This window comes from Nonomuraea coxensis DSM 45129, from assembly GCF_019397265.1.
Taxonomy (GTDB): Bacteria; Actinomycetota; Actinomycetes; order Streptosporangiales; family Streptosporangiaceae; genus Nonomuraea; species Nonomuraea coxensis.
In genome coordinates this window covers 1,282,500-1,396,293 of record NZ_CP068985.1, presented here as the reverse complement: position 1 = coordinate 1,396,293, position 113,794 = coordinate 1,282,500, and the positions used below count along the sequence as shown (strand labels likewise).

The 113,794-nt window shown below is 72.9% G+C and carries 100 protein-coding genes and 1 other RNA gene (2 of these 101 only partly in view); 43 read left to right on the top strand and 58 right to left on the bottom strand.

Features of this window, described 5'->3' with window-relative positions:
• The 8 genes from Nocox_RS06925 to Nocox_RS06890 all read right to left on the bottom strand — a co-directional run.
• Positions 1-271, bottom strand: partial view of a GNAT family N-acetyltransferase gene (locus Nocox_RS06925; RefSeq protein WP_033408304.1) — the beginning only. The gene continues 356 nt to the left of window position 1, outside the view; only the first 271 of its 627 coding nucleotides appear in the window; the start codon lies at positions 269-271; its stop codon lies beyond the left edge, outside the window.
• 80 nt (positions 272-351) lie between these two features.
• A complete protein-coding gene (locus Nocox_RS06920) occupies positions 352-1,713 on the bottom strand; it encodes a type III PLP-dependent enzyme domain-containing protein (protein ID WP_020541513.1) in 1,362 nt (453 codons plus the stop codon).
• Between the two features lie 136 nt (positions 1,714-1,849).
• Complete coding sequence (locus tag Nocox_RS06915) at positions 1,850-3,706, bottom strand: PucR family transcriptional regulator (protein ID WP_026213984.1); 1,857 nt, start codon at positions 3,704-3,706, stop codon at positions 1,850-1,852.
• Between the two features lie 73 nt (positions 3,707-3,779).
• Positions 3,780-4,253 (bottom strand): hypothetical protein, encoded by a 474-nt coding sequence (locus Nocox_RS06910; RefSeq protein ID WP_020541511.1) that lies wholly within the window; start codon positions 4,251-4,253, stop codon positions 3,780-3,782.
• 215 nt (positions 4,254-4,468) lie between these two features.
• On the bottom strand, positions 4,469-6,946 hold the full coding sequence (gene mgtA / locus Nocox_RS06905) for a magnesium-translocating P-type ATPase (protein WP_020541510.1): 2,478 nt from the start codon (positions 6,944-6,946) through the stop codon (positions 4,469-4,471).
• Positions 6,930-7,274: an ArsR/SmtB family transcription factor gene (locus Nocox_RS06900; protein WP_026213983.1), complete on the bottom strand. Its 345-nt coding sequence runs from the start codon at positions 7,272-7,274 to the stop codon at positions 6,930-6,932. The genes mgtA and Nocox_RS06900 overlap by 17 nt, the downstream gene beginning before the upstream one ends.
• 46 nt (positions 7,275-7,320) lie before the next feature.
• On the bottom strand, positions 7,321-7,629 hold the full coding sequence (locus tag Nocox_RS06895) for an STAS domain-containing protein (protein ID WP_020541508.1): 309 nt from the start codon (positions 7,627-7,629) through the stop codon (positions 7,321-7,323).
• Positions 7,626-11,792, bottom strand: coding sequence for a SpoIIE family protein phosphatase (locus tag Nocox_RS06890; RefSeq protein ID WP_020541507.1), 4,167 nt, complete (start codon positions 11,790-11,792; stop codon positions 7,626-7,628). The genes Nocox_RS06895 and Nocox_RS06890 overlap by 4 nt, the downstream gene beginning before the upstream one ends.
• Positions 11,793-11,923: 131 nt before the next feature.
• On the opposite strand from Nocox_RS06890, the gene Nocox_RS06885 reads away from it, so the two are divergent.
• Positions 11,924-12,280, top strand: coding sequence for an STAS domain-containing protein (locus Nocox_RS06885; protein WP_033408254.1), 357 nt, complete (start codon positions 11,924-11,926; stop codon positions 12,278-12,280).
• Positions 12,281-12,286: 6 nt separating this feature from the next.
• Here Nocox_RS06885 and Nocox_RS06880 read toward each other — a convergent pair whose 3' ends face one another.
• On the bottom strand, positions 12,287-13,258 hold the full coding sequence (locus tag Nocox_RS06880; RefSeq protein ID WP_020541504.1) for a helix-turn-helix transcriptional regulator: 972 nt from the start codon (positions 13,256-13,258) through the stop codon (positions 12,287-12,289).
• Between the two features lie 152 nt (positions 13,259-13,410).
• Between Nocox_RS06880 and Nocox_RS06875 the strand changes: the two genes are divergently transcribed.
• Positions 13,411-14,319, top strand: a complete 909-nt coding sequence (locus Nocox_RS06875; protein WP_020541503.1) for a hypothetical protein — start codon at positions 13,411-13,413, stop codon at positions 14,317-14,319.
• A 43-nt stretch (positions 14,320-14,362) separates the two neighbouring features.
• Entirely contained in the window at positions 14,363-15,337 is a 975-nt protein-coding gene (locus tag Nocox_RS06870) for a threo-3-hydroxy-L-aspartate ammonia-lyase (RefSeq protein ID WP_020541502.1), read from the top strand.
• A gap of 138 nt (positions 15,338-15,475) precedes the next feature.
• Here Nocox_RS06870 and Nocox_RS43910 read toward each other — a convergent pair whose 3' ends face one another.
• From Nocox_RS43910 to Nocox_RS06845, 5 genes are all read right to left on the bottom strand, one after another.
• A complete protein-coding gene (locus tag Nocox_RS43910) occupies positions 15,476-16,828 on the bottom strand; it encodes an FAD-binding oxidoreductase (RefSeq protein ID WP_020541501.1) in 1,353 nt (450 codons plus the stop codon).
• 3 nt (positions 16,829-16,831) lie between these two features.
• Positions 16,832-17,731 carry an LLM class flavin-dependent oxidoreductase gene (locus Nocox_RS43905; RefSeq protein WP_020541500.1) on the bottom strand — a complete coding sequence of 300 codons (900 nt, stop codon included), beginning with the start codon at positions 17,729-17,731 and terminating at the stop codon, positions 16,832-16,834.
• A gap of 109 nt (positions 17,732-17,840) precedes the next feature.
• On the bottom strand, positions 17,841-18,344 hold the full coding sequence (locus Nocox_RS06855) for a MarR family winged helix-turn-helix transcriptional regulator (RefSeq protein ID WP_020541499.1): 504 nt from the start codon (positions 18,342-18,344) through the stop codon (positions 17,841-17,843).
• A gap of 39 nt (positions 18,345-18,383) precedes the next feature.
• Positions 18,384-19,205 (bottom strand): MerR family transcriptional regulator, encoded by an 822-nt coding sequence (locus tag Nocox_RS06850; protein ID WP_020541498.1) that lies wholly within the window; start codon positions 19,203-19,205, stop codon positions 18,384-18,386.
• Positions 19,206-19,248: 43 nt separating this feature from the next.
• On the bottom strand, positions 19,249-19,806 hold the full coding sequence (locus tag Nocox_RS06845; protein ID WP_020541497.1) for an NADPH-dependent FMN reductase: 558 nt from the start codon (positions 19,804-19,806) through the stop codon (positions 19,249-19,251).
• A gap of 126 nt (positions 19,807-19,932) precedes the next feature.
• Here Nocox_RS06845 and Nocox_RS06840 point away from each other — a divergent pair, with 126 nt between their 5' ends.
• Positions 19,933-20,880: an AraC family transcriptional regulator gene (locus tag Nocox_RS06840; protein WP_033408252.1), complete on the top strand. Its 948-nt coding sequence runs from the start codon at positions 19,933-19,935 to the stop codon at positions 20,878-20,880.
• Positions 20,881-21,094: 214 nt separating this feature from the next.
• Positions 21,095-22,123: a hypothetical protein gene (locus Nocox_RS06835; RefSeq protein ID WP_020541495.1), complete on the top strand. Its 1,029-nt coding sequence runs from the start codon at positions 21,095-21,097 to the stop codon at positions 22,121-22,123.
• Between the two features lie 22 nt (positions 22,124-22,145).
• Here the strand turns inward: Nocox_RS06835 and Nocox_RS43650 are convergent, their stop codons facing one another.
• The gene (locus Nocox_RS43650; RefSeq protein ID WP_026213979.1) at positions 22,146-24,923 is read right to left on the bottom strand and encodes a helix-turn-helix transcriptional regulator; all 2,778 of its coding nucleotides are present in this window, start codon (positions 24,921-24,923) and stop codon (positions 22,146-22,148) included.
• Between the two features lie 100 nt (positions 24,924-25,023).
• On the opposite strand from Nocox_RS43650, the gene Nocox_RS06825 reads away from it, so the two are divergent.
• Both Nocox_RS06825 and Nocox_RS06820 read left to right on the top strand, forming a co-directional pair.
• On the top strand, positions 25,024-25,641 hold the full coding sequence (locus Nocox_RS06825; RefSeq protein WP_020541493.1) for a LysE family translocator: 618 nt from the start codon (positions 25,024-25,026) through the stop codon (positions 25,639-25,641).
• A 5-nt stretch (positions 25,642-25,646) separates the two neighbouring features.
• Positions 25,647-26,186 carry a TetR/AcrR family transcriptional regulator gene (locus Nocox_RS06820; protein WP_020541492.1) on the top strand — a complete coding sequence of 180 codons (540 nt, stop codon included), beginning with the start codon at positions 25,647-25,649 and terminating at the stop codon, positions 26,184-26,186.
• A 79-nt stretch (positions 26,187-26,265) separates the two neighbouring features.
• Here Nocox_RS06820 and Nocox_RS06815 read toward each other — a convergent pair whose 3' ends face one another.
• The 6 genes from Nocox_RS06815 to Nocox_RS06790 all read right to left on the bottom strand — a co-directional run bounded on the left by Nocox_RS06815 (position 26,266) and on the right by Nocox_RS06790 (position 34,795).
• Complete coding sequence (locus Nocox_RS06815; RefSeq protein ID WP_020541491.1) at positions 26,266-27,477, bottom strand: hypothetical protein; 1,212 nt, start codon at positions 27,475-27,477, stop codon at positions 26,266-26,268.
• Between the two features lie 9 nt (positions 27,478-27,486).
• Complete coding sequence (locus tag Nocox_RS06810) at positions 27,487-27,867, bottom strand: RidA family protein (RefSeq protein ID WP_020541490.1); 381 nt, start codon at positions 27,865-27,867, stop codon at positions 27,487-27,489.
• A 16-nt stretch (positions 27,868-27,883) separates the two neighbouring features.
• Positions 27,884-28,951 carry an alanine racemase gene (locus tag Nocox_RS06805; protein ID WP_026213978.1) on the bottom strand — a complete coding sequence of 356 codons (1,068 nt, stop codon included), beginning with the start codon at positions 28,949-28,951 and terminating at the stop codon, positions 27,884-27,886.
• 95 nt (positions 28,952-29,046) lie between these two features.
• The gene (locus tag Nocox_RS06800) at positions 29,047-30,648 is read right to left on the bottom strand and encodes an N-acyl-D-amino-acid deacylase family protein (protein WP_020541488.1); all 1,602 of its coding nucleotides are present in this window, start codon (positions 30,646-30,648) and stop codon (positions 29,047-29,049) included.
• Positions 30,649-30,656: 8 nt separating this feature from the next.
• Entirely contained in the window at positions 30,657-34,115 is a 3,459-nt protein-coding gene (locus tag Nocox_RS06795; protein ID WP_020541487.1) for a DUF4153 domain-containing protein, read from the bottom strand.
• The gene (locus Nocox_RS06790) at positions 34,112-34,795 is read right to left on the bottom strand and encodes a response regulator transcription factor (protein ID WP_246649745.1); all 684 of its coding nucleotides are present in this window, start codon (positions 34,793-34,795) and stop codon (positions 34,112-34,114) included. Before Nocox_RS06790 ends, Nocox_RS06795 begins: the two co-directional genes overlap by 4 nt.
• Positions 34,796-34,867: 72 nt before the next feature.
• Here Nocox_RS06790 and Nocox_RS06785 point away from each other — a divergent pair, with 72 nt between their 5' ends.
• The 5 genes from Nocox_RS06785 (at position 34,868) to Nocox_RS06765 (ending at position 38,533) form a co-directional block, all read left to right on the top strand.
• Positions 34,868-35,722, top strand: coding sequence for an arylamine N-acetyltransferase family protein (locus tag Nocox_RS06785; RefSeq protein ID WP_020541485.1), 855 nt, complete (start codon positions 34,868-34,870; stop codon positions 35,720-35,722).
• A 57-nt stretch (positions 35,723-35,779) separates the two neighbouring features.
• Complete coding sequence (locus Nocox_RS06780; protein WP_051112472.1) at positions 35,780-36,889, top strand: protein kinase domain-containing protein; 1,110 nt, start codon at positions 35,780-35,782, stop codon at positions 36,887-36,889.
• 99 nt (positions 36,890-36,988) lie between these two features.
• On the top strand, positions 36,989-37,525 hold the full coding sequence (locus tag Nocox_RS06775; protein ID WP_020541484.1) for an RNA polymerase sigma factor: 537 nt from the start codon (positions 36,989-36,991) through the stop codon (positions 37,523-37,525).
• A complete protein-coding gene (locus Nocox_RS06770) occupies positions 37,518-38,234 on the top strand; it encodes a hypothetical protein (RefSeq protein WP_020541483.1) in 717 nt (238 codons plus the stop codon). The genes Nocox_RS06775 and Nocox_RS06770 overlap by 8 nt, the downstream gene beginning before the upstream one ends.
• 107 nt (positions 38,235-38,341) lie before the next feature.
• Positions 38,342-38,533, top strand: coding sequence for a hypothetical protein (locus Nocox_RS06765; protein ID WP_020541482.1), 192 nt, complete (start codon positions 38,342-38,344; stop codon positions 38,531-38,533).
• A gap of 34 nt (positions 38,534-38,567) precedes the next feature.
• Here the strand turns inward: Nocox_RS06765 and Nocox_RS06760 are convergent, their stop codons facing one another.
• The gene (locus Nocox_RS06760; RefSeq protein WP_020541481.1) at positions 38,568-38,882 is read right to left on the bottom strand and encodes a DUF3817 domain-containing protein; all 315 of its coding nucleotides are present in this window, start codon (positions 38,880-38,882) and stop codon (positions 38,568-38,570) included.
• Between the two features lie 3 nt (positions 38,883-38,885).
• Positions 38,886-39,668: an SURF1 family protein gene (locus Nocox_RS06755; protein WP_026213976.1), complete on the bottom strand. Its 783-nt coding sequence runs from the start codon at positions 39,666-39,668 to the stop codon at positions 38,886-38,888.
• 106 nt (positions 39,669-39,774) lie between these two features.
• Between Nocox_RS06755 and Nocox_RS06750 the strand changes: the two genes are divergently transcribed.
• Entirely contained in the window at positions 39,775-39,948 is a 174-nt protein-coding gene (locus Nocox_RS06750; protein WP_020541479.1) for a hypothetical protein, read from the top strand.
• Between the two features lie 125 nt (positions 39,949-40,073).
• A complete protein-coding gene (locus Nocox_RS06745) occupies positions 40,074-41,531 on the top strand; it encodes a flavin-containing monooxygenase (protein ID WP_020541478.1) in 1,458 nt (485 codons plus the stop codon).
• 45 nt (positions 41,532-41,576) lie between these two features.
• Here the strand turns inward: Nocox_RS06745 and Nocox_RS06740 are convergent, their stop codons facing one another.
• Positions 41,577-43,082: an aldehyde dehydrogenase gene (locus tag Nocox_RS06740; RefSeq protein ID WP_020541477.1), complete on the bottom strand. Its 1,506-nt coding sequence runs from the start codon at positions 43,080-43,082 to the stop codon at positions 41,577-41,579.
• Positions 43,079-44,401 (bottom strand): O-acetylhomoserine aminocarboxypropyltransferase/cysteine synthase family protein, encoded by a 1,323-nt coding sequence (locus Nocox_RS06735; protein ID WP_211212550.1) that lies wholly within the window; start codon positions 44,399-44,401, stop codon positions 43,079-43,081. The genes Nocox_RS06740 and Nocox_RS06735 overlap by 4 nt, the downstream gene beginning before the upstream one ends.
• A 108-nt stretch (positions 44,402-44,509) precedes the next feature.
• Here Nocox_RS06735 and Nocox_RS06730 point away from each other — a divergent pair, with 108 nt between their 5' ends.
• Together Nocox_RS06730 and Nocox_RS06725 are read left to right on the top strand one after the other, a co-directional pair.
• Positions 44,510-45,016 carry an Lrp/AsnC family transcriptional regulator gene (locus Nocox_RS06730; protein WP_051112471.1) on the top strand — a complete coding sequence of 169 codons (507 nt, stop codon included), beginning with the start codon at positions 44,510-44,512 and terminating at the stop codon, positions 45,014-45,016.
• A gap of 47 nt (positions 45,017-45,063) precedes the next feature.
• The gene (locus tag Nocox_RS06725) at positions 45,064-45,618 is read left to right on the top strand and encodes a GNAT family N-acetyltransferase (protein ID WP_020541475.1); all 555 of its coding nucleotides are present in this window, start codon (positions 45,064-45,066) and stop codon (positions 45,616-45,618) included.
• A gap of 27 nt (positions 45,619-45,645) precedes the next feature.
• Here Nocox_RS06725 and Nocox_RS06720 read toward each other — a convergent pair whose 3' ends face one another.
• A complete protein-coding gene (locus tag Nocox_RS06720; protein ID WP_026213975.1) occupies positions 45,646-47,382 on the bottom strand; it encodes a gamma-glutamyltransferase family protein in 1,737 nt (578 codons plus the stop codon).
• Between the two features lie 94 nt (positions 47,383-47,476).
• Between Nocox_RS06720 and Nocox_RS06715 the strand changes: the two genes are divergently transcribed.
• The 5 genes from Nocox_RS06715 (at position 47,477) to Nocox_RS06695 (ending at position 52,538) form a co-directional block, all read left to right on the top strand.
• Complete coding sequence (locus tag Nocox_RS06715; RefSeq protein ID WP_020541473.1) at positions 47,477-48,592, top strand: sensor histidine kinase; 1,116 nt, start codon at positions 47,477-47,479, stop codon at positions 48,590-48,592.
• Positions 48,589-49,236, top strand: a complete 648-nt coding sequence (locus Nocox_RS06710; RefSeq protein WP_020541472.1) for a response regulator — start codon at positions 48,589-48,591, stop codon at positions 49,234-49,236. Before Nocox_RS06715 ends, Nocox_RS06710 begins: the two co-directional genes overlap by 4 nt.
• Before the next feature lie 42 nt (positions 49,237-49,278).
• Positions 49,279-50,031 (top strand): class I SAM-dependent methyltransferase, encoded by a 753-nt coding sequence (locus Nocox_RS06705; RefSeq protein WP_020541471.1) that lies wholly within the window; start codon positions 49,279-49,281, stop codon positions 50,029-50,031.
• Positions 50,032-50,157: 126 nt separating this feature from the next.
• On the top strand, positions 50,158-51,087 hold the full coding sequence (locus Nocox_RS06700) for a sulfite exporter TauE/SafE family protein (RefSeq protein ID WP_020541470.1): 930 nt from the start codon (positions 50,158-50,160) through the stop codon (positions 51,085-51,087).
• Between the two features lie 65 nt (positions 51,088-51,152).
• On the top strand, positions 51,153-52,538 hold the full coding sequence (locus Nocox_RS06695) for an SEL1-like repeat protein (protein WP_026213974.1): 1,386 nt from the start codon (positions 51,153-51,155) through the stop codon (positions 52,536-52,538).
• 10 nt (positions 52,539-52,548) lie between these two features.
• Here Nocox_RS06695 and ald read toward each other — a convergent pair whose 3' ends face one another.
• Together ald and Nocox_RS06685 are read right to left on the bottom strand one after the other, a co-directional pair.
• Positions 52,549-53,658, bottom strand: coding sequence for an alanine dehydrogenase (gene ald / locus Nocox_RS06690; protein WP_020541469.1), 1,110 nt, complete (start codon positions 53,656-53,658; stop codon positions 52,549-52,551).
• A 52-nt stretch (positions 53,659-53,710) separates the two neighbouring features.
• Positions 53,711-55,093 carry an aspartate aminotransferase family protein gene (locus Nocox_RS06685; protein ID WP_026213973.1) on the bottom strand — a complete coding sequence of 461 codons (1,383 nt, stop codon included), beginning with the start codon at positions 55,091-55,093 and terminating at the stop codon, positions 53,711-53,713.
• A gap of 268 nt (positions 55,094-55,361) precedes the next feature.
• On the opposite strand from Nocox_RS06685, the gene Nocox_RS06680 reads away from it, so the two are divergent.
• A complete protein-coding gene (locus Nocox_RS06680) occupies positions 55,362-56,702 on the top strand; it encodes a M20/M25/M40 family metallo-hydrolase (RefSeq protein ID WP_020541467.1) in 1,341 nt (446 codons plus the stop codon).
• A 5-nt stretch (positions 56,703-56,707) separates the two neighbouring features.
• On the opposite strand, the gene Nocox_RS06675 is transcribed toward Nocox_RS06680, so the two are convergent.
• Entirely contained in the window at positions 56,708-57,175 is a 468-nt protein-coding gene (locus tag Nocox_RS06675; RefSeq protein ID WP_026213972.1) for an NUDIX domain-containing protein, read from the bottom strand.
• A gap of 51 nt (positions 57,176-57,226) precedes the next feature.
• Between Nocox_RS06675 and Nocox_RS06670 the strand changes: the two genes are divergently transcribed.
• The gene (locus tag Nocox_RS06670; protein ID WP_020541465.1) at positions 57,227-57,868 is read left to right on the top strand and encodes a class I SAM-dependent methyltransferase family protein; all 642 of its coding nucleotides are present in this window, start codon (positions 57,227-57,229) and stop codon (positions 57,866-57,868) included.
• A 9-nt stretch (positions 57,869-57,877) separates the two neighbouring features.
• Here the strand turns inward: Nocox_RS06670 and Nocox_RS06665 are convergent, their stop codons facing one another.
• A complete protein-coding gene (locus Nocox_RS06665; protein ID WP_020541464.1) occupies positions 57,878-58,408 on the bottom strand; it encodes a cysteine dioxygenase family protein in 531 nt (176 codons plus the stop codon).
• 110 nt (positions 58,409-58,518) lie between these two features.
• On the opposite strand from Nocox_RS06665, the gene Nocox_RS06660 reads away from it, so the two are divergent.
• Both Nocox_RS06660 and Nocox_RS06655 read left to right on the top strand, forming a co-directional pair.
• Positions 58,519-59,382 (top strand): LysR family transcriptional regulator, encoded by an 864-nt coding sequence (locus Nocox_RS06660; RefSeq protein WP_020541463.1) that lies wholly within the window; start codon positions 58,519-58,521, stop codon positions 59,380-59,382.
• Between the two features lie 21 nt (positions 59,383-59,403).
• A complete protein-coding gene (locus Nocox_RS06655; RefSeq protein WP_020541462.1) occupies positions 59,404-60,030 on the top strand; it encodes a LysE family translocator in 627 nt (208 codons plus the stop codon).
• A gap of 10 nt (positions 60,031-60,040) precedes the next feature.
• Here the strand turns inward: Nocox_RS06655 and Nocox_RS06650 are convergent, their stop codons facing one another.
• From Nocox_RS06650 to Nocox_RS06630, 5 genes are read right to left on the bottom strand one after another with little or no spacing between them, the layout of a single operon-like run.
• Positions 60,041-61,627, bottom strand: coding sequence for an acyl-CoA synthetase (locus Nocox_RS06650; protein WP_020541461.1), 1,587 nt, complete (start codon positions 61,625-61,627; stop codon positions 60,041-60,043).
• A complete protein-coding gene (locus tag Nocox_RS06645; protein ID WP_020541460.1) occupies positions 61,627-62,775 on the bottom strand; it encodes a thiolase domain-containing protein in 1,149 nt (382 codons plus the stop codon). Before Nocox_RS06645 ends, Nocox_RS06650 begins: the two co-directional genes overlap by 1 nt.
• Before the next feature lies 1 nt (position 62,776).
• Positions 62,777-63,772, bottom strand: a complete 996-nt coding sequence (locus Nocox_RS06640; protein ID WP_020541459.1) for a lipid-transfer protein — start codon at positions 63,770-63,772, stop codon at positions 62,777-62,779.
• Positions 63,769-64,668 carry a Zn-ribbon domain-containing OB-fold protein gene (locus tag Nocox_RS06635; protein ID WP_026213971.1) on the bottom strand — a complete coding sequence of 300 codons (900 nt, stop codon included), beginning with the start codon at positions 64,666-64,668 and terminating at the stop codon, positions 63,769-63,771. Before Nocox_RS06635 ends, Nocox_RS06640 begins: the two co-directional genes overlap by 4 nt.
• Positions 64,658-66,208 (bottom strand): acyl-CoA synthetase, encoded by a 1,551-nt coding sequence (locus Nocox_RS06630; RefSeq protein WP_020541457.1) that lies wholly within the window; start codon positions 66,206-66,208, stop codon positions 64,658-64,660. The genes Nocox_RS06635 and Nocox_RS06630 overlap by 11 nt, the downstream gene beginning before the upstream one ends.
• A 112-nt stretch (positions 66,209-66,320) precedes the next feature.
• Here Nocox_RS06630 and Nocox_RS06625 point away from each other — a divergent pair, with 112 nt between their 5' ends.
• From Nocox_RS06625 to Nocox_RS06615, 3 genes are read left to right on the top strand one after another with little or no spacing between them, the layout of a single operon-like run.
• Positions 66,321-67,130 (top strand): crotonase/enoyl-CoA hydratase family protein, encoded by an 810-nt coding sequence (locus tag Nocox_RS06625; RefSeq protein ID WP_020541456.1) that lies wholly within the window; start codon positions 66,321-66,323, stop codon positions 67,128-67,130.
• 58 nt (positions 67,131-67,188) lie between these two features.
• Positions 67,189-67,425: a hypothetical protein gene (locus Nocox_RS06620; protein ID WP_020541455.1), complete on the top strand. Its 237-nt coding sequence runs from the start codon at positions 67,189-67,191 to the stop codon at positions 67,423-67,425.
• On the top strand, positions 67,422-67,844 hold the full coding sequence (locus tag Nocox_RS06615) for a type II toxin-antitoxin system VapC family toxin (RefSeq protein WP_020541454.1): 423 nt from the start codon (positions 67,422-67,424) through the stop codon (positions 67,842-67,844). The genes Nocox_RS06620 and Nocox_RS06615 overlap by 4 nt, the downstream gene beginning before the upstream one ends.
• Positions 67,845-67,913: 69 nt before the next feature.
• On the opposite strand, the gene Nocox_RS06610 is transcribed toward Nocox_RS06615, so the two are convergent.
• Together Nocox_RS06610 and pgfA are read right to left on the bottom strand one after the other, a co-directional pair.
• The gene (locus tag Nocox_RS06610) at positions 67,914-69,020 is read right to left on the bottom strand and encodes an NAD(P)H-dependent flavin oxidoreductase (protein ID WP_026213969.1); all 1,107 of its coding nucleotides are present in this window, start codon (positions 69,018-69,020) and stop codon (positions 67,914-67,916) included.
• 160 nt (positions 69,021-69,180) lie between these two features.
• On the bottom strand, positions 69,181-70,101 hold the full coding sequence (gene pgfA, locus Nocox_RS06605; protein ID WP_020541452.1) for a cell envelope lipid trafficking protein PgfA: 921 nt from the start codon (positions 70,099-70,101) through the stop codon (positions 69,181-69,183).
• Positions 70,102-70,268: 167 nt separating this feature from the next.
• On the opposite strand from pgfA, the gene Nocox_RS06600 reads away from it, so the two are divergent.
• Positions 70,269-71,414: an acyltransferase family protein gene (locus Nocox_RS06600; RefSeq protein ID WP_020541451.1), complete on the top strand. Its 1,146-nt coding sequence runs from the start codon at positions 70,269-70,271 to the stop codon at positions 71,412-71,414.
• Here Nocox_RS06600 and Nocox_RS06595 read toward each other — a convergent pair.
• The 5 genes from Nocox_RS06595 to Nocox_RS06580 all read right to left on the bottom strand — a co-directional run bounded on the left by Nocox_RS06595 (position 71,335) and on the right by Nocox_RS06580 (position 79,262).
• Positions 71,335-75,531, bottom strand: a complete 4,197-nt coding sequence (locus tag Nocox_RS06595; protein WP_020541450.1) for an alpha-(1->3)-arabinofuranosyltransferase domain-containing protein — start codon at positions 75,529-75,531, stop codon at positions 71,335-71,337. The two genes, Nocox_RS06600 and Nocox_RS06595, sit on opposite strands and share 80 nt — an antisense overlap.
• A complete protein-coding gene (locus Nocox_RS06590) occupies positions 75,528-76,655 on the bottom strand; it encodes a glycosyltransferase family 4 protein (protein WP_020541449.1) in 1,128 nt (375 codons plus the stop codon). Before Nocox_RS06590 ends, Nocox_RS06595 begins: the two co-directional genes overlap by 4 nt.
• Complete coding sequence (locus Nocox_RS06585; protein WP_084685370.1) at positions 76,652-77,473, bottom strand: glycosyltransferase; 822 nt, start codon at positions 77,471-77,473, stop codon at positions 76,652-76,654. Before Nocox_RS06585 ends, Nocox_RS06590 begins: the two co-directional genes overlap by 4 nt.
• Positions 77,474-77,485: 12 nt before the next feature.
• Positions 77,486-77,620 carry a hypothetical protein gene (locus tag Nocox_RS43645; RefSeq protein ID WP_020541447.1) on the bottom strand — a complete coding sequence of 45 codons (135 nt, stop codon included), beginning with the start codon at positions 77,618-77,620 and terminating at the stop codon, positions 77,486-77,488.
• A 103-nt stretch (positions 77,621-77,723) separates the two neighbouring features.
• The gene (locus tag Nocox_RS06580; RefSeq protein ID WP_020541446.1) at positions 77,724-79,262 is read right to left on the bottom strand and encodes an MmpA family trehalose lipid delivery protein; all 1,539 of its coding nucleotides are present in this window, start codon (positions 79,260-79,262) and stop codon (positions 77,724-77,726) included.
• Positions 79,263-79,303: 41 nt separating this feature from the next.
• Between Nocox_RS06580 and Nocox_RS06575 the strand changes: the two genes are divergently transcribed.
• On the top strand, positions 79,304-81,172 hold the full coding sequence (locus tag Nocox_RS06575; protein WP_157382854.1) for a hypothetical protein: 1,869 nt from the start codon (positions 79,304-79,306) through the stop codon (positions 81,170-81,172).
• A 10-nt stretch (positions 81,173-81,182) separates the two neighbouring features.
• Here the strand turns inward: Nocox_RS06575 and Nocox_RS06570 are convergent, their stop codons facing one another.
• Both Nocox_RS06570 and Nocox_RS06565 read right to left on the bottom strand, forming a co-directional pair.
• Entirely contained in the window at positions 81,183-83,360 is a 2,178-nt protein-coding gene (locus Nocox_RS06570; RefSeq protein ID WP_020541444.1) for an acyl-CoA dehydrogenase family protein, read from the bottom strand.
• A gap of 76 nt (positions 83,361-83,436) precedes the next feature.
• Positions 83,437-84,261, bottom strand: coding sequence for a hypothetical protein (locus Nocox_RS06565; protein WP_157382853.1), 825 nt, complete (start codon positions 84,259-84,261; stop codon positions 83,437-83,439).
• Between the two features lie 392 nt (positions 84,262-84,653).
• Between Nocox_RS06565 and Nocox_RS06560 the strand changes: the two genes are divergently transcribed.
• Positions 84,654-86,084 carry an AMP-binding protein gene (locus Nocox_RS06560; protein ID WP_020541442.1) on the top strand — a complete coding sequence of 477 codons (1,431 nt, stop codon included), beginning with the start codon at positions 84,654-84,656 and terminating at the stop codon, positions 86,082-86,084.
• 18 nt (positions 86,085-86,102) lie between these two features.
• Positions 86,103-87,233: a S1C family serine protease gene (locus Nocox_RS06555; RefSeq protein ID WP_020541441.1), complete on the top strand. Its 1,131-nt coding sequence runs from the start codon at positions 86,103-86,105 to the stop codon at positions 87,231-87,233.
• Between the two features lie 12 nt (positions 87,234-87,245).
• Here Nocox_RS06555 and Nocox_RS06550 read toward each other — a convergent pair whose 3' ends face one another.
• From Nocox_RS06550 to Nocox_RS06530, 5 genes are all read right to left on the bottom strand, one after another.
• Positions 87,246-87,797: an OmpA family protein gene (locus Nocox_RS06550; RefSeq protein ID WP_026213966.1), complete on the bottom strand. Its 552-nt coding sequence runs from the start codon at positions 87,795-87,797 to the stop codon at positions 87,246-87,248.
• Positions 87,781-88,380 (bottom strand): lipoprotein, encoded by a 600-nt coding sequence (locus Nocox_RS06545; RefSeq protein WP_026213965.1) that lies wholly within the window; start codon positions 88,378-88,380, stop codon positions 87,781-87,783. Before Nocox_RS06545 ends, Nocox_RS06550 begins: the two co-directional genes overlap by 17 nt.
• A gap of 90 nt (positions 88,381-88,470) precedes the next feature.
• Positions 88,471-91,368 (bottom strand): AfsR/SARP family transcriptional regulator, encoded by a 2,898-nt coding sequence (locus Nocox_RS06540; RefSeq protein WP_157382852.1) that lies wholly within the window; start codon positions 91,366-91,368, stop codon positions 88,471-88,473.
• Positions 91,369-91,396: 28 nt separating this feature from the next.
• Positions 91,397-92,986, bottom strand: coding sequence for a serine/threonine-protein kinase (locus tag Nocox_RS06535; protein ID WP_051112470.1), 1,590 nt, complete (start codon positions 92,984-92,986; stop codon positions 91,397-91,399).
• 19 nt (positions 92,987-93,005) lie between these two features.
• Complete coding sequence (locus tag Nocox_RS06530; RefSeq protein ID WP_026213963.1) at positions 93,006-93,974, bottom strand: GlxA family transcriptional regulator; 969 nt, start codon at positions 93,972-93,974, stop codon at positions 93,006-93,008.
• Between the two features lie 99 nt (positions 93,975-94,073).
• On the opposite strand from Nocox_RS06530, the gene Nocox_RS06525 reads away from it, so the two are divergent.
• The 6 genes from Nocox_RS06525 to Nocox_RS44100 all read left to right on the top strand — a co-directional run bounded on the left by Nocox_RS06525 (position 94,074) and on the right by Nocox_RS44100 (position 97,917).
• Positions 94,074-94,505, top strand: coding sequence for a hypothetical protein (locus Nocox_RS06525; RefSeq protein WP_020541436.1), 432 nt, complete (start codon positions 94,074-94,076; stop codon positions 94,503-94,505).
• A gap of 105 nt (positions 94,506-94,610) precedes the next feature.
• Positions 94,611-95,348, top strand: coding sequence for a trypsin-like serine protease (locus Nocox_RS06520; protein ID WP_020541435.1), 738 nt, complete (start codon positions 94,611-94,613; stop codon positions 95,346-95,348).
• Between the two features lie 39 nt (positions 95,349-95,387).
• On the top strand, positions 95,388-96,044 hold the full coding sequence (locus Nocox_RS06515) for a hypothetical protein (protein ID WP_020541434.1): 657 nt from the start codon (positions 95,388-95,390) through the stop codon (positions 96,042-96,044).
• A 1-nt stretch (position 96,045) separates the two neighbouring features.
• A complete protein-coding gene (locus Nocox_RS06510; protein WP_020541433.1) occupies positions 96,046-96,300 on the top strand; it encodes a hypothetical protein in 255 nt (84 codons plus the stop codon).
• Positions 96,301-96,342: 42 nt separating this feature from the next.
• Positions 96,343-97,524 (top strand): serine hydrolase domain-containing protein, encoded by a 1,182-nt coding sequence (locus Nocox_RS06505; protein ID WP_020541432.1) that lies wholly within the window; start codon positions 96,343-96,345, stop codon positions 97,522-97,524.
• A 201-nt stretch (positions 97,525-97,725) separates the two neighbouring features.
• A complete protein-coding gene (locus tag Nocox_RS44100) occupies positions 97,726-97,917 on the top strand; it encodes a hypothetical protein (RefSeq protein ID WP_425517757.1) in 192 nt (63 codons plus the stop codon).
• Positions 97,918-98,059: 142 nt separating this feature from the next.
• On the opposite strand, the gene ssrA is transcribed toward Nocox_RS44100, so the two are convergent.
• The 5 genes from ssrA to ftsE form a co-directional block, all read right to left on the bottom strand.
• Positions 98,060-98,443, bottom strand: a transfer-messenger RNA (tmRNA) gene (ssrA, locus tag Nocox_RS06495).
• Between the two features lie 315 nt (positions 98,444-98,758).
• A complete protein-coding gene (locus Nocox_RS06490) occupies positions 98,759-100,612 on the bottom strand; it encodes a penicillin-binding transpeptidase domain-containing protein (protein ID WP_020541430.1) in 1,854 nt (617 codons plus the stop codon).
• 20 nt (positions 100,613-100,632) lie between these two features.
• Positions 100,633-101,100, bottom strand: coding sequence for an SsrA-binding protein SmpB (gene smpB / locus Nocox_RS06485; protein ID WP_020541429.1), 468 nt, complete (start codon positions 101,098-101,100; stop codon positions 100,633-100,635).
• Between the two features lie 23 nt (positions 101,101-101,123).
• Complete coding sequence (gene ftsX, locus Nocox_RS06480; protein WP_020541428.1) at positions 101,124-102,032, bottom strand: permease-like cell division protein FtsX; 909 nt, start codon at positions 102,030-102,032, stop codon at positions 101,124-101,126.
• A 20-nt stretch (positions 102,033-102,052) separates the two neighbouring features.
• Positions 102,053-102,742, bottom strand: coding sequence for a cell division ATP-binding protein FtsE (gene ftsE / locus Nocox_RS06475; protein ID WP_020541427.1), 690 nt, complete (start codon positions 102,740-102,742; stop codon positions 102,053-102,055).
• A gap of 202 nt (positions 102,743-102,944) precedes the next feature.
• Here ftsE and Nocox_RS06470 point away from each other — a divergent pair, with 202 nt between their 5' ends.
• The gene (locus Nocox_RS06470; RefSeq protein ID WP_020541426.1) at positions 102,945-103,136 is read left to right on the top strand and encodes a hypothetical protein; all 192 of its coding nucleotides are present in this window, start codon (positions 102,945-102,947) and stop codon (positions 103,134-103,136) included.
• Positions 103,137-103,190: 54 nt separating this feature from the next.
• On the opposite strand, the gene prfB is transcribed toward Nocox_RS06470, so the two are convergent.
• The gene (gene prfB / locus Nocox_RS06465) at positions 103,191-104,309 is read right to left on the bottom strand and encodes a peptide chain release factor 2 (RefSeq protein ID WP_020541425.1); all 1,119 of its coding nucleotides are present in this window, start codon (positions 104,307-104,309) and stop codon (positions 103,191-103,193) included.
• Positions 104,310-104,356: 47 nt separating this feature from the next.
• On the opposite strand from prfB, the gene Nocox_RS06460 reads away from it, so the two are divergent.
• A complete protein-coding gene (locus tag Nocox_RS06460; protein WP_020541424.1) occupies positions 104,357-105,376 on the top strand; it encodes a DUF8094 domain-containing protein in 1,020 nt (339 codons plus the stop codon).
• 62 nt (positions 105,377-105,438) lie between these two features.
• Here Nocox_RS06460 and Nocox_RS06455 read toward each other — a convergent pair whose 3' ends face one another.
• The 3 genes from Nocox_RS06455 to Nocox_RS06445 all read right to left on the bottom strand — a co-directional run bounded on the left by Nocox_RS06455 (position 105,439) and on the right by Nocox_RS06445 (position 111,300).
• Positions 105,439-110,313, bottom strand: a complete 4,875-nt coding sequence (locus Nocox_RS06455; protein WP_020541423.1) for an NAD-glutamate dehydrogenase — start codon at positions 110,311-110,313, stop codon at positions 105,439-105,441.
• A gap of 235 nt (positions 110,314-110,548) precedes the next feature.
• A complete protein-coding gene (locus tag Nocox_RS06450) occupies positions 110,549-110,746 on the bottom strand; it encodes a zf-HC2 domain-containing protein (RefSeq protein ID WP_020541422.1) in 198 nt (65 codons plus the stop codon).
• On the bottom strand, positions 110,746-111,300 hold the full coding sequence (locus tag Nocox_RS06445; protein WP_143082191.1) for a sigma-70 family RNA polymerase sigma factor: 555 nt from the start codon (positions 111,298-111,300) through the stop codon (positions 110,746-110,748). The genes Nocox_RS06450 and Nocox_RS06445 overlap by 1 nt, the downstream gene beginning before the upstream one ends.
• 108 nt (positions 111,301-111,408) lie before the next feature.
• On the opposite strand from Nocox_RS06445, the gene Nocox_RS06440 reads away from it, so the two are divergent.
• The 3 genes from Nocox_RS06440 to Nocox_RS06430 all read left to right on the top strand — a co-directional run.
• Complete coding sequence (locus Nocox_RS06440) at positions 111,409-112,050, top strand: DUF4142 domain-containing protein (protein ID WP_020541420.1); 642 nt, start codon at positions 111,409-111,411, stop codon at positions 112,048-112,050.
• Positions 112,051-113,517: a DUF1996 domain-containing protein gene (locus Nocox_RS06435; RefSeq protein WP_026213960.1), complete on the top strand. Its 1,467-nt coding sequence runs from the start codon at positions 112,051-112,053 to the stop codon at positions 113,515-113,517.
• Between the two features lie 72 nt (positions 113,518-113,589).
• Positions 113,590-113,794, top strand: the 5' portion of a protein-coding gene (locus Nocox_RS06430; RefSeq protein WP_157382851.1) for a ferric reductase-like transmembrane domain-containing protein. The gene runs 641 nt beyond the window's last position; only the first 205 of its 846 coding nucleotides appear in the window; the start codon lies at positions 113,590-113,592; the stop codon falls past the right edge of the window.

Below are 113,794 nucleotides of genomic sequence, written 5' to 3'. Positions count from 1 at the left end.
GGGTCGGCAGCCACTTCTCCCGGTACGCCCTGACGAAGGCGGGCGTGTCCGCGCAGCCGACGATGTAGCCGACCGCCCGCTCCCCGTCGTCGGCGACGAAGGCCAGATCGGGTTCGAGGTGGACGTACGGCGCGGCGAAGATGCTCGGCAGCAGGTCGGGGTCGGGGTAGAGGTGCCGGGAGTCCTCCCCGGCGTCGCCGGTCCTGACGCAGATGTCGTAGAGGGCGTCCTTGTCCGTCGCGTGCCGGTACGGCCTGATGGTCACGGTCATGCGGACGAGGCTGTCACGGTGGGAGCGCTCCCACAACCTCAAGAGAGGAACGGCGCCCGCGAGGACGCCGTTCCTCCAGGTCAGAGCGCCGGCTCCAGGAGGCCGCCCAGCGCCCCCGCGTACGCCAGGCCGCTGGTCGCCGCGATCTCGTCGAGGGTCTGCGCGGGCCGTACGGTGGCCAGGCGCACCTCACCGCCGTCCTCGACCGTGAAACCGTGCACCCCCGGGTACGGCAGGCTGTTGTACGCCCACGGCGTCGAGAAGTAGTAGGCCCCGGTGTCGCGCAGCACGACCACGTCGCCCTCCGCCAGCTCCGGCAGTTCCCTGGCCCACGCGACCACGTCGCCGGCGAAGCAGCACGGCCCGGCCACGTCCTGCGCGAGGAGCGGTCCGTCCTTGGGCCGCCCGTCGGCGTCGAACGCGGCCACCCGCAGCGGCCACGCCTCCGGCATGAAGACCGTACGGGTCGCCACCTGCGCGCCCGCGTGCGTGATCGCGATCCGCCGCCCGCCCGCGTCCTTCGTGTACTCGACCAGGGCGGCGATGAAGCCGTTCTTGGCCAGCAGGGAGCGGCCGAACTCGGTGACCAGCGCGTACCGGCCGTCGAGGATCCCGGGGACGGCGGCCTGGAGCGCGGCCACGTACTCGGCGTAGGTGGGGGTGGTCTCGTCGTCGGCGAAGTTCACCGGCAGGCCGCCGCCGATGTCGAGGCTCGTGATCCGGCGCTCGCCCAGCGCGGCGTTGATCTCCTCGGCCAGCGCGTACGTCTCCGCGATGCCCGCCGCGATGAGCTCCAGCGGGCAGCCCTGGGAGCCGACGTGCGCGTGCAGGCGGGTCAGCCACGGACGCTCGGCGAAGGCGCGCACCACCCGCTCGCGGTTGCCGGGATCGCGCAGCGTCACCCCGAACTTGGACGTGGCCGTCGCCGTGCTCATCGCGCCGATGGAGCCGCTGCCCACCTGCGGGTTCACCCGCAGCCCGACGACCGACGCGGACCCCGGCCCGCGCAGCTCGTCGATGCGGCACAGCTCGTCGAGGTTGTCGGCGTTGACCGCGACCCCGAGCGCCAGGGCCTCCGCCAGCTCCGCGCGCGTCTTGGCGGGCGAGTCGAGGACGATGTCGCCGGGCGCGAACCCGGCGTCGAGCGCGAGGCGCAGCTCACCCGGGCTGGCGACCTCGCAGCCCATGCCCTGCTCGGCGAGCAGCCGCAGGACCGGGATCAGGGACGCCGCCTTGGCGGCGAAGGTGTGCAGCACCCGGGGCGCGGGGGCGAACGCCTCGCGCAGGGCGGCGACCGAGTCGCGCACGCCCTCGACGTCGACGAAGCCGGCGACCGGGTGGGCCGGGCCGACCGCGCCGGTCCTGACCGCGTGCCGGACGACGTCGGCGACCCGGTCGGCGGTGGTACGGGTGGGGGAGAGCGTGGGGCTGCCGTGGATCACGAACGGGGCTCCTGGGCGAACACGGGGGGTGCGTGGCTTTCGGATGGGACGAAAACAGATTCGGGCATGCCGGGGCTTGGAGTCTTCGTCCGGCAGGCCAAAGGTCACGGCCCCTTCTGTCCGTCCGGCCAAAGGGTCAGCGCGGGCGGGTGGCCAGGCGGACCGCGAGGGTCAGCATGAGCCGGGTGTCGGGGTCGTCCAGGTCCACGCCGTACCGGTCGCGGACGCGGCGCAGCCGGTAACGCAGGGTGTTGGGGTGCAGGACCAGCCGCTCGGCGGCACGGCCGACGTCGCAGGAGGCGTCCAGGTACGCGGCGAGCGAGCGGACCAGCTCGCCGCCCGCCGCGAGGTCGGCCCGCACCAGGTCGTACACCGGCCCGCTGCCCCGCTCCCAGACCGGCCGGACGGCGTCCAGCACCCGCTGCACGTCCAGGGCCACCCCCAGCTCGGCCGCCGAAGCATGCCGGCGCGCCCCCCGCCGTTCGCGCAGCACCCGTACGACCAGCTCGGCGTCGGCGCGGGAGTCGGCGGCGCGCAGCGGGGACGGCACGACCGGGCCCGCTCCCACCCACACCGGCCCCGCGCCCTGGGCCGCGCTCCCCAGCGAGGCGGCCAGCGTGTCCAGCTCGCGGGCCAGGGCGAGCACGTCCCGCTCGGCGCCCCGCCGTACCGGCACCAGCGCCGTCACCCGCCCGCCGTCGCGCAGGACCCGGATCCCGGGACGGTAGGAGGTGGCCTGCACGGCCAGCAGCCCCATCGTCCGCTCGACGACCGCCTCCCGCTGCTGCCCGGCCACGGCCGCGGACGAGCCGGCCGCCGAGTCCCCAGGCAGGGCGGCGGGCAGGGCCGCGAGCCCGGGATCCACGGGCTCGCCGGGGTCGCCGGGGCCACGCCCACCGCTCCCCGGGCTCCCCGGGCTCTTGAAGCTTCCAGGGTCGTGAGGGGCGGCCGGGCCGGCGAGTTCGGCGATCACGACCGCGCACGGCAGGTCCGGGGCGAGGCCGAGCGTCCAGGCGTGGGTGGTCATGTCCCCGCGCCCGGCCAGCAGGGCGCGCAGCGCGTGCTCCTCGCGCCGCCGCGCGCCGCTCTCCCGCAGCCGGTGCTGCACCAGGTACGGCACCGCCACCTCGGCCGCCCTGCGCAGCGCCCGCGCCGCGCCCTCGGTGAACGGGCCCCCGGCGTCCGCGGCGGCCCAGATGGAGCCGAGCATCTCCCGGCCACTGCGGATGGCGATGATCAGCCGTTCGGGGCTGGAGCCGTCGGCGGGCCGGTGGATCACCTCGTCCGAGGACCACAACGTCCGCAGCAGCCCGCTGCGCCGCAGCTCCTCCACCCGCCAGTCCGGCACCCGGCCGCCGAGGATGGTGGAGCGGCGCAGCTCGTCGGCCTCGGGCCCGATGGCGGAGTACGCCAGCACCCGGAACGCGGTGTCCTCGATGGTGATCGACCCGCCGGTGAACTCGGCCACCGCCGACGCCAGCGCCGCCAGCCCGCCGCCGGCCGTGACGTCGGCCATCCGGTCCCCGCGTCCGGCTCCGGCGTACGCGGCGGCCGAGCGCACCAGGGTGGCCACGTCGTCCCAGTCGGCCCACGCGGCACGGGCGAGCAGCGCGATCCCGGCCCGCTCCGCGACCGCGGGCGCCCCCGCCGCCGCGGACACTTCCTCGGGGAGCGGGTCGAGGCTCGGGCCGGGGCGGGCGGCGCGGCCGGGATCGAAGCCGGCGTCGAGACTCGGGTCGTCGCGCAGCACGACCGCGACGGCTCCGCGTTCCGCCGCCTCGCGGATGAAGTCGTTCACCGACGGCAGCACCCCGACCGCGAGCACGATCCGCCCCGCGTACGAGCGGGCCGCGCCCTCCTCGCCGATGATCATCCCGGTGATGGCCACGTCCTGCCCGGAGGGCGCGAGCAGCAGCCGCAGGATGCCGCCCTCGTCGAAGGCGAGCAGTTCCCGCAGGGTGAGCGCGGTGTCACGGGTGGCGCGACCGGTCATGCCGGGGAGCATACGTAAGCCGCTGACCTCCTCGGACGCCGGGTCGGGCGCCGGAGGAGGTCCGGTCCGGGGCTCACGCCGCGGTGTGCCCGCGACCGGGGACCAGGTGGGCGCCGAGGGCGCGGGCGCCGATCACCAGGGCCGCGGCGGCGAGGACGATGTCCTTGAAGATGTACTGCGCCTCCAGCGTGGGCGCACCGGGGAACAGATCGGTGAAGAACAGCGCGTACGGGGCGAAGAACCCGGCCAGCGCGCCGGCCATCACCACCAGCCCCGTCTTCAGCAGCCTGCCCGTCACGAGCGTGAGGCCGATGAAGACCTCCATCCCGGCGATCACGGCCTGCGCGGCGTACCCCGACAGCAGGCCCATGGACAGTCTCTCCAGCGTGGCCACCGACAGCGTCTCCGCCGGGCTCACCCCCGGGAAGAACTTGAGCGTCCCGAAGGCCACGAAGACCAGCCCGAGACTGATCCGCAGGACGTCGATGCTGTGCCGGTTCAGCCAGGCGGCCAGCTTGGAGACCATGGTCTCGATGGTGGCGGTCATGTCGTGCTCCCTGTCGAAGTCGTTTGCGTCGTACTCAAGACTCGTGAATCGGGAGCAGCCAGACATCCGGCCTCGGGCGGCACTCGTGCTACCCCGCCGCACGTACGGCGGGGTCGGGGCATACCGCCCTGGTCCTCAGGGGTTCGCCCCTAGGGGTCGGCGATCACCACGTCGGACGCCCCGGGCGCGTACTCCGCCGGGCGTACGCGCTGCCGTCACGCCCGGCGTCGCGTACGGGCGGTCAGGGCCACCAGCACCCCCGCGTACAGGACCAGCACCAGCAGCAGCCACAGCACACTGGTGACGGGCAGCCTGACCAGCCCCAGCGCCGGCGCGAGCGGCGAGAGCGGCAGCAGCAGGCCGGCGACCGCGAGCGCGCCCGTCGCCAGGCCGAGCGGGCGCGACACCCGCCTGACGGGCCGCAGGAGCAGCATGATGGCGGCCTGGGTGAGCATGTTCTCGACCAGCCAGCCGGTGTGGAAGGCCGGCTCGCCCTCCATGCCGGGCACGCGGGTCAGCACCGCGAACGTGGCCAGGTCGACGCCCGCGTTGACCAGCCCGAAGCCCAGGATGAAACGGAGCACGGCCCGCCGCCGCAGCCGGAACGGGCGGCGCAGCGCGGCCGGGCCCGGCCGTTCGAAGGCGAGGGCGAGCTGGGCGGCGTCGAAGCAGAGGTTCTGGGCGAGCACCTGGACCGGCAGCATCGGCAGGAACGGCAGCGCCAGCCCGGCCACCAGCATCGCGATCACGTTGCCGAGGTTCGAGGACAGCGCGATGCGCAGGTACGTGACGATGTTGCCGCTGCTGCGCCGGCCCACGGCGACCGCCTGGCCGATGGCCGACAGGTCCTTGCCCGCCAGCACGATGTCGGCGGCCTCGCGGGTGACGTCCACGGCGGCGCGCGGACAGATGCCGACGTCGGCGGCGCGCATGGCGGGCAGGTCGTTGACGCCGTCGCCGAGGAAGCCGACGGTGTGCCCGGCGGCGCGCAGCGCGCGGACGACGCGGGCCTTCTGCTCGGGCGTGCAGCGGGCGATCACCGTGGCCCGTTCGGCCGCCGCGGCGGTGAGGCCGGCCGCGTCGGCCACCTCGCCCGCCTCCAGGCCCAGCTCGCGGCAGATCCTGGCGGCCGTCCCCGGGTGGTCGCCGGTCAGGATCTTGACCTTGACGCCGCGGCGGGCGAGGAGCGCGAGGGCGGCCGCGGCGTCCGGCGAGGGCTCGTCGGCCAGGGTGACGAAGCCGACGAGGGTGAGGTCGCGCTCCCCCGCGGCGTCCAGGCCGGTCCGCGCGGACGCGGGCCCGCGGGCGACGGCCAGCACGCGGGCGCCCGCCCGCGCGAGGGAGGCGGCGGTGGCGTTCGCGCGCCGCCGCTCGCGCTCGCCCAGCGCGCACCGCTCCAGCACCGCCTCGACGGCGCCCTTGACCACCACGACGACGTCCTCGCCGTCGCGGACGAGCGCGCGGGAGACCCGGGTCAGCGGATCGAACGGCACCGCGTCCAGCCCTTCGACCTCGCCCAGGTCGGGGGCGCCCGCGAGGATGGCCTCGTCGAGCGGGTCGGGGGCGGGCGGGTCGGCGAGGTGCAGCGTCCACAGGCCGTTGACGGCCGCCCAGCGCAGCGGCTCGGGGTCGGGCCGCCCGCCGGGGCCGACGGACCCGCTCAGCACCGGGCGGTCGCGGGTGAGCGTCCCGGTCTTGTCCATGCACAGGATGTCGATCGCGCCCACGTCGGGCAGCGCGGACAGCCGTTTGACGATCACGCCGCGCCGCGCCAGCAGCGCCGACCCTCTGGCCAGCACGGTGGTCACCACGACGGGCAGCATCTCGGGCGTCAGCCCGACCGCCACGGCCACCGCGAACGGCAGCGCCTCCAGCCCTTTGCCGCGCAGCACCGCGTTGGCGACGAGGGCGACCGGCGGGATGACCAGCATGCCCCTGACCAGCACCCAGGAGAGCCCGTTCACGGACCGGTCGAAGGCCGACGTCCGCCGCCCGGCCCCGCGCCGCGAGGGCAGGGGGCCGGCGTAGGCGCCGGCGAAGCGGGTGGCGGCTCCCGTGGCGGTCACCACGGCGAGCGCGCTGCCCGAGGTCACGCTGCTGCCCTGCCACAGCAGGTGCTCGTCGCCCTCCGGCAGGTCGAGCGCCCGTTTGGGCACCGGCGCGGACTCGCCGGTGAGCTGCGCCTGGTGCACGGTCAGGCCGTTGGCCCGCAGCAGCCGCGCGTCGGCGGGCACCAGGTCGCCGGGGCCCAGCTTGATCACGTCGCCGGGCACGAGCTGGTCGGCCGGGATCTCCCGTTCCTCCGGCTCGGCGTCCTTCGTCGCGCGCCGCCGTACGGTCGTCGTGGTGGCGACCAGCCTGCGCAGCGCGGCGGTCGAGCGGTCGGCGCGGTACTCGCCGTTGGAGCGCAGCAGGCAGCTCACGGCGACCAGCAGGACGATGACGCCCGCCGTGGCCCAGGACGCGATCAGCGCGCTGACCAGGCCCAGCCCCAGCAGCACCAGCGTGAACGGGTCGCGCAGGCTGCGGACGAACCGGCGCGGCAGGGTGGGCGGCCGGCGGGACGGGACGACGTTCTCGCCGTGGTCGAGCAGCCGGGCCTCGGCGTCGGCGGCCACGAGTCCGCGCGGGCCGGTCTCCAGCCGCCGCAGGACCCGGAGCGGGGTGTCGGCAGCCTCAGGCGCCCAGACCACGGGCGCGCTCCCCGGGGCCCCGCCGTTCGGCGAGCCGGCCGACCAGGCCCTGCACCGTGGTCACGATGTCCTGGTCGTCGATGAGGTAGACCACCCTGCGGCCCTCGCGCCGCGACCGGACCAGACCGGCCAGCTTCAGCTTGGCCAGGTGCTGGCTGACCGCGGGCAGCGCGCCGCCCACCCGCTCGGCCAGCCCGGACACGTCGCACTCGCCCTGCGCCAGCGCCCACACGATGTGCAGCCGGGACGGCGAGGACAGCAGCCCGAACACGGCGGCCGCCTGGTCGAGCACGTCGGCCGATGGGTCAACCCTCTCATTGGCCGCCATCTTCTCCCTTTCCTCCCGACAGCGGTCAAGTCTAGAAGCACCGGGCTCACTGATCGTCGCCGTCGAGGCCCTCGACGGTGGTGAGCTCGGCGAGCCCGGAGATCGTGAGGACGGGTTCGAGCAGCGGGTTGGCGACCAGCCGGATGCGCTCGGCATGGGAGAACAGCACGGTCAGGCCCGCGCTGTCCAGATACTCGACCGCGCTGAGGTCGACCAGCACGGTGCCGTCGCCGTCCGCGCCGGCCAGCGCCTCGTCAAGGGCGCGTGCGTTGCTCATGTCGATCTCGCCCGCGCAGGCGAGGACCAGGGTGCCGTCCGGCCGCTGCGAGGCGACCACGGTGAGGGGTGCGGTCAAGGGAAGATCCTCGCATGCAGGTCGACGGTGGTGCCGGCGGCGCCGGGCTGGATGGTCACCTCGTTCATCAGGGCGTGCATGAGCGCGACGCCCCGTCCGCGGTGCGGGTTGGCCTCGGGCTCGGGGATCTTCCACCGTCCGCTGTCGGTCACGGTGAGGTGCAGTCCGCGGCCGGTGGCGACCGCCCGCAGGCGGATCGTCCGGCCGGGGGCGTCGCGGTGCCCGTGCTCGATGGCGTTGGCGCACGCCTCCCCCGCCGCCACGAGCACGCTCTGCACCTGCGCGGGGGCGAGCTCGCAGCGGCCCAGCCACTCGCGCAGCGCCGCGCGCACGGGGGCGAGCTGGCCGGACTCGGCGGGGAAGGCGACCTCCAGCGGGGCGGGCTGGCGGTAGAGGAGCAGCGCGACGTCGTCGCTGAAGCCGCCGTCCGGGGTGAGGCTGGTCATGACCTCGCTCGCGAGGGCATCGATGGGGGTGGCGCACCCGGCCTGTACGGCGGCGCTGGCCGCGTCGATGCCGGCCGTCAGCGGACGCCGCCGCCGTTCGACCAGCCCGTCGGTGTAGACGAGCAGCGTGGACCGGGGCGGCATGGTGCACCGCGCCTCCGGCCGCGCCCTGCCGCCCCGCACGGCGAGCGGGACCGACCGGCCGCCCTCCAGGAGCTCGGTGCTGCCGTCGGCGTGGGCGAGGATGCCGGGCGGGTGGCCGGCGCTGGAGTAGACGAGTTCGCCGGTGGAGGTGTCGAGGACGCCGCAGAACGCGGTGGTGCACTTGGCCCCCGGGATGAGGGCCGCGAACCGGTCGAGCGCCGTGAACACCTGCGCCGGCCCGGCGTCCTGGAGCAGCAGGGCCCGGCAGGCGCTGCGCAGTTGCCCCATGACGGCGGCGGCCTCCAGCCCGCGCCCCACGCAGTCGCCGACCACGATGCCGATGCGCGGGCCGGACAGCGGCACGATGTCGTACCAGTCGCCGCCGACCTCCAGGGGCCGGCCGGCCGGCTCGTAGCGGACGGCGAAGCCGTCGGGCAGCTCGGACGGGCCCAGGATGGCCCTCTGGAGCGCCACGGCCGCCTCGCGCTGCTGGTCGAGCTGGTGCACCCGGTGCAGGCCCTGGCCGAGGTGTCCGGCGAGCAGCGCCAGCAGGGTCTGGTCCTCGCCGGTGAAGGGCCGGTTCTGGCCCAGGTCGACCCAGACGGTGAGCAGCCCTTCGGGGTGTTCGAGGGTGATGCCGGCGCCGTCCGTGCCGGGCGCGACCGGCCGGAGGGGCGGCTGCTCGCGCAGCGCGGCCAGCTTCTCCCGCAGATCCTCGGGCAGGCCGGGCCAGTCTCCGCCCGCGGGCGCGCGGGCCAGGCCGCGCGGCTGGTCGTCGGCCCAGACGACGGCGAGGACCTGCCGGGCCCGCCAGACCTCCTGCAACGCCTCCAGCCCGCCGGCCAGGGCGTCGGTCAGGTTGCCCGCCTGGGAGACCCGCATGCTGAGCGCGGCGAGCGCGCTCTCGCGCTGCACGAGGTAGTGCTCGGCGGTGACGTCGCGCATGGTGCCGACGACGCGGCGGCGGCCGGTGTCGGGGTCGGTGACCGCGTTGAACGTGACCGTGATCCACACCAGGTGCCCGTCCCGGTGGGTGACGGGGACGTGGCTGCTGCCTCTGCCCTCGTTCATCATGCGTTCGAACGCCTCGGCGACCAGGGCGCGCGCCTGCGGATCGGCGTCCGTGTCCGGCCACCAGGGGTGTTCGGGGGCGTACGGCAGCTCCTCGGGCCCGTAGCCGAGCATGTCGGTGAAGGCCGAGTTGACCTCGATCACCGCGCCGGTCTCGTCGGTGACGAAGAACCCCTCCTGCAACGAGTCGATCATGGCGGTGCGCCACCGGGTGTGGTGGTTGCGCATCCGCGCCAGCTCCACGTTGGCCCGCGCCCTGGCCAGCAGCTCGGCCGCCGAGAACGGTTTGACCAGGTAGTCGTCGGCGCCCGCCTCCAGGCCCTCGATGGAGTCCTCCTGCCCGGCGCGGGCCGACAGCAGCAGCACCGGCACGCCGGCCGTGCGCGGGTCGGAGCGCAGCGCCGAGACCAGGGCCAGGCCGTCCAGTCGCGGCATCATCACGTCGCTGACCACGAGGTCGGGCGCGTCCGCGCGGACGGCGTCCAGGGCCTCCAGCCCGTCGCCGACGGCGGTGACCTGGTAGCCGGCGCCCCTCAGCAGCCGGACGAGGTATTCGCGCATGTCGCTGTTGTCGTCGGCGATCAGCACGCGGGCCGCCGGGCCGCCGTCCGGCACCGGCGTGCCGGCTCCGGCGGTGACCTCGGCCGTCGCCTGCGCGAGGCCGTCGTCCTCGGGGAGCCAGCGCAGGGCCTCCTGGACGTACGGGTCGGCGCCGGCCGAGACCGTCTCCGCCGCCCCCGGCGCGATGATGCTGCCGGGAGGCAGGTGCGCGGAGCCGAAGGGCAGCCGGACGGTGAACGTCGTGCCCTCGTCCTCGGTGCTGTCGGCGGTGATGGTGCCGCCGTGCAGTCCGACCAGTTCCTGGACCAGGGCCAGCCCGATGCCGCTGCCCTCGTGGGAGCGCGAGCGGGCGCTCTCGATGCGGTGGAACCGCTCGAACAGCCGCGGCAGCTCCTCGGCCGGGATGCCGATGCCCGTGTCGGTGACGGTGACGACCGCGTGCCCGTCGCGTTCGCGCACGCTGACGCCGACCGAGCCGTCGAAGGTGAACTTCAGCGCGTTGCTCAGCAGGTTGAGCACGACCTTCTCCCACATGCTCCGGTCGATGTGGACCGGCTCGGGGAGCGGGGGGCAGTCGACCCGGAACTCCAGCCCGGCCTTGTCGATCGCGGAGCGGAAGACGCTGGCCAGCTCGGCGGTGACGGCCGCGAGGTCCACCGGCTCGTAGCGGGCCTGCATGCGGCCGGCTTCGAGGCGGGAGAAGTCGAGCAGGGTGTTGACGAGCTTGCCGAGGCGCAGCCCGTTGCGGTGGATGACCTCCAGGTCCTGGCGCACCCGCGGGCCGGCGTCGGCGAGCGCGCCGCGCAGCTCCTGCACCGGCCCCATGATCAGGGTGAGCGGGGTGCGGAACTCGTGGCTGATGTTGGAGAAGAAGACGGTCTTCGCCCGGTCCAGCTCGGCCAGTTCCTCGGCCCGCCGCTGCTGGGCCTGGTAGCTGCGGGCGGAGGAGATGCCGGCCGCGACGTGGCCGGCGGCCAGCTCGACGAAGCCGCGGTAGCCGTCGTCGAGCGGCCGGTACCGGTTGAGCGCGGCCACCAGGAACCCGTACGGCCCGCCGCCCTGCTGGAGCAGCGGCACCACGAGCGCCCGCGTGGGCGGCTCGTTCCAGTGCCCGGTGGGCAGCCCGGCGAACGGCGCGGCGTCGAGCGCCGTCAGCTCGGACTCGCCCCTCGCGAGCGCGGCGAGCGGCCACACCGGGTCCGGGTCGTCGGCGGACAGGACGGCGGGGGCGGCCGGATGCCCGGCCGGGATGCCGGTCGCCTCGGCCAGGCGCGCGCCGCCGTCGTCGTCGAACAGGTAGGTGATGGTGAAGGGGAGGTCCTGGGGGTTCTGCCCGAGCTGGCGGCAGGCGAAGGCGAGCATCTCCTGCTCGGTGCGCACCACGCTGGGGTCGGAGCCGAGGTCGCGCAGGGTCGCCATGCGCCGCTCGCCGACGACCCGGTCGGTCTCCTCGCTGACCACGCAGAGCATGCCGACCACCGAGCCGTCGTCGTCGCGCAGCGGGCTGTAGGAGAAGGTGTGGTAGGTCTCCTCCGGATAGCCGGCCCGCTCCAGGAACAGCAGCAGCGCCTCGTCCCAGGTGGCCCGGCCCGTGGCCAGCACGGTGTCGATGCGGGGGCCGATGTCGTCCCAGATCTCGGCCCACACCTCGCCGGCCGGGCGGCCGAGCGCCCACGGGTACTTGCGGCCGAGGGTGTCGCGGCGGTAGGCGGCGTTGCAGAAGAACGTGAGCTCAGGCCCCCACGCCATCCACATGGAGAAGCGGGACGACAGCAGGATGCTCACGGCCGTCTGGAGGCTCTGCGGCCACTCCTCCGGGGGGCCGAGCGGGGTGGCTCGCCAGTCCACCACGGCGAGGTCGCGGCCGATCTCGTCGTCAACGGTGAAGAGCTCGGCGCCGGTCGCCGTCACCGGGCCCCGTTCAGCGTCGTCGCGTGCCACACGAGACCCTTTCGTTCGTGGCCGGGCAGGTCAGACACCAGCTCGACAGTACGTAGAATAGGGCAGATCACCCCATGGCTCGTGCCCCTCTTCCACAGGCGCGAGGTCCTACCCCTCTCCCAGGAGCCTCGGTGCAGCAGGATTCCGGTCTGACCGTCACCTACCAACCGCATTCGGCTCACATCCATGTGCTGGTCGTCGCCGGCGACCTCGACCACCACACCTCTCCACGGCTTCAGGAGGCGCTCGAACAGGTGGCGCTGGCGCCCGGCGACGGGCTGGTGATCGACCTGTCGGCGCTGCCGTTCTGCGACTCCACGGGCATCTCCGTGCTCGTGATGGCGCACCAGCGGGCCCATGACGCCGGCGCGCGGCTCGCGCTGGCCGGGCTGGGGCCGGACATCGCCCACGTCTTCAAGATCATGGGCCTGGACCGGCTGCTCTCCTTCTACGACAGCCGCGACCTGGCCATCGCCGCCCTGCGGTAGCCGCGGTCAGCTCGGGTCCGCCGCTCCGGCGCTCGCGGCGAGCAGCCGCTCCCCCAGGGTCCGCGCCGCCCGCACCAGATCCGGACATCTCACGATCCGGTACGGCACCGGCAGCCTGGCCAGCTCCTCGGCGTACCAGGCCGGGTTGTTCGTGCTGCCCACCAAGCGGGTGGTGGCGGCGTCAAGCGGTTCCGGGCGGCCCATGACGCGGGAGAGCCAGCCTGCCACCCGCTCGGCGGGGGCCTCGACGACGACCTCGACCTCGTGGTCCCAGCCGACGGCCAGGTGCTCCTCCAGGACGGCGGCCGGGTCGAGCCCGGCGGGCGGCTCGAAGGGGACGTCGAGGACCCGCACGTCGCGGACCCGGTCGACCCGGTAGGCGCGGCGGCCTGCGGAGGTGTGGGACCAGCACAGCAGATACCAGCGGCCGTGGCGGACGACGACCGCCCACGGGTCCACCTCGATGGTCCGCTCGTTGCCCGCCTCGGAACGGTAGCCGAGCCGCGCCCGCCGGTGGGCCGAGCACGCCTGGACGAGGGCGGCCGTGATGCCCGGGTCCGGCCGGGCCGCTCCGCGGTCGGGCACGGGCGCCGTGGTCCGCCGGACCGCCTCGGCCTGGGCGGCCACCGGCTCGGGCAGCGCCCGCATGATCTTGCCGAGCGCGCTGCCGACCGGGTCCGACGGGTCGCCCGCGTCGTGGTGGCCGTCGAGCACCGCCATGACCAGGCCCAGGGCCTCGGCCGCGGTGAACGTCAGGGGCGGCAGCCGCAGCCCGCGCCCGAGCCGGTAGCCGCCGTACGGGCCGCGGACGGCCTCGACAGGGATGCCGGCCTCGCGCAGGATGCCGATGTAGCGGCGGGCGGCGCGCTCGGAGACCCCGAGCCGGTCGGCCAGCCGGTCGGCCGTGATGCCGGGGTGGCCCTGGAGCAGGTCGAGCGTCATCAGGGCCCGCGCCGTGGGGCTCGCGCCGGGCTCCATGGGGCCTCCGCTGCTGATCCGGAAGGAGAACGTCCGGAAAGGAAAATAACATGCGGTCTCCCCGATGGCTGAAAGTTCAATATTTCGAGACTTGTCCCCTGTAGCATCGCCGCGGCATCACGGACGTCCGCACGATTCGAAAGGGACCCCCCATGCACTCCCCCTCCGCGAGCCTCGTCGGCGCGCCCCCGGAGCCGCCCCCGCTCCCCACCGCTCCGGAGCAGGAGGACGGCGGCGGTGTCCTCACCGTCCTGGAGCGCATCGGCGCCGTGGTGGTGCCGGTCGGCGTCGCGCTGTACGCCGTGCTCTACCTCGGCATCGAGCAGGTCTACTGGGTCTTCGGCATCAACCCGCAGCAGGCCGGCATCGACCAGTCCGTCCTGCTGGGCCGGCTCATGGGCACGCTCATCCTGCTCCTGCTGGCGCTCATCCCGGCCATCGGCGTCCTGGTCGGCCTCGGCTGGCTCATCGACAGGATCACGCGGGGCGCGGCCGGCCGGCTGCTCGGCCGGCTGCGCGAGCGCCCGTGGATCGTCGCCGCGCTGGCCGCGCTGTGGTCGGGGGCGACGTACTGGGGACTGTTCAACCTGGTCGCCGACCTGACGCTGGGCCTCATGGTCGCCGTAGCGGTGGGGATCGGCGTGCTCGCCTTCCTGGTGCCGTTCCGGCTGCTGCGCCGCAGGCGGGTGGGCCGCGCGGGGATGACGGTGCTGGTGGCCGCGCTGACCGGGCTCGGGCTGGGCTTCGTACTGATCCTCAGCCTGGTCAAGGGCGCCGTCGAGGTGCAGGAGACCGGTCAGGCCAACGACCTGCTCGGCTACGTCGGCTTCCAGGACCAGTGGGCGGTGCTGCGTGACGCCGCCACCGACAAGCCGCTCTACGACGGCCGCTGGATGATGCTGCTCGGCGAAAAAGAGAACACCTACGTGTTCTACGACTGCGACAAGCAGGAGACCTTCCGCCGCTCGATGTCGACCACGAACCTCGGCAGCCTCCAGCTCGACCCGGAGCGCGAGCCCGGCTTCCGCTGCGGCTCCCTCTCCGAGGACACGGAGGGCTGACCCCACCGCTATCGTGGGACTCGCCGTCTGAGGAGCAGCAGCGATGCCCGACGCACTCCCGGTCACCCTCGACGACGTCCGCGACGCCGCGGCCCGGCTCAAGGGCGTCGCGCACCGCACGCCCGTGCTGCGCTCCCGTACGCTCGACGCGCTGGCAGGGGCCGAGGTCTTCGTCAAGTGCGAGAACCTCCAGCGGGTCGGGGCGTTCAAGTTCCGCGGCGCGTACAACGCGATCTCGCGGCTGACGCCGGAGCAGCTCGCGCGGGGCATCGCCACCTACTCCTCGGGCAACCACGCCCAGGCCGTCGCCCTGGCCGCCCGCGAGCTGGGCAGCAGCGCCGTGATCGTCATGCCGGAGGACACCCCGCGGCTCAAGCGCGAGGCCACCGCCGGCTACGGCGCGGAGATCGTCACCTACGACCGCTACACCGGCGACCGGGTGGCGATCGGGGAGGCGCTGGCCGCCGAGCGCGGGCTCACGCTGATCCCGCCGTACGAGCACCCGCACGTCATCGCCGGCCAGGGCACCGCGACGCTGGAGCTGATCGAGGAGGTCGGCGAGCTGGACGCGCTGATCGTCCCCATCGGCGGCGGCGGCCTGATCGCGGGCAGCGCGACGGCGGCCAAGGGGCTGCTGCCGGGCGTCAGGGTGATCGGCGTGGAGCCCGAGGCGGGCGACGACACCAAGCGCTCGCTGGCCGCCGGCGAGCGCGTGCCGATCCCGATCCCGCGCACGATCGCCGACGGGATGGCGGCCGAGATCCCGGGCGAGCTGACGTTCTCCGTCAACAGGCATCTGGTGGACGAGGTCGTCCTGGTCTCCGACGACGAGATCCGTGAGGCGATGCGGATGGCGTTCGGGCGGTTGAAGACGGTCGTCGAGCCGAGCGGCGCGACGCCGCTCGCCGCGCTGCTGGCCGGGCGGCTGGGTCAGCCGCCGCGGCGCATCGGCGTGATCGCCTCCGGCGGCAACGTGGACGTCGGGCGCTTCACGGAGCTTCTAGCGGCTCACCCCTGAGGCGACGAAGAGCGGCAGGGCCAGGAACAGCCGGCCCGTCTCCGCGCGCCGGCGCTGCTCGGCCGCCCGGCGAGCGCCTCCATCTGTTCCTTCGTCTCGGACATGCCGTCCAGCCTGCGACTTCAGGCCGACCTGAGGTCAAGGCGTGATCGGGAAGTTGTCGCGGAAGACGTTGCCGGGGTCGTAGCGGCGCTTGAGCGCCCGCAGGCGGGTCAGGGTGGGCTCGGGGAAGGCGTCGTGGAGGCGTTCCTCCCGGGTGTCGGTCTCGAAGTTGAGGTAGAGGCCGGAGAAGTGGGGGCGCATCGCGTCCCAGAGGGGGTGCAGCCCGGCCCGGCTGGAGCCGAAGGCGACGAGGGAGAAGTTCGCCGAGCGGCCCGCGTACGCGGTGGCGTCCGCGGGCACGTCGGCGACCGCGCCGCCGGCCGCCCTGATGTGGAAGAAGTGCGTCTCGCCGCTCGCGACCAGGCGGGCGGCGGCCTCGGCCAGCTCGGGGGTGAGGTGGTCGGCGAGCGCCGAGCGGCTGACCGGCTCGCCCTGGCCGTGGTGCGGCCCCGGCGGCACGGCCATGAGGGCCGCGTACGGGAGGATCTGGATCTGGTGGTCGAACAGCGGCGCGACGGCGGCGAGCGGGCGCAGCCGGGCCAGCACGGTCTCCGGGTCGTCGGCGTCCACCACGGCCATGACCTGGGCGATCGCCGGCTGTCCGGGCTGCGGTCGGCCGAGGATGAGCGAGCTGGTGAGGTCTCTGGGCGCGGCCTCGACCGCCGCGCCCCACTCGCGCATCAGCGCCGCCGGGTCCGAAGCGTCCAGGATTAACTGCGCGAAACCGACGTCACCCACCTCGTCCACCTCGAACTCGAAGCTCGTCACGACGCCGAAGTTCGCCCCGGCGCCGCGCACGCCCCAGAACAGCTCGGCGTTCTCGGTGTCGTCGGCCCTGACCAGGCTGCCGTCGGCGAGCACCAGCTCGACGGCCCGCAGGTGGTCGATGGTCAGGCCGTGCTCGCGGACCAGCCAGCCGATGCCGCCCGCCGTGGCGAGGCCGCCGACGCCCACCCCGCCGTAGTCGCCGGAGGTGAGCGCCCAGCCGTACGGGGCCAGCGCCGCCGCCACGTCGCTCCACCGGGCGCCGGGACCCAGGCGGACCCGGCGGGTGGCCTTGTCCAGCACCTCGATGGTGTTGAGGCGGGAGACGTCGAGCACGACGCCGCCGTGGTTGGTGGAGCGGCCGCTGATGCCGTGGCCGCCGCTGCGGATCCCGAGCTTCACCGGCTGCGCACGGGCGAAGGCCAGCGCGTCGGCGACCTCGGCGGGCGTGCCGGGGCGCAGGACCAGCCCCGGCGAGCCGCCGCGCAGGTACGTGGAGCGGACGCGGGCGTACTCCGGGTCGCCGGGCTCGACCCGTTCGAGGTGGGCGGGGACGTCGTCGTAGGCGATGCCGGGGTGACGCCGGGACCGGGCGGCGGCGCGCGGCGCGTGCTCGTGGACCATCGCTCACCTGCCCGCGCGCTCGGCGGCCACGAGCCTGCGCGTCTCGGGCGCGACCTCCTGGCCGAACGTCCGCAACGTCGCGAGGTCGTCGCCCATCACGATGTACGTGCCGATCCCGTACCGCAGGGAAATGGCGGCGAGCTGCTCGGCCCACTGCCGCGGCGGCCCCGACAGCAGCCGGTCGCCGGGCGGGCCGAACCGGCCGCCGATGTTGAGCAGGCGGCGCACCGCTCGGGGCTCCCGCCCCGCCGCCAGCGCCGCCTCGTCGATGATCGCGTTGCCCTCGTCGAGGTGGTCGAGGCTCCCCAGGTACGCCAGCGAAGGCAGCCATCCGTCCGCCTTCGTCCCGATGAGGCGGAGCATGCGCGGCTTGTACGCCCCCAGCCAGATCCCGATGTCGTGCGCCGGCGCGGGCCCGCGCTTGGCCCCGTCGACCTGGTAGTACGTGCCGTCCACGCGGAACCGCCCGGTGTTGCCCGCGTCCCAGAAGCCGCGGATGACGTCGATCGCCTCGTCGAGCGCGTCCACGGCCTGGGCCGGGGTGAGCCGCCGCCCGCCCATGGCCTCGACGGCGTCCCAGAACGCCCCCGCGCCCAGCCCCAGCTCGAACCGTCCCCCGCTGAGCAGGTCGAGGCTCGCCGCGGCGCGGGCGAGGACGGCCGGCGGGCGCAGCGGCAGGTTCGTGACGTTGGCCGAGACGTGGACCCGTTCGGTGCGCGCGGCGACGTAGGTGAGCAGCGTCCAGGTGTCGAGGAACCCCGGCTGGTACGGGTGGTCCTGGAACGTCACGAGGTCGAGCCCCGCGTCCTCGGACGCCCGCGCCAGGTCGAGCACCTGCTCCGGCGCGGTGTTGGACGGCGTGATGAACGACCCGAACGTCAGGTCGTGGCCGTAGTCAGGCATGTGATCCCCTCGGGATATGTGCTGCTTCACAAACCGTATGCGGTAGAGATGTGTTGTCCAACCGCACATCTCGGCTCAGTATTCCGCACACACCCACCCAAGGGGTACGTCACCGGCGGCGGTCGCCGCTCAGCATCTCGTCCACGACCTCACAGGGATCGGTGCCCGCGTCCATGTCGGCCACGCCGCACGCCACCCGCCGCAGCAGGCCCCTGAACAGCTCCCGTTCCTCCGGCGACAGCGACCGCAGCACGTGGTCCTCGACCGCGCGCACCTGCCGCTCCAGGTCGTGCAGCACCGCCACGCCCCGGTCCGTGGGCACGATCTTGCGCTGGCGCCGGTCGGCGGGGTTGGGCCGCCGCTCCACGAGCCCCGCCTCGGCCAGGTCGTCGATGAGGTACGTCATCACCGTCCTGTCGATGCCGAGGTGGGCGGCCAGGGCGAGCTGGCTCGGCTGGTCACCGTGGACGACGGTGGACAGCGTCTGGTAGCCGCGCGGACCGTGCGGAAGGTCCTTGAGCACCCGGCCCATCGAGCCGTGCAGGGCGCGCAGCAGCACGCCGAGGGACCAGCCGAAGTCGCGCTCGTCCGCCTTCTCCTCCACCACGGTCATGCTCCGCAATATACCCAGGACACGTGGCACGACCACCGATCAGCTCGGCCGACCGTCTGCCCCGCCACCTTTGCTCATGGGGATCATGAGGTGGGTGACGAGCCGGTCGGGCTCGGTGGTCGCCGGGTCGGAGACGTACACCTCGCGGACCGGCCCGCGCAGCGGATGGCCGCGCTCGGCGCACCAGGCCAGCACGGCGTGCGTGGTGAGCGGGATCTGGTCGTACGGCCCGACGTGGGTCGCGCACGCGAACGTGCCGCCGGGCAGCGTCTCCAGGCCGACGCCCGCCGCCTCCCACGGCCGGGCGGGGTCGTCGCGATCGACGACGAGCCCGACCCGCACTTCGAAGGCGTCGTCCAGCTCGACCGGGAACAGCCCGACGAGCCGGGGCGGGCCGGTGCGGGGCAGCGCGCGCAGGACGCGGGCGACCGCGGCCGAGGTGGCGCGGGCCACGTCGGCGGGCCCGGCCGCGCTCTCCCGCTCCACCGCGACCGTCCGGTCCGGCTCGGTGACGACGCGCACCGGCGCGGCCGGCAGCCCGTCGGCCATCACCCGCTCCAGCGTCGCCAGCGTCCGCCGCCGCCGCGCCAGCTCGGCCTCCAGCGCCTCGCGCACGCCGCCCAGGGCGTCGGCCGCGCCCGCCAGCACCTCGGCGATGACCGGCAGCGGCACGTCCAGCGAACGCAGCAGCCCGATGGACATCGCCTGCCTGGCCTGCGCCCGCCGGTAGTAGCGGTAGCCGGAGCCGGCGTCCACGTGCGCCGGGGGCAGCAGCCCCAGCTCGTCGTAGTGCCGCAACTGCTTGACGCTCAACCGGCTGAGCCTGGCGAACTGCCCGATCGGCAGGAGATCTCCGTCCACGCCTCAAGCATGGCCGCTGCTCGCGAGCGGCCGGGACACGCCTTCACGCGCGCAGCGGCAGGAGGGCGCCGCCCCAGGCGAGGACCTGGTCGAGGACCATGCCGAGGCGCTCCTCGTGCAGCGCGGCCGGCCGGAAGGCCACGCCGTTCTCGAAGTCGGTCCAGTACGACAGCGTGACCTGCGCCGGCACCGTGGCGACGCCGAGCATGGCGAGGACGTGCCGCAGGTGCTCCACCGCCCGCACCCCGCCGTCCACGCCGTAGCCGACGAAGCCGGCGGCCTTGTTGCCCCACTCGGCGTACAGGAAGTCGACCGCGGTCTTGAGCACGCCGGGGAAGGAGTGGTTGTACTCCGGCGTCACGAACACGAACGCGTCCAAGGAGGCGATCTTCTCCGCCCACCGCCGGGTGTGCGCGTGCCGGTAGTCGCCCGTGGCCGCCGCCTGCGGCTCGTCAAGGTGGGGCAGCTCGAAGTCGGCGAGGTCGACCACCTCGTACGTGGCGTCGCCGCGCTTGGCCGCCAGATCGTGTACCCAGCGGGCCACCGCCTCGCCGTTGCGGCCGGGACGGGTGCTGCCGAGGATGATGCCTACTCTGATCATGACAACGGGGCCTTTCCTTCAGTGGCTTCAGACGTTGCGCAGACCACCGTAGGCCGGAACGTTGAGCGTATGAATGCTTCAGCCGCTCTGTTTTTTGCGTCATCGTCTACCACGTAGACTCGCGGTGTGGACATGCTGAGTGATGTCGTCGCCCTCATGCGGGTCGGGCGGCCGGTCTCCGCCCGCGTCACGTGGCGGGCCCCCTGGGGCGTGGCGATCCCGCCGCAGCCCGGATCCGCGGCGTTCCAGGTGGTGCTGCGCGGATCGTGCTGGCTGCTCCCGCCGAGCGGCGAGCCGGTGGCGCTGAGCGTCGGCGACGTCGTGTTCCTGCCGCACGGCCACGGCTACGGGCTCGCCGACAGCCTCGGCACCCCGCTCACCGAGGCGGCGGGCGAGCCGTGCGAGGGGGGCGCGCTGTCCTCCTCGACGGGGTGCGGCGGCACCGGCGCCGAGACCGTCACCGTCTACGGCTCCTACCGCACGGTCCCGGCCCGCACCCACCCCATCTTCGGCGCGCTGCCCGAGGTGATCCACCTGCCGACGACGCTCGGCCGCCATCCCGAGCTCAGGGCGGCCGTCGAGCTGCTCGGCAACGAGATCGCGACGGTCCGGCCCGGGGCGGACACCGTGGTCACATCCCTGCTCGACATGCTCCAGCTCTACATCCTGCGCGCCTGGTTCGAGACGTCGCCCGGCGTGTGCGAGCACAAGGGGTGGGCGCTGGCGCTGGCCGACCCGTCGATCAGCCGGGCGCTCGACGCCGTCCACAACGATCCCGCGCACCGCTGGACGGTCGCCGAGCTCGCCGGGCGGGCGGGGCTGTCGCGGGCCGGGTTCGCACGGCGGTTCACGGAGCTGGTGGGCCAGCCGCCGCTGGCGTACCTCACGTGGTGGCGGCTCGGGGTGGCGGCCCGGCTGCTGCGCCAGAGCGACGTGCCGGTGTCGGAGGTGGCGGCGCGGGTCGGCTACGGGTCGGAGTTCGCGTTCAACAACGCCTTCAAGCGGGAGTTCGGGATCGCGCCCGGCCGTTACCAGCGGCAGGCGTGCGAGGAGAACAAGGCGGAGCTGCGCTGAGGGCTTCCGAGGCGTACCTGGGGCAAATGGTGATGAACTGCACCACAATGGAGGGATGGCATACCCTCCTCAGCCTCCGCAGCCTCACCAGCAAGGGCAGTGGGGCCCGCAGGCACAGGGACCTGGCCGGCCGGGACACGGCCCGCCGTCAGGCCAGGCGTCCCCCCAGGGCCCCTACGGCACGCAGCCTCCGGGGCCGGCCCAGCAGGGGTACGTGCCCACCGCCGAGGCGTACGGCCAGGGCCAGGAGTACGGCATGCCGCCGAACCCGCACGCGTACACCACCCCGCCGGGCCCGCCCCCGCCCTCGGGCCCGCAGGTACCGCCGGGCCCGCCCTCGGGCCCGAACCTCCCGCCGCACCAGGGCCCCGCCCCGGGCCAGGGCTTCCCGCAAGGACCGGGCTACCCCCAAGGACCCGCTCAGGGCTACCCGCAGGGCCAGGGCCACCCTCCGGCGCCGGGTTACGGCCCCGCACCGGGCGGGAAGAACCCGTACGCACCCCACCCGTACCCCCCGTACGGGCCGCCCCCGAAGCGTCGCAACAACGCCCTGATCATCACCCTCTGCATCGTCCTGGGCGTGCTCCTCCTCGGCGGCGGCACCATCGGCGCCGTCGCCTACCTCAACCGCCCCGACCCGTCCACCACAGCCGCCCTCACCACGACCGCCCCGACCCCCGCCCCGACTCGGACGCAGCAGTCGGCCGCCCCGTCGGACTCCCCCGCACCCGAGAAGGAGCCCACGACCGCGCCACCGTCCTCGTCCGAGTCCCCGCTCCGCCACGACGAGTTCAAGGACTGGAACTTCCAGCTCGGCGCCGTCAAGTTCGCCGCCCAGAAGGTCGCCGGCTGGACCTACGACACCTGCGACGCGGTGGACGGCGAGGGCGTGCTGGCCAAGTACGACTGCGAGAGCGCCGTCCAGCTCGCCTACTCCGCCTACGGCGGCCACCTCAAGGCGGTGCAGCTCATCATGGCCTTCCCGTCCACGGCCGACGCCAAGAGCGCCTCCAACCGCCTGCAGAAGCTCACCTCGACCGCGGTGAAGTGGCGCACGGACAAGATCCACAGGAAGTACACGTACGGCAAGATCCTCTCCGGCTCGGCCCTGAAGTACGTGCTGGTCACCATCGTCACCACCGACAACACGGCAGCCAAGGCCAAGGCGACGAAGTTCCAGGAGTTCCTGCAGACCGACCACGCGAACTACTTCGTCATGCGCGGCGAGGCCCTGACGAGCTGACGGCCCGAGGACGTCCGCCGGGCTACAGCAGGCCGGCCCGGCGGGCGGACGCCGCGGCCTGGGTGCGGGTGGCGACCTCCAGCTTGGCCAGGATGTTCGACACGTGCACGCTCACCGTCTTCTGCGCGATGAACAGCCGCTCGGCGATCTCCCGGTTGGTCAGCCCCTCGGCGACGAGGCGCAGCACCTCCAGCTCACGCGCGGTCAGCGAACCCGGGCCGCCCTGAGCCCCGCCGCCTCCACCGCCTCCACCGCCGCCGCCTCCGCCGAAGCGGGCCCGGCGGCCGAACTCGGTGAGCGCGTTCTCCAGCGGCGTCGCCCGCAGCTTGCCCGCCGTCTCCCTGGCCAGCTCCCACTCCGCCTGCGCCGCCTCGCGCTCGCCGTGGACGAGCAGGGCCTCGGCCAGCCGCCAGCGGGAGCGCGCCACCTCGTACACGAAGCCGAAGTCGAAGGTCGCGACGACCCTGCGCCACAGCTCGACGTCGTGCCGGCCGTGGGCGCGGTGCCACTCGGCCTCGGCCCGCAACCCCCAGGCCAGCCCCTCCGGCCCGAGATGGCCTGGCTGGCCCGCGGGACCGTGCTCGGTCGCGAAGCGGGCCCGTTCGAGCAGGTCGTCGGCCTCGGCCCGGTCGAAGTCGCCGAGCTCGGTCATGGCGGCGAGCCCGAGCGCGGACAGCCGCAGCGCCCCCGCCTCGCCGGGGGTGAGCGGCGCCAGCGCCGCGCGTACGTGCTCCAGGGCCGCCGCGGGGTCGCCCTGCCAGAGCGCGTGCTCGGCGGCGAGCCCCCGGGACATGTAGGCGACCAGGTCGTCGGACCAGAAGGGCCGCAGCCAGCTCAGCCGGCTCTCCACGCCGGGCAGCCCCCGCCCGACCTCCACGAAGAGCGAGAACGACGACAGCGTGGCCTCCGGCTGGGTGCCCACCCGCACGGGGAAGGTGGCGGCGACCGCCTCCGCCTGGTCCCACTCGCCGGCCACGTAGTGGATGAGGAAACGCAGGAAGCGCAGGTCGGTGCCGTAGGTGCTCCACTTGAGCCCGGTGTCGAGCGCCATCCTGATGCCGTCGTCGGCGACCTCGGCGGCCTGGTCGAGCCTGCCCTGCTCGTAGTGGATGCGCGCGTGGTGGAAGCGGGCGCGCAGGTCCATCGCGAGGTCGCAGGTCGTGAGGGCGGAGGCGGTCTCGACCAGCTCGTGGGCGCGGGCGATGTCCCCGTGGTATTCGCGGTAGGTGGCCAGCGTGAGCAGCGCCCCGACCTCGGCGTCGGCGGCCCCGGCGGCGCGGGCGGTGTCGAGGGCGCGGGTGGCGAGACCCTCGACGTCCTTGAGCCGCGGGCTCCACAGCAGGGTGCGGGCGTGGGTGGCGAGGGCGCGGGCGAGGTCGGCGTCGTTGTCGGCGCTCTCGACTGCGCGCTCGGCGGCGGCGATGGCGCCGGCCGGGTCGTCGGTCTCCCACAGGTAGTAGGCCAGGCGCTCGCTCACCTCGGACGTGGGCGGCAGCGCGCGGAGCTGGACGACGGCGCGGTGGTTGTCGCCGCTGTCGGCGGCCATGATCGCGCTGCGGAAGGCCAGCGCGGCGCGGCTCTCGCCGGTCAGCTCGGCGGCGTTCTCGACCTGGTCCCACAGGCTGAGCACCTGGTCGTAGTGGCTGTGGGCCTCGGCCGGGGCGCCCAGCCGCTCGGCCAGCCGGCCCGCCTCCGCGGACGCCTTGAGCGCTCCGGCGAGGTCGTGGCCGGCGAGGTGGTGGTGGGCCAGCTCGGCGGGCGAGGTGAGCAGGCGGGCGAAGGCGGCGTGCAGCCGGGTGCGCTCGCCCGGCAGCAGGTCGGTGTAGACGGCCTCCTGCAGCAGCGCGTGGCGGAAGGTGTAGCCGAAGCCGTCGACCCGGAGCAGCCCGCGCGAGACGATCTCCCTGACCGCCTCCTCGAACTCGGCCAGCGGCAGCCCGGACACCTCGCGCAGCAGCTCGTCCTCCACCCGGCGGCCGGCCACCGCGGCGGCCCGCAGCACCTGCTGGCTCGCCTCGGACAGCACCTCGACCCGGGACATCAGCAGGCTGGCCAGCCCGTCGGGCAGGCTGTCGCCCTCCGCCAGCGCCGCGAACAGCTCCTCGGCGTAGAACGGGTTGCCGTCGGCGCGCGCGACGATCTCGCCCAGCTCCTGGGCGTCCACCCGGCCCATCGTGGCGACATAATCCGACAGATCGCCCGCGCTGAGCGGCCCCAGCTCCACCCCCGTCACCGTGGGCAGCCGCTTCAGCTCGGCCAGCACCGACCGCAGCGGATGACGGCGGTGCAGGTCGTCGGTGCGGTAGGTGCCCATGACGCAGACCTGCTCGGTCTGGAGCATGCGGCTGAGGAAGACCAGCAGGTCACGGGTGGAACGGTCGGCCCAGTGCAGGTCCTCGATCACGAACAGCACCGGCTGCGCGTCGGCCAGCAGCCCCAGCAGCGAGCCGAACAGCCGCTGCTGGGTGAGGCCGCTGGAGGGCGCGCTCTCCGTGCCGGGCAGGAGCTGGCTCAGCAGGGGGTGGGCGGCGGCGGACTCCCGCACCGCGGGCTCCGCGCTGCGCAGCGCGTCGGCCAGCGGCAGGTAGGGCAGCGCGTCGCCCAGCTCGGCGCACTGGCCGACGAGCACGTGGAAACCGCGCTCGCGGGCCCGCGCCACCAGCTCGGCGACCAGCCGCGTCTTGCCGATGCCCGCGTCGCCGCCGACGAGCGCGACGCCGGCCGTGCCCTCCGTGGCGGACTCCAGCACCCGCACGAGTCTGTCCAGCTCAGCCGAGCGCCCGACGAGAAGTCCGTTCACGCCACAACTATGCCACGCCGGGCCGACACCTTATTGGTCCGGTAAAGCGACTCCACATTGGCCCTAACACCCGGACCAAAGCCGCCTATGCTTCGAAGCCGTGATCTCCCCCACGACGTACGCGTTCTTCGTCAGCGCCTCGCTCGCCCTCGTGCTCATCCCCGGCCCGAACCACCTCTACATCACCGCCCGCGGCCTGGCCCAGGGGCGGGGGGCGGCGCTGGCCAGCGCCCTCGGCGTGGAGGCCGGCACGCTGGTGCACATCGCCGCCGCCGCGGCCGGCCTTTCGTACCTGATCTCGCGGTCGGCGGCGCTGTTCGCCGTCGTGAAGTGGGCGGGCGTCGCCTACCTCGGCTACCTGGCCTACCGCGCGTTCACCGGCGGCGAGCAGGAGGAGGGGGCCGCGCCGTCCCTGCAGCCGCTGCGCAAGGTGTTCCTGGAAGGGATGCTGGTCAACGTGCTCAACCCCAAGGTGGCGCTGTTCTTCCTGGCGTTCCTGCCGCACTTCGTCCGCCCGGAGGCGGGCTCGCCCGCGCTGCAGATCGTGCTGTTCGGCCTGACGCTGCTGCTGCTCGGCCTGCTGTCGGACGTCGTGTACGCCTGGACCGCCGGCGCGCTCGGCGGCCGCCTGCGGAGCAGGGCCAGGACCCTGCGGCACCTCAGCGGCGTGGTCTACCTGGGCCTCGGCGTGGCCACGGCGTTCGCCGGGAGAAAATGAGGCGCATGGCCCCGAGGAAGCAGCAGGAGATCTTCGACGCGACGTTGCGGCTGGTCGCCGAGAAGGGCTACGACGGGCTGACCGTCGAGGGCGTCGCCGAGCGGTCGGGCGTCAACAAGACGACGATCTACCGGTGGTGGCCGTCCAAGGCCGCGCTGCTGGGGGCGGCGCTGGTGGAGGGCGACGTGCTCGGATTCGAGACGCCCGACACCGGCAGCCTGCGCGGCGACCTCGTGGCGCTGGTGGAGAGCATGGTCCGGCTGCTGACCGAGCCGCCGTCCGCCGACATCGCGCCGGCCGCGCTCGCCGCCGCCGTCCGCCATCCGGAGCTGGACGCCCGCCACTTCTTCGCCGACCGCTTCGCGAAGGAGCGGGAGATCTTCGAGCGCGCGGCGCGGCGCGGCGAGCTGCCCGCCTCGGCCGATCCGATGCTGGTGATCGACCTGCTGGCGGGGGCGGTGTGGACGCGGGTGGTCCTCCGCGGCCTGCGCCCACCCGACGGCTTCGCCACCAAGGCCGTCTCAGCCCTCCTGGACGGCCTCTGACCCGCGCCACCGGGCCCCCGCGCCCCCGAGACAACGGGACCCCACGCCGCCGGGAGCCCGGCTCGACGAGGTCCGGTTGTCAGAGGGCTTCGGCGAGGGCGGCCGGGATGCGGTCGAGCACCGCGTGGGGGGTCAGCCCGTAGGCGTAGAAGTCGACCGCGAGAGCCCCCGCCGCCTTGGCCGCCCGCGCCTTGGCCACGAGCCGGTCGAGCGAGTCGCTGTCGGGATGGCCGGGCCGCAGCACCGCCCGCACCTCGCGGTCCTTGCCGACCGACCGCAGGTAGGCCCCGACGTCGTCGGCCACCCGCGCCGCGTCGCGGGCGTAGGCCAGCACGCCGAACGCCGGCACCAGATCGCCCAGCGCCACCAGGTCGACGCCGAGCTGCCAGGCGTCGTGCGCGGCCAGGCCGGGCGTGGGCAGGCCGGGCGTGGGCAGGCCGTCGGCGTAGCCCTTGACCGCGCCCGTGGAGTCGATGAACACCAGCTTGGAGCCCTCGTCGGCGACCGCCGAGGCCACCTCGGAGACCAGCGTCGTGACCGTCTCCGAACGGGCGCGGGCGTAGGCCACGACGTCGGGCCCGGCGTACGCGGTGAGCGCCGCCCGCGTCACCTCGCCCTGCGCGGGCGCGTCGCCGTCGAGCACCCGCCCGACGATGCGCGCGCACTCCTCGCGCGCCATCTCGGCGTCCACGCCCAGGTCGGCGGCGCGACGCAGGCAGTAGTCGCAGAAGCAGAGCCCGAACAGGTAGGCGTCCATCGGCCCGAGCGGCACGAACGACCGCTCGGCCGTGAGCGGCTGGAAGTGCAGCGCCTCGGCCACCACGCTGTCGACGCCGAGCCGAGCCACGGCCCGCGCCAGCGCGACGGCGTACTCACGCACGTCGGGATGGGCGGGGCACAGGTCGGCCGGGGAGCCGCGGTCGCCGAAGCAGTCGCGTACGGTGACGTCGGGATGCTCGGTGCCGAGCGTCGCGTTGCGCAGGAAGACCGTCCAGCCGTGGAGCTTCATGGACCGCTTCGCGCACGCCTCACGCAGGCCGTCGAGCACGGCGGCGTGACCGGGCACCGGCCACAGCCGCCGGCCGTCGAACAGCTCGGCCGGCGGGATGAAGTGCGCCCCGTCGTGCCGGACGGTCAGCCGGGACAGCCCGTGCGGGGTGACGTCGCGGGTGGCGTGGTGGACGACGCCGACGGTGACGCCGGCCACGCCGTACCCGCTGATCCTGTCGAGCACCCGCTCGACGCCCTCACCCCGCAGATCCTCGGCGAAGACGTAAACCGAACTGTCCACGAGCGAACTTTACGCGCTCTTGTGCGCGACGAAGTCGATCTCCACGAGGATGCCCAGCAGCTGGGAGCCCACCGTGGTGCGGACGGGGTAGGGCGGGTTGAAGTACGACTTGTAGACCTCGTTGTAGGCGGCGAAGTCGCGTTCGACGTGCTGCAGGTGGACCGTGGACTTCACCACGTCGTCGAAGCCGAGCCCGTGCGCGGCGAGGATCGCGCCGAGGTTGCGCATGACCTGATGGGTCTGGGTGGCCACGTCGTCACCGACGAGCTCACCGGTGTGCGGGTCGAGCGGCCCCATGCCGGAGGTGAAGACGAAGTCGCCCACCACGAGACCCTGCGAGTAGGCGCCGATGGGGGCGGCGCCCTCGCTGGTGCGAAGCTCCTTTTTCACGAAATCGCTCCAAAAGTCAGTGAAAATCGGTGCTGATCGTGCCAACGACACGGTAGTCCTCGTCCACCAGCGGCAGCACCCGCCACTTGTCGAAAGCCGTGCAGGGATGGGAGATGCCGAAGGACACCAGATCGCCGGGCGCCAGCCCGTCGGCGCGCAGCAACGTGTGCTGGTCCTGCATCTTCAGCACGGTCACGCCGTCGCGGCGCGGGATCGGCAGGCCCTCGTCGTAGGGGGCGTCGCGCTTGCCCATGCCGACGACCGCGAGGCCGGGCTCGGGGACCGACAGCACGTGCGCCCACACCTCCAGCGCCGGCCGCAGCTCGCCGCCGATGCGGTTGAACGGGGTGCGCTCGCGGTAGTAGCCCTCGTCGTGGCTGACGTACGCGCCGCTGCGCAGCAGGATCCGGGCCTGGACGGCGGCCAGCTCGCGTCCGATCACGTCGAACCACTGACTGCCCCCGACCGAGAGGATCGGGCCGCGGACTCGCAGGTGCTCCAGGGCCTCGGTCAGCGTGTCCAGATATTTCCGTACGTGGTGGGCGTCCGGCAGGCCGCCCTCGTACCCGGCCACCCCGGCGACCTCGACCCCCGGCGTCTCCGCCGCGTGCGCCGCCACCCGCAGGAACTCCTCCAGCGTGCGGCACCCGGCCCGGCCGCCCGCGTGCCCCATCTCCACCAGCACCCGGAACGGCCGCTCCCCAGCATGCCTGGCGAGGATGTCCACCCCTTCGACGGAGTCGGCGAAGCTCAGGAACTCGAAGTCCGGATCCGCCGCCAGCTCCGCCGCCGCCCAGCCGAGCCCCGCCGGGCTCACGACCTGGTTGGCCACGACGATCCGCCGGGCGCCGAAGCTTCTGGCCACGCGGGCCTGCCGCGTGTCGGCCACGGTCAGCCCCCACGCGCCCGCCGCGAGCTGGAGCTGCGCGATCTCCCTCGACAGGTGCGTCTTGACGTGCGGGGCCAGCTCCATGCCGTGGTCGCGGGCGAAGGCCGCCATCGTCGCGACGTTGTGCTCCAGCGCGTCCCGGCGCACGACCATCAGCGGAAAGTCGTAGCCGGCCTCGAAGACCACTGCAGACACGGGACCCCCTCCATCCGCGTCCGACCCTATTACAGCGATCATGATCTCCCACGATCAGCACCGACCCCGGCCGGCGCCGTAACGCCTGTCCGCGCTCAGGGGCGGAGGGCGCGGCCGGTGAGGGCGCTGGTCAGCTCGCCCCCGGCCAGCACCGGGACGCCCGACACGAGCACGTCGGCGATGCCGGTCGCGAGCTCGCGCGGCTCGGCGTAGGTGGCCCGGTCGGCCACGGTGCGCGGATCGATCACCACCAGGTCGGCGGCGAACCCCGCCCGCACCAGCCCCCGGTCGCTCAGCCCGAACCGGCGGGCGGGATGCGCGGCGAGGTGCACGACGGCCTGCTCCCACGTCCAGTCGCCCAGCTCCCTGACGTGCCGACCGAGAAACCGGGCGAAGGCCCCGAACCCCCGCGGATGCGGATGACCGCCCACGTAGATGCCGTCGGAGCCGCCGGTGTGCGAGGGGTGGCGCAGCATCCGGCGTACGGACTGCTCGCCCTCCGGCCCTTCGTCCGGGCGGGCCGACACGACGCCCGCCTCCAGCCGCGTCTCGATGAGCAGCCGCCGGCACAGCTCGGCCGGGGACACCCCCGCCCGCTCGGCCGCCACCGCCACGGTCAGCCCTTCGGTCCACTCCATGCCGGGGGCGTGCGAGACGGTCAGCCGGGGCCAGGTCGCGTCGAGCGCGGGCCACCACTCGTCCAGGTCGGCGGCGGCGATCAGCTCAAGCGCGCGGCCGGTCTCGGCGGCGGGCACGGACCTCGGCAGCACGACCATCGCCAGGATCGTGTTGCCGCGCAGGTAGGGGTAGGTGTCGAAGCTCAGGTCGACGTCGCGGGCGAGCGCGTCGCCGACCAGCGGCAGCAGCACGTCGGCCGGGCCGTGCAGGTGGGAGACGTGCACGGCGGCGCCTGAACGGGAGGCGATGTCCACGACCTCGGCCATGCCGACCGCGGCGCCGGCTCCGTAGGCCCGCATGTGGGTGACGTAGGGGAGGCCGCCGAGCGGCCGGCACAGCGCGGCCAGCTCCTCGGCGTCGGCGTAGCGGCCCGGCAGGTATTCCAGCCCGGTGGACAGCCCGGCCGCGCCCTCCGCCAGGCCGCGCTCGACGTGCCTGAGCATCGCGGCCAGGTCGTCGGCGGAGGCCGGGGCGGACGAGGGCCCCATGACGTCGTAGCGGATCGTGCCGTGCGGCAGCAGGTAGGCCGTGTTGACCGCCGCCGCGCGGTCGTAGGAGCCCAGCAGCTCCGCGACGGTCAGCGGCCCCTCACGCGACGGGCCCTCCAGCAGCGGCCCCTCACACGACGGGCCCTCCAGCAGCGGCCCCTCGCGCAGCGGCCCCCGGCGCAGCGGGCCGTTGACGGCGGCGAAGTAGCGGGAGGCGTAGGCGACGGTCGCGGCCGAGCCGGGCGCGAACGACAGGCCGTCCTGCCCGAGCACGAACGTCGTCACCCCCTGCCGCAGCGCGGCCCGCTGCACCGCCGGGTCGAAGACGGCCGCGTCGCCGTGGGCGTGGCAGTCCACGAACCCCGGCGCGACGAACCGCCCGGCCGCGTCGATCACCGTCGCCGCCTCGGCGCTCTCCAGACGGCCCACGGCCGCGACGCGGTCGCCGCTCACCGCGACATCAGCCCGGAACGGCGGGGCCCCCGTGCCGTCGAGCACCCTGCCGCCCCGGATGATCACGTCGAAGCTCACCCCAGGATTCAATCAGAGGAGTACGACCGCCGCTGGTCACAGCCGGCCGCCCTGTGGACAGGGTGCGCGGCCAGCAGGTCGCGGGCCTGCGCGCGGGCCAGGTTCCAGCCGTTCCAGGGGTCCGGCCGGTCCAGCTCGTTCGCCGCGACCACGTCCGCCAGCACGCAGCTCCGCTGCGGCTCCGGCAGCCGGTCCAGCGCCGGCACCGCCTCCGCGCCGAGATCGCCCAGGTAGTCGGAGTCCAGGTTGGCGACGCCGCGCACCTCGACCTGCGTGGCCGCGACCCGCAGATCCGGGTTGACCAGCGCGAACGCGCCCAGGCCGAGCCCCGTCACCAGCACGATCGTACGCGGCAGCCATCCCGAGCCGCGCCCCGTCAGGCGGGCCGCGCCGGCCAGCAGCACCAGCGCGAACACCGCCCCCAGCCACCAGACCGTGGCCTGCACCGACAGCCGCAGGCGGGACAGGCCGTAGGCGTCGGTGTAGAGGCTCATCCGGTGCAGGGCCGAGGCCAGCACCACCATGGTCAGGGCGCAGAGCACGCCCAGCAGCCCGGCCAGCACCCAGCGCTCGCGCCGCCCGGTCCGCAGCAGCCCGGCCGCCACCGCCACGATGCCGAGCACGAACACGCTGACCACGACGAGCTGGAAGAAGCCCTGCCTGGCGTACTCGGCGTAGGTCAGCCCGGCAGTCCGCAGCACCAGCGTGTCGCCGCCGAACAGCGCCGTGATCTGCACCGCCACGAACGACGCGAACAGCAGGTTGACCGCCGTCAGCGGCACCAGCCACACGCTCCTGCTCACCGCGAACCTCCGCTCCGGGCCGACCGGGTCGTTCACCGGCCGCAACGCGACCAGCACCACGGCCGCCAGCAGCACGGCGAACAGCACGAACAGCACGATCCGCCCCGGTAGCGACTCCGCCCAGGCGGGGGCGGTCATCAGGCGTTCGGCGTACGAGGCGAACACGGCGTCCGCCGAGGCGAACAGCAGCCCGAACACCAGCAGCAGCACCGCCGTGATGCCGAGCGCCGCCACCGTCGGCAGCACCCGCCGCCGCGCCGTGAGCTTCTTCAGCGGACCGGCCAGGAACCACGGCACCGGGCCCAGCGCCAGCAGCACGGACATGCCGCCCCTGAGCACGCCGAGCCAGCCGGCCCCGGCCCCCGACACCGCCAGCGCGCCCAGCCCGGCCCCCGCCACGAGCAGGATCGCCACCAGCCAGTCGGCGTCCCGCACCGCCGCCATCGAGATCAGCACGTACGCGGTCAGCCCGAACGCCACCGTCCACGGCGTCATGCGCCTGACCACGGCGGGCAGCGCCGCCGCGCCGAGCACCATCGACACGAGCACGATCCCCAGCCCGACCTGCGCCTCCGGCAGCGCCACGGCCGCGAACACTCCGGCCCCACCGGCCGCCGGCAACAGCCAGCGCGGCGCCCCGGGCAACTCGGGCCTCGGGAACAACGGCGGCGGCACGTACGGGGGCGGCCCATAACCCGAAGGCCCGTACGCGGGCGCGGGCCCATACGCGGGCGCAGGCCCATGGGCGGGCGCGTACGGCGCCCCACCCCGCAACACAGGCACCCCGCCCTGCCCCGCAGGCTGCCCGGGCATCGGCCCCACAGGCTGCCCAACCGGCGACCCCACAGCCTGCCCGGCCCGTTGACCCACAGGCTGCGCAACGGGCGGCCCGACAGGCGGCCCGGCAAGTGGCACCGCTTGCCGGCCGGCCGCCGGCCCCACGGGCGGCCCGGTGGGCGGCCCGGCCGGGGGCCCGAGGGCCTGGCCCGCAGCCTGGCTCTCGGGCTGGGCGGCGGGCTGGCCCTCGGGCTGGTCCGTGGGTCGGTCAGGGGGTGGCGTGGCAGGGTCGGGGCCCGCCGTCTGCTCCGCGTCCGGTCCCGCCGGTTCCGTTGGTCGTTCTTCTGCGCTCATCGCAGCCCCGCTTTCTTGTCCTGCCGACGTGATCGGTCTCGGGCCCGGGACCGCCTGCCACGGGGCGTCGGCGGGATGTCCGGGCCGCGTCACCTGAGCCATCTGGTACGCCAGCGCCGCCGCCCGCCGAGCCGAGCCCGCCCCCAGGGCCGCGCCGAACGCCCCCACCCCCGCCGTGCACAGCACGAGCGTGACGAACGCCAGCGCGTCCGAGACGACCACGCTGACGAACACGGCGGCGAACATCCCGAGCAGGAGGCCGACCATGATCCCGACGACCCCGCCGCCGATCACCCGTACGAGCCCCGAGCCCGGCGACGGCATGGGAACCGTCACCCCTGCCCCCACCGGAACGCGGATCGCCGGGGTCTCCGCCGATCCCGCCCTCCCGGCCACCACCTCGGCCTCAGCCCCAGCCTCGGCTTCGGCCTCGGCTTCGTGCTCGACCTGGGCCTCGACCTCGGTCCCGGTCCTGGTCTGGGTCCCGGTCTGGGTCCGGGTCCCGGAAGGGAAGCCCTCCACCTCGGGAGCATCGCTCGCCGGCATCGTCCTCCCGGGTAGGTCGACGACCATGCGGCACCCCGCGCAGTCCTCGATCCGCACCGCTCCCCCGTGCAGCTCGACGATCTCCTTCACGATGGCCAGCCCGAGCCCGGCCCCGCCGGAGTCGGCGGCCCGCCCGGAGTCGAGGCGCGAGAACCGTTCGAACACCCGCCCCCGTTCCGCCTCGGGGATGCCGGGCCCGTGGTCGGCGACGGCGATCCGCACGCCGGCCCCGTGCGCCGTCCCTCCGACGGTGACGAGCCCGCCGGGCGGGCTGTGCCGGACGGCGTTGTCCAGGAGGTTCGCGAGGACCTGCGCGAGCAGGTCGGGGTCGGCCCGCACCACGAGGTCGCCCGGCACCTCGGCGCGGATCGCGACGTCCTCCCTGGCCAGGCCGGCCTCCCGTACGGCCTGGTCGGCGAGCGGCGCCAGGGTGACGGCCTCGGCCTCGATCAGCCGCGCCCCGCTGTCCAGCCGTGACAGGTCGAGGAGCTGCGCGACGAGCCGGCCGAGCCGTTCGGTCTGGGCGAGCGCGGTGGCCATGGTGACGGGGTCGGGCGCGGAGACGCCGTCCACGACGTTCTCCAGGACGGCGCGCAGGCCGGTGATGGGCGTGCGCAGCTCGTGGCTGACGTTGGCGACCAGCTCGCGCCGCTGGCGGTCCACCTCGCCGAGGTCGGCCGCCATGGCGTTGAAGGCCCTGGCCAGCTCGCCCACCTCGTCCCGTGAGGTGGCGCTGACGCGCAGCTTGTAGTGGCCCTTGGCGATGGTCTGGGCGGCGCGGGCCATCTGGCGCAGCGGCTTGGTCATCCCCATGGCGAGGAGCTGCACCATGATCAGCGCCAGGACGACGGCGACCGCGATGCGCACCTCGCGCGACAGCCCGGAGTTGATCCCGACCTCGTTGACGACGAAGGCGGTCCCGACGGCGAGCACGATGACGATGCCGAGTTTGACCTTGATGCGGCCCAGGAAGTCGAGCGGCCTCATCGCCGTACCAGGGCGTAGCCGACGCCGTGCACGGTCCGTACGACGTCGGGGCCGAGCTTGCGGCGCAGCGCCCGTACGTGGCTGTCGACGGTCCTGGTGGCGGCGGCCTCGGAGAAGCCCCATACGTCCGACAGCAGCCGGTCGCGCTCGAAGACCTGTCCTGGCCGCTCGGCGAGCCGCCGCAGCAGGTCGAACTCGGTACGGGTGAGCTGCGCCTCGCTGCCGCGCACGAACACCCGTCGGGCGGCGGTGTCGATCTCGACCTCGCCCACCCGGATCACGGTGTCCTCGGCGGCGAGCTGGGCGGCCCGCTCCACCCGGCGCAGCAGCGCGTGGATGCGCGCGACGAGCTCGCGCATGCTGAACGGCTTGGCCAGGTAGTCGTCGGCCCCGACGCCCAGCCCGACCAGGACGTCGGTCTCCTCCCCGAGTGCGGTCAGCATGAGCACGGGCACGGGCCGGGCGGCCTGCATGCGCCGGCACACCTCCAGCCCGTCCAGGCCGGGCAGCAGCCGGTCGAGGATCACGAGGTCGGGCTCGGCCCTGGCGTACTGGGCGAGGGCGTCCTGCCCGTCGCCCGCCACCCGGACGTCGAACCCCTCGGCGGCCAGGCGGTTCCGCACGGCCAGGGCGATCGTCCGGTCGTCCTCGACCACGAGGATGCGTCGCTGCTCTGCCACGTACGAAAGCGTAGAAGCGGGCTGTGCAGACCACACCTCCTTAAGCGTGCACATACAGTGCAGACTTGGCAGGTGACCACCGCTGCATACCTCGGCCGCATCGGCCTGCCCCACCTGCTCGGCGCGCCCGCCACCGCCGACAACCTGCGCGCCCTGCACGCCGCGCACGTCGAGAAGGTCGCCTACGAGGCTCTGGAGATCTGGCTCGACCGCCCCACGTCCGTGGAGCCCGCCGAGTCCGTCGCGCGCATCCTGCGCGGCCGGGGCGGCTACTGCTTCCATCTGAACGGCGCGTTCCACTCCCTCCTGACGGCGCTCGGCTACGACGTGACCCGGCACGTCGGCGGGGTCCAGTCGCGCGGCGGCGAGCCGGGCGTCACCGCCAACCATCTGGTGCTCACGGCCCGCGGCCTGCCCTCGCCGGACAACCCCGGCGGTGAGTGGCTGGTGGACGTCGGGCTCGGCGACGCCCTGCACGAGCCGTTGCCGCTGGTGGCCGGCGTCTACCGGCAGGGGCCGTTCACGTACGGGCTGCGCCCGTCGGAGGTCGCGCCCGGCGGCTGGCGGCTCGACCACGACGCGAACGGCTCGTTCCTGGGGATGGACTTCGATCCGGCGCCGACGGAGATGTCCGCGTTCGAGAAGATGCACCACCATTTGACGACGTCGCCGGACTCCGGGTTCGTGCGGGTGGCGTCGGTGGCGCGGCGCGACGGCTCCGGCGTGGACCAGTTGCGCGGGCTCACGCTGTCCAGGATCGGCTCGGGCGCCCATTCGCTCACCCTCGACACCGCGCGGGACTACTTCGCGGCCCTCGCGGACGTCTTCGTCCTGCCGCTCGACGACGTCGGGCCGGAGGAGAGGGACGGCCTGTGGCGCAGGCTGCACAGCGCGCACGAGTCCTGGCTGGCCGGCCAGGCGACGTGACGGCCACACGCGGAACGGCGCCGGGCTGGATGGTTCCGGGCGGAGGTGGAGGTTGTCGTGCACCTCGACAGGGGAGGGCCAAGGAGGCTGGCCGGTCGTTACCGCCTGCTCGATCCCCTGGCGGCGGGGCCGGCGCGCCCGGCCTTCGACGAGCCGGGCGGCCGGGAGGTGACGGTCATGGAGCTGCGCCTGCCGGCCGAGTCGCGGGCGGCGGCGCTGCACCGGGCGCGGGCGGCGGCGGCGCTGCGGCATCCGTCGATCGTGCGGGTGCTCGACGTGGTGACGCAGGACGACGTGCCGTGGCTGGTCATGGAGCCCGTTCACGGGACGGCGCTGGAGTCCGCGGTCGGGTCGCGCCGGCCCCTTCCCGTGGTGCAGGCGGCCAGGGCGGGCGTGGGCGTGCTGGGGGCGCTGACGACCGCGCACGCGGCGTCGTACGTGCACGGCAACGTCGATCCCGGCAACGTGCTGCTGACAGCGCGGGGCCGGGCGATGCTGACCGGGTTCGGGCTGCCGAGCCGGAGCACCTGGCCGTCGGCCGATCTTTGGTCCCTCGGGGCGACGCTGCACTTCGCGGTCGAGGGCCGGCCGCCGGGCGCGTCGCCCGCGGCCGGTCCTGAGCCGCTCAGGTCGCTGGTCAGGGCGATGCTGAACCCGTCGGGCCCGCCGCCGGTGGAGGTGATCCGCGAGACGCTGGAGCGGCTGGCCGTGGACCGGCCGCTGGACCGGCTCATCGAGGCGCTCGGGCCGCTGCCGCCCGCCGAGGTGGCGGCGATCGGCCTGGCGGTGGCCGACCGGCTGCGCCACGGGCCGGGGCCGCACGGCGGGGTGCACCCCGGGAACGTTCTAGTGGACGACCACGGCGGGGCGACGCTGCTGCCGTCCGTGCGGTCGGGGACGCCGCCCGCGTACGCGCCCCCGGAGGGCGGGCCCGGCCCGGAGGCCGACCTGTGGTCCCTCGGGGCCACGCTGTACGCCGCCCTGGAGGGCCGGCCGCCCGCGCCGGGCGCGCCGATGACGCGGGCGGGCGCGCTGGGGCCGCTGCTGTCCGGGCTGCTGTCGCCCGATCCGGCGGCGCGGCCGTCGCTGGAGGAGGTGGCCGCCGGGCTGCGCGCGGCCGGCCGCCGCCGTGGCCGCGGGCAGGACGGCGCCGCGCGAGGCCGGTGAAAGCTTTCCCGCCTTCCGGGCAATCAGCGGTGACCGCCTTCGCGAACCGAACGGAGAACCGCGCGTGATCCCATCGCCGACGCCGTCGAGGCCGCTCACATGAACGTCCCCACCCGGCCAGGGCTGGACCTGGACCAGGTCTTCGACGCCTACTTCGCGGAGATCCACCGCTACATCGCCAGGCGGCTCTCCAGGGACGACGCCGACGACCTGGCGGGCGAGGTCTTCCTCGTCGCCGCCGGAGGCGGGTACGAGCCCTCGCGCGGCGACGTCAAACCCTGGCTGTACGGCATCGCCACCAAGCTCATCGCACGACACCACCGCAGCGAGATCCGCAGGTGGAGAGCGCTCAGCAGGACGGCCGAACGCGAGGCGCAGAGTCACGAGGACACGACGCTCGCGCGGGTCGCGGCCGGCCGGCTCACCGGCAGGCTCGCGGGGGCGCTCGCCGGGCTGAACAGGGGCGACCGGGACGTGGTGCTGCTGGTGGCGCTGGCCGGCTTCACCCACCAGGAGGTCGCGACCGCACTGGAGATCCCCTACGGCACCGTGGCCTCCCGGCTGAGCCGGGCACGCAAGCACCTTCGCCTGGCACTGGGCGACGTCAACCCGCTGAAGGAGGGCCACGATGGATGAGATCACGCTGCTCGCCCGGGCGATCCCGGACGAGCCGCCGCCTTCGGCCGAGACCGTGGCCCGGGCCCGGGCGCGGCTGACGGCCCGCCACGCCGAGGGACGCCCACCCCGCCGGCGCTGGGGACGGGGAAGGGGCCGGCGCTGGGGCTGGGGCTGGACGGCGGGCGCTGCCGTCGCCACCGCGGCGGTCGTCATGACCGTCGTCCTGTCGGTGTCGAACCTGACCGGCGTCCCCGAACCCGCGCCACCGGCCTCGCCCCCGCCGGCCTTCGAGCAGCCGCCCCACGCCTACGAGGGGCTGAACCGCCTGTCGGCGGCGACGGCGCCGCGGTCGGCGGCGAAGGTGCGTCTCCGCTTCCGTCCCACGAGCGAGAACGTCAAGATCGTGATCTTCTGCCGGGAGCCGGGCTCGATCTTCTTCACCCACGAGGGGACGAGCGGCGCCGCCGGCGTCTGCGGCCCGGACGGCGGGCTCAGCATGCTCGCGGACAAGGCGTACGAGCCGGGCTGGCTCGGCCGCGACCACCAGATCACGGTCTGGGTCTTCCCCCCTGACGCCCCCGTCGTCCGCGGACGCGGGGCGTGCCCGTCGAAGGACGCGTGCGAGGGGAGGCACGAGCTGTCCGGCCCGGAGGCGGCCGACCGGCTGGCCGCCGAGCTCGGTGAGCGTCCGGGAGCCTGGTCGGTCGCGGCGTACGACGCCGGCTGATCATCGCGATACATCGCGAAGGGAACCCCCAGGGTGTCCCGCTCGTTGGATCGAGGACGCAGAATGTGGGAGAGGCGGGGCGTGCGCTCCGCGTTCGGAGGAAGAGGATGTCGCCAGTCCAGAAGTACGCCATCGGCGCGGGAATCGCCGTCCTGATCTCGCTGATCTTCCTGCCGGGTTGGGTCACCCTGCTGGTGGTGCTGGGTGCGATCGGCGCTCCGGTGGTCGGCTACCTGATGCTCGACCCCTCGCAGCGCGAGCGGCTGAAGAGGGCGCGCCGGCGCGGGATCGGCCGCTGAGCCCCGGGCGGCGGGGGCCGGACCCCGACGGGCCTCAGGCCTCCGCCGCGGCCGGCGCGGCCGACTGGACGCGCTGGGTCACCCTGCGTTCGATGACGAACGACAGGAAGGGCACCGTGCCGCCGAGCATGACGCCCAGCATGTAGGGCCACGACCAGCGCGCCTTCATGCCGAGGTTCATCACCGCGACCAGATAGAGCATGTAGAGCCCGCCGTGGATCGGTGCGGTGATCTTCGACAGGGTGGGGTTGCCGAAGCCGTACCGCAGCACCATGGCAGCGCACAGGATGAGCAGCATGCAGCCGACGACGTAGGCGAGCACCCGGAAGGGCTTCAGAGCCGATTCCACGTTTTAACCTTCCAGAGCCATCTCAGGGGATTTGCCACGATCCCGATCCGACCGTACGGCGTCCCGTACGAAGTGGAACCACATGAAAACGGCGAATCCTGCAAAGATCCACCAGTTAGCGGCATAAGCCAGGTTACGCCAGGTCAGCGCACCTTCGGTCGCCGGCGGAGCGATCGCGACCTGCGTCAGCGAGCCGGACGGCGGCTGCGCGACCACGAAGCCTGGGCGCACCTTCTCGCCGGCCCACAGGTTGACCAGCTCGCCGGTGGAGACCGTCTGCACCTGCCCGGCGGGCAGGGCCTCGGCGCGCCGTTGCACGCTGTCGGTGCCCTGCTGCGGGCTCAGCCGGCCGGTCACCGTTACCCGGCCGGCCGGCACGTCGGCCGCCGCCGGGTCGTCGCTCGCGGCCACCCAGCCCCGCACCACCGGCATCAGCGTGCCGTCGTCGAGCCGGAGCGGCGTGAGCACCCAGTAACCGTCGTCCTGCGAGGCCTTGCCGCCGGGCGCGTCCACGTCAGGACGGCGGTCGGCGACGAGGAGCTGGCGGGCGGGGTCGTACGCGCCCTCGGCCGTCACCCGCCGCCCGACGACGTCGCCGGTGAGCTGGGCGGCCAGGGGGGCGAGCGTGGCGGCGGGCACCGGCGCGGGGTCGGCGGCGGCGCGCGGCCGGCCCGACTCCTCGAAGACCCCGAGCTGCCAGCGCCCGAGAAAGACGAACGCGATCAGGACCCCGATCGTGAGCAGGTGCAACCCGACGAGGCGGGGCGAGAAAAGGGTCCTGAGCATGTCTACAAGCTATCCGCCGGAGGGGGTGGTCCCCTAATCAGCCCGCCCCGAGGAATTCGCGCAAAAAGCCCCAAACGGCACAGCCGTTGCCGCTAGGCTTGCGCCCATGTCTGACCAGCACATCGACCCGGCGGGCAACACCCAGGCCTTCCGCGCCTTCGCGAACGCGCGCGAGCAGGAGGCCCAGGCCACGCCCAAGAAGTCGCCTCTGCTGCCCATCATCGCGGTGGTCGCGGCGATCGTGATCATCGGCGTCGCCGCCTTCCTCCTCCTCCGGTAGGGCTCCCCCTCCGGCAGGGGCACCCCCGGAAGGCCGACCCGCCGCGACGCCGTGGCGGGTTTTCGTCGTTCCCTCAAGACACCCATATGCCCTACATTGGACAAAGCGTCCAATAGGAGGTTCGCGTGGGTGAGCAGCCAGGGATCGTCATCGTGGGCTCCGGTTTCGCCGGGATCTGCATGGCCGTGAAGCTGAAGGAAGCCGGCTACCACGACTTCGTCATCCTGGAGAAGGCCGGCGAGCCGGGCGGGACCTGGCGCGACAACACCTACCCGGGCTGCGCCTGCGACGTCCCGTCCCACATGTACTCCTTCTCCTTCGAGCTCAATCCCGGCTGGTCCCGGATGTTCGCCCCGCAGGAGGAGATCCAGCGCTATCTGCGGGCCTGCGCCGACAAGTACGGCGTCACCCCGCACATCCGCCACGGCAAGACCGTCACGGCCCTGGAGTACGACGACGAGCGCCGCTCCTGGTCGGTGACCACGGGCGACGGGGAGACGTTGCGGGCCAACGCCGTGGTGTCCGCGATCGGCGCCCTACACATCCCGAAATATCCGGATATCGCGGGGCGTGAGGTGTTCGCCGGCCCCGCCTTCCACTCCGCCACCTGGGACCACTCCGTCGACCTGACCGGCAAGCGCGTCGCCGTCATCGGCACCGGCGCCTCCGCCGTCCAGTTCGTCCCCCGGATCGCGCCGCGCGCCGCCCACGTCACGGTCTTCCAGCGCACGCCCCCGTGGCTGCAGCCCAAGCCCGACTTCGCCTTCTCCCCGCGCGCCCGGCGGCTGCTCCGGCTGCCCGGCGCGGCCAGGGCGCTGCGCTACGGCATCTACTGGGCGCTGGAGACCAGGGCGCTCGGCTTCGCCGTGCACCCGCGCCTCATTAAGGGCCACGAGCGGATGGCCCTGCGCCACCTGGAGAGGCAGGTCCCCGACCCCGGGCTGCGCCGCGCCCTCACCCCCGACTACACGATCGGCTGCAAGCGCGTCCTCATCTCCAGCGACTACTATCCGGCCCTGACCAGGGACAACGTCTCCCTCGTCACCGACGCGGTCACCGAGATCCGCGAGCGCTCCCTGGTGGACGCCACCGGCCGCGAGCACCCGGCCGACGTGATCATCCACGGCACCGGCTTCAAGGTCGTGGACGCCCTCACCGAGCAGAACATCCTCGGCCGCGGCGGCCTCAGCATCCAGGACGCCTGGAAGGACGGCGTCGAGGCGTACCACGGCATCGCCGCCTCCGGCTTCCCCAACCTGTTCTTCCTGCTCGGGCCCAACACCGGCCTCGGGCACAACTCGGTCGTCTTCATGATCGAGTCACAGGCGAGGTACGTCGTCGAATGCCTGCGCCTGCTGTCGAGGACCCGGGCCAGAGCCCTCGACGTGCGGCCGGAGGCACAGGCGGCCTTCAACCGCCGCCTGCGCGCCCGCCTGGACCCCCTGGTCTGGAACGCCGGCGGCTGCCGCTCCTGGTATCTCGACGAGCACGGCGTCAACCGGACGATCTGGCCGGGCTTCACCTTCGAGTACTGGGCGCGTACGAGAAGGGTGAAGCCCGGCGACTACGAGCTCATCCACTAGCTGGACGATCGATCCCGAGAGGCCACGCCGGCCCGCTCACCGGAGTCACCGGTGTCCGATGCTGATCCAGGTGGTCTTCAGCTCCATGTACTTGTCCAGCGCGTGGAGCGACTTGTCGCGGCCGATGCCGGACTGCCGGAACCCGCCCCAGGGCGTGGTGATGTCGCTGTCGTCGAAGTTGTTGATCCAGACGGTCCCGCTCCGCAGTCGCCGGGCGGCGTTGAGCGCCACGTCGATGTCCCGCGTCCAGACCGCGGCGGCGAGGCCGTAGGCCGACGCGTTGGCCAGCTCGATCGCCTGCTCGGGGCCGTCGAAGTCGATGACGGCCAGCACCGGGCCGAACACCTCCTCCTGGGCGAGCCGGGTGTCGTTGCCGACCTGATCGACGATGGTCGGTTCGACGTAGGCGCCGCCGGTCTCCACGCGGGCGGCCTCACCGCCGAGCACGAGGTGCCCGCCGGCGTCGCGGGCCTCGCGCACCCGGGCGAGGATGTCGTCCCTGCTGTCGTGGTCGATGACGGCGCCGAGCTCGGTCGCCGGGTCGAGAGGGTCGCCGAGCCGGATGGCGGCGGCCTGGGCGATGACGTGTTCGAGCAGTTCGTGCTTGACGCGCCGGTCCACGAGGAGGCGGGAGCCGGCGTTGCACACCTGGCCGGCGTTGAGGAAGATCCCCCACGTCACGGCTCGCGCCACGGCCTGAAGGTCCTGGGCGTCCGCCATGACGATGTGCGGTGTCTTGCCGCCGCATTCGAGGCTGACCCGCTTCATGTTGCTCTCGCCCGAGTAGCGCAGGAAGAGCTTGCCGACCTGGGTGGAGCCGGTGAAGGCCAGCGCGTCCACGTCGGGGTGGCGGCCGAGGGCCTGCCCGGCGGTCTCGCCGAACCCGGGGACGACGTTGAGCACGCCCGCCGGCAGGCCGGCCTCGACGGCGAGTTCGGCGGCGCGCAGCGCGCTGAGAGGCGACTGCTCGGCGGGCTTGAGCACGACGGAGCAGCCGGCGGCCAGAGCGGGCGCGAGCTTCAGGCAGGCCATGTACAGGGGGAAGTTCCAGGGGGTCACGCAGCCGACCACCCCGATGGGCTCGCGGGTGACGGTCGCCAGGACGTCGCTGCCGGTGGGCGCGGTCTCGCCGTACACCTTGTCGATCGCCTCGGCGTACCAGCGGACGGTTCTGACGGCGGCGGGAACGTCGATCGTACGGGCGTCGGTGATGGGCTTGCCCACGTCCAGCGACTCGGTCAGCGCGAGCTCCTCGGCGTGTGCCTCAAGGAGATCGGCCCAGGCCAGGAGCACCCGCTTGCGCGCCCCCGGAGGCTGGTCGCGCCAGCGGCCGTCGTCGAAGGCCCGCCGGGCGGCGCGTACGGCGAGGTCGACGTCCGCGGCGCCGCAGGAGCTGACCTCCAGCAGGATCCGGCCGTCGATCGGACTGCGGTCGGCGAAGGTGGCGCCGTCCTGGGAGGACGTCGGCACGCCGTCGATGAAGGCCGTGCCGCGCAGGCGGATCGACGCGAGTGCGTGGCCGATCAGGGAGCCGGTCACGGGGTTGGTCATGGTTGCTCCAGAAGAGTGACGGCGTCGAGTGCCTGGGTGAGGTCGTGGATCAGGTCGGCCGGGTCCTCGAGCCCGACCGACAGCCGTACATAGCCGGGGGAGATGCCGAGCGAGGCCAGTTCCCCGGCGCCGAGCTGGGAGTGCGTGGTGCCGGCCGGGTGGGTGACCAGGGTCCGGACGTCGCCGAGGTTGACCACGTGGCGCACGATCCGCAGGCGTGACACGAACGCGGCGGCCGCCTCACGGCCGCCGGCCACGTCGAGGCCGATCAGCCCGCCCCGGGCGCCGTGATAGTGCCGGGCACGCCGGGCGTCGTCGCCGGCGTGCAAGGACGGGTGGTTGACGCGGCGCAGAGCCGGATGGCCGTGCAGGCGCGAGGCGATCAGGGCGGCGGTGTCGCAGTGGCGGGCCATTCTCAGCGGCAACGTCTGGATGCCCTGCACCAGCCGGCTCGCCGCCGAGGCGGCGAGAGCGGGTCCGAGGTCGCGCATGAGCGTCCGTCGCAGCCGCACCAGGTACGCGCTGGTGCCGCGGGCGCCGGCGAGCGCGGTCCACACCTGGCCGTGGTAGGCGGGATCGGGTTCGGTGAGCATCGGCAGCCTGGCGCCGGCGGCGCCCCAGGCGAAACGACCCGTGTCGACGACGACCCCGCCGAGGGCGGCGCCGTGACCGCCGATGTACTTGGTGGCCGAATGGACCACCACGGCGGCGCCGTGCCGCCCGGGGCGGCACAGCACCGGCGCGCAGGTGTTGTCCACGATCAGCGGTACGCCGAGCCGGTCGGCGACGTCGGCGACCTGCCGGATCGGGAACGTGCGCAAGGACGGGTTCGGCATCGTCTCGCCGTACAGCGCACGGGTGGACCGGTCCGCGGCGCGCGCGAACGCCTGGGGATCGCGTCCGTCGACGAACCGGGTCTCGATGCCCCATCGGCGCAGGGTGTGGGCGAACAGCGTATGAGTGCTGCCGTACACGTCGGAGGAGCAGACCAGGTTGTCGCCGGCCTGGCACAGATTGAGCACGCTCAGCGCGATCGCGGCCATGCCGGAGCCGGTCGCGACCGCGCCCACGCCCTCTTCCAGGGCGCTGACCCGCCGCTCCAGCTCGGCACAGGTGGGGTTGGCGTAACGGCTGTAGGTGAACGCCTCGCCGAGCGCGTCCTCGCCGTAGAGCGCTGCCGCCTCGGCCACGCCCGGCAGTTCGAACGAGGCCGTCTCGTACACCGGTGAGACCACCGGCCGGATCTCCGGCCCCGCCCGGCCGGCGGCATGGCCGCCGGCCAGCAACCGCGTCTGCACATTCCAGTCGCTGTCCTTCACGAGGAAGACCATAGCGGGTCAACAGCCTCCCGAACAAAGAAGTCTTTGCTAGTATGCCTACAGAACGAAGGCCGATGTAGCTGAAAGACCATCGGAAGGAAGACAGCGATGGAGATGGGAGAACGGGGCGATCTGGATGCGACCGACCTCGCGCTGCTGGCCCGGCTCGCCAAGGACGGCCGGGCGAGCCTGACCGATCTCGCGCGCGAGGTCGGTCTCAGCCGGCCCTCCGTCGCCGACCGCCTCCGCAAGCTGGAGACCAGCGGCGTGATCGCCGGCTACGCGGCCCGGATCGACCCGGCCCGCCTCGGCCTGCCGCTGCGCGCGCAGATACGGCTGCGCCCCCACCAGCCCAACGCCCGCGCTCACGGGTTGCGCGAGAAGCTGCTCGCCCTCGGCCATGTGCTCAGTTGCGTGCACGTGACCGGCGACGACTGCTACGTCATCGAGGTGGCCGCCCGGAACCCGGCCCACCTCGAAGAGCTGATCGACAGCCTCACCGGCATCGGACGCACCACGACCCTTCTCGTCCTGTCCGACGTGGTGAGCCCGTCCGACGTCGACCTCAAGGCCCTTCTGCTCGAACCGGGATCCGCCCCGCCGGCCGAACGCTGATCGGCCCGAGCACAGGAAAACATCGTCAAGTGAATGGAGGGCTTCTCATGTTCTCGCTGCCGCTGCGCGACGGCGCTCGTCTCGGGCCGCTGGAGGTCTGGCACGCCGAGGTCTTCGCCGATCATCTGGACCGGGCCCGCGAGCACATCCGTCCCTGGGTCGGCCCCGCGTTCGTCACCGACGACCTGGACGGGGCGCGGGCCACGCTCCAGCGGTACGCCGAGCGCCAGGCCGCCGACAGCGCCCGCCTGTACGGCATCTGGCGGGATGAGCTGCTGGTCGGCGGCGTGATGTTCACGGCGTTCGATGCCGCCGCCGGCTCGTGCGAGATCGGCTGCTGGCTGGAGCCGTCCGCCGAGGGCCACGGGCTGATCACGCGGGCGTGTGGCGCGCTGCTGGACTGGGCGTTCACGTCCCGGGGGCTGCACCGCGCCGAGTGGCACTGCCGGGCCGACAACGACCGCAGCTCAGCGGTGGCCCGGCGGCTCGGCATGACGCTGGAGGGCGTGCGACGCGAGGCGTGGCCGTACGAGGGCGCGCGCTACGACAAGCAGATCTGGGCGGTCCTCGCCGCCGAGTGGCGGAGAACGGCGGAGTCCTGACGGGCTCAGCTCCGCCCCTTGGATCGATCACCTGGACCTGACCACCATCGCGCTGCCGCCGCCGCGCCGGGTCGGCTCGGCCACGGCCTGGATCCGGTCCCGGCCGAGGAACTCCAGCCCCGTCGCCGCGCCGATCTCCGGGTTGAGCACGAACTGGTGCCCGCGGGCCTCCAGCTCGGTCCGGTAACGGTCGAGGAACGCCTGCTCGGCCTGCGTCTGCGCGGTGTTGCGCTGGGTGGCGCGGGGCGCGGCGAGCGCGGCCGGCAGGTCCATGCCGAAGTCGTAGCGGTTGAGCAGGATCTGTAGCACGGTCGTGATGATCGTCGAACCGCCGGGCGAGCCGAGCGCCAGCACCGGCTTGCCACCCTTGAGCACCAGCGTGGGCGCCATCGACGAGCGGGGCCGCTTGCCGGGGCCGGGCAGGTTGGGGTCGCCGGGGGCGGGGCCGAAGGTGAAGTCGGTCAGCTCGTTGTTGAGCAGCACGCCGCGGCCCGGCACGACGATGCCGTTGCCGCCGGTGGACTCGATGGTGAGGTTGTAGGCGACGACGTTGCCCCAGCGGTCGGCCACGACCAGGTGCGTGGTCTCGGGGCCCTCCTTGGCGGTCGGGCTCGCGGTGCCGGTGGGCTGGGCGCAGGGGCCGTACGAGCCGTCAGGGTCGCCGGGCGCGACCGGGCTGGTGAGCGCCCGGTCGCCGATCAGGCAGGCGCGTTCCTTGGCGAAGCCGTCGGACAGCAGCTCCTCCAGCGGCACGCCGGGCACGTCGGCGACGTAGGCGTTGCGGTCGGCGAACGACAGCCTGGAGGCTTCCAGGTACTCGTGCAAGCCCACCTGCGGCAGGGCTTCGAGGATGTTGAGCGCCTCGCCGACGGTCGAGCCGCCGGAGGACGGGGGCGCCATGCCGTACACGTCGAGGCCCTTGTAGGAGACCTTGGTGGGCTCGCGGAGCAGGGCCCGGTAGGCGGTCAGGTCCGACAGCTCCATCAGGCCGGGGCGGACGTTGCGGGTGCTGCCCGGCGTGACCGGCGGGCGCTTGACGGTGGCCACGATCTCCGCGCCGAGCCGGCCGCCGTACAGCCAGCCGGGGCCGCGCCGGCCCAGCTCGCGGTAGGTCTCGGCGAGCTCGGGGTTGCGGAAGACCGAGCCGACGGGCGGCGGCGCGCCGTTCGGCAGGTAGAGCTTCGCGGTGGAGGTGAAGTCCTTGAAGCGGGCGGCGTTGGCGGCGGTCTGGTCGTGGAAGGTCCGGTCGACGACGAAGCCCTTGGAAGCCACCTCGACCGCGGGCTGGAGCGCCTGCCGGAGCGAGAGCGTGCCGAAGCGGCGCAGGGCGAGGTCCCAGGTGGCGACGGTCCCGGGCACGCCGGCCGACAGGCCGCTGGTGACGCCCTCCTCGAACGGAATGCCCTCGAAGGTGGTCGCGGTCATCGCCTTGGGCGCCGTCTCCCGCCCGTCCACGGTGTGGACCCTGCGCCGGGCGGCGTCGTAGTAGACCAGGAAGCCGCCGCCGGTCGGCCCGGCCGAGTACGGCTCGGTGACGCCCAGGACCGCCCCGGCCGCCACGGCCGCGTCCACGGCGTTACCGCCCCTCCGCAGCACGGAGATGGCGGCCTTGGACGCGTCGAGGTCCACCGTGGCGACGGCGCCGCCGTACCCCTCGGCGACCGGGACCTTCTGCTGTGTCTCGACGGGGGTGGCGGCCACGGCGGGGGCGGCCGGGACGAGCGCGATGAGGACTGCTGCTGCAGGAAGGATCACTGGGCGCATGTTCCCCACGTAACACCAGCTACGCCTGTCGCGGTAGGGCCCCCTGCGACGCGGGGATGATGCGCTGGTCAGAGCGCTCAACTAGCGTTGGGGTGTGCGCTCGAAGTCCGGTTTCGCCCCTTACCTCGCCCTCATCACGGCGGTCTTCCAGATCGTGCTGTCGCAGGGGGCGTCCTACGGGCAGCGCGCGTTCAGGGCGCCGCTCGACCCGTGGGCGTACGCGCTGCTGCTGGTCGGACCGCTGATGATCGCGTTGCACCGCCGCTACCCGGTCCCCACGGCCGTGGTCACGTTCGTGGCCACCTTCCTCTACATCGGCGGCGGCTACCCCTACGGCGGGGTGTTCATCGCGCCGGTCGTCATGCTGTTCCAGCTCGTCGGGCGGGGGCGGCGGCCGGCCGCGTGGATCCTCGCCGGGATGTCGCTGGCGGCCTTCATCGCCTACGCCTGGATGACGCGCCAGCCGCAGCGGGGCCTCTTCCACGACCTCGCCGTCTCCTCGTTCATCCTGCTCACGATGGCCGCGGCCGAGCTGGCCAGGATCGCCCGCGAGCGCCGCGCCCAGCAGCAGCGGGCGGCCGAGGAGGAGAGCCGCCGCCAGGCCAGCGAGGAGCGGCTGGTCATGGCGCAGGAGCTGCACGACGTGCTGGCGCACAACATCTCGCTCATCCACGTGCAGGCCTCGACCGCGCTGCACCTCATCGACGACCATCCCGAGCAGGCCAGGACGGCCCTCGCGACCATCAAGGCCGCCTCCAAGGAGGTGCTGGGCGAGATGCGCTCGGTGCTCGACGTGCTGCGCGAGGGCGCGCCGCGCTCCCCCACGGCCGGGCTCGACCGGCTGGACGAGCTGATCGGGCGCTCCGGGCTGGAGGTGGAGCTGGAACGGACCGGCTCGCGGCCGCTGCCGACCTCCGTGGAGCGGGCCGCGTACCGGATCGTGCAGGAGTCGCTGACGAACGCCGCCCGCCACGCCCCCGGCTCGGCGGTCACCGTGCGGCTGGACTACGGCGAGCACGAGCTGGCCATCAGGGTGAGCGACACCGGCGCGACCGGGCCGGCCGTCCTGTCCGGCTCGGGCAGCGGCAACGGCATCCCCGGCATGCGCGAGCGGGCCGCCGCGCTCGGCGGCTCGCTCGTCGCCGGCCCCGCAGGAACGGGCTTCCAGGTGGAGGCCCTGCTGCCCCTACCCGAGGAGACGACCCCATGATCAAGGTGCTGCTGGCCGACGACCAGGCGCTGGTCCGCGCGGGCTTCAAGGCGCTGCTGGACGCCCAGCCGGACATGACCGTGGTGGCCGAGGCGGGCGACGGGGCCGAGGCGGTGCGGCTGGCGGAGCGGCACGGACCCGACGTGGTCCTCATGGACATCCGGATGCCCGGCACCGACGGCCTGACCGCCACCCGCCGGATGCCGGAGGGGCCGCGGATCATCATCCTGACCACGTTCGAGCTGGACGAGTACGTCTTCGAGGCCCTGCGCGGCGGCGCCAGCGGCTTCCTGGTCAAGGACACCGAGCCCGCCGAGCTCATCCAGGCCGTCCGGGTGGTGGCGGCCGGGGAGGCGCTGCTGTCGCCCAGCGTGACCCGCCGCCTGATCGCCGAGTACGCCAGCCGCGCCAAGGAACCGGTCGCCGCGGACGGCCTCGACCAGCTCACCGAGCGCGAGCGGGAGGTGCTGGCCCTGGTCGGCACCGGCATGACGAACGACGAGATCGCCGCCAGGCTCTTCATGTCGCCGGCCACGGCGAAGACCCACGTCAGCCGGACGATGATGAAGCTGCACGCCCGCGACCGGGCGCAGCTCGTCGTCATCGCCTACGAGTCGGGCCTGGTGCGGCCGGGCTGGCTCTAAATTCGGTTGATCCACTCGCCCGCCCCAGGCCATCGTCGGAGGATGCGGCGTTCCTATGACGATCTCGTCCACGAGGCGAGCACGGTCTCCGTGGACGGTTGGGACTTCTCCTGGCTCGACGGCCGGGCCACCGAGGAACGGCCCTCCTGGGGCTACTCCCGGCTGCTCGCCGGGCGGCTGGCGGCCTCGCGGGCCGCGCTCGACCTGCAGACGGGCGGCGGCGAGGTGCTGGCGGAGGTGCCCGCGCTGCCGCCGGTGGCCGTGGCCACCGAGTCGTGGCCGCCCAACCTGCGGCTGGCCGCCTCCCGGCTGGGCCCGCGCGGCGGCCGGGTGGTGGCCGCCGCTGACGACGGCCCGCGCCTGCCGTTCGGCGACGGCGTCTTCGACCTGGTGACGAGCCGGCATCCGGTGCACACGCCGTGGGCGGAGATCGCCCGGGTGCTGCGCCCCGGCGGATCCTTCTTCTCGCAGCAGGTCGGACCGCGCACCGCCGGGGAGCTGGCCGAGTGGTTCCTCGGGCCGTACGACCGCTGGACGCGCGAGCCGTCGCTGGCCAGGGAGGAGGCCGAGGCCGCCGGCCTGGAGGTCGTCGACCTGCGCTCGGAGCGGCTGCGCATGGAGTTCTTCGACATCGGCGCGGTGATCTACTTCCTGCGCAAGGTGATCTGGATCGTGCCGGGCTTCTCGCCCGGGCGGTACGCGGACAGGCTGCGCGCCCTGCACGACCGCATCGAGGCCGAGGGCCCGTTCGTGGCCCATTCCGCCCGGTTCCTCATCGACGCGCGCAACCCCTAAACGTCACGAACCGTACGACATCTGTCACTGGCCGCGTCCGCCGGACGGGTCTACCGTCAGGGGTATGCGATCCGGCGGGGAGCGCGTCCCCTGAGCGCCCAGGCCGCCGCCCTGCTCGCCGGCGGGGTGGCCGCGGGCCTGGTGGCGGGCACCGCGACGTGCGCCGCCACCCAGGGCGGCCTGCTCGTGGGCCTGGTCGGCCGGGGCGGCGACCGGGCCGCGGTCGGGTGGTTCCTGGCCGGGCGGCTGGTCTCGTACGCGGCGGCCGGGGCGCTGCTCGGGCTGCTCGGCTCGGCCGTCAGCCTGCCGCCGCCGGCGCGCGCGGCGCTGCTCGTCGCGGCGGGCGCCGTGGTGATCGGGTTCGCGGTCCGGATGTTGCGGCGCGGGCACTGCGCCGCCCAGGAGGCCGGCGACGTCCCCCGGCTCAAGGCGCCGCTGCTCGGCGCGGCCACCGTCCTCGTGCCGTGCGGGATGACGCTCGGCATGGAGATGATCGCGGTCTCCAGCGGCTCGCCGCTCGCCGGGGCGGCGGCCATGACGGGGTTCGTGCTCGGCACCGCGCCCGCGTTCGCGCTGCTCGGCTACGTGCTGCGCCGCGTCTCCCGCACCCGGCTGGCGAGGGTCGCCGGGGTCGTCGCGATCGCCGCCGGGCTGTGGACCGCGGGGACCGGGCTCAACCTGGCCGGCTGGCTGCCCGCCGCCGCCCCCGCGACCGTCCCGGCCACGGGCCTCACCGTCGGCCCCGCCACGGAACCCGGCACCGCCCCTGGGGCCGGAACCGGGACGGGACCGGGGGCCGGGACCGGGGCCGGGCCTGTGGTCGTGACCGTGTGGGCCACCCGCACCGGCTACCGCCCGGCCATGGTGACGGCCGCGGCGGGCGTGCCGGTCGAGATCGTCTTCAAGGTGGCCGAGCCGGGCTGCACCGGCACCGTCGTCATCGCCGGCCGCGACGTCGCGCTCCCGGCCACCGTCCGCCTGCCGCCGCAGCCGCGCGGCACCCTCCGCTACGCCTGCGGCATGGGCATGTACACCGGTTTTCTCGACTTCCGGTGACCCCAGCCGCGCGTTGTCGGCGATTACGGTTCGCGATCGGGCGATCACGTGCCACCCTGTGGCCTATGGCCTGGCAAGGAGAGGTGGCGGCGCCCGCCGTACCGGCGCCGCGGATGGGCGAGGAGCCCGAGTTGCTGACCGCCGCGTGCACGGGCGACCCGCGGGCCGCGCACCGGCTCGGCAAGCTCTACGCCCAGCACGGCGACCGCGTGTCCGCCAAGCACTGGTGGGAGCTGGCCGCCGCGGCGGGAAACGTCGACAGCGCCTTCAACCTCGGCGTCTGGCACGAGAAACACGGCAGCCTCGTGGAGGCCGTCACCTGGTACGAGAGCGCCGCCGTCGCCGGCGACGCCGAGGCCGCCGCCAACCTGGCGACGCTGCTGCTGGAGCAGCGCGGCGACGTCGAGGCCGCCCGGCGCTGGTACGAGAGCGCCGCCACGGGCGGCTCCCGCGTGGCCGCCCGCCGCCTGGCGCTGGTCTGCGAGGACGCCGGCGAGCAGGCCGCGGCGCGCGAGTGGCACCGCAGGGCGGCGGCGGCCGGCGACACGGCCTCCGCCCACGACCTGGGCTTCCTGGCGTACGCGGCGGGCGAGGACGAGGAGACCGTGCGCTGGTGGGAGTCGGCCGCCCGGGGCGGGCACGTGGAGTCGGCCTACTGCATGGGCCTCTACCTCGACGCCTGCGGCGACCCCGAGGGCGCCGAAGCCTACTACCGGCTGGCCGCGCGGAGCGAGCATCCTGGCGCGGCCTCCTGGCTGGGCGGCATCGCGCTGTCCCGGGGCGACCTCCGCACCGCGCGCGCCTGGTACGAGCGGGCCGCGAACGCCGGCCGGGCCGAGGACCAGCGCATGGCCGGTTTCGTCTGCGTGGAGCTGGGCGAGACCGCCGCGGCCGGCCACTGGTTCGGCCGGGCGGCGGCGGGCGGCGACGCCGAGGCCGCCTTCACCTACGGCCTGCTGCTCATCGCCGAGTTCGGCGACCTGGCCGGCGGCCGCCACTGGTTCAGGCAAGCGGCGCAGGCCGGTCACCGCGAGGCGGCGGTCGAGCTGGGCGGGCTGCTGACGGCCTCGGGCGAGCCGGCCGAGGCGCACCAGTGGCTGTCGGACCCGCCGCCGCCCGTCTGGGCCCGCCCGGCGGAGCCCGAGCTGGCCGCGCGGGCCGAGCTGGCCGCCGCCGCGACCGGGCGGCGGGGCGGCGAGGCGCTCGACGCGGGCGAGCTGACCGAGATCCTCGCCACCTGGGACCTCATGACCCGGCCGCTGCACGACCATTCCGACGTGGTGAGCTGGCTCGTGCGGCGCACCGCGGCGCACCGCAGCGCGATCGAGCACCTGGCGTCGGTGCGGGGCACGCTGCTGCGGCCGGGCGCCGCGCCGTGGCCGAGCCCGGCGGAGGTCCAGCACGTCCTGGCCACCGCCCGCGACCTGCGCGGGCGGCTCGGCCTGGAGTGAGCGGGCGGCGCTACAGCACTTCGGAGAGCGGCGTGTAGGCCAGGTTCAGCGCCTCGGCGACCGGCTGGTTCGTCAGCAGGCCGGCGTGCGTGTTGAGCCCGGCGGCGAGCGCCGGGTCGGCCCGCAGGGCCTCGCGCCAGCCGAGGTTGGCCAGCTTGACCGCGTACGGGAGGGTGGCGTTGGTGAGGGCGTGGGTGGAGGTGTGGGCCACCGAGCCCGGCATGTTGGCCACGCAGTAGAAGACCGACCCGTGCACCTGGTAGGTGGGCTCGGCGTGCGTGGTCGGCCGCGAGTCCTCGAAGCAGCCGCCCTGGTCGATGGCGATGTCCACCAGCACCGAGCCCTGCTTCATGCGGCTGACCAGGTCGTTGGAGACCAGCGTCGGGGCCTTGGCGCCGGGGATCAGCACCGCGCCGATCACCAGGTCGGCCTGGAGGACCTCCTGCTCGATGGCGTACCGGGTGGAGACGAGCGTCTTCAGCCGGCCCTGGTAGATCGCGTCGATCTGGCGGAGCCGGTCGATGTTGGTGTCGAGGACGGTGACCTCGGCGCCCATGCCGACCGCGATCTGCGCGGCGTTGAGCCCGGACACGCCGCCGCCGATGACGACGACCTTCGCCGGGGCCACGCCGGGCACGCCGCCGGGCAGGATGCCGCGCCCGCCGTTGAAGCGCATGAGGTTGTAGGCCCCCACCTGCGGCGCGAGCCGCCCGGCGACCTCCGACATCGGGGCGAGCAGCGGCAGGGCGTTGCCGACCTGGACGGTCTCGTACGCGATGCCGGTCGTCCCCGCCGACAGCAGGGCGTCGGTGCACGGCCGGGAGGCCGCGAGGTGCAGGTAGGTGAACAGCACGAGCCCTTCGCGGAGCCGGTGGTACTCCTCCGCGATCGGCTCCTTGACCTTGAGCACCATGTCCGCCTCGGCCCAGACGGCGTCGGCGCCGTCGAGGACCTTCGCGCCGGCGGACAGGTACTCCTCGTCGGTGATGTGCGAGCCGAGGCCGGCACCACTCTGCACCATGACGTCGTGGCCGTTGCGTACCAGCTCGTGGACGCCTGCGGGTGTGACGGCCACGCGGTACTCGTGGTTCTTGACCTCGGCAGGGACGCCGATTTTCATGGCGGTGCATCCTTTCGGGTACCGGCACGCCGTCGTGCCGGGCTGAGGGGTGTCAGATGCGGGCCCACGCCTCGGTGAGGACGCCACGAAGGATGGAGCCGATCTCCTCGAACTCCTGCGGACCCGCGATCAGCGGGGGAGCGAGCTGGATGACGGGGTCGCCGCGGTCGTCGGCGCGGCAGTAGAGGCCGGCGTCGAACAGCGCCTTGGACAGGAAGCCGCGCAGCAGCCGCTCGGACTCGGCGGCGTCGAAGGTCTGCTTGGTGGCCTTGTCCTTGACGAGCTCGATACCCCAGAAGTAGCCGGAGCCGCGCACGTCGCCGACGATGGGCAGGTCGCGCAGGTCGTCGAGGGTCTGGCGGAACAGCGGCTCGTTCCTGGTCACGTGGCCGAGCAGGTCCTCGCGCTCGAAGATGTCGAGGTTGGCGATGGCGACGGCGGCCGAGACGGGGTGGCCGCCGAAGGTGTAGCCGTGGGCGAACATGGTGTCGCCGTCCTTGAACGGCTCGAACAGTCGCTCGTGCGCGATCATCGCGCCGATGGGCGAGTAGCCGCTGGTCAGGCCCTTGGCGCAGGTGATGATGTCGGGCACGTAGTCGAACTTCTGGCCGCCGAACATGGTGCCGAGGCGGCCGAAGGCGCAGATGACCTCGTCGGAGACGAGCAGGACGTCGTACTCGTCGCAGATCTCGCGCAGCCGCTGGAAGTAGCCGGGGGGCGGCGGGAAGCAGCCGCCGGCGTTCTGGACGGGCTCGGCGAAGACGGCGGCCACGGTGTCGGGGCCTTCCATCTCGATGGCGCGGGCCACGCGGTCGGCCGCCCAGATGCCGTACTCCTCGGGGGTCATGCCCGGGACGCCGGTGATCTCGTCGGCGCGGTAGTGGTTGGTGTTGGGGACGCGGACCGAGCCGGGCACCAGGGGCTCGAACATCTGCTTGAACGCGGGGATGCCGGTGATCGACAGCGCGCCCTGCGGGGTGCCGTGGTAGGCGATCTGGCGGCTGATGACCTTGTGCTTGAGCGGCTTGCCGACGAGCTTGTAGTACTGCTTGGCGAGCTTCCACGCGGTCTCGACGGCCTCGCCGCCGCCGGTGGTGAAGAAGACCCGGTTGAGCTCGCCGGGGGTCTGCGCGGCCAGGCGCTCGGCCAGTTCGGCGGCCTTGGGGTGGGCGTAGGACCACAGAGGGAAGAAGGCCAGCTCCTGGGCCTGCTTGGCGGCGGCCTCGGCCAGCTCCTGGCGGCCGTGGCCGACCTGGACGACGAAGAGCCCTGCCAGGCCGTCGAGGTAGCGCTTGCCGTGGATGTCGTAGATGTAGGACCCCTCACCGCGGACGATGGTCGGGATCTCGGACTGTTCGTAGGCGCTGTGCCTGGTGAAGTGCAACCAAAGGTGGTCTTGCGCGGCCTTAAGGACGTCGTGTTCCGGCTGCGTCATGGCTATCTTCCCTCGTCTCTCAGCTAGCCCAAGTTTGCCTGCTCACCGATCGTTTGCCAAGCGAATCGGTCGTAGCAGTGTGCAGGAAAATCGGGATCCGCATCATCACCATGTAACGGCAACGAAATCCGCATGTAGATTAACGCGCGGAAGCGTGTCCGTTTCGCCCCATTTACGAGGGTGCGTCCCAGCTAGGCGGGCGGATGTGATCCAATGAGACGCAAACTGTCCAGCTTCGACGAAGAACAACCCCCGGGGGAGCCTCCCAGTGACTCCAGACCAGATCGAGAGCGCCGTCGCCGCCGCGATGCCCCAGACCGTGGAGGACCTCAAGCGGCTGGCCGCCATCCCCTCCGTCGCGTTCCCCGGGCACCCGGAGGAGCCCGTGCTCGCCGCCGCCGCGGTGACGGAGGAACTCCTCCGCTCGACCGGCCTGCCGCGCGTGCAGCAGGTCGCCGTCGAGGGCAGCTTCCCCGCCGTCTACGCCGAGGCCCCCGCCCCGCCCGGCGCCCCCACCGTGCTGCTGTACGCGCACTACGACGTGCAGCCCGCCGGCGACCCGGCCGCCTGGCGCACTCCCCCGTTCGAGCCGACCCTCATCGACGGCCGCCTCTACGGCCGCGGCACCGCCGACGACAAGTCCGGCGTGATGTCGCACGTCGCCGCCCTGCGCGCGTTCCGCGGCCGGTTCCCGGTCGGGATCAAGGTCATCGTCGAGGGCCAGGAGGAGTACGCGGGCGAGCGCCTGGAGGCGTTCGTCGAGCGCAACCCCGAACTGCTGCGCGCCGACGCCATCGTGGTCGCCGACACCGGCAACCCGCGCGTCGGCGACCCGGCCGTGACGACCTCGCTCCGCGGCATGGCCGCCTTCACCGTCGAGGTCCGCACGCTGCGCGAGCCCGTCCACAGCGGCTCGGCCGGCGGCGCCGCCCCCGACGCGCTGGCCGCCCTCATGCGGATGCTGACCGCGCTGCACGACGACAACGGCGACATCCGCGTCCCCGGGCTGCCGCGGGGCTCGTTCCTCGGCCAGGGGCCGTCGGAGGAGGAGTTCAGGAAGACGGCGGGGGTGCTCGACGGGGCGTCCCTCGTCGGCTCCGGCTCCCTCGCCGACCGCCTGTGGTCGTCCTACGCCATCACCGTCACCGGCCTCGACGTGCCGACGGTGGCGCAGGCGATCAACGCGGTGCAGCCGGCGGCGCGGGCCCGCGTGACGGTCCGCGTCCCGCCGGCCGGCGACCCGAAGACGACCGTGAACGCCGTCGTCGAGTTCCTGCGCCAGGTGACCCCGTGGGGCGTGCAGGTGGGCTTCGGCGACTTCACCGTGGGCTCCGGCTTCCAGGCCGACTCGGGCGGCGCCGCCCGCGCCGCGCTCAACCGGGCCATGGAGCGCGCCTTCGGCCGCCCGCCGCGCGACGTCGGCGCGGGCGGCTCCATCCCGCTGGTGAACACGCTGCTCAAGCAGTTCCCCGCGGCGGAGATCCTGCTGTTCGGCGCCGAGGACGAGGACGCCGGCTGCCACGCCCCCAACGAGCGGGTCGACCTGGAGGAGCTGCGCAAGGTCGCCACCGCCGAGGCCCTGTTCCTGCAGGAGCTCGGCTCGGCCTGACCTCCTCAGCCGCCTGACGACCCGGAGGGATTCTCCGCCAGCAGCTCCGTGTGGGCGGGCTGGAGGCCCTCCGGGAGGTCGCCGGGGTCGCACCAGCGGGCCTCCAGGATCTCCAGGGGGTCGAGCCTCAGCGTGCCGCCCGTCAGGACGGCCTCGTAGGCGACCTCGGCGCGGAGGGCGTAGCCGCTGCGCACCCGGAGCAGCCGGCCCACGCGCACGTCCAGGCCGGTCTCCTCGCGCACCTCGCGCCGGACGGTCTCCTCGAACGTCTCCCCCCGCCTGGCGTAGCCCGTGGGGAAGCCCCACGGGCGGCTCTCCGGCCACAGCCGGTGGCGCAGCACGAGCAGCCGCCCCTCGCCGTCCCGTACCAGGCCGGTGACGCCGACCATGAACGTGGCGTGCGTGAGCCACACCAGCCGCCACCGCAGCCGGCCGCCCAGCATCCTCCACACGCGGGCGAGAAGCCGTGTCACCGCGCTCCTTTCCTTCTCTCTCGACGGTCTTGTGCGACATAGTGTCGCGTCATGGACTGGAGCGGGTGGCACGACGAGTACGACCGGCCGGGTTCACCGCTCGCGCGGCGGCTGGCGGTGGTCCAGGAGCGCGTCAGGGCGGCGCTGGACACGGCGCCCGCCGGGCCGCTGCGGGTGGTCAGCATGTGCGCGGGCCAGGGACGCGACCTCGTTCCCGTGCTGGCGCAGCACCCCCGGCGCGACGACGTACGGGCGCGGCTGGTGGAGCTGGACCCCGCCAACTGCGACCTCGCGCGGAGCGCCGCCGCGGCCGCCGGGCTCGGCCAGGTCGAGGTGGTCGAAGGGGACGCCTCCCTGGTCGATCGGTACGCGGACCTGGCCCCGGCGGACCTCGTCCTCGCCTGCGGCCTCTTCGGCAACATCAGCGACGACGACGTCCGGCGGACCATCGGCTTCTTCCCCCAGTTGTGCGCGCAGGGCGGCACGGTCGTCTGGACCCGGCACCGCGAGGAGCCCGACCTGGTGCCGCGGATGCGGACGTGGTTCGAGGAGAACGGCTTCGCCCTGGAGTGGGTGTCGCCGCCGGACGCCGGGTTCGGGGTCGGCGCGCACCGCTTCACCGGGAGCCCGCGGCCGCCGGCGGCCGGGGAGCGCATGTTCGGTTTCCTCGGTCGTGACCGGCTGCGCAGATGAAGTTGCGCATCACCGCACCGGGAGGTCGTAGACGCGGCGGACGCTGCTGCCGAGCCGCCGCAGGTCGGTCCCGTACACGTGCACGGAGACGCCGACCTCGGAGCTGGTGTTGACCACCTTGTGGATGTCGCCGGGCGGCGCGAAGCCGCTGACCTCGCCCGGCCGGTTGCCGGTCCGGCCGAGCTCGCGCAGGTGGTCGCCCATGTCCCCGTAGAGGGTCTCGTGCTCGATGCCGCTCAGGACGCCGAACGCGCACCAGGACACGTGGTCGTGGATCACGGTGACCTGGCCGGGCCGCCACACGACGCCGACGATCGAGAAGCCCTCCTCGGCGTGGAGCAGGTGGGAGGCGTACGTGTCGGGCCTGCCCGCCCGCTCCTCCGGCGTGAGCAGGCCGGGGCCGGGCAGGCGCTCGCGCAGCACGCCGGCGGCGGCGTACGCGGTGTGCCTGAGGTCCAGGCCCCGGGCCACGACGGCGGAGATGCCGCTGACGAGCGGTTCCAGGCCGGGCCTGGCGACTGGAGTGGCGGCGACGTCCATGGTTGTCCTTCGGGAGAGCGGACGGTGGTCCTTCCGTCTCCACAGTGCTACGGCCCGTATCGATAGGTCCAACAGAAGTCTTCTGGCTCATCCATAGATATGGTTGATGAATGCTCGATGTCGTCCGCCTGCGCGTCCTCCTCGCGGTCGCCCGCAAGGGCTCGGTCACCGCCGCCGCCAAGGAGCTGCACTACTCCCAGCCGTCGGTGAGCCACCACCTGGCCCGGCTGGAGGCCGAGACCGGGGCCCGGCTGGTGCAGCGCGTGGGCCGGGGCATCAGGCTGACCGAGGCCGGGTGGCTGCTCGCCGAGCGCGCCGCCGAGATCGTCGGCCGGCTCGACGACGCCGCCGAGGAACTGGCCGCCCACGTGGGCCTGCGCTCCGGCCGGGTGCGGCTGACCGCCTTCCCCTCCTCGCTCGGGACGTTCGTCCCGCGGGCCGTCACGGCCCTCAAGACCGGCCATCCCGGCCTCCGGCTCGACCTCACCGAGGCGGAGCCGCCGCAGGCGCTGCGGCTGCTGCGCGCCGGCCGCGCCGACGTGGCCGTGATCTTCCGCTACGACGACACCGCCCCCGAGGAACGCGGCCTCACCATGATCCCGCTCATGGACGACCCCAGCTACCTGGTCGCCGACCGCCCCGTGGACGGCGACCTGGCGGCGCACGCCGACGCCTCCTGGATCGCCGGCTGCGACCGCTGCCGCAGCCACCTCCTCGACGTGTGCGCCAGGGCGGGCTTCGCCCCGCGCGTCTCGTTCACCAGCGACGACATCGTGGCCGTCCAGGCGCTGGTGGCCTCCGGTCTCGGCCTCACCATGCTGCCCGGCCTCGCCCTGCGCGCCCACCGGCATCCGGGCGTCGAGGTCGCCGAGATCCCCGGCTCGACCCGGCACGTCTACGCCGCCGTCCACGGCGAGCCGCCCCACCCGCCGCCCACCGAGGCGCTGCTCCACGCGCTGCGGAAAAGTCTTTGACACCCTTCTTACGATGCTCGTATGCCTGACCTCCCCACTCTCGCGCTGTTCTGCGCGTTCACGCTCGGTCTGCTCGTGGTGCCGGGGCCCGCGGTCCTCTACATCGTCACCCGCACCGTCGCCCAGGGCCGGAGCGCGGGGCTGATCTCCGTGCTGGGCGTGCACGCCGGATCGGTCGTGCACGTGGCCGCGGCGGCGCTCGGGCTCAGCGCGCTGCTGGCCGCCTCCGCCACCGCCTACACCGTGGTCAAGTGGGGCGGCGTCGCCTACCTCGTCTGGCTCGGCGTGCGCAACCTCGTCCGGCGCGGGGGCGGCGGCGAGGAGGCCGTGGAGCTGCGGGTGCAGTCGAAGCGGCGGCTGTTCTGGGAGGGGGTCGTGGTCAACGTGCTCAACCCGAAGACGGCGATCTTCTTCCTGGCGTTCCTGCCGCAGTTCACCACCGCCGCCGCGCCCATCGGGCCGCAGATCCTCCTGCTCGGGCTGCTGTGGATCGTGCTCGGCATGGCCTCCGACGGCACCTACGCGATGCTCGCCTCGGCCCTGGCCGGGCGGCTGCGGGCCTCCGCGCGGGTACAGCGCCGGCTGGAGGTGGGCAGCGGGCTCGTCTACCTCGGGCTGGCGGCCTGGCTCACGACCGAGAAGGCGTGAGGGCCGGGGCTCAGGCTTCGCCTGCCTCGACGATCTCCCGCGCCCACCGGTAGTCCGCCTTCCCGGCCGGCGAGCGGACCATCCGGTCCACGAAGGCGTACGAGCGCGGCACCTTGTACCCCGACAGCCGCGTGCGGCAGTGCGCGTCCAGCTCCGCCGCCGTGAGCTCCGCCCCCGGCCGCGGCTCGACGACCGCCGCCACCCGGTTGCCCCAGCGCTCGTCAGGCACCCCGGTCACCACCGCGTCGAACACGCCGGGATGGCCCTTGAGCACCGCCTCGACCTCCTCGGGGAACACCTTCTCGCCGCCGGTGTTGACGCACTGCGAGCCGCGCCCGAACACGTTGACCGTGCCGTCGGGATCGACGGTGGCGAGGTCGCCGGTGAGCAGCCAGCGGGTGCCCTGCTCGTCGGTGACGAACGTGCGGGCGGTCTTCCCGGGGTCGTTGTAGTAGCCGAACGCGACCCGCCCCGACCTCGCGACGGTGCCGAGCGCGCCGGAGCCGGGCTCGACCGGACGGCCCGCGTCGTCCAGCACGGCCAGCCGGACCACCGCGTTCGGCTGGTAACGCAGGCCCTTCTCGGGCGAGGACCCGGCGACGGCGGAGGCGGTGTAGCCGGACTCGGTGGAGCCGAAGTTGTCGAGGATCATGACGTTCGGCAGGAGCTCCTGGAGGCGGTCGCGGACCGCGCCCGACAGGATGGCGCCCGTCGAGCTGACCACGAACAGCGACGACACGTCGTACGAGCCCGCGGCCAGCGCCTCGGCGAGCGGCCTGGCCATGGCGTCGCCGGTGATGTTCACGGTCAGCACCCGCTCGCGCTCGACGGCCCGCCACACCTCGTCGGGGTCGAACTTGCGGACGTACACCATGGTCCCGCCCATGCACCAGGTGATGAACGTGGCCATCTGCGCCGCCCCGTGCATGAGCGGCGGCACGGCCATCATCGTCATCGGCCCGGCCTTGACCGCCGCGTCGATGACCTCCTGAGGGGTGGCCCGCGGCTCGCCGCCCGGGTTGCCGCCGCCGAAGCCGAAGAACAGGTCCTCGACCCGCCACATCGCGCCCTTGGGCATGCCGGTGGTGCCGCCGGTGTAGATGATGTACACGTCCTGGCCGGAGCGCGGCGGGAAGCCGCGTTCCGGCTTGCCGCGTTCCAGCGCGGCCTCGTACGTCACCGCCGAGCCGATCGACGGCGGCCCGCCGACCGCGATCAGGTGCTCCAGCAGCGGCGCCTCGCCCGCGACGGCGGCGACGCGCGGCTCGAACTCGACGTCGTAGACCAGCGCCCGGATGTCGGAGTCCCGGTAGAGGTAGAGCAGCTCGGACTCGACGTAGCGGTAGTTGACGTTGATCGGCACGGCCCTGAGCTTCAGCGCGGCCAGCATCCCGGCGACGTACGGCAGCCCGTTGTAGAGCTGGAGCCCCACGTGCTCGCCGGCGCGGACGCCGAGGCCGTCGAGGTAGTGGGCGAGCCGGTTGGCCTCGGCGTCCAGCTCGGCGTAGGTGCGGCGGTCGGCGTCGCAGATCATCGCGACGCGGTCGGGGATCGCGTCCGCCAGCCCTTCGAACAGGTCCGCGTGGTTGAACTCCATCAGAGTTTCTCCCGTCCGACGATCCACATGGCGAAGAACTGGGCGCCGCCGCCGTAGGCGTGGCCGAGCGCGGTGCGGGCGCCGTCCACCTGGTGCTCGCCGGCCCGGCCGCGCACCTGCTGGGCGGCCTCGGCGAACCTGATGAGCCCGGACGCGCCGATCGGGTTGCTGGACAGCACCCCGCCGGAGGCGTTCCAGGGGATGTCGCCGTCGAGGGCGGTCGCGCCCGACTCGGTGAGCTTCCAGCCCTCCCCCTCGGCGCAGAAGCCGAGGTTCTCCAGCCACATGGGCTCGTACCAGGAGAAGGGCACGTAGACCTCGGCCACGTCGAGCTGTCGTCGCGGGTCGGTGACGCCGGCCTGCCGGTAGACGTCGGCGGCGCAGTCCTTGCCCGCCTGCGGGCTGACAGTGTCGCGGTCGGCGCGGAAGATCGGCTCGGAGCGCATGGCGGTGCCGTGCACCCAGGCGGGCGTGCCGGTGACGGCCGACTCGGCGGCGAGCACCATGGCGCAGGCGCCGTCGCTGGACGGGCAGGTCTCCAGGTAGCGGATCGGCTCCCAGAGCATCGGCGTGGACTCGACCATCTTCTGGTCGATGCCGGGGATCTTGAGGTGCGCGTACGGGTTCTTCAGCGCGTTGAGCCGGTCCTTGACGGCGACGAGCGTGCCGATGTGGCCGGGCGCGCCGGTCCTGCGCATGTACTCGCGGATGTGCGGCGCGAAGTAGCCGCCCGCCCCGACCACGAGCGAGGCGCTGAACGGCAGGTGCGTGGACAGCGCCCAGGTGGCGTTGGACTCCGACTGCTTCTCGAAGGCCACGACCAGTACCCGCTCGTGCACGCCGCCCTGGATGAGCGAGGCGCCGACGAGCGCGGTGGAGCCGCCGACGCTGCCCGCGGTGTGGACCCGCGTCACCGGCTTGCCGGCCGCGCCGAGCGCGTCGGCCAGGTACGCCTCCGGCATCATCACGCCCTCGAACAGGTCCGGCGCCTTGCCGATGACGACGGCGTCGATGTCCTTGAACGTGAGCCCGGCGTCCTCCAGGGCCCGCACCGCGGCCTCGCGCACCAGCCCGGCGATCGAGACGTCGTGGCGGCGGGTCGTGTAGTGCGTCTGCCCGACGCCGATGACCGCACAGCGGTTGCCCATCTCAGCCCTCCAGGACGGTGACGAGGTTGTGCTGCAGGCAGGGGCCGCCGGCGGCGTGCGCGACGGTCCGGTGGTTGCGGCCGTCGAGGATGCGCGCCGCGGCCTCGCCGATGCGGATGAGGCCGGTGGCCATGACGGGGTTGGCGGCGAGCGGGCCGCCGGAGGGGTTGACGACGGTGTCGCCGGTCAGCTCCAGCGCCTCGCGCAGGATGATCTCCTCGTGCGCGAACTGGGCGTGCAGCTCGGCCACCTCGACGGGGCCCTTGCCGACCCCCGCGGCTCGTGCGGCGTCGGCCGCGGAGACCGACCGGGCGAGGTCCCGCATCCCCAGGTAGTGGGGCTCGATGCGGTGGGCGAGGCCCCTGATGTAGGCGGGGCTGGAGGTGAGGCGGCCCGCGAGGTCGCCGGCGGCCAGCACGACCGCCGCCGCGCCGTCCGTGACGGGCGGGGCCACGAGGCCGTCCCCTTCGGGATCGGGCAGGTCCAGCGCGTACGGGTTCGCCCGCCCGTCCGCCCGGCTGCGGCGCACGATCTCGTCCAGCTCCTCGCGCTCCGCGCCGAGGGCGGCGGCCTGGAGCCCGGCGTAGGAGAGCTGGTCGAGGCCGAGCGGCGCCAGATAGTACGGGTCGAGCTGCAACGTCATGATGGTGCGCAGGTCGCCGAGCGAGGTCTTGCCGAACCCGTACACGAGGGCCGAGTCGATGTCGCCGTGCTGGAGGCGCACCCATGCCTCGTACAGCGCCCAGGCGGCGTCCATCTCGACGTGGCTCTCGGAGATCGGCGGCCAGGCGGCCAGCGCGTCGAGGGCCGAGACGAACGAGAACGGCGCGCCCGCCAGGTAGTCGCAGCTCCCGGAGCAGGTGAAGCCGAACCGGGTGAGCCCGGTGCGCTCCTTGACCTCGTTGATGACGGGCAGGATCAGCTCGGGCTCGCTGAGCCCGGTGTCGTGGCCGGTGTGCCGCGTCTGCGCGAACGCGACGATCGCAACGTCTCTCATGACAGCTCCACGTCGGGCTCGCCGGTGGGGGCGAACCAGCGGATGTTCGCCATGGACGCCGTGCGCTCGCTCTCGGGCACCCACACGGCCCGCACCCGCATGCCCTGCCGCACCTCGTGCGCGGGCACGCCGGCGACCAGCGCGATCATCGGGAGGTCGGCCCCGTCGAGCAGGATGTACGCCGACACGAAGGGCACCTCGGGCGCCCGCGGGTCGGGCAGGTTGTTGATGGCGAACGTGGTGATCGTCCCGGTGTCGGGCAGTTCGAGGGTGTCCGGGATGGGGCCTCCGCACTCGGGGCAGAACGTCCGGTACGGCACGTACACCTTCGCGCACCGCTCGCAGCGCCCGCCGAGCAGCACGCCGCGCTCCACGCCCGCCAGGAACACCCCCAGCGAGCCGCCCGCCCGCAGCCGGTACTCCGCCCGCACCGGGGAGACGATCCTCGTGACCTCGGGGGCGAAGTGCCGGATGTCGGTGATGTGACCGGTGGGCCGCTCCCGCCACACCGGCCGGACGCGCATCCCGGTCCGCATCGCCTTGGGGTGCTCGGGGACGACGGCGTGCACGAGCGCCGTGTCCGCGCCGTCGAGCGCGATCAGCGCCCAGGCGAAGGGGACGTCCACCGGGTGGGCGCCGAGCGGCTCCCCCACCCACGTCCAGGTGGTGACCGTGCCGGCCGGGCCGACCTCGACGTACTCGTCGGTGACGGGGTCGCCGGTGGCGGGGTCGTACTCCAGGGGCGGCACCAGCACGCGGCCCTCGCCCGTGCGCACGCCGACGATGCGGCGCTCGCGCAGCTCGGTGAGGAAGCGGCCGACCACCGGACCGGTCGAGCGGGTGTAACCGCCGGGGAACTCCAGGACGTGCTGAGCGACCAGCGGATCAGATGGCACGGTCGTGTCCCTCCCAGTACGGGTCGCGGAGCTTGCGTTTGAGCAGCTTGCCGTTCGGTTCGCGGGGCATCTCGGCGATGAAGTCGACCGTTCTCGGCCACTTCATGCGGGCCAGCCGGCCCTCCAGGGAGGCCAGCAGCTCGGCGGCGAGCGCGGGGCCCGGCTCGGCCCCGGGCGCGGGCTCGACGACGGCCTTGATCTGCTCGCCCCACTCCTCGTCCGGGATGCCGAACACGGCCACGTCCGCGACCTTGGGGTGGATCATGAGCTCGTTCTCGATCTCGGCGGGGTAGATGTTCGCGCCGCCCGAGATGATCATGTCGGCCTTGCGGTCGCAGAGGAAGAGGAAGCCGTCCTCATCGAGGTAGCCGATGTCGCCGACGGTGAAGAAGTCCTTGAGGCGGTTGGCGGCGGTCTTGTCCGGGTCGCCCTTGTACTCGAACGAGGCGCCGAGCATCTTCATGTAGATCGTGCCCGGGGTGCGGGCCGGGACCGGCTCGCCCTGCTCGTCCACGATGAGCAGCTCGCTGATGGGCCAGGCCGTGCCGACCGTGCCCGGGTGCGCCTTCCAGCCCTCGGGGGTGGCGAGGGTGCCGCCGCCCTCGGTGGCCGCGTAGTACTCGTACACGCAGTCGCCCCACCACTCCAACATCGCCCATTTCACCGGGACGGGACAGGGGGCGGCGGCGTGGATCATCCAGCGGAGCGAGGACAGGTCGTACGCGCGCCGCGTCTCCTCAGGCAGGGCGAGCAGCCGCTTGAAGTGCGTCGGCACCATGTGGGAGCTGGTGACGCGGTGCCGCTCGCACAGGCGCAGCAGTTCCTCGGCGTCGAAGCGGTCCATGTAGACGAGCGTGTGGCCCATGTGCAGGGCGGTGCCGCCGAACTGGGTGACGGCGGTGTGGTAGCTCGGCGAGGTGACCAGGTGCGCGTTGGGGCGTCCCGGGGTGACGCCGAACAGCCCCAGCAGGAACGTCATCAGCTCGGCGGAGTCGTCCGGGTCCAGGCCGCTCAGCGGGCGGCGGACACCCTTCGGCTTGCCCGTGGTGCCGGAGGTGTAGTGCATGGTCAGGCCGGCGGTGCGGTCAGGGGGCGCGGTTCCTGGACGGCCGTCGGTCAGCTCGCGCATCGGCCGGAACCCGTCCGCCCCCTCCCCCATGACGAAACGGCGCTCGGGCGCGATGGCCTCGGCGGCCCGCGTGCCCTCCTCGACGAAGCGCGGGTGGACGAAGAACGCCTTGGCCTCGCTGTCGGAGACGATGTAGGCGATCTCCGGCCCGGTGAGGTGCCAGTTGACGGGCGTGTAGTACCAGCCGGCCTGGAGCGCGGCCAGGTACAGCACCAGGCCGTCCGCGCCGTTCGGCGCCAGGCCGCAGACGCCGTCGCCGGGCTGGAGCCCGAGGTCGTCGCGCAGGCCGTGGACGAGGCGGTTGGCCCGGGCCAGGAGGTCGCCGGCGCGGTGTTCCGTCCCGTCGGGGTCCACCGCGGCGATCCAGCCGGGGTCCGCCTGCGCGAGCCTCCAGAAACCGAGCGTGCCCATGTGCGCTCCTCGCAGCCGACGAAAAAAGTGGAACCTGTTCTCGTTTGCTGGTGGGAGCGTATCCTGGGGCGAAGTGCGTAGCAAGCGCTTGATACGAGACCTCGGAGGCATCGTGGAGCTCCTGCCGATCAGCACCCCCCACTGCCGGGTCGAACGCGACGGGCACGTCCTCGTCGTCACCATGAACCGGCCCGAGGCCCGCAACGCGCTCTCCTCGGACATGCTGATCGGCCTCGCCTCGGCCTGGGCGTACGCGAGCGCCGAGCCGGACGTCCGGGTGGCGATCCTGACCGGCGCGGAGGGCACCTTCTGCGCCGGCGCCGACCTCAAGGCCATGGGCCAGCCCTCCACGGACCCCGACGTCCAGGCCCGGGCCGCCAGGATCCCGAACTTCCACTGGAAGGGCCTGCTGCGCGAGGACCTGCCCACCAAGCCGGTCATCTGCGCCGTCGAGGGCTACGCGGTCGCCGGCGGCACCGAGCTGCTGGTGGGCACGGACCTGCGGGTCGTGGCCGAGTCCGCCACGCTGGGGCTGTTCGAGGCCAAGCGCGCGCTGTTCCCCATGGGCGGCAGCGCCGTCCGGCTGCCGCGGCAGATCCCGTACTGCCACGCGATGGACCTCCTCCTGACCGGCCGCGCCGTCACCGCGGCCGAGGCACTGGCCATGGGCCTGGTCAACCGGGTGGTCCCGGACGGCCAGGCGCTCGCCGTGGCCCGCGAGCTGGCCGACGACGTCGCCGCCTCCGGCCCCCTCGCCGTCCAGGCGATCCTCCGCACCTACCGCGACACCCTCGGCCTGCCGGAGCCGGAGGCCCTGAAGGTCTCCGACGACCTCGGCTGGCCGGTGATCGGCTCCGAGGACGCCAAGGAAGGCACCCGCGCCTTCCGCGAAAAACGCCCGCCCCACTACCAGGGCCACTGAACGAGACGCCGGCTGACCGCCCTCTTGTTTCAAGAGAACGCACCGTAGAATCGACAGCATGACGGCACTGCAGGAAGAGTACGAAGATCTTCACCGCCTGGTCGACCAGCTCCGGCCCGACCAGGTGCGTGAAGAGCGTGCGCGACTCCTCCGGCTCGTCCACCCGGGCTCCAAGGAGCCGGAGCTCGGTCACGACGGCATGCCCGCGCTCTTCGGCGCTTACGAAGCCGGCCGGAGCGACGCCTCAGAACAGGTGGAAGAAATCCTCGGGGAGGGCTACGGTCACGAAGCGTGATCGTAGTCGACACCGGCCCGATCGTGGCCGCGACCTTCCGGGACGACAAGAACCACGAGCGCTGCGTACAGGAGTTCAGGCGCCTACGCAACGCCGATCGGCCCTTGCTCGTCCCCAGCTTCGTCGCCGGCGAGAGCTGCTACATGATCGGCAGGCTCGGTGGCGCGAAGGCGGAGGCGGCGTTCCTGCGGCTGATCGAGTCCGGCTGGTTCCGGCTCGTCGACCTCACGAAGTCCGATCTTTCGAGAATCGCGGTCCTCGTCGAGCGATACCACGACCTTCCCCTGGGCGCGGCCGACGCCTCGGTGGTGGCCGTGGCGGAGCGCCTGCGGGTCACCGAAGTGATGACGATCGACGTCCGCGACTTCTCCGTCGTCCGTCCGATCCACACCCCCGCCCTCACCCTGTTGCCCAGGTAGGAGACCAGTCGCAAGATGCGCTTGCGGGCGGGGCGGCGGCCCGGCGCGTAACCGCCGCCCGAGCCGGGCTCAGTCCTCCGTGATGCGTTCCAGGCGGTCCAGGGCCTCGCCGTACTCCGTCATCAGGTTGAAGATCACGTCCTTGGTGGAGCGGACCTGGTTCATGAGGCCGATGATCTGGCCGGCGGGGAAGGTGGCCAGTTCGGAGGCGTCGGAGCGGCCGATGCGGCGCAGGGCGTCCGAGACCAGCATGAACTGCAGGGGCATCGGCAGCGTGCCCGGCGACTCCTCGGACTCCCACGCCTCGGTCCACTCGTTCCTGAGCAGGCGGGCGGGTTTTCCGGTCCAGCTCCGGGAGCGGACGGTGTCGCGTGAGGTGGCCTCCAGGATGCGGCGCTTGGCCATCTCCGGGGTGTCGGCCTCCTCGACGGTGAGCCAGAGGGAGCCGGTCCACACGCCCTCCGCGCCGAGCGCCATGCCGGCGGCCATCTGACGGCCGTTGCCGATGCCGCCCGCGGCCAGCACCGGCACGTCCACGGCGTCCACCACCTGCGGGATGAGGACCATGGTGGAGATCTCGCCGGTGTGCCCGCCCGCCTCGGTGCCCTGGGCGACGACGACGTCCACGCCGACCTCGACCTGCTTGAGCGCGTGCCGGGGGGTGGAGGCGAGGGCCGCCACCTTGACGCCGCGGGAGTGGGCCAGCTCGACGACGTCGGCCGGCGGCGGGCCGAGGGCGTTGGCGAGCAGCGCGATGGGGTGGCGGAGGGCGACCTCGACCTGCGGGCGGGCCGTGGCGTCCGTCCAGCCGAGCAGCACCCGCCCGGCGTCGGCGTCCGAGGAGAGCGGCGGCACGCCGTGCTCGGCCAGCAGGTTCTCGACGAACGCGCGGTGCCCCTCGGGGATCATCCCCTGGAGGCGGCCGACCAGCTCCTCGGGGGCGAAGTCGGCCCCCTCGTACGAGGCCGGCATGACGACGTCCACGCCGTAGGGCCGGCCGTCCACGTGGTCGTCGATCCACTTGAGCTCCATCTCGAGCTCTTCAGGAGTGAAGTAGAGCGCCCCGAGCACCCCCATGCCGCCCGCGCGGCTGACGGCGGCGACCACGTCCCTGCAGTGGCTGAACGCGAAGATCGGGAGCTCGATTCCGAACATGTCCGTGACACGTGTCCGCATGGCCTGACAATACGTCCGCCACAACGCGAACTGCAACGTGTTCTACACTAGAACCTTTCGTCGGTACTGGTCAGTAACCTCTGCCTATAACAGGTTCTAGTTGAAATCCCGGAAAAGAAAAAGGCCCGCCTTTCGGCGGGCCTTCAAATAACGCGTTTTTTCACGCGGTGGCCGGGCGGCGGCGGCCCAGCACCACGCCGGCCAGCACCAGCGCCACACCCACGATGAGCACCACCAGCGGGATGACGTTCCGCAGCAGGTTGATCTGGCTCTTGCCCTCCTGGGCGTTCTTGACCAGGCCGGAGACGGTCTCGTCGGTCATCACGGCGGTGCCGATGAAGGCCGCCGAGCGCTCCACGCCGTCCTGGGTCTTCAGCACCTCGTGCCGCTGCACCTCCTGCTTGACGGGCGAGCCGGTGACGGGCTCGATCCAGAAGGTGGTCTTGCCGTCGTACCAGCGGTCGACCTGCACGTCACCGGTGGTGTCCGTCATGCCGAGCACGTTGGCGGGGGCGGTGCGGGTCTCGGTCTTGGTCGGCGGGACGGCCTGCTCGAAGACGTACACCGGCAGGCCGTTGACGTTGTCCTCGCGGACGAAGGTGGCGTCGAAGGCCTTCTGCGCCTGCGCGTTGAAGACCTTGTACGTCTTCTTCTCCACGTCGAACGGCCACTTGTAGATCTGGCCCTCGAGCTGCACCGGAGCCTTGTCCACGCTGGAGCCGCAGCAGTTGACCGCGACGCCGGTGTAGCGGTTGAAGGCGCTGCGCCGCTCGGACAGGTCGATCTGCGGGCGGCTGTTGGTCACGTCGTTGACGACCGTGGCCTCGTCCCAGACGACCCGGTCGGAGTTGGCCTCCTTCACGTCGCCGCGCGTGGTGACGATGATGTCGAGGTCGCCGGTGAGGACCTTCAGGTCCTGGAGGGAGAAGTACTGCGCCTGCTTGGCCTCCAGGTGGGAGATGCCGAACTGGTTCGCCGGCGCGGAGATGATCTTCTCGGCCGCCCAGAATTTCACCAACGGGGCCAGTGCGATGAAGAAAGCTCCGAACCCGATGAGGACGAGCGTGGAGATACGACCCATCGAGGCCTCCGCATTTGTAGAACGTGTTGTCATCAGGTCAGATCGTCGAGCAACAAAGTATGACAGGGGGTGGTGCGCGTCACCGCCGCGCCTGCCTCCGTCACCAAATCGATAGAAACAAGTTCTATCGTGGTTCCGGCGGCCGATCCGCGAAGGTGGGAGCAGGGATGAAGAACAGGGACGCGGCCCTCGACGGCATCCGCGCGTGCGCCGCCCTCGGCGTGTGGCTGCTGCACGTCGGGAGCAACACCGGCGTGATGTACCGCGAGGGCATGTACGCCTGGCTGATGGCGCGCCTCGGCATCGCCGTCCCCATCTTCTTCCTGCTGTCCGGCCTGCTCCTTTACCGCCCCTGGGCGCGCGCGGCGATCGAGGACACCGACCGCCCCCGGCCCGTCGCGTACCTGTGGCGGCGGGTGCTGCGCGTCATGCCGGTCTACTGGCTGGTGACCGCGCTGGCGCTCTGGGCGTGGGGCGGCCTCGACTGGACCGGCTGGGTCAAGTGGCTGCTCCTGCTCCAGAACTACTTCCCCGGCGAACCCACCCCCGACGGCCTCTACCAGATGTGGACGCTGCCCATCGAGATGGCCTTCTACGTCACGCTGCCGCTGCTCGCCTGGGCGCTCGACCGGTGGGCGCGGCGCGGGAACCGGCCGGTGCGGCTGCTGACCGGCATCGGCCTGCTGCCGCTGGTCTCCGTGGCCTCCATCGTCGTGGCCCGGCTCACCGACCGGCCGGAGATCGGGCTCTGGCTGCCGTACCACCTGGTCTTCTTCGCCTGCGGCATGGCGATGGCGGTGCTGTCGGTGTGGCTCAAGGAGAGCCGGATCGTCGACGCGCTCGCGCCGCAGCTCCTCGTGCTGGCCTTCCTGCTGTACGCGGTGCTGAGCACCGGCCTCGCCGGCCCGCGCACGCTCACGCTGCCCACCCTCGGCGAGTCGCTGCTCAGGGTGAGCCTGGAGGCGGCGGTGTCGGTGCTGCTCGTCGCGCCGTTCGCGCTGGCGCCACGCGCGGACTCGCTGCGCCACCGGGTGCTCGGCAACCCGGTCGTCGCCTACTTCGGCCGCATCTCCTACAGCTTCTTCCTCTGGCACGCGCCGGTGATCACGTTGCAGCTCAAGCTCACCGGCGCGCAGCCGTTCCAGGGCGACTTCCCGAGCGTGGCCGTGATGTCGTTCATCGTGACGCTGCTGCTCAGCGTGGGGAGCTACCATCTCGTCGAGGCCACCGCTCTCAGGCTGAGCCGGCGCCGGCCAGCACCTGCTCCTCGGCCGGCAGCCCGGGAGGCGGCGCCGGCCGCGCCGGCCGGGTGACGTGCCGGCCGAACAACGCCCCGACCGCCGCCGACGACAGCAGTTGAGGCACGTGGTCGGCCAGCACCGCGAGGTCGATCCCCTGCTCGCGCAGCACCAGGTGGACCGCCAGCGACGCCGTCGCCACGCCGAACAGCCCGGCTGACAGCCAGTGCGCGGGCAGCCCTCCGGCCCGCAGCGCGAACGTCACCAGCATCGCCGCCAGCACCGCCAGCGCGCCCTGCCAGCTCGCCACCCAGCCGCCGAACGCCAGGCCCAGCACGACCGCGTACGGGGCCCGCAGCCGCGACAGCCGCGCCGCCCCGGCCGGTGCGGTCTCGCGTACGTGCTCGGGACGCGGCCCGCGCAGCACCAGCGCGCCGAGGGCGAGCAGCGCGATCCCCGCCATCCCGTACGCCAGCGCCAGCCCGTAGGCGCGGTCCGGCACGTACTCCAACCGCACGGTCCCCGCCGTGCCCGCGGGCAGCTCCCACGCCTGCTTCCAGCCGTCCACGCGCACCGGCCGCAGCGTCTGCCCGTCCACCCTGGCCCGCCAGCCGGCGTTGTAGTTCTCGTTGACGACGAGGAAGGCGTCCTTGGGGGCGCTCACCTTGACCTCGCGCTCGGCGGCCGTCCAGATCCCGCGCACCGCCGCGCCCTCGACGCCGCGCGGCTCGTCCGGCAGCCGGCCGACGACCAGGTCGTCGATCGCGAAGGTGTCCCATCCGGCCACCCGCACCCGGTTGTCCCCGGCCTTCAGCTCGGCCCGCGCGCAGCCCTGGATCCGTACGGGCCGCTTCTCCAGCAGGTCGGCGTGGGTGCCGGCGACCTTGGTCGCGATGGACGTGCCGTTCACCTCGACGGTCGGGCCGAAGCCGCAGGGCAGCCGCAGCGGGATGTCGGCGGGCCGGGTCACCGGGTCGAGGCCCGGCACGACCAGCTCGGTGAGCTGCAGCCGCTTGGAGTAGGGCGTGAAGCGCAGCTTGAGCTCGGTCGTGCGCAGCGGCCGGAAGGTGAGGTTCCCCTCCTGGTCCACCCGGCCGGCGCGGGCGATGCCGTTGTCGCCGGTGACGACCACGTCGAGCGGCTGCATGCGGTCGCCGGCCGGGCGGCCCAGCTTGATCCGCGAGATCGTCTTCTCGCCCTTCCAGGTGAGCGTGAGCGTCGGCTGGGTGTCCTCGGCGGCCGGCATCCAGGTGGTGCTCGCGTCGCCGTCGAACGCCGAGCGCGGCGAGACCACCGGGTCGTCGGTGAGCTGGGACGAGCCGGTCACCTGGGTGAGCCCGGTGCTGACGCGGGTGTAGCGGTCGGCCAGCGTGGAGTCCTTGAGCACGGCCGTGCCGCGCACGTTCACCGTCTCCTGGGCCGGGGCCGTGAACGTGCGGTCGAAGCCGGTCTCCTCGCTCCGCCGGGTCAGCACCGCGTCGTTGCACACCCACCGCACCTGGTTGCGCATGCAGGCGGACCGGGCGTCGAGCCCCTGGTCCATGACGTAGGCGTCGCCGCCCGCGCCGGGCAGCCGGATCGTGCGCTCGGCCACGACGCCGGGGATCGACAGCTCGACGACGCCGACCCGCTGGCCGTAGCTCCACCGCTCCGAGCCGGTCGCGACGACCTTGATCCGCAGCCAGGTCGCCGGGCCCTCGGGCACCCGCAGCGTCTGCGGGTCGGTGGTGTCGCGAACGTCCTGGACCAGGCTCCCCGCGTCGGTCTCGACGGCCACCCGCGTCACGGACTGGCCGAGCAGGAAGCCGGAGCCGAACATGACCTGGATCTGCCCGATCCGCCGCTGCGCCGGCAGGTCCACGCGCAGCCACTGCCCTTCGGGGCGGCTGGTGCCGCTGCTCTCCCAGCCGGTGGCGACGTTGCCGTCCAGGGCCGCCCACGGGCCCCGGCTCGGGTCGCCGCTGCCCGCGACGGCGTCGGGGTCGGCGATCGAGGAGGAGGCCGTGACGCCGGAGATCCCGTGGTACTCGGCCGTCGCGGTGTCGTCCAGCCAGCCGTCCTCCAGCAGGTCCAGCGCGCGTACGCCGGCGAAGTCGGCCTTGTGGTCGGCGGTGAGCGTGGGCGACTGGTTCGAGCGCAGCTCGCCGAACGAGCGCTCGCGCAGCCGCAGCGCGTCGCTGACGACAGTGGGCAGCTCGCGCTTGCCCGCGTCGCCGCCGACCAGCACCGGGCCGTCGCCGAGCAGCCCGAGATCGCCCATCGCGAGCAGCGCGTCGGGCCCGCCGCGCACGGCCAGCGCGTCGGCGGCCGACTGCACGGACACCAGGTCGGCCGCGCCGGACACCTCGTACAGGTCGAGCGCGGGGAACGCCGGGTCCAGCGAGTGCTGGGCGTCGTCGCTCTGCCGGTCGCCGACGGGCTCGCCGAAGGAGCGTACGAGCTTGACGCCGGGCGTCTCGCGCAGCGCCTCGTAGATCCGCGACGGCCAGGCGCCCTGGAGGTTCTGCCGCATGAGGTCGTTGCGTACCAGCAGGTAGCGCACGCCGAGGCGGCGCAGCACCGCCGTCACGCCGGCCGAGCCGTGGCCGGCGGCCAGGCGCTGGTCGATGACGTCGAGCAGCCGGGTCAGGCCGACCGATCCCGGCGGCTCGATCCGCCGGGTGGTCCAGCGGGCCGTGGTCAGCGCCTGCAGGGGCTCGTCCATGGGGCGGCCCCAGACGTACTCGGCGAACTTGGCGCCCGGCACGAGCAGCACGCCGTCGTCGCCGGCGTTCTCGTCCAGCCAGGACGCGGCCTCCCGCCAGTACGGCGGCACGTCCTCGAAGTCGCCCGGCGCGGCGAGGCCCTGGTTGAAGACGGGCAGCACGAGCGCGGCGGCGGCCACGGCGGCCAGCGTGCGGAGCGGCAGCCGGGCCCGCGCCAGCAGGTGCGCCAGGCCGAAGGCGAGCGCCAGCCGGACCAGCGGGTCGAACTTGCGCAGGTTGCGCAGCGGCGCGAGCGGCCCGTCCAGCAGCCAGCGGACCGGCTCGGCGGTGATCGGCTCCAGCGCGCTGATGTGCCCGGCGACCAGCGCGGCCACGCCCACCACGAACAGCGCCAGCACGAACCCCTTCGCGGGCAGGTCCCGGCGGGCCAGCCCGGCCAGGCCGAACGCGGCCAGCAGGCCGGTGACCACGACCATCGTGGCCGAGGTGGCGATAGCGAAGCCGGGCGGCTGCTCGAAGACGCCGTTGACCGGCAGGTAGCGCACCCAGTCGGAGGCGCCGCGCAGGACGTTCGTGAGCGAGGTGACCTGGGTGGTGGTGGCGGCGGTCTCGGTGTACGGCAGGAACGAGAAGGCGTACCGGCCGACCAGCAGCAGCGGCAGCCACCAGAAGAGGGTGGCGACCGCGACGGCGGCGCTCCACCAGCCGAGCAGCCGCCAGCGCGGCACCGGGCGCGGCCGGGTCAGGATGTAGAGCACCGGGGCCACGAGCACGGCCAGCACCGCCACCGCGTTCACGCCGCCGCACAGCGCCACCGCGAGCGCCGACCTGATCGCCCCGCGCGCCCGCTGGCCCGTCTCCGAGGCCGTGAGCAGCGGGACGACGATCCACGGCAGCATCGCGGCGGGCAGCCACTCGATGGAGATCTCGCCGAGGATCGACAGCGTGCGCGGGGCCAGCGCGTACGCCAGGGCCCCGGCGATCCTGGTGCCCGGCGTGCCGACGCCGAGCTGCCCCATCAGCCGTTCCACGCCGAGGAAGGCCACGCACATGAGCAGCGTGAGCCAGAGCCGCTGCGTCACCCAGGGGGCCGTCCCTGCGAGGTCGCCGAGGGCGAAGAACGGGCCCATGGGGAAGATGTAGCCCGCCACCTGGTTCTGGAGCTGGCCGAAGTGCTGCAGGTCCCACAGGTGCGCGGCGCGCTCCAGCCAGCCGACGGGGTTGAGCGCGAGGTCCATCTTGGTGTCGGAGATCAGGTGGCCCGGCTTGGTGGTGAACGCCAGCAGGGAGAAGCCGAGGCAGCAGATCACCAGCCACCACCGCCGCCACGCCCGCTCCCCCAGCGGACGCGCGCCCGCCTTGGGGCCGGCGGTCCCGGAGCCGGGGCGGCCGGTGCCGGGGCGGCCGGTGCCGGGGCGGCCGGTGCCGGGGCGGCCGGTGCCGGGGCGGCCCCAGACCAGCTTGTCGGTGGCCGGCGGCCGGCTCACCGCTCCTCCCCGGCCCACTCACCGAGGTCGGAGGAACGCTCGCCTGGGGCGCGGCCCTCCAGCACGGCGAGGAGCCGTTCGGCGCTGCGGTCCCAGGAGAATCGGTCAGCCCATTCCCGACATTTCACGGAATAAGTTTCGTCCACCTCGTCGAGTGCTCCGGCAATGCCCTTGGCCAGCCCGGTGCCGTCGGCACCCTCCGGCAGGAGCCACCCGGTCTCGCCCGGCCGTACCGCGTCGCGGAGCCCGTCCACGTCGAAGGCCACGGTCGGCACCCCGAGCGCCGCCGCCTCCAGCACGCTGAGCCCCCACCCCTCGCCCTGCGAGGCGCTGACGTGCAACCAGGCCCGCGCGACCAGCCGGCTCTTGTCCCGCTCGGGCAGGTAGCCGTGCAGGGTGACGCCCTCGGGGAGCCGCGCGCGCAGCCGCTCCTCCTCGGGCCCCCGGCCGATGACGTCCACCTGGAGGTCCGGCCGGTGCCGCCGCAGCTCGGCGACGGCGTCGAGGAGCAGGTGCACGCGCTTGTGCGCGACCAGCCGCCCGAGGCAGACCAGCCGGGGCTCGGCGCTCCGCGCGACGTCGCCGGGGTCGGCGACGCTGACCCCGTTCGGGACGATGTGGATGGGCCCCTTCCAGCCCAGCCGCTCGCGCATGGCGAGCTCCGTGGACGGCGACACGGCCACGCTGGGGCGCCGCCGGTAGCTCCACCGCGACACCGGACCCTCCAGGAACCGCCCGACGGCGGCCAGCCAGCCCGGCAGGTGCACGCCGAACTGCCGGTCGTGCACGTGGTGCACGACGCAGACCACCTTCGTCCGCCGCCGCACCACCCACGGGGTGAAGAACGGGATGCCGTTCTGGCAGTCGAGCACCGCGTCGAAGCGCCCGCGCCTGACCAGCAGCCAGGCCAGCACCAGCGGGTAGACGGTGAACGTCGCGCCCATGCGGGCGAAGCGCACGCCCTCGACGACCTCCTTCCCGCGCTGGCCGGGCGCCCGCGCCGTGACGAACCACACCTGGTGGCCCGCCCTCGCGAGGCGGCGGGCCAGCTCCCAGGCGAACGTCTCGGCGCCGCCCGCCTGGGGATGCCAGGGGTCACGCCAGTTGACGAAGGCGATCTTCACGGAGATCCGACGGGGTCAGGGGCGGCCGGGGGCTCCCAGGCCGGGTGCATGGCGTGGCGCAGCCTGGCGCGCGGCCTCAGGCGCAGCCGCAGCCAGATGCGTCCCATCTCCAGCACGATGCCGAAGGTGTGCCGGGCCGGCGAGAACCGCGACCCCGGCACGTCCAGCCAGCGCACGGGGATCTCGTGCACCTCCGAGCCGTCCGCCGTGCAGCGCGCGAGCAGCTCGACGTCGAAGGCGAAGCCGGGCGTGCGGAGCAGCGCGGCGACCTCGCGGGCGAGCACGCCGTCGAAGAACTTGAAGCCGCACTGGGTGTCGCTCACCCCCGGCACGAGCGTGCCGGCCAGTGCCCGGAACCAGGTGGCGCCCAGTTCGCGGACCCTGCTGTGGCGGTTCTCCACGACGGAGCTCTCGTGGCCGCGGGAGCCGATCACCACGCGCTCACCGGACAGCAGCAGGCCGAGCGCCGCCTCGATGGCGTCCAGGTCGGTCGCCATGTCGGCGTCGCAGAACCCGACGAACGGGGCACCGGTCTCCAGCAGCCCGGCTCGCACGGCGGCACCCTTGCCCCGGACCGGGCAGGGGATGAGCCGGACCGGTACGGGCCCGGCCGGCCAGTTCTCGACGATCTCCGCGGTGCGGTCCGTGCTGTTGTTGTCGACGACTATGACGGCAGCCGGGAACGGCATGCGGGCAAGCTTCGCGCACAGCTGCAGGAGCCCCCCGGGAAGTCGCCGTTCCTCGTTGTACGCGGGAACGACGATCTCAAGCAGTGGTGGTCGGCTCTGCCCGCCGTCCCCTTGCGGAGAGGGCGGCATGCTGATCCGGCCTTACCGGTCGCCGTAGTTGTAGAGCGGTTGGTTGACCGGCGTGGCCGTGGAACCGGTGAAGGAGACCGTGGTGACCGTCGCCACGAGGGCCGCCACGGCGACGCCGATGATCGCTGCTAAGAGGGCCTTGATCACGGGACTTCCTCCTGGGCGGGCAGTTGAGAGCGGGCCGCACCCAACTTAGAACCAATTCTTGCTACTCGGAAGTAGCTAGACGAAATCTTAACAAAATACCTGCTCAGCGACCTACCGGACCCTCGACCCGGTACAACCGCAGGTCACGGTCGTGGACCAGAACGTGTGCTCTGCGTAGCCATACGTCAAAGCGTGCCCGCTCTTCAACTGTCCCCGCGTTGACTATCACGTAGCGGATCCCGGCTCCCGGCAGGTCGGGCGACGGCCCTCCTAGTACGTGTTCTAGTTCGCGGGCCCGGGGGTCCTCACTGCCCACGACGAGATCGCCGACCCGTACGGCGTCGTTCGTGACCACCCGGCGGCCCGGCACGGCGAAGAAGCGCTGCGCGGGGTCGAGCACCGGGCGGCCGCCGTTCCAGGGGTGGCGCCGGTAGGACTCGAAGGGCAGCACCAGCACGTCGCCGGGCTCCGGGTCGCGCGCGATGACCGCGCGGGCGGCGCTCCAGCTCGACGGGTACGCCACCGCGTCCAGCGTCCCCAGCGCGCCCCAGGACAGCGTGGGCAGCACGGCCACCGGCACGAGGGCCATCGCCCCCACCCACGCCCTGCGTCCCGCCACGCTCTCCGTGAGCGCCCCGAGGCCGAGGGCGGCCACCAGCGCCAGCGGCGCGACGAACTGCTGCGCGTCCCTGAACACCGCGAACCCGGCCCACCAGCCCACCACCTGCTCGTACGCCAGCCGCCCCGGCTCGCTCACCCCGACGCAGGCCACGGCCAGCCCGGCGAGCGCCGCCCCGGCGAGCCCGCGGCGGAACGGCAGATCGGAACGCAGGAAGGCGACGACCCCCGCGACCACCAGCAGCAGCCGCGCCACCGCGCCCGGCCAGGTCTCGTAGCCGGGCGGCACGGCGCGGGCGTTCCAGATCCCGCCGAGCGACAGCAGGCTCCCCACCGAGCCGAACGGCGTGTCGGCCCGCGCCGCGAACGCTCCGATCCCCACCGGATCGCCCGCCAGCCCCTCGGGCCGCAGCGCGGTCGCCGCGAGCCACGGCAGGCTGAACGCGGCCAGCACCGCGGCGGTGACGACCAGCTCACGCCACCGGCGGCGGGCCAGGGCGACAGGGAGGGCCGTGAGCGCGGTGACCGTCATCGCGGCGAAGCCGCCCACCGCGGCCGGCAGGACCGCGACCGCGCGCCGCCGCCCCGACCACACGGCCCGCACCACCCACGGCAGCCCCGCGTACCCGAGCAACAGCGCCCACTGCCCGATGAGCAGCCGCTCGGCCACGTACGGGTTCCACACGTAGAACGCCCCGGCCACCAGCCGCGGCCCGAGCGAGGCCGACGGCGGCAGCAGCGCCGCCCCCGCGCACCCCAGGACGAAGATCCCGAGCAGGATCAGCTTCTGTACCAGCTCGGCGGGCAGCACCTGGGCCAGCGCGGTCACTACGGCGTCGCTGGGCACCACCCGCGCCGCGCCGCCCGCCAGCCCGAACGTCCAGGCCGAGAACACCGGGTCCGGCACGAACACCATGTCGTGCAGCAGCACGAACCCCCACCCCAGCCCGGGTCCGAGGGCGAGGCAGCCGAGCGCCAGCCCGAGGAGGGCGGCGGCGAGCCCGGCTCGGGTCGTCTGCGACATGCGGCTATGACATCACAGCACTTCCACCACTATGTCCCTACATGGTTGAGTTGCGCCGGGAGGACGGGGTGATGGAGAGCGTGGCGACCGCCGGGGGACGCCCGTGGCTGCGCGGCGGCGACGCCGTGCTCGCGGCCGGGCTGGTCATGGTGGCCGTGCAACTGGTGTGGAAGGCCGGCCTGGTCAACAGGACGTACTTCCGCCAGGACGACTTCATGTTCCTCGCGAGGGGCCTGGAGAACGGGTTCACCTGGGACTACCTCATGCGGGTGGACTACGGCCACCTGATGCCGGGCGCGTTCGCGATCCACTGGGCGCTCGGGCGGCTCGGCGGCCACAACGACGTGCTCGCGCACGTGCTCACCCTCGGCCTCCAGGCGGCGGCAGGGCTGGCGCTGCTGCGGCTGCTCCGGGTGCTGTTCGGGCCGCGTCCGGCGATCCTGGTGCCGCTCGGGTTCGCCCTCGTCACCCCGATGACGATCTCCGGGCTGTCGTGGTGGGCGGTGGTGGCCGAGACGCTGCCGTTCCAGATCGCGCTGCCGATGGCGCTCACCTCGCACGTGCTCTGCGTGCGCACCGGCCGCTTCCGGCACGCGGTCGCGGCGGCGGCCTGGACGGCGTTCGGGATGGTCTTCTTCGTCAAGGCGCCGTTCATCCCGGTGCTCGCCTTCGTGCTGACCCTCGGCTGGCTCGGCGGGGCGCGGCGGCTGCTCCGGGTGTGGGCGCTCTACCTGGCCGTGCTGGTGCCGTACGCGGTGCTCTTCCTGCACCAGCTCCTCACGACCGTGCAGCTCACCCGGCAGACCTCGCCCATCTCGCTGCCGAGCGCCGAGGTGGCCGCGAAGTCGGTCTGGACGCTGCTGACCGGCTCGCTGATCCCCACCTCGCTCGGCGGGCCCTGGCGGTGGCAGCCGATCGGCGAGGACTACGCGCTGGCCGCCACCCCCGCCCCGCTGATGTGGGCGAGCCTCGCCGTGGCCGTCGCCGCCGTGGCGGTGTCGGTGCGCCTGCGACGGCGGGCCTGGCTCGCGTGGGCGACGCTGCTCGGCTACTTCCTGCTGGCGGACGTCGCGCCGATCATGCTCGGCAGGATCGAGCTGCTCGGTCCCGACCTCAGCGGGTACGAGCTGCGCTACCTCTCCTCGACCGCCGTGGTCGTGGCGATCGTCATCGGGCTGGCGTTCATCCCCGTGGCGGGCGAGCGGCGGCCCTGGCTCCGGCCCGCCGGCCGCCTGCGCCTGGCCTGGGCGCCGGTCGCCGCCGTGATGGCGGTGGGCTCGGTCTGGTCGGTCGCCGCCTACGCCGACCGGCCGCTCGGCCGCAACGTCAAGAGCTACGTGGAGACCGCCGAGGCGGCGCTGGCACGGATGCCCGCGGGCACGGTCGTGCTGGACACGTACGTGCCGGAGAAGGTGACGTTCCCGCTGTTCTTCTACGACTACGCCCGCCACTCGAAGGTCGTCGACCCGGCCGCCCGCCACCACGTCACGTGGACACGCCGGCTCGCCGGGCCGATGAGCGTCCCGCGGATCTTCGACGCCCGGGGACGGCTGCGCCCGCTGCGCCTCGCGGGCAGCACGATCCCGGCGGGCGCCGCGTGCCGCCCGGTCGGCGCGGCGGAGGTGCGCTTCCCGGTCCCGGCCCCGCCGGCGGGTGGCGAGCAGGTCGTCCAGATCTCCTACCTGAACGGCGAGGCCACCACCCTGGAGGTGCGGATGGGCCTCGCCAGGACGTCGGTGCCCGCCGGCGCGAACCTCGGCATCACGTACGCCACGCTCGACGGCGGCGCCCCCGAGCTCGCCCTGCGCACGGTCGGCGGCGGCACCACGTGCGTGGGCGAGATCAGGGTCGGCGTGCCGGCCGCGGACGAGACGGCCGCCGCCGTCCCGCCGCAGCCGGTGGAGCGCTAGCCCCGGGCCGTCACTTGCCGGGCTCGGGGTCCCTGGGCAGGCCGAGCATGCGCTCGGCGATGATGTTGAGCTGCACCTCGGTGGTGCCGCCGTAGATCGTCATGGCGCGGGTGGCGAGCACGGCCCGGTTCCAGTAGCCCGCGTCGCCCAGCTTCATGTCAGCGGCGGCGGTCGCGGCGGCGCCGAGCAGTTCGACGGCGGTCTCCGAGACGTGCTGGGCGTGCGAGGTGGACAGCAGCTTGCGCACGGAGGCGTCCGCGCCCGGCTCGGTGCCGGCGAGCTGCTTGAGCGTGACCCGCAGCGACAGCGCGTTGATCGAGTGGCCCTCGCAGACGACCTCGGCCACCCGCTGCGCCTCGACCGGCGTCAGCTCGCGGCCGAGCCTGCCCACCAGGCCGAGCAGGTCGGGCACCGACGAGCCGGTGCCGCCCGAGCCGGACGACAGCGACACGCGCTCGTTGGACAGCGTGTTGCGCGCCACCTTCCAGCCCTCGCCGACCTCGCCCACGACCAGGTCGTCCGGGACGAACACGTCGTCGAGGAAGACCTCGTTGAACAGGTTCTCGCCGGTCATCTCGGTCAGCGGGCGCACGGTGACGCCGGGGCCCTTCATGTCGACCAGGAAGTACGTGATGCCCTCGTGCTTGGAGCCCTCGCTGGAGTTGCGGGCGATGCAGATGCCCCACTCGGCCACGTGGGCGACCGACGTCCAGATCTTCTGGCCGTTGAGCTTCCAGCCGCCCTCGACCTTCTCGGCCTTCATCTGCAGCGAGGCGAGGTCGGAGCCCGCGCCCGGCTCGGAGAAGAGCTGGCACCAGATCATCTCGCCGCTGAGCGTCTTCGGCAGGAAGCGCTCCTGCTGCTCCTGCGTGCCGTACACGGCGATGGACGGCACGACCCAGGCGCCGATGATGAGGGCGGGCAGGCGTACCTTGGCTGCCTTGAGCTCCTGCGCGATGAGCACCTGCTCCAGCGGCTTGGCGTCGCGGCCCCAGGGGCGGGGCAGGTGCGGCATGACGAAGCCGCGCTCGGCGAGGGCCCGCTTCTGCTCCTTGCCTTCGAGCCGGGCGATCTCCGCGATCTCGGCCCGGATCGACTCGCGCAGCGCCTCGGCGTCCTCGGGCAGGTCGAGCTCCATCTCCCGGGTGACGCCCTGGAGCGCCAGCGCGGTGACCTCGGCGGCCCAGTCGGCGGACGAGCCGAGCAGGGCGCGCAGGGTGAGCGCGCGGCGGTAGTAGAGGTGCACGTCGTGCTCGAAGGTGTAGCCGATGCCGCCGAAGGTCTGGATGGCGTCCTTCGCGCACTGCACGGCGGCGTCGGGGGCCATCACGCCGGCGACGGCGGCGGCGTAGGCGCGCTCCTTGCCGTCGGCGCGGGTGGCGTCCCAGACGGTGGCGCGGGCCTGCTCCAAGGCGACCAGCATGCGCGACAGCTTGTGCTTGATGCCCTGGAACTGGCCGATCGGACGGCCGAACTGCACGCGGACCTTGGCGTAGTCGGCGGCGGCCGTGACGCACCAGGAGGCGAGGCCGGCGGCCTCCGCGCCGAGCAGGACGGCCGCGAGCTGGCGCACCTCGGCGCTCTCGACGCCCTCCAGCACCCGGTCGGCGGGCACGACGGTCTCGGCCACCTCGACCTTGGCCACCGCGCGGGTCAGGTCGAGCGACTTCTGCTCGGTGACGGTCGCGGCGGAGGCGTCCAGCGCGATCCACTGCTCGCCGTCGGGCGTGGCCACCGGCAGCACGAGCACGTCGGCCTGCGCGCCGGCGAGCACCGGCTCGACGGCGCCGGAGACGGTCAGCGAGCCGTCCTCGGCGCGGGTGCCGGTGAGCGCGCCGGTCAGGGCGACGGCGGCGGTCAGCGTGCCGTCGGCGAGCCGCTCCAGCAGCTCGTGGCGCTTGCTGGCGTGGATGACCGCGCTCGCCAGCACGGTCGGCACGTACGGCCCCGGCGCCATGCGCTCGGCCAGCGCCTCGACGGCGACGGCGGCCTCCAGCAGGCCGTAGCCGGAGCCGCCCGACTCCTCGGGCAGGTGGAGGCCGAGCAGGCCCTGCTCGGCCAGGCCGGACCAGAACGGCGGGCGTCCCTCGGCGCCGGCTCGCAGGAGCTCGCTGGTGATGTTCCGCTTGGCCCAGCCGCTCACCGACTCGTGGAGCGCCTCGTGCTCCTCGCTCAATCCGATCGCCATCGCTCATCCTCCAGCAGGTCCAGGGGGCCGGTGCAATACCGGAACCATATTCTAGAGCATGCTTCTGTCCAACGCCTTACAACGGGCGAACCTGCCGGGCGAGGGTGCTCAGGTCCGGCCAGCGCGCCTTGTTCGTCTCGGGGATCGTGGCCAGCAGCATGGCGGGCTTGGTCTTGCCCACCTCGACCACCGTCACCAGAGCCTGGGCGACCTGCCGCTTGCCGCCCTCGGTGTAGGTGACCTTGAAGCCGAGCGTCCAGCCCTTGCCCACCGGAATCTTCTGGGAGGCGGTCCACTCGACCGCCGCGCCCTTGGGGTACTGGGTGCGGACCGCCCAGCGGACCGCGTCCGTGGCGATCTCGCGGTAGTCGGCGTCCGCGCTGGGCTTCTTCGCCGGGGACTGGCCCGGGTACATCGCCGAGGCGATCAGCGTGTACGGCATCTCCACCTTGCCGATGCGCTGCGCGATCGAGTACGGCGGGTACGACCTGGCCTGCCACGGCGCGGCCAGACGCGGGTACGAGATGCCGACCGTCTTGTCGGAGATCGTGCCGATGACCGCCGCCGGGGTGCCGGGGGACGCCCTGAACGCCCGGCTCGCCGGCACCGGGGGCAGCACGACCGGGCTCGCCGACGGGGTCGCCGAGGCGGACGCCGACGCGCTCGCCGTGGCGGAGGCGGACGGCAGCGGGGCGACGCGGACGACGTCCTCGTCCCCCGACGGCTGCTGGTTCGCCGGCACGTCGCCGGAGAAGACCACGAAGATCAGCAGGACGGCGGCGATCGTGGCGACGATCGCGCCGATCAGGTACACGACCTTGATCGGGATGTCGCCGAGCCCGCGCCGCGGCGGCACCGGGGGCACGGGCGGCATCGGCGGCATCCCCACGGGCGTCGGCACGGCTCCCCGCGGCAACTCCTCAGACCGGCCACCACCCACTACCGGCGGCATCGGCTGCGGCGCCATCGGCCGCTGGGGCCTCGGCTGCTGGGACATGGGCGACTGCGGCTGCGGACCGGACGCCGGCTGGGGCCGAGCCTGGGGGCCGGACTGGGGCTGAGGCCGCTGCTGCGGGCCGGATGGGGGCTGGGGGCGTGGAGGGGCCGGGGGCCGCTGGATCTGCACGGTCTCCTCGGCCGGCGGCAGGACGACCTTGCGAAACGGGGTGGTGGGTGAGTTCGAGGAGGGTATCTGGTCGCCGACGTCCGCCATGGCCTTGAGGTTACGTCACCGCAGAGCGGGTTATTTCCTCTATAGCCCCAGCAGAATCTAATTCTGTAAGGTCTGGCGACATGAGGGGTTTCTACGAGATCGCCGCCGAAGACCCGGCTCGTCCCGCTCTCCTCGGCGAGGAGAACGTCACCTACGGAGCCCTGCTGTCCCGGGTGAACCAGGCGTCCAACGGCCTGGCCTCACGCGGCGTCCGCCGGGGCGACTGCGTGGTGACCGTGCTGAAGAACGGTCAGGACGCGCTCGTCATGATGCTGGCGACGTACCAGATCGGCGCCTACCTGGTGCCCGTCAACTGGCACTTCACCGCCGAGGAGATGGACTACGTCGTCGCCGACTGCGGCGCCAAGGTGGTCGTCTCGCCGGACGCCCTCACGGTCGCCGACCTGACGGCGGGGCAGCCGGACACCGCCCCCGCCGAGCGCTCGGCCGGCTCCATGATGCTCTACACCTCGGGCACCACGGGCCGCCCCAAGGGCGTACGGCGGCGGCTGCTGGAGCTGACCCCCGAGGAGCTGTACCCGATCCTCATGCGCAAGAGCTGGAAGCACTTCGGCCTGCCGATGGGCGGGGTGCACCTGGTGTGCTCGCAGCTCTACCACTCGGCCCCGTACGGGCAGGCGATGATGGCGCTGCAGTTCGGGCACGCGATCGTGGCGCCCGAGCGGTTCGACGCGGCCGAGACGCTGCGGCTCATCCAGGAGCACCGGGTGACGAACGCCTTCATGGTGCCCACGATGTTCCACCGGCTGCTGGCCGTGCCGGACCGGGAGTCGTACGATCTGTCGTCCCTCACCCACCTCTACCACGGGGCCGCCTTCTGCCCTCCGGCCGTCAAGCAGGCGATGATCGACTGGCTCGGCCCGGTGCTGTGGGAGTACTACGGCTCCACCGAGGCGGCCGTGGCGACCATGGTGTCGTCCCAGGAGTGGCTGGAGCGGCCCGGCACGGTCGGCAGGGCGCTGGACGGCATGCGCTTCACGATCGTCGGCGAGGACGGCGAGGAGCAGCCGCCCGGACAGCCCGGCCTCGTCTACATCGGCGGCATCAACCGCTTCGAGTACCACGGCGACCCGGACAAGACGGCCGCCGCCATGCGCGGGCGCGACTACACGCCCGGCGACATCGGCTACCTGGACGAGGACGGCTACCTGTTCCTGCTCGACCGCCGCACCGACCTGATCATCTCGGGCGGCGTGAACATCTACCCGGCCGAGATCGAGGCGGCGCTGCTGGAGCACCCGGCGGTGGCGGACGTGGCCGTGATCGGCGTGCCCGACCCCGAGTGGGGCCACAAGGTCGTGGCGCTGGTCCAGCCGGCGCCCGGGGTGACGGGCGGCGAGGAGCTGACCGCCGAGCTGCTGCGGCACTGCGCGCCCCGGCTGGCCCGGCTGAAGCACCCCCGGGTGATCGAGTACCGGGAGTCGCTGCCGCGTACCCCCACGGGAAAGCTCAGCAGGCGAAATGTCCGTGAGGCGTATCTTTCGCACTGATTCGGGCACACAACTGCCATGAGGCAGCCCACGAGGGAAACGCCCCTGAGGAGGACCGCCGCGGCGCTCGCCGCCGCCGCCGTGCTGCTCGCGGGCTGCGGACCGCTCTCCTCCACCGGCGCGGGGTCACCGGCCGCCACGCCCGCCGCGACGTCGCCGGCCACCACGCCCGCGACGCCGCCGGGCGCGACCGGCACCCAAGGCCCCACGGGCACCGCCCAGGGCCTGGAGGCCGCCTACGAGCAGGTCATCGCCAACGTCCTGCCGTCCATCGTGCAGATCAACACCAAGGTCGGCCTCGGCTCCGGCATCGTCTTCGACGACGCCGGGCACATCGTCACGAACGCCCACGTGGTCGGCGAGGCCACCGAGATGAGCGTCGCCTTCGCCACCGGCGGCGCCGAGCGCAAGGCGCGCCTGGTGCGCTCCTTCGCCGCCGGCGACCTGGCCGTGATCAAGGTGGAGAACGCCGACGGGCTGCGGCCGGCCACGTTCGGCGACTCGACGAAGGTGCGGGTCGGGCAGATCGTGCTCGCCATGGGCAACCCGCTCGGCCTGTCCGGCAGCGTCACCGAGGGCATCGTCTCGGCGGTCGGGCGTACCATCACCGAGCCGCAGGAGTCGGGCTCCCCCGGCGCCACGATCGCCAACGCCATCCAGACCTCCGCCAGCATCAACCCCGGCAACAGCGGCGGCGCGCTGGTGAACCTGTCCGGCCAGGTGATCGGCATCCCGACGCTCACGGCCACCAACCCCGACCTCGGCGGCGGCGCCGCCCCCGGCATCGGCTTCGCCATCCCCGGCAACACCGCCGTGGACATCGCCGAGCAGATCATCAAGAACGGCAAGGTCACCAACAGCCACCGGGCCGCGCTCGGCATCCGGGGCAGCACGGTGCTCGGCGAGGACGGCCGGCCCTCAGGCGTCGGGGTGGCCCGCGTGGAGCCGGACGGCGGCGCGGCCAAGGCCGGCATCAAGACCGGCGACGTCATCGTCTCGGTCAACGACAAGAAGACGCCCACCATCGCCGACCTGACCGAGACCATCGCCGCCCTGCAGCCGGGCACCAAGGTCAAGGTCGGGCTCATCCGCGCCGACGGGTCCCCGGCGACGGTCGAGGTGACCCTGGGAGAGCTTCCGGTGGACTGACCGCCCCGCCGGCTACCGCTTGGCGGTGAAGACGACCTCGACCCGCCGGTTCCTGGCCCGGTTGCCCTCGACCGGCCTGCCCTCGACGAAGTTGGGCAGTTTGGGGCGGCTCTCGCCGTACCCGGTGGCCTGGAGGGTGACGCCAGGGACGGTGATCATGCCCCGCACGGCCTGCTGGACGGCCTGCGCGCGGCGGCGGGAGAGCGTCAGGTTGTAGGCGTCCGTGCCCTGGTCGTCGGTGTGGCCCTCGATCCTGACGGCGCCGCCCGCGCTCTCGGCGTTGACCTTGGCGGCCACCTGCTCGAGCCGCTGCCGGGCCTTGGGGGTGAGCCGCCACTTGTCCAGCGCGAACAGCACGTCACTGGTCACCGCGAGGGTCACCTGGCGTCCCTGCTTGGTCTCGCTCTCGGTGCCGTCCAGGGACTCGACCTCGCCGATGACGTCCTCGACCGGCAGCACCAGGTCCTCGACGACGCCGGTGGCCTCGGACGGCACCTCCGGCACCGGCGCCGGCGTCGGGGACGACAGGGCGAGGACGAGAGCCGCGCTAAGAGATCGGAACATCGGTGAACACGCCGATCCTCGGCATCTCGACGTTGATCGTGCTCACGTCGGCCGGCGGGGCGGCGAAGACCGCGTACAGCGTGGACGCCTCGCCCTTCCCCAGGAACTGGCCCTGCGTATCGGAGCACACGCACGCGGCGTCCGCGCCGGTGCCGTTGCGGGCGACGCGGTAGCGCTTGGCGTTGACCGGGTCGATGAGGGCGACGCCCGAGACCGTGAAGTCCAGCGGGGCGGTGCCGAAGCCGTTGTGCACGTTGACCTTGCCGTCGAGCGCGGTGACGACCCAGGTCAGGGTGACGGTCCTGCCCTGCCGCTTGAGACCGGTGAGGTCGACGCGGGCCTCGCCGTACATGTCGCCGGCGCCGACCTTGGCCTGCTTGGTCGCGATCACCGCGCCCTGCTGCGGAGGCGCGCTCTTCTGGGCCGGCGGCTCCGGCTGCCGCTCGGGGGCGGACGCCGGAGCGCTCTCCGAGACGGGCCGCGACTGACGCTCCTCGCCGCCGCCGCCCTGCGGGACGCCCGGCAGCACGCCGCAGCCCGCGAGCGCGGCCGCCGCGACGGCCAGCACGATCGTCTTTCGCATCGTCGTGATCACCTTCGTCGTTCGGGGATGTGGCCCTCACCCTAGGGAGGCGGCGTTCAGGATCCGCATAGCCGCGGTGCGCGGGCCCGGTCACCGCCGCCGCCGGGCCTCCTCGGCGAGCCGCGCGGCCTCGGCCGCGCCCGTCCGGGCCTCCTGGTCGCTCTCGCCAAGGCCGTCAAACTCTTCCATAGCACGCACGAAGACACCAACCGCATCATCCGTACCAGTGGTGTCGCCGCCGGCGAGCACCGCCCGGCCGAGCGCCAGCAGGGCGCGGGCGGCGTTCCCGCGGTCGCCGTGGTGGACGAAGGTCTCCCGGGCCGCGCGGGCGGCCGCCGCGGCGGCCCCGTGCCGCCCTTCCGCGCTGTCCAGCTCAGCCTGTACGAGCAGCGCGACCGCCTCCCGCAGCCGGTCGCCGAGCCGCCGGTTGACCTCCAGCCGCCGCTCCAGGCAGCGCCGCGCCTCGGCGTGCCGGCCCGCGGCGAGGTGCAGCCTGGCCAGGTCGAGCGAGACCTCCGCCGCCCCGCGCCGGTCCCCCAGCTCCAGGTACGCGGCCAGGCTCGCCTCCAGCGGCCCCGCCTCCCGCCGCAGCGCGCCGAGCCCGCGCAGCGCCTCGGCCCGGCCCCGCCGGTCACCGGCCTCCTCGAACGCCCGCAGCGCCCGCCCCAGCGCCTGCTCCGCCTGCGGCCCGAGAGCCGGGCGCGTCCCGGCGCGGCGGCCCTGGACCAGGCCGAGGCGGAGCGTGACCCGGGCCAGCTCCAGCCCCTCCGCCAGGGGCAGGGCCGCGCGCAACGCCGCCTCGGCGGCCTCCAGACGGCCCTCGATCCGGTGCAGGTCGGCCAGGCCGCGCAGCAGCAGGGCCTCGCCGGCGCGGTGGCGGGCGGCGCGGGCCGCCTCCAGGCCGGTGGCCGTGGTGGCGTGCCAGTCGTCGTGGTGGGCGTTCAGCTCGAACAGCGGCGTGAGGTAGAACGCCAGCCGCCAGGCCGCCTCGTGCAGCCCGGCCCGGTGGAAGTCGCCGACCGCCGCCACCAGGAACCGCCGCTCGGCGCTCAGCCAGCGCGCCTCACCGCGCAGCAGGCCCGTCTCCAGCGCCGGCTCCCCGCCGCCCTGGTCCGGATGGATCCGCGTACGGCCGGTGCCGGGCTCGGCGGGCAGGAGGGCGGCGTGCGCCCGCCGTACCCGCTCCAGGATCGCCTCCGCCCGGTACGCCAGCACGCCGCCAGGACCGCCGTCCTCCTCGGCCAGGCGTTCGGCGGCGTAGAGGCGGGTGAGGTCGTGCCAGCCGTACCGCTCCTGGCCGGCCTCGTCCAGCCCGCGCGAGCGCAGCAGCCCGGCCTCCGCCAGCGGCTCCAGGTCCGCGTCCAGCGCCCAGGGGGCGAAGTCGGGCGCGGAGAAGGCGCCCAGCTCGCGCAGCAGCCGCCGTTCGGGGTCGGGCAGGCCCCGGTAGCCGAGGGCCAGGCTGCCGCGTACGGCGAGGTCGCCCGCGCTCAGCTCGTCGAGCCTGCGCCGCTCGTCCCCGAGGCGGCCCGCCAGGTGGTCGAGGGTCCAGCCGGGCTTCCTGGCCAGGCGGGACCCGGCGATGCGCAGGGCCAGCGGCAGCCGCCCGCACAGCCGGACGATGCGGCGGGCGGCCTCGGGCTCGGCGCGTACCCGATCGGCCCCGGCGACGCCCGCGAGCAGCGCCACGGCCTCGTCCTCGGCCAGCAGGCCCAGCTCGTACGCCCGCGCCGCCTCCAGCCCCGGCAGCGACGACCGGCTGGTGACCAGCGTGACGCTGCCCGGCCCGGTCGGCAGCAGAGGGCGGACCTGAGCCTCGTCGGCGGCGTCGTCCAGCACGACCAGGAGCCGCCGCCGCGCGGTCAGACTGCGGTAGAGCCGCACCCGCTCGTCCAGCGCGGGCGGCACCGCACCGTCGGGGCACCCCAGGGAACGCAACAGATCCTCCAGCACGGCCCCGGGCCCCCGCGAGCCGAGCGAGGCGTAGAGACGGCCACCAGGGAGGTCGTCGCCGGCGGCGCCGCGGTGGCCGCCGCTCGGGAGGTCGAGGGCGGCGGCGGCGTGGACGGCCAGGGCCGACTTGCCTGCGCCTGGGGGGCCGTACAGGACCAGGTGGACGGGGGCCGTGGACGCGGCGTCGGCCACGGTCCCTGCGATCCAGGCGAGCGCGTCACGCCGACCACAGAAGTCCGAGATGTCGGGCGGCAGCTCGTCCACCACGCCCGGGCGCCGCGCCCAAGTCCCGCCCTCGCCCGGCCGGCCCCTCGGCGGGCCGGCGTCCAGGAGGACGCGGCGGTGGGCCTCGGTCAGCTCGGCGCCCGGCTCCAGGCCCAGCTCCTCCACCAGTGTCCGCCGCGCCTCCTGGTACGCCGCCAGCGCCTCCGACCGCCGTCCCGCCTGGTGGAGCGCGTCCATCAGGTGCACCCAGGCCCGCTCGCGCAGCGGGTGCGCGCCCACCAGCGCCCGCAGCTCCCCGATCACCTCCGCGGCCCGCCCCAGCCCCAGGTCCAGCTCGACGCGCTCCTCCAGCGCCGTCAGCCGCAGCTCCTCCAGCGGCACCCCGTACGCGCGGCGCAGCGCCGAGGACTCGACGCCGTCGAGCGCCGGCCCCCGCCACAACCCCAGCGCCGCCCGCAGCCCGTCGGCCGCCGCTCCGGCCCGGCCCGCCGCCCGCTCCCTCCGCGCCTCGGCGACCAGGCGCTCGAAGCGGTGGCAGTCCACGTCGTCCGGCGCGACGTCGAGCAGGTAGCCGCCGCCGGGCACGGTACGGATGCCGGCCACGAGCTTGCGCAGCGCGCTGACGTACACCCGGAGCACCGACTCCGCCGAGGCCGGCGGCCGGTCGTCCCAGACGGCGGCCATCAGGCGGCCCGCCGGGACCGGCTCGGGCGCGGCCAGCAGGAGGGCGGCCAGGAGCGTACGGTGCTTGGCGGGCCCCGGCGCCGGCCCGTCCGGGACGCGCAACGGGCCCAGCACCCCGAACCGGGTCACCACCTCACGCCCTCACGCCCTCACGCCCTCACGCCTTCGGCCGCAGCACGAACGAGTCGAACCGGACGCGCGCCGGAGCGCCTGCGCCGGCGGTGGCGATCACGCCCGCCTCGCCGGCCCCGTACGGGGCGTCCGCGTCGGCCGTCTCCGCCACCAGCCGGTCGTCGAGCCACAGCCGTAAGGCGACCTTGCCCGTGCCGTTTTCCCCGCACTCGGCCACGATCCGCACGGCGGCATGCGCGGAGGCGTTCACGGCGGCCTGGGTGGGGCCGTACAGGGTGGCGCCGTCCGTGCCCGCCCCGCGCTTGACGATCGAGACCAGCCCCGAGCCGCTGACCAGGAAGTCGTAGCGGGCGCCCGAGGACGAGGAGCCGTGGCACCACACGCCGTACGCGCTCGCGTCGCCGTCGCCGTCACCGTTGTCGTCGTCGGCGCCGGCGAGCGTGGCCCGCGCGCTGATCACGCTCGCGCCGTCCGGCTCCCGCCTGGGCGCCGACTTCCACAGCCGCCAGCCGGGGTTGACGCTCAGCTCGTAACCGGTCCCGGCGGCCCGCGCCTCGCCCCCCGCCGACGTCCCCGCGGCCCATCCGTCACCGAACGCGGCCTCGTACGGCCAGCCGGGGGCGACCAGCCTGGACACGGCGAACCCGGCGATCGCCAGCGCGCCGGCCCCGCCGCCGAGCACCCATCTCCACCGCCCGCCCTTCCTGGCGGCCTTCCCGGAGCCCCCGTCCCCGGCCGCCCGGACCGGCCCGCCAGGAGGCATCGCTGGCGCGGGCATCCGGGGGACGGTCCAGGTGCGTTCCACCACCTCGCTGGCGGCGGACAGGCGAGGGCTGCCGCCGACCAGCTCGGCCAGCAGCTCCTGCGACGTGGGACGGCGGCGCGGGTCCTTGCTGAGGGCGCGGGCGACGATCCCCCGGATCCCCTCGTCGAGCCCGTCCAGCCACGGCTCGCCCTGCGCGATCCGGTACAGCACCTCCCCCGGCGCCCCGCTGCCGAACGGCGCCCGCCCCGTCCCCGCGAAGGCGATCACCCCGCCCCACGCGAACACGTCCGCCGCCTCGGTGACCACCTCGCCGCGCACCTGCTCGGGCGCCATGTACGCGGGCGTCCCGAGGACGCCGTGGCTGGCCAGGCTCCGGTGCTCGGCGAGCTGCGCGATCCCGAAGTCGATCACCCGGGGCCCGAGCGGCGACAGCAGCACGTTGGCCGGTTTGAGGTCGCGGTGCACCACCCCGGCCCCGTGGATGGCGCTGAGCGCGGTGGCGATCCCGACCGCCAGCGCCTCCAGGTTGCCGCCCGACAAAGGCCCCTGATCCCGTACGGCCTGCGCCAGATCGGGCCCTTTGACGTATTCGGTGACCAGGTAGGCGACGTCCCCGTCGATCCCGGCGTCGAGCACGGCGGCGGTACAGAAGCGCGCGACCCGCCGCGCCGCCGCCACCTCGCGCTCGAACCGACGCCGGAAGGCCGGGTCGCGGGCCAGCTCGGGGGCGATGAGCTTGACGGCGGCCAGCCCGCCGGTGGGCGTGACCGCGAGGTGGACCTCCCCCATGCCGCCCCGGCCGAGCAGGCGCCGCAGCGTGTAGCCGCCTATGACCCGATCGCCGTTCATCGGTGCCACATTAGTCAGGTCAGCCGAGGGCCGAGCTCTGCGTCAGGCGGTAGCGGGAGGGCGAGACCCCGTACCTGTCGAGGAACGCCTGCCGCAGCGTCTCGGCCGTCCCGAACCCGCAGCGCGCCGCGATCGAGGCCGTCGGCAGCGACGTGGAGGCCAGCAGGTGGGCGGCGGCCTCGGCGCGGGCCTGGCGGACGTACCGGCCGGGCGTCTGGCCCAGGTGGCGCAGGAACAGCCGGGTGAGGTGCCGCTCGCTGACCCCGGCGGCGGCGGCGAGCGCGGCCGTGGACAGGTCGCCGGCGAGGTTCCCGCCGATGTGCTCGACGGTCCGCTTGACCAGGGCGTTCGCGGGCGAGGGCGGGGCGACGAACATGCTCATCTGCGCCTGGTTGCCGGGCCGCTGCAGGTAGGTGACGAGGTTGCGGGCCACGGCCCGGGACAGTTCGGGGCCGTTGTCCTCCTCGACGAGGGCGAGGGTGAGGTCGAGGGCGGCGGTGACGCCCGCGGAGGTGGCGACGTCGCCGTCCCGCAGGAAGATCGGGTCGGGGTCGACGGCGACCCCGGGGTGGCGCGCGGCCAGCTCGGCGGCGAGCCGCCAGTGCGTGGTGGCGCGCCGCCCGTCGAGCAGCCCGGCCGCGGCCAGCACGAACGCCCCGGTGCACACGGACGCGACCCGCCGGCTCTCCCTGGACAGCCGGCGTACGTGGCCCACGACGGACGGGCTGGCCGCCGCGTTCTCGTAGCCGATGCCGCCGCAGACGACGAGCGTGTCGAGCGGCCCGGTGACGCGTTCCAGCGGGAGCTGGGCCTGGACGGTGAGCCCGGTGCCGCAGGTGACCGGGTTGCCGCCGGGCGCGGCGACGCGCACCTCGTAGCAGGGCGCCGCGCCGTGCCAGTTGGCCTCCTCCAGGGTGGAGGTGACGCAGGCGAGGTCGAGCAGCGAGGCGGCGTCGTACGCCACCACGACCACCCGCCGGACGTTCATGCCCCGACTCTAGGGTCAAAGGACCAAGACCCCAAGTTTCCGGACGTGTCCGGCCCTCTGCCTTGGCCCGTCCCCTCCCGCCCGGGGACAGTCGGAGCCATGACGACGACGAACACGAAGACGACCCCGGCCGCGGGGACCAGGACCGGCCGCCGCTGGGGCAGGTTCGCCCTCCACTACGTCGAGATGATCATCGCGATGTTCGTCGGGATGTTCGCGCTCGGCGCGCTGCTCGACCTGGTCGGCCTCGGCGTCTCCCACACCGAGCAGCCCGAGCTGGGCTACCTGGTGATGGCCCTGAACATGTCGATCGGCATGGCCGTCTGGATGCGCGTCCGCCGGCACGGCTGGGCCTCGACGCTGGAGATGTGCGCGGCGATGTTCGTGCCGGTCGTGCCGCTCTTCCCGATGATGTGGCTCGGCTGGATCGACGCCGGCATGATGATGACGCTCGCGCACGTGGCCATGTTCCCGCTCATGCTCGCGGCGATGCTGCGCCGCCTCGACGAGTACGCGGGCTGCGCCCACTGACAACCCCGCGGAAACCGCGAAGGCGCAGGTCATTACCACTTTTGGCCTCCTGTCACCTACCCTTTGTGCATGCGTTATGTCCCGTTTGTCATGATTGCTGCCACTTTGCTGACAGGGGCCACCGCCCTGCCCGCGGCCGCCATCACGAACGGCTCGGCCGACGGCGACGCCCACCCCGAGGTCGGCGCCATGGTCGCCGACCGGCCGCACGCCGACGGCACGTACACGTACTGCACCGGCACCCTCGTCTCGCCGACGGTCTTCCTCACCGCCGCCCACTGCGGCGAGAAGGGACAGAAGACCGCCAAGGTGACCTTCTCCACCCAGTACGAGCCCGGCAGCGCGCTCCACAACGGCCGGTTCATCCCCGACCCTCGGTTCAACGACAAATCGGACCTGCACGACATGGCGGTGGTCGTCTTCGACCAGCCCGTCACCGGCATCCGCCCCGCCCAGCTCCCCGCCCCCGGCCTGCTCGACCGCCTCAAGGATGAGGGCAAGCTGACCCGCTTCACCCCCGTCGGGTACGGCTCCCTCGCGCCCGCCAAGAAGGCGCGCGAGGAGGTCTACCACTACACCGACACCCGCAACCAGGCGTCCATCTCCTTCACGGGGCTGTCGAAGCGCTGGCTGAACCTCTCGATGTCCGTCAAGAGCGACGGCAGCACCTGCTTCGGCGACTCGGGCGGCCCCAACTTCCTCGGCGGCCCCGACTCGCACCTGCTGGTGGCCACCTCCATCAGCGGCGCCGACGACGCCTGCAAGGGCACCAACTACGACTACCGCCTCGACAGCCAGTCGGCCCGCACCTTCCTCGGCAAGTACGTCACCCTCCCGCGCTGACGCCTCCTCAGCATCCGCCTCCCGTGGAATGCTGACCCGGTGATCGACTATTACCGCGATCTCCTCCGGCGTCACGCCTGGCTGGAGGAAAGCCTCTGCTGGCTCGTCGTCCAGCCCCTCGACGAGGACCTGACCCGCGACGACGTCCTGTGGCGGCTGAACGGCGGCCGCGATCCCGAGCAGCGCATCGTGCCGGACCCGGTCGACGCCAACGCGAACATGGACGGCGAGCTGATCTTCGCCTTCGAAGGCGACGGCGCCTGGGGATTCCTCGACTGGTCCGGCGTCCCCGCCTCCGACGAGATCGTCGCCGCACTCAGCGAGGACTGCCGGGTGTGGCTGACGAGCTGGAACTTCAGCGGCCAGAGCACGCTCCTCTACGCGGCGGGCGGCCGGATCAGGACCCGCGTGCACCGCTTCCACTTCGCCCGCCACATCACCGAGGAAGGCGACCCGGCGGCGGTGGCCGGCCTGCACACCCTGCTCGGCGGCGTCCCCCATGACGACTACACGGGCCGGCGCGCGGCGGCGCTCGCCTTCGTCGAGGCGTCCACGGGCGTCGCCATCGAGAGCGAGCGTTTCGACGAGGAGGAGGGCCCGGTCATCATCCTCGACACCCGGGGTGACCAGGCACGCGGTGCACAAATGGCGCACCCGCCACCCGCCCGGGTCCGGCCATCCCTTCCCCGAGCCTGACGTGGAGGTCGACGGCGCCCCGGGCTGGCGTCCCGACCGGGTCGCCGACATCGTGCGCTGGCGGAACGGGCTGCCCGGCCGGGGCTCCGGCGGAGGCCGGCCGACGCTGGCCCGCCAGGAATACCTCAAGGAGGCGGCGGCCCGCGGTCTCACCCGTGACGAGGCGGTCCGCGCGCTCGACACGTTCGCCGCGGAGTTCCCCGAGATGACCGAGCAGGAGCTGTGCGCCTGGGTGGCCGGGAAGTGGCGCCGCTAGCCTCCGCGTCCCGACACGCGAAGCGACGGAAGGCGAAGACGCATGCCCGAGATCAGCGGAGACACCGCGCCGGGATTCGAGCCCGTACGTGAGGCGTTCGCGGCCAACCTGGCCGGCGGCCACGAGGCCGGGGCGGCGGTCGCCGTCTACCTGCACGGCCGCCCAGTCGTCGACCTGTGGGGCGGCCTCGCCGACCCGGAGGCCGGCCGGCCCTGGGAACGCGACACCCTCCAGGTCGTCTTCTCCACGACCAAGGCGGTGACGGCGGCCTGCGCCCTCCTGCTGGCCCAGCGCGGCGAGCTGGACCTGGACGCGCCCGTGGCCCGCTACTGGCCCGAGTTCGCCGCGCACGGCAAGGACCGCGTCCCGGTGCGGTGGCTGCTCACCCACCAGGCGGGGCTGCCCGCCGTGGACCGCCCGCTCACCCGGGCCGACGCGATCGCCGGCACGCCCGTGGTGGAGGCGCTGGCCGCGCAGCGGCCGTACTGGGAGCCGGGCACCGCGCACGGCTACCACGCGCACACCTACGGCTGGCTGGTCGGCGAGGTCGTCCGCCGGGTCAGCGGGCGCAGCCTCGGCACGTTCCTGGCCGAGGAGATCGCCGCGCCGCTCGGCCTGGACCTGTGGATCGGCCTGCCGAGGCCGCAGGCGCACCGGGTGAGCCGCCTCGTCACCACGCCGATCGACCTCGCCGCCCTGGCCGCCGTCGACCTCGACGAGATCCCGGAGGCGATGCGCGAGGTCATGGCCGCCTTCGCCGACCCCACCTCGCTGACCACGCGCGCCGTGACCCTCTTCTCGCCCCCGCTGAACCACGACGGCCCGGAGGACCTGCACGCCGAGATGCCCGCCACGAACGGCGTCTGCACCGCCCGCGCCCTCGCCCGCTTCTACGCGGCCCTCATCGGCGAGGTCGACGGCCACCGCGTCCTGACCCCCGCCACACTGGCCGCCGCCACGAAGGAGCAGGTCAGCGGCACGGACGAGATCCTGCGCGTCCCGGTGCGGATCGCCACCGGCTTCGGCCTGCCCACGCCGGACGCCTTCTGGCACTCCCCCACCGCCTTCGGCTTCACCGGCCACGGCGGCTCGATCGGCTACGCCGACCCGGCGACCGGCCTCGCCTTCGCCTACGTCATGAACCGCATCCAGGACAACCCACCGGACCCGCGAGCGGCGAACCTCGTCGCCGCCGTACGCGCCTCCCTCGGCGAACACCGATGAGCCTCGAAGCTCACGGAAAAGGCAACCGCACCTCGTCGTCCATGTCAGGCTGGCCGATATGCCGGCCCCACGCCCCCTGCGTCCGGATCCTCCTCGACGCCTGGGCCGGCACGAAGTCTTAGGCGTCCTGGCCGCGGCGGCGGACTCGACCGGCTGGCCATCGCCACCCTCACGGCGCTCTCGACGATACATCGCGCCGGCGTGGTGCATCGCGACTTCAAACCGGCGAACGTCCTTCTCGGTCCCGAGGGGCCCGTGGTCATCGATGTCGGGATCGCTCGCGTGCCGATCACGGCGACCACGTCCGCCGTGATCGGCACGCCGTCGCCAAGGACCCTCGCGCCCGCCCCCGGCGGAGGTCCGGGACGGCCTCACCCTCCGCATCCTCTATGAGAACATCGCGTCCAAGCCTCAGAACCTCATATGCGACGACGAGTTCGGCGGGGGAGAGTCCGCGAAACCGATGACCGTCCCCGCCGGCTGACAAGAAAAAACGGCGGTGTCCGCAGGGACACCGCCGTCGATGATCACACATGAGTGGAGGTGGCGGGAATCGAACCCGCGTCCTTCAACCCCAAGTCAGGGCTTCTCCGGGCGCAGCCTGCTGTGTTTTTCTCAGCCCCGGCGATCACGCAGGCGAGTCGCCGACGGGCTCAGCCACTGTTTGGTTTCCCGATCGCCCCCGTGGCCGGGTTGATCGGTTGAGCCTTCTGACGATGCCAGACACCGGGCCGAAGGCACTCCCGGGCTGACAGTGGTTTCGCTACTTAGGCAGCGAGGGCCAGGGAATCCTGGCCGACCACAGTGCGCTTAGAGTTGGCACTTGTTGTTTGCGGTCACAGGATTAACGAGGTTATGTCCGCAGTCCTCGGCCCGCTTCACCTGGCTTGCAAGATCGAAGTCGAAGCCAGTCACCCCCTGTGCAGTTGTCAACACACCTCGCGCGAGCGTGGTGAGCAACTTGAATCTACACGTGACAACGCCCCTGACGCCAACTTAATTCCTCGTGGCGCGACCGGGCCCCGTACATGCCGAAACCCCCGGGAGCGCGGCGCACAAGCACGCGCTCCCGGGGGCCGACCGGCAGGGTCGAGCCGGTCCGGACGGCAGGGCTTCCCCCGAGATGAAGCCCTGATCTCATCACGGCGACTGGGACCGCAACCCCCCGAGCGGGCCCAGTCATTAAGGAAGACGCCGGACCGGTGCCCGATGGTTGCTCCCCGTCACCACATTCTCACCGAGAGGTGCGGAGGGCCGAGAAGAAGCCGCCCGCGATGGCCGAGGCGTTGTAGTTCTTCGACAGCACCGCGACGGCCAGATCGCCCTGCCAGCCGACGAACCAGGTCATCTGGCTGCCCGCCGTCGCCGTCACGCCGTAGACCTTGGCCTGCTGCGCCAGCGCCGGCGTGCTCAGCGCGCCGGCCCGCATCATCGTGGTCAGCGCCGTACGGACCTTCGCGTCGACCGGCACGGGATCGGGCTGGACGAGCGGGGCCTGCTCGGCGGACGGGTCAGCCGACCGGGGCTCGGTGACGAGCACCGGCGGACGCCAGGTGCCGGACGCCACCGCCGCGCCGACCAGCGCCATCCCGAGCGGGCTGACCTGGACGCTCTGGCCCGCGATCACCTTGGCCTTGTCGGCGTCGCCGTCCAGCGACGGGAACGAGCCGCTGAACGACTTCAGCGGCAGCCGCCACGACTGCCCCACCCCGTACGCCTCGGCGCTCTTGCGCAGGTCGTCGGCCTTGACCCGGCGGGCCAGCGAGGCGAGCGCGGTGACGCAGCCCTTGGCGAAGTTCTCCTGGAAGGTGCCGGACGTGTTGGCGCCCAGCTGCCCCGCGTGCACGAACCTGGCTCCGCCGACCGTGCGCTCGGCCGGGCAGCTCAGCCGCTGCTTGGGGCTCACCCCCGCTTTGAGCAGCGCGTCGGCGGCCACGATCGAGAACGCCGTGCCGGCCGGGAACTTGCCGGCCAGCGCGTCCTTCTCCTGGTGCATGCCCTTGGTGGCGACGGCGCGGATCTCGCCGGTGTTCTTGTCCACCACGACGAGGGAGCTGGTCGCGGAGTCGGCCACGGCCTGCTCGGCGGCGGCCTGGACACCCCGGTCGAGCGTGGTCTTGACCGAGACGTTCTGCCGGCCGGGCCACTCCTTGAGCCGGGCGACCTCCTTGCCGGTCTTGAGGTCGAGCGTGATGACCTTGGTCTCGGTGGACCCGGTCAGGTAGTCCTGGTATGCCTGCTGCAGCCCGCTCTTGCCGACGGAGTCACCGGCCCGCTGCGGGCCGCCGAGCTTCTGCTCGGTCTCCGGGGTCAGCGCGCTGACGCTGCCGACGATCTGCCGGGGCGCGTCGGGGTTGACCGGCTGGTCCTGCGGGTCGACCTTGATGCCGGGGATGGCGTTGAGCTTGCTCTGCAGCGCCTGGTAGCGCGAGCGCCCGAAGGTCACCAGCGGCACGAACTTGTCCGGCGGGGACGACCTGATGCGGCTCAGCAGCCGGTCCTGGGCGTAGTCGGTGATCTCCGACAGCTTGACGACGACCTCCTCGGCCCGGTCGCCGAGCTGGGCGGGGTAGACGCCGGCGACGTAGAGCACGGTGTCGGTCTGCAGCGGGTCGCCGGTGCGGTCGACGACGGGCTGGCGCGGGTTGGGCCCGATGTCGACCGCGAAGCGCTCGCCCTCCTTGAGCTGCGGGTGCAGCACGGACGGCGACCAGCGCACCTTCCACGTGCCGTCCACCAGGTGCAGCGGCAGCACGCCGTCGTACTCCCAGAGCGGGTTGTTCTCGCCCAGGTCGACCTCGGCGCGGAAGTCGGCCTTGGACTCCTCACCTTCCACGGTGACGCTCTTGATTCTGAAGCGGAACGAGGCCGCGTCGAGCTCCAGCTTGGCGTCCGACAGCGCCTTGCGCACCGTCGCCTGGTCGCCGTCGGTGCGGCCGGCGGCCAGGTCGTAGTCCTCGCTCTGCCAGCCCACGAGGAAGTCGCGCACCGCGTCGTGCGGCGACGGCTCCTCGAAGCAGCCGGTCAGCATGGTGCACGCGATCGCCAGGGTGACGGTCGCGGAGAGGGGGCGGCGGGCGCGTCTCATCGGTGGCGGTGCCGCGCCTCTCATCGGTTGCGGTAGCGCAGGGCGCGGGCCATCTCCCGCTTGGCCTGCTGCTCCGCCAGCGACTGCCGCTTGTCCCAGTCCTTCTTGCCCCGGGCGAGGCCGATCTCGACCTTGGCCCGGCCGTCCTTGAAGTACAGCGACAGCGGGATGATCGTCAGCCCGCCCTCCTTGGTCTTGACGGCGAGCTTGTCGATCTCCTTGCGGTGCAGCAGCAGCTTGCGCTTGCGGCGGGCGGCGTGGTTGGTCCACGTCCCCTGGGCGTATTCGGGGATGTGCACGTTGAGCAGCCACGCTTCGTCACCGTCGATGCTGGCGTAGCCGTCGACGAGCGAGGCGCGGCCCTCACGGAGCGACTTGACCTCGGTGCCCTGCAGCACGAGCCCCGCCTCGAAGGTGTCCTCGATGTGGTAATCGTGCCGAGCGCGTTTGTTCTGGGCGATGACCTTCCGCCCGGTCTCACGTGGCATGTTTCGACTTTACCGGCGTTCCGTCACACTCTGAGGTATCGGCGGAGGGTGACGAACGACGCGAGCACACAGATCACCACGCCGATGATCATGGTGAAGGTGATCGTCTGCGCCACGGCGTCCCAGCCGAGCTGCGCCTGCGGGCCGCCGACGAAGGAGCCGAGCTCCTCGAACAGCAGGACCTTCGTGACGATCAGCATGACCGCCGCGAAGACGCCGCCGATGAGACCCGCGATCACGCCCTCCATGATGAAGGGGAGCTGGATGTAGAGGTTGGAGGCGCCGACCAGCCGCATGATGCCGGTCTCCCGCCGCCGGTTGAACGCCGACAGCCGGACGGTGTTGCCGATGAGCAGCGCCGCCGCCAGCACCAGGATGATCGCGACCGCCAGCGCGTAGTAGGCGAGCTTGTCGAGCATCTGGAAGAACGGCCCGACGAGCTGCTTCTGGTCGGTCACCTGGGAGACGCCCGGCTGGCCCTGGATCGCCTGGATGACCGACTGGTAGTTGCTGGGGTCGGCCACCTTGACCCGGAACGAGGTCGGCATGTCCTCGACCTTGGTGGCGCTCAGCAGGGGCTTGTTGGAGGCGAAGGCCTTCTGGAAGTTCTCGTAGGCGGCCGCCTGGTCCTCGTAGAAGACCTCCTTGACGCCAGGGGTGCCCTTGATGTGCTCCTGGAGCTTGGTGGTCTGGGCCTGCGTGATCGCCTTGCCGTTGCAGGCCTGGACCGCCGAGCCCTTGGTGCACAGGAAGACCGAGACCTCGACTTTGTCGTCCCAATAACCGCGGATCAGGCCGACCTGGGCGTTGATCATCAGGCCGACGCCCAGCATCGCCATTCCGACCGCCACGGTGATGACCACCGCGATCGTCATGGTCAGGTTGCGGCGGAGGCCGATCCAGACCTCGGAGAAGATGAAGTTCGCCCGCATGTTCTGTCTACAGCTCCCTGTCAGTACGCCTGGCCGTAAACGCCACGCGACTGGTCACGGACGATCTTGCCGTCCTCCAGCTCCACGACACGCTTGCGCATGGAGTCGACGATGGCCGCGTCGTGCGTGGCCATGACGACCGTGGTGCCAGTCCTGTTGATGCGGTCGAGCACCTTCATGATGCCGATGCTCGTCGCGGGGTCGATGTTGCCGGTGGGCTCGTCGGCCAGCAGGATCATCGGCCGGTTGACGAACGCGCGGGCCATGGCGACGCGCTGCTGCTCGCCGCCGGACAGCTCGTCGGGCATGCGGTGGGCCTTGCCCTCCAGGCCGACCAGCTCGATGACCTCGGGCACGACCTTGCGGATGAACCGCCGGGGCTTGCCGATGACCTCGAGCGCGAACGCCACGTTCTCGTAGACGTTCTTGTTCGGGAGCAGCCGGAAGTCCTGGAAGACGCAGCCGATGCGGCGGCGCAGGTGCGGCACCTTGAAGTTGGAGAGGCGGGCCAGATCCTTGCCGGCGACATGGATCGCCCCGGAGTTGGGCCGCTCCTCCTTGAGGACCAGGCGCAGGAACGTGGACTTGCCTGACCCCGAGGGGCCGACGAGGAACACGAACTCGCCCTTGTCCACGTCTACGGACACGTGGTCGAGAGCGGGCCGGTTCTGGTTGGCGTAGACCTTGGTGACATTATCGAAATGGATCACGAGAGCATCACGGCATGCCAGTCTAGGGGTCAGGACGGAAGCGAGGGTGGCACATGCCCACTTCCCGCCACCGGCCACTCGGCGGCCGTCGCTTTACCAATGATCGACGTTCCGATTGGCCAGACGACAGTCTAGGGGGAAGACTGGCATGGAACGTCCATAACGGAAACAAAACGATTGTGCGGCTAGACTTGGGGCTGACATGAGTTGCGAACACCTCGTATGCGCGCAGTGCGCCCACCCCGTCATCGAGGGCCGCTGCCCGCTCTGCCGCGCCAACCGCGAGCGGATGCACCAGCACGGCTTCGCCGGGCTGTCGCCCGCCCTGATCGCCCTGCTGCTGATCGTCGTGCTCGTCGCGACGCTCGCGGTCGAGCACCTGAGCGGCCTGTAGGCGGGCCCTCAGCCCGCCTGCTCAGCCCGCCCGCTCACCCCGGGCGGCCGGGCCTCACTCCGCCGCGCCCGACTCCTGGCGCCGCATCCACCGGATCTCCGACTCGATGAACTCGTCGAGGTCGCCGTCGAGCACCGCCGACGGGTTGCCCGCCTCGGTGCCCGTGCGCAGGTCCTTGACGATCTGGTAGGGGTGCAGCACGTAGTTGCGGATCTGCGTGCCCCACGACGTGGTCGTGGCCCCGCGCAGCTCCGACATCTTCTCGGCCTCCTCCTGCCGCTTGCGCTCCAGCAGCTTGGCCTGGAGGACCGCCATGGCGGTGGCGCGGTTCTGGAGCTGGGAGCGCTCGTTCTGGCAGGAGACGACGATGTTGGTCGGCAGGTGGGTGATGCGCACCGCCGAGTCGGTGGTGTTGACGCCCTGGCCGCCGGGGCCGCTGGAACGGTAGACGTCGACGCGGATCTCGTCCTCGTTGATGTCGATGTGGTCGGTCTGCTCCACGACGGGGACGATGTCGACCCCGGCGAACGAGGTCTGCCGCCGCCCCTGGTTGTCGAACGGGCTGATGCGGACCAGGCGGTGGGTGCCGTGCTCGCCGCGCAGCGTGCCGTAGGCGTAGGGGGCCTTGATCGTGAAGGTGGCCGACTTGATGCCGGCCTCCTCGGCGTAGGAGGTGTCGTAGACCTCTGTGGCGTAGCCCTTGCGCTCGGCCCACCGGAGGTACATCCGCAGGAGCATCTCGGCCCAGTCGGCCGCGTCGACGCCGCCGGCCTGCGCGTTGATGCTGACCAGGGCCTCTCGGGCGTCGTATTCGCCCGACAGCAGGGTGCGGACCTCCAGCGCGCCGATGTCGGACCTCAGCGACTCCAGCTCCTTGTCGGCCTCGGCGCGCGTGTCTGCGTCGCCCTCCTCGGCCGCGAGCTCGTAGAGGACGCCGAGGTCGTCGAGCCGGCGGGCCACGCCGTCGACCCGGTTGAGCTCGCCCTGGAGGTGGGAGAGCTTGCTCGTCACCTTCTGGGCCTGCTCGGGGTCGTCCCAGAGGTCGGGCGCGGCGACCTGCTGCTCCAGCTCCTCGATCTGCTTGCGCATCGCGTCGAGGTCGAGCACGTCCTGGATGCTGCGGAGCGTGCCCGCGAGCTCGTTGATCTCTTCTGCCGGATCGATGCCTGCCACGTCTCCCAAGGGTACGCGACCGTCGCGGGCCCGAATAACATGGCGAGGTGCGTGCATCCGGACGGCGGTGGCTCCTGGCGCTCGCCGCCGGCGTCCTGGCCGGGGCGACCGCCTGCTCAGGCGATGCCGCGCCGCCCTCTCCCACCAGGTCCGCCGCCGCCGTGTCGGCCACGCCGACGCCCTCGCCGAGCCTGGTCGCGATCACCAAGGCGGAGGCGGCCGAGGTGTTCACCGAGATCACCGCCACCGACGACACGCTGCGCGTCAAGAGCGACCTCGACGGCCGCCTGCGCATGGCGGTCGATCTCACGACCGGCGGGCAGACCCCGCTGAGCCTGGCCGCCTACCTGTCCACCGGTTATGCGCCGCCCCGCTACCGATGGGGCACGCCCGCGCTCTTCGTGCCGAAGTTCGGCCCGGCCGAGCAGGCGCCCTGGTTCACCGCGCTCGCGACGCGCGACGGCCGGCCGACGCTGCTGACCTTCGCCAGGTCCGACCGGTGGCGGCTGAGCTCGGTGGCCGAGCTCCTGCCGGGGCAGAAGCTGCCGGAGGTCGCCGAGGACGCCGAGGGCTACGCGACAGCGCTGGCTCCCGACGACAAGAGCGTCACCATCAGTCCTCAGTACATGCAGCCGGTGCACGCCAGCGTGGCCGAGACCGGCTCGTCGGGCGTGACGGCGGGGCTGGTGGCGGCCGGCCCCTACACCACCGAGGTGGCCGAGCAGATCGCCTCGCTGCGGGAGAAGGCGAAGGCCGACGGCTTCAGCTACGACTCGATCTTCAGCGCCGACAGCTTCCCCGTCTACGCGCTGCGCACCTCCGACGGAGGGGCGCTGATCCAGTACTCGCTGTCGCGCACGACGACCACGACCACCAAGACGGCCGAGGACGACTACATCCCCGTGCCCGACGCGGCCCGCTGGGCGATCGACTCGACGGTGCTGCGCCGCACGCTGCGGCTGGTCGAGACCCACCAGTTCGCCACCGCCGTCCCGCCCATCGCCAAGGCGGGGGCGGCGGCCGTGATCGCCCACGACGGGGGCCTCACGCGCGCCACCGGCACGTGAGCCCCCGGGCGCGGCGCCGCCGCGCCCGGGATGCCGGTGACCAGCGCCCGGGGCGCCGGTGACTACGCCTCCGCGTGCGGGAGGCTGGTGGCGGCCACCAGGGTGCGGACGGCCCGCAGCGCGACCGACAGCGTGGCCAGGTCGAAGTTGTCGCTCTCCCAGATCTCCGACAGCGTCTGCCTGGCCCGCGCGACGGCCGCCGAGTTGGCCTCCGTCCAGAGGGCCAGCCGCTCCTCGGGCGCGAGTCCCGGCTCGCTGTGGGCCAGCACGTCCCGGGTGAGGGAGGCGTGCGCGGCGTACAGGTCGTCGCGCAGCGCCGTACGGGCCATGGAGTTCCAGCGGTTGTCCCTGGGCAGCGCGATCACGCGCTCCCGCAGGCGGGCGAGCTGGAGCCGGTCGGCCAGGTCGAAGTAGACCTCGGCCACCTCGCTGACCGGCCGCTCGCCGATCGAGGCGATCTCGACCAGGTCGAGCGTGGAGTACGCGGGCACCATCCCGGCCACCCGCTCGGCCAGCTCCTGGGGCACGCCGCGAGCGAGGAAGGCGTCCCTGCGCTCCTCGTAGGCGGCCAGGTCGGGGCCGGTGAGCAGCTTGGGGATGTGGGCGAGCAGCCCGTTGACGCCCTTGACGAAGAAACCGGCCGACCCGGCGAGGTCGAGCGGCGGCCGGCGGTTGGCCAGCAGCCAGCGGGTGCCGCGCTCGATCAGCTTGCGCGCCTCCAGCAGCATGGCGATCTGGGTGGCGGTGTCCACCTGGTTGTCGAGCGCCTCGACCGCCCGGTAGAAGCTCGGCAGGTCGAACAGCTCGCGCGTGACCAGCCACGCCCGCACGATGTCGGGCGCGGAGGCGCCGGTCTCCTCGCCGAAGCGGTGCATGAACGTGGTGCCCATGGAGTTGACCAGATCGTTCACCACGCAGGTGGTGATGATCTCGCGGCGCAGCGGGTGCGCGTCCATGTACGTCCGGAACCGCTCCCGCAGGGCCGAAGGGAAGTACGAGACCAGCCACGACTCCAGGTAGGGCTCGTCGGGCAGGTCGGAGTTCAGCACCTCGGCGTCGAGCACCAGCTTGGTGTACGCGAGCAGCACGGAGAACTCGGGCGAGGTGAGCCCGAGCCTGGCCTGGCGGCGCTCGGCCAGCGTCTTGTCCGAGGGCAGGAACTCCAGCTCCCGGTTGACCAGCCCCTCGCGCTCCAGCCGCCGCAGGTAGCGGGAGTGGATGTGCAGCATCTCGACGGCCTGGGCGCGGGCGACGTCGAGGACCACGTTCTGGGCGTAGTTGTCGCGCAGCACGAGCTGGGCGACCTCGTCGGTCATCGAGGTGAAGACCTGGTTGCGCTGCTTGTCGGTCAGCTCGCCGTCGCGGACGACCTGGTCGAGCAGGATCTTGATGTTCACCTCGTGGTCGGAGGTGTCGACCCCGGCCGAGTTGTCGATGAAGTCGGTGTTGACCAGCCCGCCCTTGCGCGCGAACTCGATCCGGGCGAGCTGGGTCAGGCCCAGGTTGCCGCCCTCGCCGATGACCTTGCAGCGCAGGTCGGCGGCGTCCACGCGGAGCGCGTCGTTGGCCTTGTCGCCGACGTCGGCGTGCGACTCGGAGGACGCCTTGACGTAGGTGCCGATGCCGCCGTTCCACAGCAGGTCGACCGGGGCCTTGAGGATGGCGCTGATCAGGTCGTTGGGCGCCATCGAGCTGACGCCGGCCGGGATGCCGAGCGCCTCGCGCATCTGCGGTGTGATCTGGACGGACTTGGCGGTGCGGGAGAAGACGCCGCCGCCCGCGGAGATCAGCCCGGGGTCGTAGTCCTCCCAGGAGCTGCGCGGCAGCTCGAACAGGCGCCGCCGCTCGGCGAAGGAGCGGGCGGCGTCGGGGTCGGGGTCGACGAAGACGTGCCGGTGGTCGAAGGCGGCGACGAGGCGGATGTGCTGGGACAGCAGCATGCCGTTGCCGAACACGTCGCCCGACATGTCGCCGATGCCGACCACGGTGAAGTCGGTGGTCTGGGTGTCCACGCCCGTGGTGCGGAAGTGGTACTTGACCGACTCCCAGGCGCCGCGCGCGGTGATGCCCATGGCCTTGTGGTCGTAGCCGATGGAGCCGCCGGAGGCGAAGGCGTCGCCGAGCCAGAAGCCGTACTCCTTGGCCACCGCGTTGGCGATGTCGGAGAAGGTGGCGGTGCCCTTGTCGGCCGCGACGACGAGGTAGGTGTCGTCGCCGTCGTGCCGGACCACGTCGCGCGGCGGCACGACCTTTCCGTCCACGAGGTTGTCGGTGATGTCCAGCAGGCCGGAGATGAACGTGCGGTAGCAGGCGATGCCTTCGGCCATCACCTCCTCGCGGGTGCCGCCCACCGGAGGACGCTTGACGACAAATCCACCTTTAGACCCAGTCGGGACAATAACGGTGTTTTTCACCATTTGCGCCTTGACCAGGCCCAGGATCTCCGTCCGGAAATCCTCCATCCGGTCCGACCACCGCAGACCGCCGCGCGCCACCTTCCCGAACCGGAGGTGCACGCCTTCGACGCGCGGCGAGTAGACGAATATCTCGAACTTCGGCCGCGGCAACGGCAGCACGCTGATGGCCTGCGGGTCGAATTTGAGAGATATGTACGTTTTACGGCGCCCATCCACCGTCTGGAAGTAATTGGTGCGCAAGGTCGCCTGAATCATCTCCAGGTACGCCCGCAGGATGCGGTCCTCGTCCAGCGAGGCCACCTCGTCCAGCGCGCCCAGGATCTCCTCGTTCAGCGCGTCCACGAGGTCGCACCGCACGTCCTCGTCCCGCCGCGGGTCGAGCCGCGCCTCGAACAGGTTGACCAGCAGCCGCGCCAGCCGCACGTTGCCGGTGAGCACCTTCTCCATGTACGGCTGCGAGAACGTGCTGCCCGCCTGCCGCAGGTATTTGGCGTACACCCGCAGCACCTCGACCTGCTCCCAGGTCAGCCCGCCCCGCAGGATCAGCGCGTTGAAGTCGTCGGCCTGCACCCGCCCGGTCCACAGGGCCCGCAGGCCGTCCTGGAACAGGCGCTTGAAGTCCTTCCTGTCCACCTCGGCGGACGGCGTGTAGCGCAGGCCGAAGTCGTAGATCCAGGCGTTCTTGGTGGCCGGGTCGTTGTCCCGGTCGACCTCGTAGGGCCGCTCGTCCACGACCTCGACGCCGAGCCGCTGGATGAGGGGCAGCGCCTGGGACAGCGAGATGGGCGAGCCGACCTTGTAGATCTTGAGCCGCCGCTCCCCCTCGGCCGCGTCGTACGGCTCGTAGAGGTTGATCCCGACCTCGTCGCCGCCGCCGCCCGCGACCAGCTCCTCCAGGCGGCGCAGGTCGGCCACGGCCACCTTGGGCGGGAAGTCGGCCTTGTAGCCCTCGGGGAACGCGGCGGCGTAGCGGCGGGTGAGCGCCGGCGCCTCCTCCTCGGAGGTCATCTCGGCCAGCGCGACGGCGAGGTCGTCCTCCCAGGAGCGGGTGATGGCGGCCAGGCGGGCCTCCAGCTCCTCCACGTCCACGCGCGGCGGCGGGAGCTGCTTGCCCCGCTCGCCCCGGATCACGACGTGCAGGCGGGCCAGCGACGACTCGCCGATCATCGCGCTGTAGTCCAGCGACCGGCCGCCCAGCGCCTTGAGCAGCACCTCCTGCATCTTCAGCCGGACCTTGGTGGTGTAGCGGTCGCGCGGCAGGTAGATCAGGCAGGAGATGTAGCGGCCGTAGTCGTCGCGGCGCAGGAACAGCTTGACCTGCTTGCGCTCGCGCAGCCGCAGCACGCCGAGCGCGATCGGCAGCAACTGCTCCAGCGAGGTCTGGAACAGCTCGTCACGCGGGAACGACTCCAGGATCTCGATGAGGTCCTTGCCGTCGTGGCTGTCGGGGGCGAGCCCGGCCCGCTCCAGCACGTCGGCCAGCTTGCGGCGCAGCACGGGGATGCGGGAGATGGACTCGTTGTAGGCCACGTGGGTGAACAGCCCGAGGAAGCGCCGCTCGCCGATGACCTCGCCGTCGGGCGAGAACATCTTGACCCCGATGTAGTCGAGGTAGGTCGCCCGGTGGACGGTGGCCCGCGAGTTGGCCTTGGTGATGATCATGAGCTGCTTCTCGCGCGCCTTGGCCCGCACCTCGGGCGGCAGCACGGAGAAGCTCTCGGAGCCGATGCGGTCGTCGCGCAGGATGCCGAGCGCCGCGCCCGGCAGGGCCCGCAGCGCCTCGCCCCGATCGGTGTCCTCCAGCCGGTACTCGCGGTAGCCGAGGAAGGTGAAGTGCCCGTCGGCGAACCAGCGCAGCAGGTCGATGCTGTCCTCGACCTCGGCCGGCTCCAGCGGCGGCGGGCTCATGCTGAGGTCCTCGGCGACCTGGACGGCGAGCGCCCGCATCTTCCTGAAGTCCTCGACGGCGTGGCGCACGTCGGTGAGCACCCGCTGCAGGTCGTTCTCCAGCGCCTTCAGCGCCGCCGGGTCGGCCTGCCGGTCGATCTCGATGTGGATCCAGGACTCGACCAGCATCTGGCCGGTGACGTCCTCCTGACCGCGGCCCAGCATGCGGCCCGTCATGTCCCTGCGCACCCGCATCTGCGGGTGGACCAGGAGGTGGATGCCGAAGTCGTGCCGGTCCAGCTCCATCGTCACCGAGTCGACCAGGAACGGCATGTCGTCGGTGACCACCTCGACCACCGAGTGGCCCGGGTCCCACCCGTTCTCCTCGATGGTGGGGGTGAAGGCGCGGATCACGGCCCGGCCCTGGGGACGCTGCTCGGCGAGCCGGCGCTGCGACATCGCGGGGCCGTAGACGTCGACGGGGTTGCGGTCCAGCAGGTCCTCGGGGGCCACGTGACGGTAGTAGAGCCGCAGGAAGGACAGCGCCTCCTCGGTGATCACGTGTTCGCTGCTCGCCACGCAGTGCTCGGCCGCTCGCTGGAGCAGCTCGTCCTTGGCCTCGTCGAGGGGCATGTCAGGTCTCACTCCTTTGTGAGGGTTGGCCGGGCCGTTCACGGCCAGGCTCTTGTTCCCGTAACAGCGGGAAGTAGTAGTGCGGGCGCGTGCGGACGCGCGGCAGGCCCAGCCAGGAGAGTGCCACTGGGGGGCCAGGGACGCCGGGGAAGGGGCGCATCGCCGTTGATGCCCACCGAACACCTCCCCCTGAACGCCTTGCCGTTACCGATACCACCCGAAAAGGGGATGGACGTCAACGCGACATGGACACAGGGGGGTCGTCGTCGGAAGCCGAGGGGGTGTTCTTCAGCTCGTCGAGCTGCTCAGGCAACTCGACGAGCTCGACCAGCTCGCGCCGGCACTGCTCGCACGCGTCGAGGTGGCGCTCGAACGCCTCGTGCTCCTCCTCATCGAGGACGCCGAGGACGTAGGCGGCCACCCCGTCATGCATCAGCCGGCTACCCCCTTGTCCCGCAGCAGCTCGCGGAGAGCCCGGATGCCGTAGTAGAGCCGGGACTTCACCGTGCCCGGCGGGATCCCCAGAATCTCCGCCGCCTCACTTATCGTACGGTCTCGGAGGTAGGTCTGCTCAATGACTTCGCGGTGTTCGTCGGACAGACTGCGGAGCGCGTCGGCGACGACGATCGCCGACAGTGCTCGCTCAGAGCCGTCCGGCACCGCCATCATGTCGACTTCGGGCGGCTCGACCTCGTGAGGCCGTACGCTCTTGCGTCGACGTCCGTCGATGACAATCCTGCGGGCTACCGTCAGTAGCCACGCCCATAAGAGGCTTGGTTCCCATTGCAGTCTTGCCGAGTTACGCCAGGCTCGGACGAGCGTCTCCTGCACGACGTCTTCGGCCCATTGGAGGTCGTTACCAGTACTTTTGCGCACGTGGCGCAGCAGAGGGCCGCCGAACTCCTGGTAAAGCACCGCGATGCGGTGCTCCGCCTCGGCATCAGCACTCTCGAACCTGCCGTCGAGGTGACCTAGCACGGGGCACATCTTTACACCTTTGTTATCGGTCCGGTAGCCACTCCGATAACTCCAGTCATTTCTAACTATTCCCGGCCATAGCTGAACCTCACCCGCTGCCGCCGCGTACCTCCGACCATGCACAGGCTTTTGCGAGGCGAGCTGTTCATGCTCGGTGGCTTCGTCCTGGCCGCCGCCGTGACGATCGTGCTGGTCATGCCCCCGTCGATCGATCCGGCGGCCGCCCAGTTCACGCAGACGTCCGCGGGACCGCTCACCGCCGCGGACCGCGACCTGCTGGTCAAGGTCCGGCAGGCCGGTCTGTGGGAGATGCCCGCGGGCGACATGGCCCAGACCCGGGCCGAGTCGCAGCGGGTCAAGGAGGTGGGCCGGCTGATCATGGAGGATCACAAGAAGCTGGACGCCCTGACCGTCCAGGCCGCCAAGAAGCTCGGCGTGGTCATCCCCGACGAGCCCAACGCCGACCAGCAACGCTGGCTCGCCCAGCTCGCGGCGGAGAGCGGCCCCGCCTTCGACAAGGACTACGCGAACCTGTTGCGTGCCGCGCACGGCAAGGTCTTCACCGTCGTGGCCGGCGTACGGTCCGGCACCCGCAACACCGAGATCAGGAAGTTCGCCCAGGAAGGCATCAACTTCGTGATGCGCCACATGGCCCTCCTGGAGTCCACGGGCCTGGTCGACTTCCAGCAACTCCCGGAGCCCGCGACGCCCTCACCTGCACCACCCGTCGCTCTGGCGGTCGACACGAGGAGACACTAAATGACGAGTTCCAGACGCATGGCCGCGGCCATGTCCGCCTTGGCCGTGGTGGCTAGCGGGCTGGTGTCCGCGGCCGTCATCGGCGTCGCCCCCGCACGCGCCGACCACTGCGACCCGGCCGAGCAGCCCTCGCAGGGTCAGCAGCAGAACAACAACCGGCAGCAGCGCAACGGCGACCAACAGGGCCAGGACGACCAGCAGGACCAGAACCAGAACCAGGACCAGGATCAGGGCCAGAACCAGAACCAGGACCAGGGCCAGAACGACCAGCAGCAGAACGACCCGCAGAACGACGGCCGGCAACAGGGCGACCAGCAACCGAACGGCGACCAGCAGCAGGGTCAGGACCAGCAGCAGGACGGCGACCAGCAGGCCCCCCAGGGTGGCGCCAGGCTGCTCGACCCGGCCGCGTCCCCCGAGGACGCCCCCGAGGCCGCCCCCGAGGACGAGCAGACCGCCTCGACCTTCTCCCGCCGCCGCAACAACCCCACCAGGACCGCCACGCCGGTCCCCACCCGGAACAACCCCGGCGGCGGCAACGCCTCGCCGACCGCCTCCCCCACCGGCACGGCCACGAACGACCCCGACGAGGCCGCCTGCGCCGACCTGGGCCCGTTCCCCGAGGACTTCGTCGACATCCGCCAGGTCGCGCCGCAGCGCGTGAACGTGCGCTTCAACCGCAACGGCTCCCGCGGCACCTTCGTCTCCCAGTGCGGCAGGAACGAGAACAGGCACAACAACCCCGACAACTTCATCGTGGCCCCCGGCGTGAGCAACGGGGCGCACCACCTGCACGACTACGTGGGCAACCTGTCGACGGACGCCTTCTCCACCGACGAGAGCCTGGCCGCGGCGGGCACGACCTGCCGGCTGGGCGACAGGTCCACCTATTTCTGGCCGGTGCTGCGCAACCGCAAGGTCGACGCGAACACCAACGACCCGGACGGCAACGTGGGCCAGCAGCTGACCGCCCGCGCGGTGCAGCTCCAGTTCCGCGGCAACGCCGGCTCCCGGGTGGTCGCCATGCCGAGGTTCCTGCGGATCATCACCGGTGACGCCAAGGCCGCGACCAACGGCCCGGCCAACGCGAAGGCCGCCTGGTCCTGCACGGGATTCCAAAATCGCATAACTACCGACAAATATCCGCTTTGCCCGCGCGGCAGCCTCGTCCTTCGTATTCTGGACTTCCCGAGCTGCTGGGACGGACAGAACACCGACAGCGCCAACCATCGCACGCACGTGGTCTTCCCCGACCAGAGCGGTGCCTGTCCGCAGGGCACGCGAGCCATCCCGCAGCTCCGCATGACACTCGCCTACTCGGTTCCGCAGGGTCCCTCGTACGCGCTGGACGCCTTCCCCGAGCAGAAGCACAACCCGGTCACGGACCACGCAGACTTCGCCAACGTCATGCCCGACCGGCTGATGCAGACCGTCGTCTCCTGCATCAACCGGGGCCGCCGTTGCTGACCTGAGAACCGCGCCCGCGAAGGGTCATCCGCCTTCCGAGTCGCACCCTCACCCGACCTTGGAGGGAAACAGATGCTCCACAGACGACACCCCCGGCACCACGCGACCCAGCTGGACACCCGAAGCGTCCGGCTGGGAGCCAGCGCCATGGTCATGGCGCTCCTGCTGTCGGCGTTCGCGCTGACCAGGACGGAGCGTGGCATCGAACTGCTCGGCCGCGGGGTCGGCTTCCTCGAGTTCTACGCGGGCGTGTTCGCCCTGGTGCTGCTGACCGCGA

Coding starts and splice junctions, on each gene's coding strand:
- Nocox_RS43910 (WP_020541501.1), bottom strand. CDS start 16,828: ATGGTCCACGAGCACGCGCCGCGCGCCGCCGCCCGGTCCCGGCGTCAC.
- Nocox_RS06915 (WP_026213984.1), bottom strand. CDS start 3,706: ATGACCGGTCGCGCCACCCGTGACACCGCGCTCACCCTGCGGGAACTG.
- ald (WP_020541469.1), bottom strand. CDS start 53,658: ATGAAAATCGGCGTCCCTGCCGAGGTCAAGAACCACGAGTACCGCGTG.
- Nocox_RS06440 (WP_020541420.1), top strand. CDS start 111,409: ATGCACAGGCTTTTGCGAGGCGAGCTGTTCATGCTCGGTGGCTTCGTC.
- Nocox_RS06600 (WP_020541451.1), top strand. CDS start 70,269: ATGAAGAACAGGGACGCGGCCCTCGACGGCATCCGCGCGTGCGCCGCC.
- Nocox_RS06750 (WP_020541479.1), top strand. CDS start 39,775: ATGTCTGACCAGCACATCGACCCGGCGGGCAACACCCAGGCCTTCCGC.
- Nocox_RS06740 (WP_020541477.1), bottom strand. CDS start 43,082: ATGACCAACCCCGTGACCGGCTCCCTGATCGGCCACGCACTCGCGTCG.
- Nocox_RS06845 (WP_020541497.1), bottom strand. CDS start 19,806: ATGATCAGAGTAGGCATCATCCTCGGCAGCACCCGTCCCGGCCGCAAC.
- Nocox_RS06570 (WP_020541444.1), bottom strand. CDS start 83,360: ATGGCGATCGGATTGAGCGAGGAGCACGAGGCGCTCCACGAGTCGGTG.
- Nocox_RS06545 (WP_026213965.1), bottom strand. CDS start 88,380: ATGCGAAAGACGATCGTGCTGGCCGTCGCGGCGGCCGCGCTCGCGGGC.
- Nocox_RS06710 (WP_020541472.1), top strand. CDS start 48,589: ATGATCAAGGTGCTGCTGGCCGACGACCAGGCGCTGGTCCGCGCGGGC.
- Nocox_RS06435 (WP_026213960.1), top strand. CDS start 112,051: ATGACGAGTTCCAGACGCATGGCCGCGGCCATGTCCGCCTTGGCCGTG.
- Nocox_RS06765 (WP_020541482.1), top strand. CDS start 38,342: ATGTCGCCAGTCCAGAAGTACGCCATCGGCGCGGGAATCGCCGTCCTG.
- Nocox_RS06575 (WP_157382854.1), top strand. CDS start 79,304: ATGGTTGAGTTGCGCCGGGAGGACGGGGTGATGGAGAGCGTGGCGACC.
- Nocox_RS06580 (WP_020541446.1), bottom strand. CDS start 79,262: ATGTCGCAGACGACCCGAGCCGGGCTCGCCGCCGCCCTCCTCGGGCTG.
- Nocox_RS06820 (WP_020541492.1), top strand. CDS start 25,647: ATGGCCCCGAGGAAGCAGCAGGAGATCTTCGACGCGACGTTGCGGCTG.
- Nocox_RS06755 (WP_026213976.1), bottom strand. CDS start 39,668: ATGCTCAGGACCCTTTTCTCGCCCCGCCTCGTCGGGTTGCACCTGCTC.
- Nocox_RS06670 (WP_020541465.1), top strand. CDS start 57,227: ATGGACTGGAGCGGGTGGCACGACGAGTACGACCGGCCGGGTTCACCG.
- Nocox_RS06650 (WP_020541461.1), bottom strand. CDS start 61,627: ATGGAGTTCAACCACGCGGACCTGTTCGAAGGGCTGGCGGACGCGATC.
- Nocox_RS06585 (WP_084685370.1), bottom strand. CDS start 77,473: ATGCCGCCCTCTCCGCAAGGGGACGGCGGGCAGAGCCGACCACCACTG.
- Nocox_RS06875 (WP_020541503.1), top strand. CDS start 13,411: ATGCACTCCCCCTCCGCGAGCCTCGTCGGCGCGCCCCCGGAGCCGCCC.
- Nocox_RS06450 (WP_020541422.1), bottom strand. CDS start 110,746: ATGCATGACGGGGTGGCCGCCTACGTCCTCGGCGTCCTCGATGAGGAG.
- Nocox_RS06770 (WP_020541483.1), top strand. CDS start 37,518: ATGGATGAGATCACGCTGCTCGCCCGGGCGATCCCGGACGAGCCGCCG.
- Nocox_RS06900 (WP_026213983.1), bottom strand. CDS start 7,274: ATGGCGGCCAATGAGAGGGTTGACCCATCGGCCGACGTGCTCGACCAG.
- Nocox_RS06660 (WP_020541463.1), top strand. CDS start 58,519: ATGCTCGATGTCGTCCGCCTGCGCGTCCTCCTCGCGGTCGCCCGCAAG.
- Nocox_RS06855 (WP_020541499.1), bottom strand. CDS start 18,344: ATGACCGTGGTGGAGGAGAAGGCGGACGAGCGCGACTTCGGCTGGTCC.
- Nocox_RS06560 (WP_020541442.1), top strand. CDS start 84,654: ATGAGGGGTTTCTACGAGATCGCCGCCGAAGACCCGGCTCGTCCCGCT.
- Nocox_RS06665 (WP_020541464.1), bottom strand. CDS start 58,408: ATGGACGTCGCCGCCACTCCAGTCGCCAGGCCCGGCCTGGAACCGCTC.
- Nocox_RS06705 (WP_020541471.1), top strand. CDS start 49,279: ATGCGGCGTTCCTATGACGATCTCGTCCACGAGGCGAGCACGGTCTCC.
- Nocox_RS06720 (WP_026213975.1), bottom strand. CDS start 47,382: ATGCGCCCAGTGATCCTTCCTGCAGCAGCAGTCCTCATCGCGCTCGTC.
- Nocox_RS06910 (WP_020541511.1), bottom strand. CDS start 4,253: ATGACCGCCACCATCGAGACCATGGTCTCCAAGCTGGCCGCCTGGCTG.
- Nocox_RS06645 (WP_020541460.1), bottom strand. CDS start 62,775: ATGGGCAACCGCTGTGCGGTCATCGGCGTCGGGCAGACGCACTACACG.
- Nocox_RS06730 (WP_051112471.1), top strand. CDS start 44,510: ATGGAGATGGGAGAACGGGGCGATCTGGATGCGACCGACCTCGCGCTG.
- Nocox_RS06525 (WP_020541436.1), top strand. CDS start 94,074: ATGACGACGACGAACACGAAGACGACCCCGGCCGCGGGGACCAGGACC.
- Nocox_RS06725 (WP_020541475.1), top strand. CDS start 45,064: ATGTTCTCGCTGCCGCTGCGCGACGGCGCTCGTCTCGGGCCGCTGGAG.
- pgfA (WP_020541452.1), bottom strand. CDS start 70,101: ATGGGTCGTATCTCCACGCTCGTCCTCATCGGGTTCGGAGCTTTCTTC.
- Nocox_RS06795 (WP_020541487.1), bottom strand. CDS start 34,115: ATGAGGCCGCTCGACTTCCTGGGCCGCATCAAGGTCAAACTCGGCATC.
- Nocox_RS06655 (WP_020541462.1), top strand. CDS start 59,404: ATGCCTGACCTCCCCACTCTCGCGCTGTTCTGCGCGTTCACGCTCGGT.
- Nocox_RS06530 (WP_026213963.1), bottom strand. CDS start 93,974: ATGAACGTCCGGCGGGTGGTCGTGGTGGCGTACGACGCCGCCTCGCTG.
- Nocox_RS06880 (WP_020541504.1), bottom strand. CDS start 13,258: ATGGAGCCCGGCGCGAGCCCCACGGCGCGGGCCCTGATGACGCTCGAC.
- Nocox_RS06455 (WP_020541423.1), bottom strand. CDS start 110,313: ATGCCCCTCGACGAGGCCAAGGACGAGCTGCTCCAGCGAGCGGCCGAG.
- Nocox_RS06535 (WP_051112470.1), bottom strand. CDS start 92,986: ATGAACGGCGATCGGGTCATAGGCGGCTACACGCTGCGGCGCCTGCTC.
- Nocox_RS06640 (WP_020541459.1), bottom strand. CDS start 63,772: ATGAGAGACGTTGCGATCGTCGCGTTCGCGCAGACGCGGCACACCGGC.
- Nocox_RS06490 (WP_020541430.1), bottom strand. CDS start 100,612: ATGAGACGCGCCCGCCGCCCCCTCTCCGCGACCGTCACCCTGGCGATC.
- Nocox_RS06775 (WP_020541484.1), top strand. CDS start 36,989: ATGAACGTCCCCACCCGGCCAGGGCTGGACCTGGACCAGGTCTTCGAC.
- Nocox_RS06470 (WP_020541426.1), top strand. CDS start 102,945: ATGAGTTGCGAACACCTCGTATGCGCGCAGTGCGCCCACCCCGTCATC.
- Nocox_RS06685 (WP_026213973.1), bottom strand. CDS start 55,093: ATGACGCAGCCGGAACACGACGTCCTTAAGGCCGCGCAAGACCACCTT.
- Nocox_RS43905 (WP_020541500.1), bottom strand. CDS start 17,731: ATGCCTGACTACGGCCACGACCTGACGTTCGGGTCGTTCATCACGCCG.
- smpB (WP_020541429.1), bottom strand. CDS start 101,100: ATGCCACGTGAGACCGGGCGGAAGGTCATCGCCCAGAACAAACGCGCT.
- Nocox_RS06620 (WP_020541455.1), top strand. CDS start 67,189: ATGACGGCACTGCAGGAAGAGTACGAAGATCTTCACCGCCTGGTCGAC.
- Nocox_RS06550 (WP_026213966.1), bottom strand. CDS start 87,797: ATGTTCCGATCTCTTAGCGCGGCTCTCGTCCTCGCCCTGTCGTCCCCG.
- Nocox_RS06505 (WP_020541432.1), top strand. CDS start 96,343: ATGCCCGAGATCAGCGGAGACACCGCGCCGGGATTCGAGCCCGTACGT.
- Nocox_RS06610 (WP_026213969.1), bottom strand. CDS start 69,020: ATGCGGACACGTGTCACGGACATGTTCGGAATCGAGCTCCCGATCTTC.
- Nocox_RS06445 (WP_143082191.1), bottom strand. CDS start 111,300: ATGTGCCCCGTGCTAGGTCACCTCGACGGCAGGTTCGAGAGTGCTGAT.
- Nocox_RS06555 (WP_020541441.1), top strand. CDS start 86,103: ATGAGGCAGCCCACGAGGGAAACGCCCCTGAGGAGGACCGCCGCGGCG.
- ftsX (WP_020541428.1), bottom strand. CDS start 102,032: ATGCGGGCGAACTTCATCTTCTCCGAGGTCTGGATCGGCCTCCGCCGC.
- Nocox_RS06870 (WP_020541502.1), top strand. CDS start 14,363: ATGCCCGACGCACTCCCGGTCACCCTCGACGACGTCCGCGACGCCGCG.
- Nocox_RS06695 (WP_026213974.1), top strand. CDS start 51,153: ATGGCCTGGCAAGGAGAGGTGGCGGCGCCCGCCGTACCGGCGCCGCGG.
- Nocox_RS06630 (WP_020541457.1), bottom strand. CDS start 66,208: ATGGGCACGCTCGGTTTCTGGAGGCTCGCGCAGGCGGACCCCGGCTGG.